This window comes from Murimonas intestini (assembly GCF_024622195.1).
GTDB classification, from domain to species: Bacteria; Bacillota; Clostridia; order Lachnospirales; family Lachnospiraceae; genus Murimonas; species Murimonas intestini.
Window position 1 is genome coordinate 1 of the sequence record NZ_JANKBI010000013.1, and the last position, 115,343, is coordinate 115,343.

The 115,343-nt window shown below is 46.1% G+C and carries 83 protein-coding genes, 1 pseudogene and 1 riboswitch (1 of these 85 running past the window's edge); of the genes and pseudogenes, 16 read left to right on the top strand and 68 right to left on the bottom strand.

The annotated features are described in order from the left end of the window. Window positions 1–90: 90 nt before the first annotated feature. The 25 genes and pseudogenes from NSB28_RS16765 to NSB28_RS16885 all read right to left on the bottom strand — a co-directional run bounded on the left by NSB28_RS16765 (window position 91) and on the right by NSB28_RS16885 (window position 26,265). Window positions 91–663 (bottom strand): hypothetical protein, encoded by a 573-nt coding sequence (locus NSB28_RS16765; RefSeq protein ID WP_109748874.1) that lies wholly within the window; start codon window positions 661–663, stop codon window positions 91–93. 899 nt (window positions 664–1,562) lie between these two features. Further along, window positions 1,563–2,383 (bottom strand): annotated as a pseudogene (locus NSB28_RS16770) (hypothetical protein); the annotation flags it as partial. A 21-nt stretch (window positions 2,384–2,404) separates the two neighbouring features. Beyond that, the gene (locus NSB28_RS16775; protein ID WP_109747618.1) at window positions 2,405–4,858 is read right to left on the bottom strand and encodes a cysteine peptidase family C39 domain-containing protein; all 2,454 of its coding nucleotides are present in this window, start codon (window positions 4,856–4,858) and stop codon (window positions 2,405–2,407) included. Between the two features lie 5 nt (window positions 4,859–4,863). After that, window positions 4,864–6,015: a class I SAM-dependent methyltransferase gene (locus NSB28_RS16780; RefSeq protein ID WP_109747619.1), complete on the bottom strand. Its 1,152-nt coding sequence runs from the start codon at window positions 6,013–6,015 to the stop codon at window positions 4,864–4,866. Window positions 6,016–6,339: 324 nt separating this feature from the next. Then, complete coding sequence (locus tag NSB28_RS16785) at window positions 6,340–7,062, bottom strand: hypothetical protein (RefSeq protein ID WP_109747620.1); 723 nt, start codon at window positions 7,060–7,062, stop codon at window positions 6,340–6,342. 97 nt (window positions 7,063–7,159) lie between these two features. Further along, window positions 7,160–7,900 carry a YwmB family TATA-box binding protein gene (locus tag NSB28_RS16790; RefSeq protein WP_109747621.1) on the bottom strand — a complete coding sequence of 247 codons (741 nt, stop codon included), beginning with the start codon at window positions 7,898–7,900 and terminating at the stop codon, window positions 7,160–7,162. Window positions 7,901–7,957: 57 nt separating this feature from the next. Next, complete coding sequence (gene atpC / locus NSB28_RS16795; RefSeq protein ID WP_187374412.1) at window positions 7,958–8,380, bottom strand: ATP synthase F1 subunit epsilon; 423 nt, start codon at window positions 8,378–8,380, stop codon at window positions 7,958–7,960. 12 nt (window positions 8,381–8,392) lie between these two features. Further along, window positions 8,393–9,784 (bottom strand): F0F1 ATP synthase subunit beta, encoded by a 1,392-nt coding sequence (atpD, locus tag NSB28_RS16800; protein ID WP_109747623.1) that lies wholly within the window; start codon window positions 9,782–9,784, stop codon window positions 8,393–8,395. Between the two features lie 36 nt (window positions 9,785–9,820). Beyond that, window positions 9,821–10,678 carry an ATP synthase F1 subunit gamma gene (gene atpG, locus NSB28_RS16805; protein ID WP_109747624.1) on the bottom strand — a complete coding sequence of 286 codons (858 nt, stop codon included), beginning with the start codon at window positions 10,676–10,678 and terminating at the stop codon, window positions 9,821–9,823. Between the two features lie 4 nt (window positions 10,679–10,682). Next, window positions 10,683–12,200, bottom strand: a complete 1,518-nt coding sequence (gene atpA / locus NSB28_RS16810) for a F0F1 ATP synthase subunit alpha (protein WP_109747625.1) — start codon at window positions 12,198–12,200, stop codon at window positions 10,683–10,685. After that, on the bottom strand, window positions 12,197–12,772 hold the full coding sequence (atpH, locus tag NSB28_RS16815) for an ATP synthase F1 subunit delta (protein WP_109747626.1): 576 nt from the start codon (window positions 12,770–12,772) through the stop codon (window positions 12,197–12,199). The genes atpA and atpH overlap by 4 nt, the downstream gene beginning before the upstream one ends. Next, the gene (atpF, locus tag NSB28_RS16820) at window positions 12,760–13,275 is read right to left on the bottom strand and encodes a F0F1 ATP synthase subunit B (RefSeq protein WP_109747627.1); all 516 of its coding nucleotides are present in this window, start codon (window positions 13,273–13,275) and stop codon (window positions 12,760–12,762) included. Before atpF ends, atpH begins: the two co-directional genes overlap by 13 nt. 46 nt (window positions 13,276–13,321) lie before the next feature. After that, on the bottom strand, window positions 13,322–13,582 hold the full coding sequence (atpE, locus tag NSB28_RS16825) for an ATP synthase F0 subunit C (RefSeq protein WP_330581495.1): 261 nt from the start codon (window positions 13,580–13,582) through the stop codon (window positions 13,322–13,324). Between the two features lie 54 nt (window positions 13,583–13,636). Further along, window positions 13,637–14,365: a F0F1 ATP synthase subunit A gene (gene atpB / locus NSB28_RS16830; protein WP_109747629.1), complete on the bottom strand. Its 729-nt coding sequence runs from the start codon at window positions 14,363–14,365 to the stop codon at window positions 13,637–13,639. Window positions 14,366–14,410: 45 nt separating this feature from the next. After that, window positions 14,411–14,812 (bottom strand): ATP synthase subunit I, encoded by a 402-nt coding sequence (locus tag NSB28_RS16835; RefSeq protein WP_109747630.1) that lies wholly within the window; start codon window positions 14,810–14,812, stop codon window positions 14,411–14,413. Beyond that, window positions 14,790–15,029: an AtpZ/AtpI family protein gene (locus NSB28_RS16840; RefSeq protein WP_109747631.1), complete on the bottom strand. Its 240-nt coding sequence runs from the start codon at window positions 15,027–15,029 to the stop codon at window positions 14,790–14,792. Before NSB28_RS16840 ends, NSB28_RS16835 begins: the two co-directional genes overlap by 23 nt. Window positions 15,030–15,333: 304 nt before the next feature. After that, window positions 15,334–15,774, bottom strand: coding sequence for an RbsD/FucU family protein (locus tag NSB28_RS16845; protein ID WP_109747632.1), 441 nt, complete (start codon window positions 15,772–15,774; stop codon window positions 15,334–15,336). Between the two features lie 165 nt (window positions 15,775–15,939). Continuing rightward, window positions 15,940–17,229 (bottom strand): ABC transporter substrate-binding protein, encoded by a 1,290-nt coding sequence (locus NSB28_RS16850; protein WP_243134965.1) that lies wholly within the window; start codon window positions 17,227–17,229, stop codon window positions 15,940–15,942. A gap of 83 nt (window positions 17,230–17,312) precedes the next feature. Beyond that, on the bottom strand, window positions 17,313–18,302 hold the full coding sequence (locus tag NSB28_RS16855) for an ABC transporter permease (RefSeq protein WP_109747633.1): 990 nt from the start codon (window positions 18,300–18,302) through the stop codon (window positions 17,313–17,315). Window positions 18,303–18,319: 17 nt separating this feature from the next. Next, window positions 18,320–19,813, bottom strand: coding sequence for a sugar ABC transporter ATP-binding protein (locus NSB28_RS16860; protein ID WP_109747750.1), 1,494 nt, complete (start codon window positions 19,811–19,813; stop codon window positions 18,320–18,322). Between the two features lie 148 nt (window positions 19,814–19,961). Continuing rightward, window positions 19,962–20,951, bottom strand: coding sequence for a substrate-binding domain-containing protein (locus NSB28_RS16865; RefSeq protein WP_109747634.1), 990 nt, complete (start codon window positions 20,949–20,951; stop codon window positions 19,962–19,964). Continuing rightward, window positions 20,938–22,743: a sensor histidine kinase gene (locus NSB28_RS16870; RefSeq protein WP_109747635.1), complete on the bottom strand. Its 1,806-nt coding sequence runs from the start codon at window positions 22,741–22,743 to the stop codon at window positions 20,938–20,940. The genes NSB28_RS16865 and NSB28_RS16870 overlap by 14 nt, the downstream gene beginning before the upstream one ends. A gap of 3 nt (window positions 22,744–22,746) precedes the next feature. Then, window positions 22,747–24,351 carry a response regulator gene (locus NSB28_RS16875; RefSeq protein WP_109747636.1) on the bottom strand — a complete coding sequence of 535 codons (1,605 nt, stop codon included), beginning with the start codon at window positions 24,349–24,351 and terminating at the stop codon, window positions 22,747–22,749. Between the two features lie 105 nt (window positions 24,352–24,456). Then, on the bottom strand, window positions 24,457–25,521 hold the full coding sequence (locus tag NSB28_RS16880) for an AI-2E family transporter (RefSeq protein ID WP_257497544.1): 1,065 nt from the start codon (window positions 25,519–25,521) through the stop codon (window positions 24,457–24,459). Window positions 25,522–25,602: 81 nt separating this feature from the next. Then, window positions 25,603–26,265: an RluA family pseudouridine synthase gene (locus NSB28_RS16885; protein WP_109747638.1), complete on the bottom strand. Its 663-nt coding sequence runs from the start codon at window positions 26,263–26,265 to the stop codon at window positions 25,603–25,605. A gap of 171 nt (window positions 26,266–26,436) precedes the next feature. On the opposite strand from NSB28_RS16885, the gene NSB28_RS16890 reads away from it, so the two are divergent. Beyond that, entirely contained in the window at window positions 26,437–27,387 is a 951-nt protein-coding gene (locus NSB28_RS16890; RefSeq protein ID WP_109747639.1) for a calcium/sodium antiporter, read from the top strand. A gap of 17 nt (window positions 27,388–27,404) precedes the next feature. Here the strand turns inward: NSB28_RS16890 and NSB28_RS16895 are convergent, their stop codons facing one another. From NSB28_RS16895 to NSB28_RS16915, 5 genes are all read right to left on the bottom strand, one after another. After that, window positions 27,405–28,166 carry a hypothetical protein gene (locus NSB28_RS16895; RefSeq protein WP_109747640.1) on the bottom strand — a complete coding sequence of 254 codons (762 nt, stop codon included), beginning with the start codon at window positions 28,164–28,166 and terminating at the stop codon, window positions 27,405–27,407. A gap of 15 nt (window positions 28,167–28,181) precedes the next feature. Next, complete coding sequence (locus tag NSB28_RS16900) at window positions 28,182–29,033, bottom strand: ABC transporter ATP-binding protein (RefSeq protein ID WP_109747641.1); 852 nt, start codon at window positions 29,031–29,033, stop codon at window positions 28,182–28,184. Beyond that, window positions 29,030–29,398 (bottom strand): GntR family transcriptional regulator, encoded by a 369-nt coding sequence (locus tag NSB28_RS16905; protein ID WP_109747642.1) that lies wholly within the window; start codon window positions 29,396–29,398, stop codon window positions 29,030–29,032. The genes NSB28_RS16900 and NSB28_RS16905 overlap by 4 nt, the downstream gene beginning before the upstream one ends. A gap of 201 nt (window positions 29,399–29,599) precedes the next feature. Then, window positions 29,600–31,759 carry a sensor domain-containing phosphodiesterase gene (locus NSB28_RS16910; RefSeq protein WP_109747643.1) on the bottom strand — a complete coding sequence of 720 codons (2,160 nt, stop codon included), beginning with the start codon at window positions 31,757–31,759 and terminating at the stop codon, window positions 29,600–29,602. A gap of 56 nt (window positions 31,760–31,815) precedes the next feature. Continuing rightward, entirely contained in the window at window positions 31,816–35,001 is a 3,186-nt protein-coding gene (locus tag NSB28_RS16915; RefSeq protein ID WP_109747644.1) for a PAS domain-containing sensor histidine kinase, read from the bottom strand. Window positions 35,002–35,235: 234 nt separating this feature from the next. Here NSB28_RS16915 and NSB28_RS16920 point away from each other — a divergent pair, with 234 nt between their 5' ends. From NSB28_RS16920 to NSB28_RS16930, 3 genes are read left to right on the top strand one after another with little or no spacing between them, the layout of a single operon-like run. Further along, window positions 35,236–35,772, top strand: a complete 537-nt coding sequence (locus tag NSB28_RS16920; RefSeq protein ID WP_109747645.1) for an AAA family ATPase — start codon at window positions 35,236–35,238, stop codon at window positions 35,770–35,772. 49 nt (window positions 35,773–35,821) lie between these two features. Continuing rightward, the gene (locus NSB28_RS16925; RefSeq protein WP_243134964.1) at window positions 35,822–36,226 is read left to right on the top strand and encodes an SdpI family protein; all 405 of its coding nucleotides are present in this window, start codon (window positions 35,822–35,824) and stop codon (window positions 36,224–36,226) included. Next, window positions 36,214–37,662 (top strand): GntR family transcriptional regulator, encoded by a 1,449-nt coding sequence (locus NSB28_RS16930; RefSeq protein ID WP_109747646.1) that lies wholly within the window; start codon window positions 36,214–36,216, stop codon window positions 37,660–37,662. The genes NSB28_RS16925 and NSB28_RS16930 overlap by 13 nt, the downstream gene beginning before the upstream one ends. Window positions 37,663–37,762: 100 nt before the next feature. Here the strand turns inward: NSB28_RS16930 and NSB28_RS16935 are convergent, their stop codons facing one another. Then, window positions 37,763–38,869, bottom strand: coding sequence for a uroporphyrinogen decarboxylase/cobalamine-independent methonine synthase family protein (locus NSB28_RS16935; RefSeq protein ID WP_109747647.1), 1,107 nt, complete (start codon window positions 38,867–38,869; stop codon window positions 37,763–37,765). 249 nt (window positions 38,870–39,118) lie between these two features. Between NSB28_RS16935 and NSB28_RS16940 the strand changes: the two genes are divergently transcribed. Then, a complete protein-coding gene (locus NSB28_RS16940; protein WP_109747648.1) occupies window positions 39,119–40,060 on the top strand; it encodes a helix-turn-helix domain-containing protein in 942 nt (313 codons plus the stop codon). Here the strand turns inward: NSB28_RS16940 and NSB28_RS16945 are convergent. From NSB28_RS16945 to NSB28_RS16965, 5 genes are all read right to left on the bottom strand, one after another. Then, a complete protein-coding gene (locus NSB28_RS16945) occupies window positions 40,057–40,746 on the bottom strand; it encodes a response regulator transcription factor (protein WP_109747649.1) in 690 nt (229 codons plus the stop codon). The genes NSB28_RS16940 and NSB28_RS16945 overlap by 4 nt on opposite strands. Next, a complete protein-coding gene (locus tag NSB28_RS16950) occupies window positions 40,739–42,232 on the bottom strand; it encodes a sensor histidine kinase (protein ID WP_109747650.1) in 1,494 nt (497 codons plus the stop codon). Before NSB28_RS16950 ends, NSB28_RS16945 begins: the two co-directional genes overlap by 8 nt. 90 nt (window positions 42,233–42,322) lie before the next feature. Next, entirely contained in the window at window positions 42,323–43,510 is a 1,188-nt protein-coding gene (metK, locus tag NSB28_RS16955) for a methionine adenosyltransferase (protein WP_109747651.1), read from the bottom strand. A gap of 133 nt (window positions 43,511–43,643) precedes the next feature. Continuing rightward, window positions 43,644–43,741: riboswitch (SAM riboswitch) on the bottom strand. Between the two features lie 183 nt (window positions 43,742–43,924). Beyond that, entirely contained in the window at window positions 43,925–46,174 is a 2,250-nt protein-coding gene (locus tag NSB28_RS16960; protein WP_257497543.1) for a ring-infected erythrocyte surface antigen domain-containing protein, read from the bottom strand. A 221-nt stretch (window positions 46,175–46,395) separates the two neighbouring features. Beyond that, window positions 46,396–59,871, bottom strand: coding sequence for a SpaA isopeptide-forming pilin-related protein (locus tag NSB28_RS16965; RefSeq protein WP_109747652.1), 13,476 nt, complete (start codon window positions 59,869–59,871; stop codon window positions 46,396–46,398). A 437-nt stretch (window positions 59,872–60,308) separates the two neighbouring features. Between NSB28_RS16965 and pduB the strand changes: the two genes are divergently transcribed. Continuing rightward, the gene (gene pduB, locus NSB28_RS16970) at window positions 60,309–61,022 is read left to right on the top strand and encodes a microcompartment protein PduB (protein ID WP_109747653.1); all 714 of its coding nucleotides are present in this window, start codon (window positions 60,309–60,311) and stop codon (window positions 61,020–61,022) included. A 60-nt stretch (window positions 61,023–61,082) separates the two neighbouring features. Here the strand turns inward: pduB and NSB28_RS16975 are convergent, their stop codons facing one another. The 3 genes from NSB28_RS16975 to NSB28_RS16985 all read right to left on the bottom strand — a co-directional run bounded on the left by NSB28_RS16975 (window position 61,083) and on the right by NSB28_RS16985 (window position 64,892). After that, window positions 61,083–62,591, bottom strand: a complete 1,509-nt coding sequence (locus tag NSB28_RS16975) for a zinc-ribbon domain-containing protein (RefSeq protein WP_109747654.1) — start codon at window positions 62,589–62,591, stop codon at window positions 61,083–61,085. 81 nt (window positions 62,592–62,672) lie between these two features. Beyond that, a complete protein-coding gene (locus NSB28_RS16980) occupies window positions 62,673–63,965 on the bottom strand; it encodes a UDP-N-acetylglucosamine 1-carboxyvinyltransferase (protein ID WP_109747655.1) in 1,293 nt (430 codons plus the stop codon). Window positions 63,966–64,388: 423 nt separating this feature from the next. After that, the gene (locus tag NSB28_RS16985) at window positions 64,389–64,892 is read right to left on the bottom strand and encodes a shikimate kinase (protein ID WP_109747656.1); all 504 of its coding nucleotides are present in this window, start codon (window positions 64,890–64,892) and stop codon (window positions 64,389–64,391) included. Window positions 64,893–65,048: 156 nt separating this feature from the next. On the opposite strand from NSB28_RS16985, the gene NSB28_RS16990 reads away from it, so the two are divergent. Continuing rightward, window positions 65,049–66,374 carry a DNA polymerase Y family protein gene (locus tag NSB28_RS16990; protein WP_109747657.1) on the top strand — a complete coding sequence of 442 codons (1,326 nt, stop codon included), beginning with the start codon at window positions 65,049–65,051 and terminating at the stop codon, window positions 66,372–66,374. A 2-nt stretch (window positions 66,375–66,376) separates the two neighbouring features. Here the strand turns inward: NSB28_RS16990 and NSB28_RS16995 are convergent, their stop codons facing one another. The 4 genes from NSB28_RS16995 to NSB28_RS17010 form a co-directional block, all read right to left on the bottom strand. Continuing rightward, window positions 66,377–66,982, bottom strand: a complete 606-nt coding sequence (locus NSB28_RS16995) for a flavin reductase family protein (protein ID WP_109747658.1) — start codon at window positions 66,980–66,982, stop codon at window positions 66,377–66,379. A 12-nt stretch (window positions 66,983–66,994) separates the two neighbouring features. Continuing rightward, entirely contained in the window at window positions 66,995–68,647 is a 1,653-nt protein-coding gene (locus NSB28_RS17000) for a putative manganese-dependent inorganic diphosphatase (RefSeq protein ID WP_109747659.1), read from the bottom strand. Between the two features lie 26 nt (window positions 68,648–68,673). After that, window positions 68,674–69,339 (bottom strand): deoxyribose-phosphate aldolase, encoded by a 666-nt coding sequence (gene deoC, locus NSB28_RS17005; RefSeq protein ID WP_109747752.1) that lies wholly within the window; start codon window positions 69,337–69,339, stop codon window positions 68,674–68,676. Between the two features lie 145 nt (window positions 69,340–69,484). After that, the gene (locus tag NSB28_RS17010) at window positions 69,485–70,657 is read right to left on the bottom strand and encodes a phosphopentomutase (RefSeq protein ID WP_109747660.1); all 1,173 of its coding nucleotides are present in this window, start codon (window positions 70,655–70,657) and stop codon (window positions 69,485–69,487) included. 460 nt (window positions 70,658–71,117) lie between these two features. Here NSB28_RS17010 and NSB28_RS17015 point away from each other — a divergent pair, with 460 nt between their 5' ends. Both NSB28_RS17015 and NSB28_RS17020 read left to right on the top strand, forming a co-directional pair. Next, window positions 71,118–71,594, top strand: coding sequence for a pyridoxamine 5'-phosphate oxidase family protein (locus NSB28_RS17015; RefSeq protein ID WP_109747661.1), 477 nt, complete (start codon window positions 71,118–71,120; stop codon window positions 71,592–71,594). A gap of 226 nt (window positions 71,595–71,820) precedes the next feature. Next, window positions 71,821–72,363 (top strand): Uma2 family endonuclease, encoded by a 543-nt coding sequence (locus NSB28_RS17020; RefSeq protein WP_109747663.1) that lies wholly within the window; start codon window positions 71,821–71,823, stop codon window positions 72,361–72,363. Window positions 72,364–72,446: 83 nt separating this feature from the next. On the opposite strand, the gene NSB28_RS17025 is transcribed toward NSB28_RS17020, so the two are convergent. The 10 genes from NSB28_RS17025 to NSB28_RS17070 all read right to left on the bottom strand — a co-directional run bounded on the left by NSB28_RS17025 (window position 72,447) and on the right by NSB28_RS17070 (window position 81,100). Next, window positions 72,447–72,764, bottom strand: a complete 318-nt coding sequence (locus tag NSB28_RS17025) for a hypothetical protein (protein WP_109747664.1) — start codon at window positions 72,762–72,764, stop codon at window positions 72,447–72,449. Between the two features lie 325 nt (window positions 72,765–73,089). Further along, on the bottom strand, window positions 73,090–74,109 hold the full coding sequence (locus NSB28_RS17030; RefSeq protein ID WP_330665392.1) for a S1 RNA-binding domain-containing protein: 1,020 nt from the start codon (window positions 74,107–74,109) through the stop codon (window positions 73,090–73,092). A gap of 11 nt (window positions 74,110–74,120) precedes the next feature. Beyond that, window positions 74,121–74,654 carry a cob(I)yrinic acid a,c-diamide adenosyltransferase gene (locus NSB28_RS17035; protein WP_109747665.1) on the bottom strand — a complete coding sequence of 178 codons (534 nt, stop codon included), beginning with the start codon at window positions 74,652–74,654 and terminating at the stop codon, window positions 74,121–74,123. A gap of 288 nt (window positions 74,655–74,942) precedes the next feature. Beyond that, the gene (locus NSB28_RS17040) at window positions 74,943–75,803 is read right to left on the bottom strand and encodes a MurR/RpiR family transcriptional regulator (protein ID WP_109747666.1); all 861 of its coding nucleotides are present in this window, start codon (window positions 75,801–75,803) and stop codon (window positions 74,943–74,945) included. A gap of 12 nt (window positions 75,804–75,815) precedes the next feature. Beyond that, window positions 75,816–76,709 carry an ROK family protein gene (locus NSB28_RS17045; RefSeq protein WP_109747667.1) on the bottom strand — a complete coding sequence of 298 codons (894 nt, stop codon included), beginning with the start codon at window positions 76,707–76,709 and terminating at the stop codon, window positions 75,816–75,818. After that, a complete protein-coding gene (locus NSB28_RS17050; RefSeq protein WP_109747668.1) occupies window positions 76,709–77,182 on the bottom strand; it encodes a NanQ anomerase/TabA/YiaL family protein in 474 nt (157 codons plus the stop codon). The genes NSB28_RS17045 and NSB28_RS17050 overlap by 1 nt, the downstream gene beginning before the upstream one ends. A gap of 66 nt (window positions 77,183–77,248) precedes the next feature. After that, on the bottom strand, window positions 77,249–78,076 hold the full coding sequence (locus tag NSB28_RS17055) for a carbohydrate ABC transporter permease (RefSeq protein WP_109747669.1): 828 nt from the start codon (window positions 78,074–78,076) through the stop codon (window positions 77,249–77,251). Between the two features lie 16 nt (window positions 78,077–78,092). Beyond that, window positions 78,093–78,986 (bottom strand): carbohydrate ABC transporter permease, encoded by an 894-nt coding sequence (locus NSB28_RS17060; RefSeq protein WP_109747670.1) that lies wholly within the window; start codon window positions 78,984–78,986, stop codon window positions 78,093–78,095. Between the two features lie 90 nt (window positions 78,987–79,076). Then, a complete protein-coding gene (locus NSB28_RS17065; protein ID WP_109747671.1) occupies window positions 79,077–80,384 on the bottom strand; it encodes an ABC transporter substrate-binding protein in 1,308 nt (435 codons plus the stop codon). A 26-nt stretch (window positions 80,385–80,410) separates the two neighbouring features. Then, window positions 80,411–81,100, bottom strand: a complete 690-nt coding sequence (locus NSB28_RS17070; RefSeq protein ID WP_109747672.1) for an N-acetylmannosamine-6-phosphate 2-epimerase — start codon at window positions 81,098–81,100, stop codon at window positions 80,411–80,413. A 233-nt stretch (window positions 81,101–81,333) separates the two neighbouring features. Between NSB28_RS17070 and NSB28_RS17075 the strand changes: the two genes are divergently transcribed. After that, the gene (locus tag NSB28_RS17075; protein WP_109747673.1) at window positions 81,334–82,251 is read left to right on the top strand and encodes a dihydrodipicolinate synthase family protein; all 918 of its coding nucleotides are present in this window, start codon (window positions 81,334–81,336) and stop codon (window positions 82,249–82,251) included. An 18-nt stretch (window positions 82,252–82,269) separates the two neighbouring features. Further along, a complete protein-coding gene (locus tag NSB28_RS17080) occupies window positions 82,270–82,911 on the top strand; it encodes a GDSL-type esterase/lipase family protein (RefSeq protein WP_109747674.1) in 642 nt (213 codons plus the stop codon). A 144-nt stretch (window positions 82,912–83,055) separates the two neighbouring features. On the opposite strand, the gene NSB28_RS17085 is transcribed toward NSB28_RS17080, so the two are convergent. Further along, complete coding sequence (locus tag NSB28_RS17085) at window positions 83,056–84,120, bottom strand: PTS sugar transporter subunit IIC (protein ID WP_109747675.1); 1,065 nt, start codon at window positions 84,118–84,120, stop codon at window positions 83,056–83,058. Window positions 84,121–84,403: 283 nt separating this feature from the next. Between NSB28_RS17085 and NSB28_RS17090 the strand changes: the two genes are divergently transcribed. The 4 genes from NSB28_RS17090 to NSB28_RS17105 all read left to right on the top strand — a co-directional run bounded on the left by NSB28_RS17090 (window position 84,404) and on the right by NSB28_RS17105 (window position 89,119). Then, window positions 84,404–85,717: a glycoside hydrolase family 3 protein gene (locus tag NSB28_RS17090; protein ID WP_257497539.1), complete on the top strand. Its 1,314-nt coding sequence runs from the start codon at window positions 84,404–84,406 to the stop codon at window positions 85,715–85,717. A 17-nt stretch (window positions 85,718–85,734) separates the two neighbouring features. Next, on the top strand, window positions 85,735–87,240 hold the full coding sequence (locus NSB28_RS17095; protein ID WP_109747677.1) for a serine hydrolase: 1,506 nt from the start codon (window positions 85,735–85,737) through the stop codon (window positions 87,238–87,240). Between the two features lies 1 nt (window position 87,241). After that, window positions 87,242–87,844: a GNAT family N-acetyltransferase gene (locus NSB28_RS17100; RefSeq protein ID WP_257497538.1), complete on the top strand. Its 603-nt coding sequence runs from the start codon at window positions 87,242–87,244 to the stop codon at window positions 87,842–87,844. 147 nt (window positions 87,845–87,991) lie between these two features. After that, window positions 87,992–89,119: a DUF3810 domain-containing protein gene (locus NSB28_RS17105; protein WP_257497537.1), complete on the top strand. Its 1,128-nt coding sequence runs from the start codon at window positions 87,992–87,994 to the stop codon at window positions 89,117–89,119. Window positions 89,120–89,220: 101 nt separating this feature from the next. Here the strand turns inward: NSB28_RS17105 and NSB28_RS17110 are convergent, their stop codons facing one another. The 4 genes from NSB28_RS17110 to NSB28_RS17125 are packed head-to-tail and all read right to left on the bottom strand — an operon-like array spanning window position 89,221 to window position 92,210. Next, entirely contained in the window at window positions 89,221–89,988 is a 768-nt protein-coding gene (locus NSB28_RS17110) for an ABC transporter permease subunit (protein ID WP_109747679.1), read from the bottom strand. Next, window positions 89,985–90,902: an ABC transporter ATP-binding protein gene (locus tag NSB28_RS17115; protein ID WP_109747680.1), complete on the bottom strand. Its 918-nt coding sequence runs from the start codon at window positions 90,900–90,902 to the stop codon at window positions 89,985–89,987. The genes NSB28_RS17110 and NSB28_RS17115 overlap by 4 nt, the downstream gene beginning before the upstream one ends. Beyond that, complete coding sequence (locus NSB28_RS17120; protein WP_109747681.1) at window positions 90,899–91,102, bottom strand: PLDc N-terminal domain-containing protein; 204 nt, start codon at window positions 91,100–91,102, stop codon at window positions 90,899–90,901. The genes NSB28_RS17115 and NSB28_RS17120 overlap by 4 nt, the downstream gene beginning before the upstream one ends. A gap of 1 nt (window position 91,103) precedes the next feature. Next, entirely contained in the window at window positions 91,104–92,210 is a 1,107-nt protein-coding gene (locus NSB28_RS17125; protein ID WP_109747682.1) for a helix-turn-helix domain-containing protein, read from the bottom strand. 253 nt (window positions 92,211–92,463) lie between these two features. Between NSB28_RS17125 and NSB28_RS17130 the strand changes: the two genes are divergently transcribed. Continuing rightward, the gene (locus tag NSB28_RS17130) at window positions 92,464–92,727 is read left to right on the top strand and encodes a hypothetical protein (RefSeq protein WP_109747683.1); all 264 of its coding nucleotides are present in this window, start codon (window positions 92,464–92,466) and stop codon (window positions 92,725–92,727) included. A gap of 25 nt (window positions 92,728–92,752) precedes the next feature. Here NSB28_RS17130 and NSB28_RS17135 read toward each other — a convergent pair whose 3' ends face one another. The 10 genes from NSB28_RS17135 to NSB28_RS17180 all read right to left on the bottom strand — a co-directional run. Then, on the bottom strand, window positions 92,753–93,709 hold the full coding sequence (locus tag NSB28_RS17135) for a D-2-hydroxyacid dehydrogenase (protein WP_109747755.1): 957 nt from the start codon (window positions 93,707–93,709) through the stop codon (window positions 92,753–92,755). A gap of 139 nt (window positions 93,710–93,848) precedes the next feature. Beyond that, window positions 93,849–104,579 carry a SpaA isopeptide-forming pilin-related protein gene (locus tag NSB28_RS17140; RefSeq protein WP_257497535.1) on the bottom strand — a complete coding sequence of 3,577 codons (10,731 nt, stop codon included), beginning with the start codon at window positions 104,577–104,579 and terminating at the stop codon, window positions 93,849–93,851. A gap of 373 nt (window positions 104,580–104,952) precedes the next feature. Beyond that, window positions 104,953–106,302 (bottom strand): glucose-6-phosphate isomerase, encoded by a 1,350-nt coding sequence (locus NSB28_RS17145; protein ID WP_109747685.1) that lies wholly within the window; start codon window positions 106,300–106,302, stop codon window positions 104,953–104,955. Between the two features lie 140 nt (window positions 106,303–106,442). Next, on the bottom strand, window positions 106,443–107,441 hold the full coding sequence (locus tag NSB28_RS17150) for a hypothetical protein (protein ID WP_257497534.1): 999 nt from the start codon (window positions 107,439–107,441) through the stop codon (window positions 106,443–106,445). A 162-nt stretch (window positions 107,442–107,603) separates the two neighbouring features. Continuing rightward, complete coding sequence (locus NSB28_RS17155; RefSeq protein WP_109747687.1) at window positions 107,604–108,305, bottom strand: 5'-methylthioadenosine/adenosylhomocysteine nucleosidase; 702 nt, start codon at window positions 108,303–108,305, stop codon at window positions 107,604–107,606. Between the two features lie 164 nt (window positions 108,306–108,469). Continuing rightward, window positions 108,470–110,452, bottom strand: coding sequence for a glutaminase domain-containing protein (locus NSB28_RS17160; RefSeq protein WP_109747688.1), 1,983 nt, complete (start codon window positions 110,450–110,452; stop codon window positions 108,470–108,472). Between the two features lie 18 nt (window positions 110,453–110,470). Beyond that, window positions 110,471–113,125: a non-lysosomal glucosylceramidase gene (locus NSB28_RS17165; protein ID WP_257497533.1), complete on the bottom strand. Its 2,655-nt coding sequence runs from the start codon at window positions 113,123–113,125 to the stop codon at window positions 110,471–110,473. A 49-nt stretch (window positions 113,126–113,174) separates the two neighbouring features. Beyond that, window positions 113,175–114,017, bottom strand: coding sequence for a carbohydrate ABC transporter permease (locus NSB28_RS17170; protein ID WP_109747690.1), 843 nt, complete (start codon window positions 114,015–114,017; stop codon window positions 113,175–113,177). 12 nt (window positions 114,018–114,029) lie between these two features. Further along, window positions 114,030–114,950 carry a carbohydrate ABC transporter permease gene (locus NSB28_RS17175; protein WP_109747691.1) on the bottom strand — a complete coding sequence of 307 codons (921 nt, stop codon included), beginning with the start codon at window positions 114,948–114,950 and terminating at the stop codon, window positions 114,030–114,032. A 17-nt stretch (window positions 114,951–114,967) separates the two neighbouring features. After that, window positions 114,968–115,343, bottom strand: the 3' end of a protein-coding gene (locus NSB28_RS17180; RefSeq protein ID WP_109747692.1) for an extracellular solute-binding protein. 989 nt of this gene lie beyond the right edge of the window; 376 of the gene's 1,365 nt are visible here — the last part of the coding sequence; its start codon lies off the right edge, out of view; the stop codon is at window positions 114,968–114,970.

The following is a 115,343-nucleotide window of genomic DNA, read 5'->3' on the forward strand; positions in this document are numbered from 1 at the left end:
AAACTTGAAGCTGCCCTGTCTGACGGCTCACTATCCATCAACACAAAGCGTCCTGTTACTCACCTAAACAGCAATTTCCCTCAAAATCATTTATAATCCAAATTCTTTAAACAGCTTCTCCTGCCACTCTTGGTCACTTGCCGCTCTGACTATATCTTCAGTTCTGTTTTGACGGGCGAGAAGTCTGATTAAATGGTTCACACGCGCTTCGCCCTCTTTTCTGCCCTCTTCCCTGCCTTCTTCCTTTGTCTGTCTCATATGTTTCTCTTCATCATATTCAAAAATACTCACATTCTTTGCCTCCGTTCGGTTATTCCTCAAAAACTCTGCCAAAATGTCATCTTCTATACATTCTGTGATTGCCTTTTCCACAGCATCTTCAAGCGGCATTGATTTTGTATATTCCCTTACCTTATCCACATAAATGCTGTAGTCCTTCAGTGTTTTGCATTTGTCCATCAGCCTTTTATTATGGCCTCTGTTTATGTTCAACATCACCGCTTTTAATTCCAGCGATATTTCTTTATCCTGCACTTCATATACATCTGAAAGCTTAAGAATCTGACGGTCCGGCTGTTCCGGCAGTCCATTATAAAAGATCACAAACCCGGGCGCCGGCAGTCTGACCGGCCTGCTTCCGTATAAATTCCTGTCTTTTGTCATATTGGAATACAGGTTTGCTGTTTAGCTGATTAGAGGCGAGAGGACGCTTTGTACTGCAGGTAGTGAATCAGCAGGAGGGCAGGCGTGGGGAGAGGTTCGTGGTTCTGTCCAAACCGCTGCGGAGTGAAACTCTAAGGCTCCGGAATCTGCTCGAACCGCGAAAGGCGGCCGGAAACTCGGTGCGTTTGTTGATACAAACGCCCCTCAAACAGCTCCGGCCTTGAGCGCAAGCGCTCACTTTCACTGACCGCAGATACCGGAGCCTAAGAGTTTCATCTTCCTCGCTACAGTCCTTCACCACGAACCTCTCCCCACGCCTGCCCCTCCCACTGATGCCAAGGTTATCGATACAAAGCTTGGTGTTAGAATAGCTCCCGTAATGAGGTTGGGGAATGGGTGAGACCACTACTTTATTGGATTCCCCAAATATATCCGGATCAATTATTTGCCCTATTTAAAATATATAGGTTATTCTTTTTCAACCAGACTCTTTCGTATACATAGTAGTTTTCCATCCCAATCACAGCCTGTTTATAACAGCCAGCTTTGTGTCAGTAAACTTGGCGCCGTCAGGAAGGGGAACGGTGAGATTCGTTGTGGCGGACTATAGTGAGGAAGATGAAAATCTTAGGCTCCGTGTTCCGCGGTCAGCAAAAACGAGTGCTTGCATTCGAGGCCGGAGCTGTCTGAGGGGCGGTTGCATCGGCAAACGCACCGAGTTTCCGGCCGCTTTTTGCGGTTCGAGCGGGGCACGGAGCCTTAGATTTTCACTCCGCAGCGGTCGGACAGAACAACGAACCCCACCGTTCCCCTTCCTGACGGCTCACTTCCTTCCGCGCAAAGCGTCCTGTTACTCCATTAAACAGCAATATAGAATGAACCATTATGTCCTGTATGATCTAATCGGTTCCGTTGTTTTGCTCCTCCAAAACCTCAATTTTACACTGGTGCTTTTTCCCGTCCTGTCATAGCTGATGCCCACCGCCAGGACCCTTCCTGTATATTTGGACTGTCCGGCCATATTGCTTTTGAATTTCAGGGCATATTTTTTATCCCTGATCTGCTGGATTGCCGCATCCGGTGTGGCGTCAACTTTTAGTTCCAGTATGATGCAGTCTGCACTCTTGTCCATTTCCGGATAAAAAATAAAGTCCACATAGCCAAAAGAAGGTTCTTTTCGCAGCATATCTGCAAATTTTTCCATCAGCTCCTTATTCGGGATGCAGACTTTCCCATTCTCATAACTTAGAAAGCCGTAGACTACCATGGCTGAAAAAATCTCGTCATAAGGCCCGGCACTGGTCCAATAATTCCCCAAATTATTGTTCTGTAAAGAAAGGACTACAGAGCGTGGATTGTAAACCCGCTCTCCCCCATAGGTATGGTAACCATCATACCAGTTTTTTAGTTTCTCCCTTGTCACCTTTTCTTTTTTCTCTAATGTCTGGTACTTTGCGAAGAGCCTGTCCACTTCTGCTTCCGTAAAACCAAAAACCTCGCTGAACCGTTCTTCCGTTATCATCGTAAATTCCGCAAACATATTCAGTTCTGAACCGCTTGAATACTTTGCTATGGGAAGGATGCCTGTCATATATGCCATAAGCACATAGGGCCTGTCTTTCAGCAGGCTCCGTAAGAACAGCAGATAATTTTTCTTATCTTCCTCTGTCACAAAATCCTGATGGAAAATGAAGTCCCATTCATCCAGAACAAAGATAAACCCTGCAGGACTGTCTCCATATTATTCTGTCACGGGATCCAGATATGTCACAAAGATATTTCCCGCTTCCTTAAACATCTCCTCACTCTCTTCCAGGCCGTAATATCTGGCCTCCTCATCTCCCGGCTTCAGGATTATTGTATTATAAAGGTCATATCCTGAGATGACTTCCACACCGTCTTTTGTCTTTGCCAGCACAGGAGTACCCTCGCTCACATAATAGAGCACCGCATCCAGGCTGCAGCCTGAGAGATCCAGCACCTGCCTGCCAAGAGCTTCCTCCAGCTGGGTGATGTTCATATTTCCCTGGCGTATGATCTCAGGAAACTTAGTTACATCAAGACGGTCAACCTTCTGCTTCTTGTTACCTCTCTCCCATATATACTGCTGGTTGCTGTCCACCACCACGCCAAGCATCTCCTCGGCACGGTTGATGGCTGTATTTGCATTGGCATAGATGCTGTCCAGCTCGCCCTTTGCGTATACATAGTACAGGATCTCTGAGGATTTACTTTCCGGAAGAACCACGTCTCTTGATCCCTCAAAGATCAGCTGACGCGGGCGGGTCACCTGCGGCGTCTTGCTCCTGATAGTCTGTCCCACCCTGAGGATGGTCTCTGTCTGCTTCCTGTCAGTAACCTGTGTTGTCAGGCCATATGCTGTCTCTTCCTCCGCAGCATGGTTAACAATATGGTCTTCCGTAGCCTCTATAAATGTGCTTCCCTGTTTTTTCATTCTTGTAAGAGTAAGAAGCTTTTCTGATATCTCGCCCTTAGTGACATAAGTATCTGCCACAGCATAATTCTTTACCTCTTCGCCCTCACTGTTTATGATTTTGAGCACCTTCATGGGGAAGAGCTCCTGCCCTTCATGTTCTACATTTATATCACCCTGGTCTGCAACTCCATAGACGATATCCTCCTGCATAAATCCCACAGGGCGCAGCCGTTCACTGTCGCTGCAGGTGATATCCCTCACCTGCCTGGTATCCAGGTCCATGACTTTAAGTGTCTTAGAATCAAAAGCTTTATTTTCTTCCAGCCATGCGAACTGTTTACCGCTCTCTGAGCTTACATAGCAGTCGGCTTTCAGATCTTCCACCACTGTCTCCAGCGCTCTTGTCTGCAGGTCAACACCATAGACCTGCCCATCCACAAGGATATAAAAGCCTTCCTCATTCTGTGTGACATAGGCCAGAGACTCCACATCCTTCTGGAGCAGGCCAAATGACTGTTTTGTGCTGATAAATGCCTTCTCCTCCACGCTGGATGCGGCGGAATCATAAAAGTAGACAGCCACTCCTGATTCCCCTTCATGAATGCCCCTGTTCATATATCCGTAGACAAGGAAATACATGTTTCCGCCCTCGGAAACACTTATGATCTCCATATTGTGCTGCTCATAATTATCCCTTGCGTCAGAATCCGTCTTCTGTCTGAAAGAGAATATCTGTGCCAGCTTGCCGCTGCTCACATCATACTGCCACAGATCACCAGCCTGAACAAATGCAAAGAAATTATTTTCTTTGTCACTCTTGTAATTCACATCTTTGCCTGCCACACCTATATTGATACCCTTTGAGATGAGTACGTCATTGTCAGGGTTAAAGACCTCAATGGTAGACCTTTCAAAGTTAAGAAGGTACATCTGCGCATCCGTATAGCGCATCCTGTAATATTCCCATACCTGATAGAGCTCTGTTTTTCCCGACTCGCTCCTGGCGCTGATCATATAGTTCATCACGATCGTAGCCGTTGTCTCGTTCAGCTCCTTTATCTTGGGCGTGGGTTTGTAGAACACAGACGGCTTTAAGTCCGCCCAGCAGAGCTGATCTGAGCTGGAGTGGATATCCACCCGGGCGAAATTAGTATTGTCCCCTGTATCATCCGCCTCTATACTTGTGGCAATCGCATCAGCATCCCCGTTTATACAGCGCTCGTAAAAACCATTTGCAAAGTCCAGGTAAGACTTGGCATGAAGCCCGTCCTGCTGTATGATCCTGGTGTAATAATAGAGACTGCGTCCTCCTGCAGTCAGCTGGATCTTCAGCATGTACTCCTTGTTCATAAGGATGGGGTTTTGAAGCTGCAGGGTGGCATTTATGTAACCATCTTCTGTCTGGAGCTTTGTCACCTTTGTATTCTCAGTAGTTTTCTCCCCATCTGCAGTTATTACTTCAAATGTAACATCCGTAACCTTCATAGAATAAGGATCGATCTGAATCTCAAGACTCCTGTCCTCGTTGATGGGAGTGAGGCTGTCTCTCATGGTGGTGACATCCATTTCCTCCCTGTAGCCATGCAGGCAGTTCAGAAGAGTCCCTTCATTCTTCATATATATGAGCGGCTGGGTGGCACCAGCCATTTCCTGCGTCGTGTTTGGTGTCCCCTGGTTTATGATCTTTCCGATTACAAAGACTGCGCCGAAAAATACGAGCAGCAGCACCGCTACCCGGATGATTACTTTTTTCCACATATGATCTATGCCTCCCCTTTGGCATTTAAAAGCTTATCCAGCGTGGGTTCTACTCCCAGAAACTCCATGCAGGCCTTCAGCTTCTCATCTTTTTGTTTTTTACCGTTCTTTACGCCCCTGATCAGAATATTCTTGGGCGTATGTTCCATATCTATGAATTCCAGTATCTGTACATTGTAGCCGGCCTCCTCTAAAAGGCCCGCCCTGAGTGCATCTGTGGCAAGCGCTGCTATACGCTCCCTGATAAGCCCATACTTAAACAGCGGCTCTAATATCTCACTTCTCATCTGGCCGTTCAGCTCATGCTGACAGCAGGGCACAGACAGGATCACTTTTGCATTCCAGGCTACAGCCTTCTGCAGGGCATAGTCTGTGGCAGTATCGCAGGCGTGCAGGGTAACTACCATATCCACCTGGTCCACTCCCTCAAAGGATGCGATATCTCCCTTCAAAAATATCAGATCCTCATACCCGTATTTCCTGGCCAGAGCACTGCAGTTATCTATGACATCTTCTTTCAGGTCCAGCCCGATTATCCTGATATCCATACCCTTCTGGATCTTCAGGTAATAATACATGGCAAATGTAAGATAAGATTTGCCGCACCCAAAGTCAATGACTGTCAGTTTTCTGTCCTCATCAAGTGACGGCCTGACATCCTCTATAAACTCCAGGAACCTGTTGATCTGCCTAAACTTGTCATATCTGGAATGAACTGTCCTCCCGTCTGGAGTCTGTACCCCCAGATCCACCAGAAAGGGGACTGCACATCCCTCGGCCAGAAGATACTTTTTCGTCCTGTTATGTTCCAGTTCAGGAGCCTTTTTCTCCCCCTGGATCTTTTTCTTTTTAATAGTGACCTTTCCCTTTTTACTCATCAGGGCAGTCACCTGGTATGAAGTATTTTCCAGATACAGCTGCCTGAAATCCTCACACAGCCGCCGGATCAGCTCGTCCACCAGCTCCTCTTTTCCATAATTAAAGTGAAACTCCTTCTTCCCGTCTGAGACAGCCATCTGGAATTTAAGGCTTCCCTGGAGCATCACAGGCCTCACCTTCAACTTAACAGGCCCGTCCTTTCTCCTGCTCCCGCTTAAAACCACCCGGAGAAGTTCACTATTGATACAATCTATTAAAACCTTTTTCAGTTCTTCCATTATCTAAACCCCTTGCTTTCAAGAACGCCCCGCGTTCTTGCCGCGCGGCGCGCCGTGCCCCTAAATGGCAGACAAGCGCAGCGCAGCTATTATCATGTGTTACAGTTCAGCCATCTGCCATTCGGCAGCCGTCTGACCTATAACAACGCTCCGCGATGCACACAAAATGCTGTAAACAGCATTTTGGCGCTGCAACTCTCGGGATTTTCGTGCATTTTGCACGAAAACACCTCGCGGAACAGTGGAAGGCTGAACTGTTACTATCATGTCTCTATTGTAAAGGCTTTAGAAGAAAACCTCAACTAAAATTTTCAAAAGATTTCTTTAATACCAGCGTCTGCAATTGCGGTGACGGCAGCGCCTTCTGTACATTTCCTGCAGCATAATGACCTGGATCATATCTCCCAGCCAGTTCTGACGGGGGGGATATCTCCTTCTGGTCTGTTTATTCATGGCAAAAAGTTCGTCTTTATCCTCTATCTCTTCTACATTCTCAAAGTTATCCTTCAGTTTATTATAAATACCGTCGCACAGTCTCAGGAACATGACTCTGTCCGGCATCTCATCAAACATAATACTTCCTTCATACTCCATCTTGTCACATTCATCTTCCACATACTCCATAATGCTTCGGGCCACATCCGGATACATCTGGGAGAGCCTGCGCATATCTCTCTCATTTTCCTGCTCATTTATAAATACTTCAGGATATCCGAAAGACCTGTAATAAGACACCGGCGAGTAACCTGTATCCCCCTGCCACGACGGTATCTGACCCATTCGCTCATCAGGCATGTATCCTTCCTGAACCTCTCCGAACTGGTCCACTGTATATCCGGGCACAGAAGGAGGCTCCATATCTCTGTACGCGGGCGGCTGTACTTCTCTGTATACAGGCGTCTGCATTTCTCTGTATGCAGATGGCTGGTCTGTGTCCGGCATCTCTTTCCAGTATGGCGGTTTACATGTAGGATGGATATACGGCTGCTGGCGGCTGTCAATGCCATCATTCATATCATCAAAATCATCTCTATAATAATCTTCCATAATTTCACTCCATTTCACACTCAATATATTATATGATGCCAGGAGCAAAAGGTTAATCACTGCAAAAGGGTGAGATCAGCAGCAAGTATCCGGTAATCTAGTAATCCAGCCCAACCAGGGGCACGGCAGCATATAGATATGTCTGATCCTCCTTCTCGTTATAATACATGGCAATATTAATATTAACAGCCTCGCCGTCCTGTATCTCATAATCTGAAATATATGGTGAATAGGCATATATGGTATACAGTCTCATATCCCTGTTCTCCGTAACGATCCTGGCTCCCATCTCTTCTATCAGTCCGTCCGCCACTGTATCTCTCTCCTGAAGGGTAAGTTTGCCGTCATACCTGCCTATAACGTTTGCGGAGCTTCTGCTGTCCTTTACATAGCCTTCCATAATGTCTTCCAGTTTTTTTCTGTATGCCAGGGCACTTTCCATATCAGCATCCATAGCCAGATTGATGATGATATACTGTCTGCTGTCATTCTCTTCTCCCACTGTTATGAACCTCAGGCTGCTTACTGCCTTGCCGGCCTCCTTGTAAAGCTTAGTCTCATACCTGCCATTCTCATGTTCTCTTGTGATATGAATGCCATCTTTAGTCAGTCCCAGCTCTTGTGCAATATTTCCCAAAAGGCTTTCTCTCTCATCCGTTTTCAGATAATCCCCGGAGTAAGTTCCATAATATTCCACCACGCTGCTCTGGGCGGAATTTCCCACCTTGCCAAATACTTCTATTATACGTTCTTCTTCCCTGGAATCTTTATCAGCCAGAAGCTGGACACCAGCCAGCACCCAGAGGGCCCCCAGCAGTATGACAGCAAATTTTTTCATAAAAAATCCCTTCCTTTCGTGATTTTAATTATTCCCGAAAGAAGGGATTTTTAAACTTTATTTTTTAGTGTTCTCACTGTCCGCCACCTCAATGCGGACAAGGGCCTTCCTGAGAGAGAACTCAGCCCTCGCCAGATTCAGGTCAGAATCTCGTGATTCCATACGCTTCTGGGCGCGCTGTCTGGCCTCATTGGCCCTCTTCACATCTATCTCCCCGGGCCACTCGGCCACCTCGGCCATTACTGTGACCTTCTCCTTAAGTATTTCCACAAATCCTGCGTGGACGGCCGCCTCTTTTTTGCCATCCTCAGCAGTTATTATGACTACGCCCGGCTGGAGCACCATGGTGGTGGGGATATGGTTTTTATACACACCGATCTCCCCCTCCGTAGTATTCAGCTCTACCATAGTAACCCTGCCCTCGTAGAAAATACGGTCAGGACAAATAATCTCCAAATCAAACAACCTGTCATCTGCCATCATGCCACCCCCTTATTTCGTTCGGGCAGTCACATCATCGATAGTCCCGGCATTGAGGAAATGACTCTCAGGCACATCATCATGCATACCCTCAAGGATCTCTTTAAACCCTCTGATTGTCTCGGAAAGCGGCACATAGCGGCCATCCATGCCCGTGAACTGGGTTGCCACAAAGAACGGCTGGGACAGGAACCTCTGTACTTTCCTGGCCCTGCTGACGATCACTCTCTCTTCCTCTGAGAGCTCGTCCATTCCCAGGATGGCAATGATATCCTGCAGTTCCTTATACCTTTGGAGGATCTCCTGCACGCCCCTGGCCACCTGGTAGTGTTCATCTCCCACTACACGCGGGTCCAGAATTCTGGATGTGGATTCAAGAGGATCCACTGCCGGGTAAATGCCAAGCTCCACAATAGAACGTGACAGTACTGTGGTGGCATCCAGATGGGCGAATGTTGTTGCAGGCGCCGGGTCTGTCAGGTCATCTGCCGGTACATACACTGCCTGGACAGATGTGATGGACCCGTTCCTTGTGGATGTTATACGCTCCTGCAGAGCACCCATCTCTGTCTGCAGAGTAGGCTGATATCCAACTGCTGAAGGCATACGTCCCAGAAGGGCAGATACCTCTGAACCAGCCTGGGTAAAACGGAATATATTATCGATAAAGAGCAGCACGTCCTTGCCGCCTGCATCCCTGAAGTTCTCGGCTATAGTAAGTCCTGTCAGCCCAACCCTCATCCTGGCTCCGGGGGGCTCATTCATCTGTCCGAAGACCATGGTGGTCTTATTGATAACACCTGATTCCTGCATCTCATGATAGAGGTCATTGCCCTCACGCGTTCTCTCTCCAACACCGGTAAATACAGAATAGCCGCCGTGCTCAGTGGCAATATTTCTGATCAGCTCCTGTATAAGCACCGTCTTGCCAACTCCTGCACCCCCAAAAAGACCGATTTTACCGCCCTTCTGGTAGGGACAGAGCAGATCGACTACTTTGATTCCTGTCTCAAGCACCTCTGTGGAGGTAGACTGTTCTTCAAAGGACGGCGCCTGCCTGTGGATGGGCAGCCTTTTGGCATTTTCCGGGGCCGGCTTATTATCAATGACATCTCCTGTTACATTGAATATCCTCCCCAGGGTCTCCTCTCCTACCGGCACAGTGATCGGGCTGCCTGTGGCTGCTGCATCCATCCCGCGCACAAGACCGTCTGTGGGACCCATGGCAATACATCTCACTGTATCGTCGCCCAGATGCTGGGCTACCTCCACTACCAGCCTGGTCCCCTGCTTTGTATTGATGTGGACTGCATCGTATATATCCGGCAGCTTTCCCCCCGGAAATTTAATATCCAGCACGGCGCCGATAATTTGAGTGATCTTACCCTTGATTTCTTCTGACATTTTATCTCTCACTCCTTTACATTCGGTTCCGGAAACCTAATTCAGCGCCTCCGCACCTGCTATGATTTCCGTCAGTTCCTGTGTGATAGAGCCCTGCCGCGCCCTGTTGTACTGCAGCGCCAGTGCCTCAATTATATCATCAGCGTTACTGGTGGCGGAATCCATGGCCTGCATCCTGGCCCCATTCTCACTGGCTGATGCTTCTACCAGCGCTCCATACAGGATGCTGGTGATATATTTTGGTATAATGATATCCAGAGCTGCCTCTTCCTCCGGTTCATAATTCATAGGAGTCAGCTTCTCCTCCCGGCTCAGTTCACTTTCATCGAACTCTACCGGCAGAAGCTTCAGAAGCCTTGGCTCATGGACAACTGTATTCTTAAATACAGTATAGGCCACATAGATCTCACCAATTTCCCCATCTGCAAAGGATTTTAAAACCTTATCACAGATTTCCCTGGCGTCCCTGAATTCCGGGTTCTCTATGGCCGCACTGTAATCCTCCCTGATCTCATAGCCGCGGCGCGCAAGGATGTCCTTCCCCTTATTGCCCACAGCATAAATATACAGATCTTCCTTATTCATCCAGCCTGCAGTGATCAGCTTAGTCACATTTACATTATAGCCTCCTGCAAGCCCGCGGTTTGATGTTACAACTATCACGGCCTTTTTGGAAGAAACTCCGGGCCTTAAATACGGATGGTCTATATTTCCTGACTTGGCCAGCATGGACCTCACCGTCTCATACATATGCGAAAAATATGGCTTAGACTGCTCCGCCCGGGACCTGCTCTTCTGAAGCTTAACCGTGGAAACCAGCTTCATGGCCTTTGTGATCTGCTGAATGCTGGTAATACTGCTCTTACGGCGCTTTATCTCTCTCATTGAAGCCATATGATCATCCTTCCTGCGCTCTGAACTTTTCCTTGCACTCTTCTATTGCTTTTACCAGGAGTTCCTCAGTCTCAGGCGATATCTGCTGCTCTGCCGCGATCCTCTCCGGGATCTCCGGATACTTTGTATTCAGATACTCAAACAGTACCTTTTCAAAATCCAGAATCCGGGCAACCGGGATATCCAGAAGATATTTCTTTGTAGCCACATATATAATGATAACCTGGTACTGGACAGGCATGGGCTGGTACTGCGGCTGCTTTAAGACTTCCTTGATACGTTCGCCCTGGGCCAGCTTCTCCTTCGTGTCATCATCCAGCTCTGAACCGAACTGCGAGAAGGAAGCCAGCTCTCTGTACTGGGCCAGCTCCACACGTATAGGGGCCGCTATCTTCTTCATAGCCTTGATCTGGGCAGCGCCGCCTACACGGGACACGGAAAGCCCGGCATTTATGGCTGGTCTGAAGCCTGCATTAAACATCTCCGTCTCCAGATAGATCTGTCCGTCTGTGATAGAGATGACATTTGTAGGAATATATGCAGAAACATCACCCGCCTGTGTCTCAATTAACGGAAGTGCAGTCAGTGACCCTCCGCCCAGCTCATCACTTAACTTGGCGGCACGTTCCAGAAGCCTGGAATGCAGATAGAACACATCTCCCGGATAAGCCTCACGGCCTGGCGGACGTCTCAGAAGCAGGGAAAGTGTACGGTATGCCGCCGCGTGCTTTGACAAGTCGTCATATACAATAAGCACGTCCTCACCGTTCTCCATCCATTCCTCACCGATAGCACAGCCTGAATAAGGAGCGATATACTGCAGCGGAGCCAGCTCACTGGCAGTGGCCGCCACTACTGTAGTATAGTCCATGGCATCATGCTCAGTCAGCGTCTTCACAATAGTTGCAACCGTGGATGACTTCTGTCCGATAGCGACGTAGATACATTTCACGCCCTGCCCCTTCTGATTTATGATCGTATCTATGGCAATGGCTGTCTTTCCTGTCTGCCTGTCGCCTATGATCAGCTCCCTCTGTCCCCGTCCTATGGGAACCATGGAGTCGATAGCTTTAATACCTGTCTGCAGAGGGGTATCCACAGATTTCCTGGCGATAACGCCTGATGCTACCCTCTCGATAGGTCTTGTCTTCTCTGATTCAATCGGGCCTTTTCCGTCAATGGGCTCGCCCAGTGCGTTCACCACGCGGCCCAAAAGTCCGTCACCTACAGGTACCTCCACAACAGTGCCTGTCGTGCGCACCAGGTCGCCCTCACTGATACTTCTCCCCTCGCCAAGAAGAACTGCTCCCACATTATCTTCCTCAAGATTCAGGATCATTCCGTGCACATCGCCCGGAAATTCCAGCAGTTCACCCTGCATTGCCTTCTCAAGCCCATGAATACGTGCGATACCGTCCGCAACCTGGATCACAGTTCCCACATCAGAGACGTCCATCTTCGATGAATAGTTCTTTATCTGTTCTTTAATCACAGAGCTTATTTCCTCAGGTCTTAAATTCATTGAACGAACGCACCTTCTTTCTTTGTCTCTAACGATATTTTTTCAAGCCCAAGCGTCAGCTGCTCCAGCTTATGTTTAACACTGCTGTCCACCACCCTGTCACCAAGGCGGATAATAAGGCCTCCCATAAGGCTCTCATCTACCCTGTAATGCGCCTCAAGCGTCTCATACTTTGTGGTGGCCAGTATTTTTGCCTCTATCTTTTTCTTCCATTCCCCGGAAAGCCGGGCAGGGGAAGTGATATAGACAACACCTATATTCTTATATTCTTTAACCTTATTTTCAAAATAATCAAAAATGCCCGGAAGCTCCCCATAGCGCCCTTTTGTCTCCACGACCAGAAGAAATCCTGTCATATCATCTGATACGCGGCCTCTGAAGATATCTTCCAGAAGCTTTAACTTCTCCTCTTTTACCACATTGGGATGTTCCATAAGAGCTGTCAGCCCTCTGTTTTCCGACATCGCCTTTCTGACTGCCCGCACTTCCTCCCAGAGGCTGTCGACTCTGCCTTCCTCCACAGCGAGTTCAAACAGGGCATCCCCATATATTTTAGATGCTAGCTTTGCCATGTCTGATCACCTATCTCTTTAAGAGTTTCTTCCATCAGGGCGTCCTGGATTTCCGGACTCATTGAATTAGTAACAGCTTTAGCAGCCATCATGGATGCAACTGCTATTATTTCCTTCTTCATATCATCAGCTGCTTTTTTCTTTTCAAGCTCTATCTGGGCGTTTGCCCTGGTAATTATCCTTGCGGCTTCCTCTTTGGCCTCCTCCAGGATCTTAGCCTCATTTTTAAGCGCCTTTTTCCTGGCATCGCTTAAAATTTCCTCCGCCTCTTTCTCAATATTCCTGATCCTGGCGTCGTAGTCTTCCTTCAGCCTTAAGGCATCTTCTTTATCCTTCTGGGCCTCGTCAATATCTGCTTTTATCCGTTCCTGCCTTTTTTTCAGCATGTCTCTCACGGGATTGAAGAGCAGATAGGAAAGCAGCGTAAACATGATAAGCACTGCAATAGCAAGCAGCACTGTGTCATGGATCAGCTGCGGATCCAGATTAAATAACCGTTCCAAGGTCTCGCCTCCTTTCCTTTTTTCAAGTCTGCACCGGAAGCTTCTCTTACAGTTTTCCGATCAATGGATTGGCGAACAGCAGGATAAATGCGATAGCCAGACCGTAAAGACCTGTTGTCTCTGCAACAGCCTGTCCCAAAAGCATAGTTGAAGTGATATCTGATCTGGCACCCGGATTCCTGCCCACTGCGCTTGCGCCGTAACCTGCTGCGATACCCTGGCCGATACCAGGACCGATACCTGCGATCATCGCTAAACCTGCGCCAATAGCCGAACACGCTAAAATTAAACCTCTGTCTGTTATCATAATCATTTCCTCCTGATTTATATGTTTTAATTTTTATTTTTTACATCCTGCACTTTATGCCTTCTCCGGCAGTTTATCTGTTACATATACCATGGTCAGCATACAGAACACATATGTCTGGATACAGCCCGAAAACAGATCAAAATAGATATGCAGCACACCTGGCCATCCAATGGCGATGGGCGCCAGCAGCGTATAGATCAGCGCCATCATAACTGTTCCTGAAAGCACATTTCCAAAAAGACGCAGTGACAGTGAAAACGGCGCCGCGATCTCTCCGATCAGGTTGATCGGGAACAAAAACGGCAGCGGCTTAAAAAGCCCGGTAAATGCTCCGCCTTTATTGTACTTCACATTGTTGAACTGGATGATACCGAAAGTGATAAGGCCCAGCGGCAGCGTGACACCGTAATCAGCGGTAGGCGGCCTCAGCCCGAAAAGACCTGACACATTGCTGAGCAGGATAAACAGGAATATGCTGCCGATATAGTTTGCAAACTTACCGGCATAGCTGCCCATACTGCCGGCCACCATTTTATCCAGGCTCTCCACGATCATTTCGACCACGTTCTGGAACCCGTCAGGGACCTCTTTCGCATGGCGTATCTTCCTGTTGGCCGCAATGGCAAAAACTATCAGGACAAGCATCACGATCAGGATGCTCACATGCGTTGTTGTGATAAAGAACTCATTGCCGAACAGTTCATAGCTGAACAGACCGTGGATCATAAAGTCCACATCCCGGCTTTCAGCGCTCAGCAGATAAACTGATGCTCCACCCATACTCTTTCCCTCCTTTTCTTTTTTTATAACTGTAAAACACTTTTCTTACCTTTTTCTCTTCTCTATATACTTCTTCAGAGGCACAGAGAGATATGCACCCAGTTTCAGGGTAAAAAGACCTAAAAATACAGCAACTACATTTCCCAGCTTCAGAAAATAGACCGCAAAAAACAGGGCAATGACCAGCACTGTCCTGATCACATACATCCTTCTCATATAACCCGAAGCGGCTTCCCCGTCTCTCTCAACAGCATTTTCAACACTCATGTTCATATGGAGCGCCATAAATACAGATATACCCACGCCTATCCACAATCCGGCGGTAAATGCCGCTTTGTCAGATGCCAGCCAGACAAATACAGCCTGGAAGAACACACCAAAACACAGAATGCCAATCAGCATGGTCTTGATGGTCATGTTCATGCTATTTATCCAGTTTCTTATCATGATCTGACTCCCTTCCCTGAATCTGCCTGATCAAAAGATAGCTGTTCCTTGCTCCCGCCAGTATGCCCAGGATCAGAAGGGGGATCGTGGTATACCACCCGAACTTTTCGTCCAGGAAATACCCGACAAATACACACAGGATAACAGGCGCAAGCATACTGAGTCCCACCTGCGTCAGCATGGCCAGGGAGCGCATCACCTCTCTGTTTCCTTTCATACATATCCCTCCAGTATAGTCTTTACCATGCGGTAACATATACCTTACTATATTACATTTTCGTGTAATTGTCTAGTGAATTACACCATAAATCATTATGTTTTTATGATGTTTGTAACCATTATATACAATTTTTCAACAAGAATTTTATAATAATTTAACAATCTCTAAATATCCGCGCAAAAGCCCTTGTATTGTTTTTCTGCTGTAATATATAATGTCCTTTCCCAAAAATCTTATACATCAGAAGAAAAAAACTCACCCTCCACAGCTTTATAACAGCCGTGTAAAGTGAGTTTTTTTGTTATTCTACAACAACGCCCTTCTGGAGCATTACGTTCGCATAAAGCGCTTTTTCACTTGTAGCGATGATCGCATAGGCTGTTCTCGCCTCATCATAGAACTTGAAGCGCTCAATATTGCCCACTGCCTCAGCGCCTCTCTCATCGTATTTTTTGACGATTTCTTTGTATGTATCCCAGATCGGTGTTTCTACATCATCCCCTGCCATTACTTCCATAAGGTTCACAGGCTTTTCCACATATGTGTCCAGCGGGAATACTTTGAGGATCGCATCCAGTATTTCCGGCACGCCATGGCCGTCACAGCGGATCACAACTGCATTCTTTCCCATGGATTCTGCGGGGAAATTTCCGTCAGAGATGACAAGGCGGTCACTGTGCCCCATCTCGCATAATACTTTTAAAAGCTCTGGTGATAAGATCTGTGGAATTCCTTTTAACATTAATTTGTCCTCCTGATATTTTTATTTATATTCATATTAGTATTATCAGACAGAAATTTATTTCCGTCAAGAATTTTAAAAAGAAAGCCGCCGCAGATGCGGCGGCCTCCCTGAGTCCTGTCTCTGTTACTATTTAATTTTCAAATACACTCTGGTATATATGGATTATTCATACAGACATGGAGCGATCTCATCACTTTCCATGTTGTCCTTTGTATACCATAAGCATCCTGTGTCAACATCTTCTACTTTTTCGCCCTTAGCTGCTTTTGCTGCTAATTCAACAGCTTTGTAGCCGATCTGTACAGGGTTCTGTGTGATAGAACCAGCGAAGATACCGTCTTTGATAGCCTGTAACTGGATCTTACCTGAGTCAAATCCTACGCCGACAGCTTTTCTGTCAGAATTTTCGCCAAGTACCTGTAAGCTCTCATTAGCTGTTATAGTATTCTTAGCTGCGAACTCATTAGAGCCGTAAACTGCGATCAGGTCTTTCTTGTTCAGAAGTGTGCTTGCTACTGTTACGCATGCTGCATCATCAACTGTTGCAGGGATGCCAACTTCGATAATAACTTTTGCGCCGTCAACTTTTTTGTTGTATTTGTCATGTCCTTCTACAGATGCCTTGTCTTCTCCGATCAGAGTAACCATTTTGTCAATGAAGCCAGCTGTACGGTCACCGATAGACTGGGATGTAGCATCCTGGGATACAACACCGATCCTTACTGTATCTGCAGGGTCTGTTACCTGGTCTTTGATCAGTTCATACATATGGTCTGCTGCCAGTTCTCCTGCTGCATAGTTGTCTGTAGCTGCATTTGCAACAACAACTTTTGATCCAGGAACACCTGAGTCAAATCCTACAACGGGGATGTCTGTGGATTCCAGAGCGCCTTCAACAGAAGCCGGATCAAGTGCTGCAAGACAGATTGCACTCGGTTTCTTGTTGATAGCATTATTCAGCTGCTCAACCTGCTCTGCAACTGCACTTTCATTCTGCGGTCCAACAAAGTTTGTGCCAGCCAGTCCTAAATCTTCTGCTGCTCTCTCTGTACCTAATTTAACAGCTTTCCAGAAGTCATGCTGGAAACCTTTTGCTACGATCTCTATAGTAACATCACTGTAATCTCCAGCTGCTCCGGCTGCTTCTGTTTCTTTAGCATCGTCTTTCTTAGCTTCTGTAGCTGCTTCTGTCTCTTCTTTAGCTTCAGTTTTAGCTTCTGTAGCTGCCTCTGTCTCTTCTTTAGCTTCAGTCTTAGCTTCTGTAGCTGCCTCTGTTTCTTCTTTGGCTTCAGTCTTAGCTTCTGTTTTAGCTTCTGTCTCTTTAGCTGCCTCTGTCTTAGCTTCTGTTGTCTTAGCTGCCTCTGTTGTCTTCTTGTCTGAATTTCCGCATCCTGCTATCATTGCTGCTGCCATGGATACACAGAGAATTGTGCTGATTACTTTACGTTTCATTTTTAATTCCTCCCTTAAACTATTTTTAGTTTTCTATATAATCCCCGGCAGTCTCTGCTGCCGGAAGTATTATATCGTTTCAATTACTGTTTTCTTCTGTTTACCACGTCGGCAAATACTGCCACGATCAGTACAAATCCAGTGATGAACAGCTGCCAGTGAGGCTGAAGGCCTACAAATGGAAGTCCTGTCTTAAGTACTGACATGATAAATACACCGATCAGGGTACCTGCGATGGAACCAACACCTCCTGAAAGAGATGTTCCGCCGATAACAACACCTGCAATGGCATCCAGCTCAAATCCGTTTCCTGTTCCAGGCATCAGAGTTGAATATGTAGCCGCATATGAAATACCTGCGAGTGCAGCGAAAAATCCGCTTATCACAAATGCCAGAGTTTCCCATTTTACAACATTCACACCGGAGAGCCTGGTCGCTTCTTTATTACTTCCAAGAGCCAGGATATAACGTCCCGGACGTGTCTTGTTGAGAAGCACTGCCATTAAGATCGCCATAATTATCAGAAGAATAAATCCTGTGGGAATACCTGCTGTAGGAAGCCCCTCGCCTTTCAGCTTAAAGATATTCCTGAACCATCCGCCCACATCATTTGTCTGCGGGAATGTAACACTTGCTGTTCCTGTGACGATAGAGCCAAGTCCTCTTGTGATCATCATAGTACCCAGAGTTGCAATAAATGCCGGAAGCCCCATTATAGAAACCATAAGGCCGTTGGCAAGTCCGAACAGGCAGCCGATAAGCAGAGTAATGATCAGGCAAAGCGCCATAGGAAGCCCTGCTTTCATAAACAGTGTTCCGCCGATCAGAGAACAGCAGATACACAGTGTACCAATGGACAGGTCGATTCCGCCTGTGATAATAACAAAGGTAACACCTATTGCCATAAATCCGATATAATAAGATGAATCCAGTATGTTTACAAATGTGCTGTACTGGAAGAAATTACTTCCTGCAAAGCTGAAGAAGATAAACAACACTACTAATGCACCGATGGCTACCAGTTTCTGGGTGCCGATCGCATCAAAAATTCCTTTTTTACCTGTTTTTTCCATTTTATTAACCCTCCTGATTACTCTCTTAAAGTTGCCGCATGCATAATGCTTTCCTGAGTTGCCTCTGCGATCCCTATTTCACCTGTTTTCCTGCCCTCGCACATGACCACGATCCTGTCACTCATACGCAGGATCTCTGTCAGCTCGGAAGAGATCATTATAATGGATTTCCCCTGTTTGACAAGATCATTCATCAGTGAATAGATCTCACTCTTAGCGCCTACATCAATACCTCTTGTGGGCTCATCAAAAATCAGGATATCACAGTTCCTGGTCAGCCATTTTGCAATAACAACTTTCTGCTGGTTACCACCGGAAAGGTTTTTCACTTTCTGTTCAATTGAAGGCGTCTTTGTCTTCAGCGCATCCACATATTTTTTAGTGATTTCTTTTTCTTTCTTATTGTTAACAAATATACCGTTCGTAAAATTCTCCAGAGATGCCATGGTAGTATTCTCTGCAACAGTCTTGTCAACAACCACGCCGTACCGTTTTCTGTCTTCTGACAAATAACCGATACCTGCCTGTACCGCATCCTGAGGAGATTTAATATTTACCTTCTTGCCATTGACATAGATTTCCCCGCTGTCTTTTTTATCAGCGCCAAACAATGCCCTGGCGGTCTCTGTCCTGCCGGCTCCCATCAGCCCGGAAAATCCCAGGATCTCTCCCTTATGCAGTTCAAAGCTTACATCCCTGACCATCTTTCCGGCATTGAGATGTTCAACCTTTAATACTACAGGGGCATTCTTAGGTACATTGCTCTCTGTCTTTGGATCTTCATAAATGACACGGCCAACCATCATATTAATAATATCATCTTTAGTCGTATCTTTTGTGACAACTGTTCCCACATATTCACCGTCACGCATTACTGTAACGCGGTCCGTGATCCTCTTTATTTCATCCATCCTGTGAGAGATATAGATAATACCTATATTCTTCTTTCTCAGGTCCTCAATGATCTTAAATAATTCGGTGATCTCTGCATCTGTCAGGGCCGCTGTGGGCTCATCAAATACAATTACCTTGGCATCAGTTGAGATAGCCTTGGCAATCTCACACATCTGCTGGCGTCCGACTGTCAGCCGTCCCATTGTCTCTTTCGGATCAATATCAATATTTAACAGTTTAAAAAGCTTCGCAGCTTCTTCGTTCATCTTCCTGTCATTGATCATTTTTCCGTTCATACTCTCGCGGCCAATAAATATGTTCTGTGCAACTGTCAGATGGTTCATCATATTCAGTTCCTGATGCACGATTACTATTCCGGCCGTCTGGGCTTCTTTAGGGGTCTTAAACTCTACTTCTTTTCCTTCGAAAGTAATAGTGCCCTTGTCCTTTGCATAGATTCCGGTCAGCACCTTCATCAATGTGGATTTACCTGCACCATTTTCTCCCATCAGGGCATGTACCTCGCCTTTTCTCAGCTCCAGGTTTACTTCCTTCAAGGCATGTACACCAGGAAAAGACTTGTCAATACCCTTCATTGTTAAAATTACGTCGCCCACCTTTTCACCTTCCATTCCCTATCGATTTTCACATATATCACATCAGCTTATGAATATTTTATGACCAAATTGTTAATAAATCAATGGAATATATTCTGAGAAAGGGTAAAAATTTTACTCACCAGTAAAATTTTTACCCTTTCGTCCATCACTTTGCCAGAAACGGAAACAGCAGTTTCTGGTTTTCTTCTGTATACATATTTCCTTTTGTAATTTCTTCCGAGCCTGAATCTACCGTGGGATCTACAGCTGTATTATAGATCACCTCGACTGATTTCTGGACAGCCAGATATCCCATATTAAATGGCTTCTGCACCACGATCCCTTTAAATATGCCGGCTTCCAGAAGCTGTATCTCTTCCAGAGAGCTGTCAAAGCCTACCATGACGATCTCATCCTCCAGACCCATATCCTTTACCGCCCTGGCCGCGCCGACTGCTGAATATTCATTCAGCCCCGCTATTGCATTTATTTCAGGATGCTCCTCCAGCAGCTGCTGAGTCACCTTGTATGCCTTGTCATAATCGGAATCACAGAAAACAGCGGGAAGAATACGGTCCTCATATCCCTCCAGCCCCTCCCGCAGCCCTTTTTCACGTTCCATAGCCGTAGAGGATTCCCTCACATGTGACACGATCCCTATGACCGGGTCCTCAGGAAGATATTTTCTGAGCAGCTCCCCCAACTTTTTCCCGGCTTCCGTATTATTTGTGCACACAAGTGTCTCTCCAAGCGGCTCTTCCATAGAAGAGTCAACCAGTATGAGATGTATTCCCGCTTTCACGATCTGTTTTGCGGCCTCGGTGGATTCCGTATAACTGCATGGGGACAGTATGATCGCATCCGGCCTCTCCTCAATTGACTGCCTGATGATCTCATTTTGTTTTTCTACATCACCCTCCGAGGACGGGCCTGCTATTTTGAGGTTAATATCATACTCCTTAGCGGCCGCCTGAGCCCCAAGCGCCAGTGACCCCCAGAAATCAGAATTATCCTGTACTTTCGGAATATATATAACATCCAGTTTGCCGCCTCTGCTCTGCCAGGACTTAGCAGCAAAAGCCAGGACTACGATGAGCAGTCCCCCCAGAGCAGCTGCAATTATAATATAAAATTTAGAATTCTTATACTTTCCCATCTTTCGGCTGCCTCTCTTCTTCAGGTATACTGACAAACACTGTAGTCCCTACCCCCCTGACAGATTTATACTTCAGGCCGGATTCCTGACCATAGTAAAGCTGAAGCCTGTGGTGCACATTATAGACCCCCACATGATTTGATTTATGGTTTGGCACCTTCTGGTCCAGGATATGTTCTACCGCCTCCTGCTCCATGCCTGCGCCGTTGTCGCTGATGATAAGAACTATTTTTCCGTCAGACCTGCCCCCCATAATGGAGATCATCCCTTTTCCATCTATGTATTTTATTCCGTGATAGATAGAATTTTCTACCAGAGGCTGTATGACCAGCTTTACTATGTGGCACTTGAGGATGTCCTCATCCACATCGATCACAAACTCCAGCTGATCTCTGTATCTCATTTTCTGTATCGTAAGATAGCTTCTTGTATATTCAATCTCCTGGGCTATAGTCACCACCTCGTCTTCATTGCTTATACTCTGCCTGAACAGCTTGGCCAGAGATGAGGTCATCAGAACCACCTCTTCATTTTTACCGCTCTCTGCCATCCATATGATAGAATCCAGCGTATTATAGAGGAAGTGCGGATTTATCTGGGACTGGAGAGCCCTCAGCTCATTTTTACGCTTCTCTCTCTGCTCCTGGATATTTTCATCCATAAGCTGCTGAATCTTCTCAGTCATGATATTAAATGAATTGCCAAGGCTGGAGATCTCATTATTCCCCCTGGCAGTCACCGCCTGATTATCAAACTTGCCTTTCTGGACCTGGATCATGGCTCCTTCCAGTTCCCGGATGGGCTTTGTGATCGCCCTGGAAATAAACATTGACAGGACAATAGCCAGAAGACTCAGCAGAAGCGCCGTCAATCCATACAGGGTCTTTGTCCCCTCCCGGTCCTTCATCAGCTCATCTAAATATGCCACTCCCACGACCTTCCATCCTGTCTCTCTGGAGCTACATACCGTGTACAGTTTGCTGTTGTTTCCTTCATCAGTAATAAAGCTTCCGTTTTCCTGCTCCAGGACCTTCCCGTTCCACTCCGTCTTGAGCCCGCTGTAGATCAGCTGCTGCTGAGGATGATAAATATAACTCCCGTCTTCACTCAGAATAAATAAGTATCCCCTGTCCCCCAGGCTTACCCTTTCACAAAGGCCGCTTATAGAACTATAATTCAGGTCTATGAAAAAGATTCCTTCCTTCTCCTGTGTTTTTGGATTTAACAGCGCCCTGCTCAGAGTAACCACCCAGGTATAGGCGCCTGAGATGGCATTCTGTACATGAGAGGACGACACCACTGAAGAACCGTTTGCCTTCATGGTATCCTTGTACCAGTCCATATCTTTTATATCTGCATTGGGATTCAGGGCAGATTTCCCCCTGTTCAGATACATTTTTCCATTATCCGCCAGTACGGCGATATTGCAGATATCTGTCCTCGTATCAATCAGGGTCTTAAACTGCTGCCCTACCTTATCCTTCATTTCCTCCTGATTCTCATCGTCCCCGAAAAGATACTGGGACACATCAGGATTCCCCACTACCATCATGGAAATAGTCTCCATGTAGCCAATGTAAGAATCCAGGTCAGCATTTATCTGTTCAATAAGCTGCATTGTATATTCCTCAGAATTGCGCAGTACTGTCTTCTCTGTATAATTCAGGGATATCAGCAAAAATACCGCCAGCGCCAGTGTGATTACTATCAGAAACGGAAGCAGGATCGCATCCTGGATACTTTTAAAATGCCAGATAATATTCTGGACTCTCTTCTTAAAATGCTGCTTCATTTGTCACCTGACCCTTTTTGCATATTCCGTGGGAGTCATCCCTGTCATCTTTTTAAACGTACTGCTGAAGTAATGGGGATCGCTGTATCCCACCTCATCCGCAATCTCATAAGCCTTTTTGGCAGTATTCTCCAAAAGCAGCTTGGCACGTTCAATCCTTTTTTTAGTAAGCGCTTCAATAAAAGTCTCACCTGTATATGCCTTGAATATAGAACTGAAATAGCTGGTGCTCATTGCCAGGTAAGAACAGACTGTATTCAGGGACACGTCAGCGTCCCCATAATTTTTATCTATGTAGTCCAGCGCCAGGATAGCCTGCTTTTTACAGTAGCTGTCTTTCTGGTCCTTCATATTTCTGGCTATATCCACACAAAACAAAACCAGGTCCTCTGCGATATCTGAAAGCTGCTCCTTATTGTATATGGTATTGAGCAGTTCTCTTTCCTCAGTAAATATCATAGACTCATTTATGGAAGTGGTGTCCAGGGAATTCATGATTGACAGGATCGCATTCTGCACGTAGAAGATACTCCTGTTCCTGGATACGTAAGCATCCCTGACTGCCTGGATAAACTCCTGTATCTGGCGGCGTATCCCCTCTTCATTGCCTGTCTTGATTTCCAGCGCCACCTGACCTGCATATCTGGCTACGTCAACCCCCTGGCGTGCACTGCTCCCTCTTAAGTCGGCGGCATATATGATCTGATTTCCTCCCAGCAGAAACTTGTATTCCAGCGCTTTTTTCGTATCTGCGAAGGATTCATAAAGCTTTTCCAGTGAATCAACCGCCTGTCCCACAGCTATGGTGCACTCTATCTTGAGAAATTTCATTATGGCCTTCTGTATCTCCTCACATATCTGGAGCGCTCTCTTCTCCAGTCCCGCATCTCCGCTGAAAACAAGAATAGTCCTCTCCTCTATATCCTGGAACGTAACACCCTGCTCATAATGTGACAGGATCTCTTCTGATATATTATAGATAGCAAAATAACCCAGGTCCGGCTTTATATCCTTTTCCTGGCTGAGAAAAGAAGTAAAGTCATCTCCCAGGACAAGCGCCGTCATAAAACACTTTCCAGACAGATGTATATCGTAGTCCACCAGCTTCTCTTTGATATTGTCTATCTGGATATTTCCTGCGAGAAGGCTGTTCAGGAATCTGCCCCGCAGCAGGGGAAGATTACTTATGTACGCACCTTTTATCTTTTTCATATTCTGATTCTGAAGACGCTCTCCATCCAGCTTTTCACGCACCTTCTTCAGTGTCTCTGACAGCTCCACTGCTGTTATAGGCTTCAATATATATTCAACCACCTGATATTTTACGGCATTTTTAGCATATTCAAATTCATCATACCCACTTATGATGACCACCTTTGTGTCACGGTAATTCTCATAGACGAACTTTGTCAGATCCATGCCATCCACATACGGCATGCATATATCCGTAAGAAGAAGATCCGGAGGATTTTCCTTTATCTTCTCAATCGCTTCTTTTCCGTTCTTGCAGGCTCCCACCAGTTCATATCCCAGTTCATTCCACTTCGTGTTTTCACTGATCGCCTCCCTGATCAGAGCCTCATCGTCCACCAGCAATACTTTGTACATTTATCCCACCGCTTTCTATATTATGATGTTGGGCTGTGAATAGTAACACCTCTATAACTCACAAGTTTATTTTATCCTATACCTGCAGCAAATACAACAGGAAGCTTATCTCCTGAACTGTTCCTTCATCTCACATATCTCTTTTTTAGGAAATATAGCCTTTAGTATCTCTACTACCAGAAATAGCATGACCGGCCCCAATATGACCCCTGCAACGCCAAAAATGCAGATTCCTGCATATACAACGATGGCGATCACTATGGGATATACCCCCAGCTTGTCTCCCAGAAGCACAGGCTCCAGATATTCCCTGACACCATTTGTAATAAGAAAAAGCGTGGCGTAAGAGGCCGCATAGAAAAAATCTCCTCTGATCAGACAGATGACTGCCCAGGGGAGCAGGATAGTTCCTGTGCCGATAAAAGGAAGCGCATCCAGAAGCCCGATCACAATCCCCACCAGCAGGGCATAGGGATTCCCCAGCAGCCACAGTCCAAGGACACAGAGCACAGTGACTATGAGGATAATGCTCAGCTGGGCTTTCAGGTAAGCCCCTCCGATATTCCAGAGCCTGTCCATTATATCCAGGAATTTCCTGTACGGGCTGTATTTCAGGAGCCTGTCATTTATCTCATCATAATCCCGGATCAGCAGTGTGACAGCAACAAAGATCACAAAAAAGGTGGCTATCCCTTTTAAAATTCCCGCAGCATACTTGATGGAACTGTTGAAGAGGCCTGGAAGGATATACACTTGCACCCTGTCTTCCATATATTCTATATTCTGGTAGATAAACTGTCTAATATCCTCCCCATTTATGCCAAAGGTGCCCTCCAGAGCCTGGCAGCATCCGTCCACCATGCCTCCGAAGCTGCGCCTGTATCCGTCCAGGTTCATGACCACATTCCTGATCTGGATAATGAGCTGGTCACACAGGATCCAGCACCCAAACGCCAGGGCCCCGGTAACCAGAAGCAGCAGAAATACTGTTGACCATTCTTTCTTTATCTTCATCCTGTCCTGAATCTTTCTTGTGAGAGGATTTACAAGGCGGACAAAAAGATATGCAGCAAAAAAGGGAGCTACGTAGGCAAGCAGATATCTCAGCCCGATATATACAGCCGCCGTAATCCCTATCACTCCTAATAACTTCTTATATTTATCCGCCATGCGCATACCTCCCGGATCTACTCAATTCTTTGAGTTAGTATGCGCAGTTCTCCTGTTTTCATGCCATGGTCCGTCTGTTTATCAAATCTCAGAAAAAATACTGCCCTTTGGCCTGCATGAAAATTCCATCGTTTTCCCTGTTCCGGGATGTTTAAATGACAGCTTATACGCACAGAGCGCCAGAATGCCCGGTGCTGCTGTCCCGGCTCCATATTTCTGGTCTCCATAAAGGGGCATGCCTGCATTTGCCATCTGGACACGTATCTGATGGTGCCGGCCTGTAAAAAGCCTGATCTCCACAAGCGCAAGATTATTCTTCTTATTTAATATGCGGTATGAAAGCCTGGCCTTTTTTGCATCCTTTGTCCCCTCCTTCACCACCCTGGAGGAATTTGTTTTCCCGTCTTTCAGAAGATAATCCGTAAGCTCACCCTCTGTACGCGGCGCCTCACCGCAGACTACTGCCAGATAATATTTCTTCATCCCGTCACCTGCAGCCTGTGCGCTTAATGAAGCCGCAGCCTCCTTTGTCTTTGCAAACACCAGCAGTCCCTGCACCGGCTGGTCCAGCCTGTGCACCACCCCGATATATGGTTCACCGCTGATATTCTCTGACGTACTTCTGTAATTTTTCAGGATGCTTACCATATCCTTTGTCCCAATCCTGGCACTCTGTACCGGGACGCCCGCCTCTTTCTCACATACTATTATATCACTGTCTTCATAAACTATCACAGGTCCCATTGTAAGCTCCTTTTAGGTTACTTTTTATTTAAAGATTTTAAACTACTTCAGTATAAATTACAATAGATTAGCCAAGTTTTTTCCGGTTATACTTAATTTATATTTGACTTTGCCCTGCAAAACAATTATCATGAAAACAATACTGTGTATACAAAGGAGGATTATGTAAAAATGACATATGTGCTGCTGCTCGCCGGGTTTATTCTTTTGATCAAGGGGGCTGATTTTTTTGTGGATGGCAGCTCCAGTGTGGCCCGTATCCTCAGGATCCCTTCTGTCATCATCGGGCTGACGATCGTTGCCTTCGGCACAAGCATGCCTGAAGCATCCGTAAGCGTTACTGCTGCTCTCAAAGGGGCTAATGAACTGGCGCTCAGCAATGTTATAGGTTCCAATATTTTTAATCTGCTCGTGGTGACAGGCGTCTGTGCTGTTATACGTCCTATGGCAGTCACTCAGTCTGTTATGAAAAAAGAATTTCCTTTTTCCATATTGATTACAGTCGCCCTGCTTCTGATGTGCATGGACCAGGTCTTCTTCGGAGCAGATTCAGCCGTCATCTCTAAGCTCAATGGTTTAGTGCTTCTGCTGCTCTTTATTGTTTTTCTGGCATCCACTATCCGTGACTCACTGAAAAGCCGGCGCGAATCTGCAGAGGATGACTCTCCTAAGACTATGAGCCCTCTTGCCAGCATACTCTACATCCTTGCCGGACTGGCAGGTATTGTACTGGGAGGAAACCTTGTAGTGGACAGCGCCAGTGAGATAGCCAGGTCCTTTGGCCTGAGCCAGACTTTTATAGGGCTGACGATCGTTGCCCTGGGAACTTCACTCCCTGAACTGGTGACCTCCATCGTTGCCGCCCATAAAGGCGAAAACGACATTGCACTTGGCAATGTCGTCGGTTCTAATATTTTCAATATCCTTTTGATCCTGGGGGCATCATCAGCCCTCAACCCTGTGCTTGTCAGCCAGGATTCCGTATGGGACATTTTGATCCTGATAGCATCCAGCATCCTGGTCTATGTCTTCTGCCTGACAAAAAAGACGCTGAACAGGGTGGAAGGCTTCATAATGCTACTCGCATATGCAGGTTTCTTTGCTTTTATAACCCTGCGCTAGACATACTGTCTGCCGGATCAGTCCTTTGGCACGGCCCTGCGGATGATCAGCCAGCTGGCCGCCCCAAGGATGCAGGAGAGCACTGTAAATGTGGCAGCTGCCGGATACGGTATTCCCTTCCCCAGCCCCAGTATGGTGACCAGGGTATGGATCAGCCATCTTACAAATGCAGTTTCCCAGAAGATTTCCAGAAGCAGGGGAACCAGCACAAAGGCTGTCACTGGCAGGGCTATGGCCAGGGCTGTACGCCCTCCCTTTCCCAGCCTGTAGATCAGGCCGCTGAGCACTGTTCCCAGCATATAAGAACATATATATACCGCAGCGCCTACAGCCGCAAACGCTATGAAAGACCATACAGCATTGTGTTTATCTGCAAATTCTGGGTATATCTGGATCCAGACAGACTCAGTGCTTTTTGTTACCCCTGCCAGGTCAGAGATAATCCTTGACAGGAAAATAAACAGTCTGTCAGCTATGGAGAGTATCAGGGCAAACATCAGGCCTGTGCCTGCCTTGCTTATAAATATGGTTTTCCTGCTCACACCATTCTGCATCAACATCTGGAAATTTTCCCTGAAGTCCCCCGCAGCTATGATAAATACTGTCACTATCAGGATTATTTCCGCCCCGTTCAGCGTCATATTTGTTTTAAAATTATTTTTAGACGCCAGCTGGACCACTATGGCAATAATATTGATCAGCATCATTACACCATATACGGAAAACACAGTTGTTAAAAAATCTCTTATTTCAAATTTAAAAGCCGCCTTTAATTTCATCTTTTCCTCCCCCTGCTATTCATTTGTCAGCTGGATAAATAATTTCTGAAGATCCATCCCTGTCAGCTCCAGCCCTTCCGGCATGCTGCCGCGGTCCGGCCTGCCCAGCAGATACGCCGTCTTAAGCCCGCCCAGGGAATCAGTGCCGATCACATCCCTGCCTTTTATATAGCTGTCTACACGGCCGGCATTCCCGGATACCGTATAACCTTTTCCAAGGAGCTCATCCCTGGATTCATTATAGATGATCTTTCCCCGCTTAATGATAACAATCTCCTCAATAACATTTGAAACTTCTTCTATCAGATGGGTAGAGATCACCGCTGTAAAAGGGTCTTCCCCGTATTTTGTGAGCAGGTGCTTATAGAACAGCTCCCTGTGGTTGGCATCCAGCCCCAGGACAGGCTCATCAAAAAACACATAGGGAACATTCACACAGAGGGCCAGGATAACCTTGAATATAGTCTCATAGCCTGTCGAGAGGGAATCCACCTTCTTTTTATCAGACAATCCGAATTCCTCCGCCAGGCTGCGTGCCTTTTCCACGTCAAAATCCGGATAAAATTCCTGTGTCCACTTAAATGCCTCTTTGATTTTCATTTTTTCAGGGTACAGCGTCTTTTCACTGATCAGGAATATCTGTCCCTGAGCCATGTCATTCTCTCTCACCGGCTGCCCATCCAGCAGCACTTCCCCCTCATCAGGAAATAACCTGTTGCTGATAATATTGAGCATGGTGGATTTCCCGGCTCCGTTTCTTCCAAGCAGTCCATATATCTTATTTTCCTCAAAGTTTAGTGTCACATTGTCAAGCGCCGTCACATCCTTAAAACGCTTGCTTACTCCTCTCAGTTCAATCCCGCTCATCTTTCATACCCCCTCGCCACCATGGCAATGATCTCGTCCCCTGAGATTCCAAGTTTTTTTGCTTCTTCAATCAGGCTCCTGACATAGCTGTCATAGAACTCTTCTTTTCTCTTTTCTTTCAGCTTCATAACCGCTCCTTCTGTCACAAACATCCCTACTCCTCTCTTCTTATACAGCACACCTGCATCCACCAGCAGGTTTATTCCTTTTAATGCTGTGGCCGGATTTATTTTGTATGTCACGGAAAATTCAGTGATCGATGGTATCTGTTCCTCTTCTTCAAAAGCGCCTGTCAGGATCGCATCTTCGATCCCCAGCGCTATCTGCTGGAAGATAGGCCGCTCGTCCTCAAAATCAATTTTCACATGCCCCCTCCTCTCTACTACTGTTTTATATTTTTTAATCCCTACTTGTTATCTAGTTAGTTGCTTGAGTAATTAACTAATTAAATAATAGTCCATCTCAACACTTTTGTCAAGCAGAATATTTAAAGGAGCTGCACACCATAGTGTGACAGCTCCTGACACATGTATATCCCGGTTTTCCATTATCCAGTTTAGAGCGGCTTACTCATAATCTGCCTCCCGGCAGTACTGCTGAGTCAATACAGAAGCTCCCAGGATTTGCTCTTTCCTTATTAGTTCAAAAAATGCTTCCGAACCCATGGGCCTGGCAAAGTAATACCCCTGCCCATATTCACAATGATACTGATGCAGCAGATCCAGCTGCTCCACAGTCTCAATTCCTTCCGCTAAAGAGCGTGTCTTCGGAAGTTCATGGCATATCTGCATGGTATTTTTCATAACAATACGGCTCTTCACATCGCTGCTCAATTTATCCACCAGGGATTTATCAAATTTAATCTCGTTAAAATCAAGTGTGGTCAAGATAGACAGATTAGAGTACTTAGATCCAAAATCATCCAGTGAAACAGAAAAACCCTCCCCAATGAGCTGCTCCATCAGTTCCAGCAATTGATGCGGTTCCAATTTGCTGATATTCTCTGTTACCTCTATGGTAATATTCTCAGCAGGGACTCCATATTCCTGGCAGATCTGTTTGATTTTCATTACAATATCGGAAGCCATCAGAGTCACACGTGAGAAATTTGAGGAAATATGGGTCTCGATGCCCTGCCTTTTCCACTTCTGCAGATCAGCACAGACAGTCTGAAGTACATACAGATCCAGATGACGGATCACTCGTTCTCTCTCATATTGGGGAATAAAATGATCCGGCAGTACCAGGTTTCCCCGTTTGTTCCATTTTCGCACCAGAGCTTCAGCGCCTATGATCCGTCCTGTTTTAAGACATATCTGGGGCTGATAGTAGACCTCAAAGCGGCGGTCTGCAATATCCTCCAGAAGCTCGGTGGCGATGCCGGCCCGCGCCCTTCTGTCACCCTGCAGAACTGCATGATAATACCGCTGCTTTTCTGCATACATTAAATCATCAGCTTTCAGTATCTCTTCATCAGCAGATATATTTCCTTCTTTCCAGGTGTGCCCAATTGATACGTCATACTCTTTATTCTTATTAAAATCCCGGACCAGTTTTTCCGTGAGTGCCCGGAATTCCTGTTCTTCTATATCCACACAGAGTACTGTAAACTCATCTCCGCCCACCCTGTATGCTTCAGGTCCAACGCGCAGCTTCAGGGTATCCGCCACCTTTTTGATCACCCTGTCCCCATATTCATGACCATTACTGTCGTTGATTTTCTTCATCCCGTTAATGTCAATATAGATAACACCAAGGGACTGCAGTGTTTGACCTGACAGCTTGTCCAGCATCTTTATGTAACTGTTCCTGTTCTGCAGGCCGGTGAGGAAGTCTGTATAGCTGGACAGCTCCAGATCCCGTATAAGCCTGCGCCGCTCCATCTCCTCCAGCACAAAGCTGCACACGCTGCGCAGCAGAGTCAGGTCATCCGTGCTTTCCCTTGGATTGTCTACGCCAAGGAACCCTATAATCTTCCCATTTTTTCTAAGCGGAGCGACGGCAAGGCTTTCAATCCCCTGATCCTTTAAGATACGGTACTCAGGTGTATCTATTTCCAGGTCTTTATCCAGCGAAGTAATAAAAAACTCTCCGTCAAGCTCAAATTTATAATTCCACTCTCTGACGTATTCTATTGGAATTTCCTGCAGGACCTTCATTTGATGCAGGATATCAGGAGCGCACCACTCAAATGTATTTTTGATATAATTTTTTTCATATTCAAAGATATATGCACGGTCCGCAGTGTAGAAATGGCCGATGATCTCCAAAAAGCGGTCCACCGCCGCATTAACATCTGCTTCACTGGAAAGCGTCTGAATGCAGTCCACCAATGTCTCTTCCACTGTAAGGCGGCTTGAAACACGGTCGAACCTTACTTTCTGGTCTGTGATATCCCGTGCTATCTCAAGCCTGCAGCTTTTTCCCTCAAACGTGACTAAGATGTCTGTAATATCAAACCATGTCTGAAGCTTTTCGTTATAATGCTGCCAATGATACGGCTTGTCCGGTATCAATTTACTGTTTGTACAGAATGGGCAGACCGTGTCCATGCCCTGAATCAGCTGGTAGCATTTTCTTCCGTAAGTCTCCTGCACATCCTTGAATCCGTAAAGGGTGGCTGCTGGTTGAGTCATATATATTATTTCATTGGTATCCGTATCTGTAGCATACGCCACCAAATTTTGCAGGTTAATAATAGATTGTTCAAAAAAAGCTTCTCTCACAGTATACCTCCCAAATAATCAAACCTCTGCATCTCTCCAATGTACGGATTCAGGTGCTAACATTCTGCAGAAGCCAAATACTTTTCAATTTCCAGGGCAAGAGTATCAAAACTCAATGGCTTTGCCATATGTCCGTTCATTCCAACAGCTTCTGCATTACGTATATCCTCAACAAAAGCATCAGCCGTCATTGCGATGATGGGGACTGTCCGGGCATCTGTACGGTCAAGCGCACGGATCGCACTGGCAGCCTCATAGCCATTCATCACCGGCATCTGTATATCCATTAATATCAGTGAATAGTAGCCGGGAGAGCTCTCCTGAAAGAGCCTCAGCGCTTCCCTGCCATTTACCGCCGCCTCCAGCCTGGCTCCAAAACCTCCCAGCAGCTCCATGGCAATTTCCCTGTTCAGTTCATTATCCTCTGCAAGCAGGATTGTTTTATCATGGAAATCGTATGCCGCTGTTTCATGGCTTGATATTTCTGCACCATTAATGTACTTCTGCATACAATTCTGAAATGTGGATTGGAAAAAGGGCTTTTCTATATATCCGTCAATACCTGCAGTCATCCCGTCCTTGATTTCGCTCCAGTCATAGGCTGATACAATCAGCAGCGGCAGCGCCCCCGCGTATTCCCTCCGGATTTGTTCTAATGCCCCCAACTCTTCCCGCCGGAGTATTTCCCAGTCTATGATTACCATCTGATACTTCTCGCCTGCCTGCCGCCTGCCACAGATATGTGCCGCTGCCTCACCAACGTTTTTTGCACAGTCCGCCTCAGCTCCGAGACTGCTCAGAGCTTCCTGCGCGTCCTTCAGGACAACCGGGTCTGAGTCAACCAGCAAAATTCTTTCTTTGTCACCAATATGCTCTGTTGGAATATCCAAGATATTGCTGTACTGCATGGGCAGTGTCACACAAAAGGTGGATCCATGCCCCGGCAGGCTGTCCAGTCTGATATCTCCGCCCATCAGCTCAGTGAGCCGCTTCACTATGGCAAGGCCAAGGCCGCTGCCTTCAATCCTGTCTGTACGGCTGTCACTTTCCCGGGCAAATGTCTCAAAAATATGTTCCTGAAAGTCCTCCTTTATGCCAGGACCCGTATCTGAGATTGTAAAGGAAAGGGCAGAGTTCCCCGGCAGCTGCTCCACTTCAAAAATGATCTCTCCGTATTCCGGTGTGAATTTTGATGCATTTGACAGCAGGTTCAATAAAATCTGACGCAGCCGCAGCTCATCGCTGTAAAAATGCTCCTGCCTTACATTCAGCAGATGAACCTTGAACGTCTGCTGCTTAGTACGGATATTTGGCAGGGTAATCATGATGATCTCCCTGATTAATTCCGGCAGTGAAAGAGAAGCCATATGAATAGAGACCTTGCCGCTTTCAATTTGTGACATATCCAGCACGTCATTGATCAGTCCCAGAAGGTGGTGGCTGGAAAGGCGTATTTTATCCAGGCAGTCCTTCACACGTTCTGGTTCCCGAAGGTGGGCATCGGCAATCTCCGTCATGCCGGCAATGGCATTCATGGGTGTCCGGATATCATGGCTCATCCGGGAGAGGAAATCCGACTTGGCTGCATTTGCCAGTTTAGCGGCCTTTAGAGCCGTATTGAGCATTTCCGTGCGCTCTTCCAGCTGATGCTGGAGCTTTCTCAGTTCAGTAATATCTGTAATATCTATATAAACCACCAGGTAAACAGGGTCATCCGCAACAGAATCAATACAGGTGCCGTGAAGCTGAAGCCAGCAGTCCCTGCCATATTTATCCCTGACCCGGATAGATTCATCCAGCTCCAGAGCTTCTCTATTCCGCAGTTTAGGCAGCCTGTCCTCAATGATATGACGGCTCTCAGGCTGTAAGACCCCCATGAAATCAGCTGCCGCCAGATTGTCCAGGTCCACATCAAAGAAATCCTTTATGCGGCTGCTTGCATCAATGATCACAATCCTGTCTGGCAGGATCCTGTATTTTACGATAAAACCAGGTACATGCTCATAAGCAACACTTTTATCCTGCTGAGCCTGCAGCAGTTCTGTGACGTCAATCATAGTAGTATAAGCCAGCTGTTTTCCGTCCTGATATTCATTTGTAAAGAAATCCACCAGTTTCACCCACCGGGAGGACCCGCCCGGAAGCTTCATGGGAAGATAAGCCTCAAAGCTGTCCTCCCCCGCTGCGTACATGTTATCTATTTTATTGCAGAGAATATCCCAGGACTCCGGATTGTCCGTGAAATACTCGTCACAATGATTATGAAACCGGGCCTCATATTCGGATTTCGTATACCCAATGAGCTGATAATAAAAATCATTGGCCCAGACAACTGAGAAATGCTCGTCCACCTTGTGCTTGCTGACGCTGACCTTCATTGCCTGCATCATCATTTCCAGCTCATTCTTGGTCTGCACAAGCTCTGTCACATCTGTCATAACGGTGTAGGAGGTGCGGTAGCCATCAACATACCGGTCTGTAAAAAAGCTGACAAGTTTTACCCAATAGCTGGAACCGTCCTCATATTTCATGGGGACGATCAATTCATATTTATCCTCCCCCTTTTCCAGGACGGATTCGACTTTTTTTGTAAGCAGCTCCCAGCCTTCCGGGTTATTACCATAGTACTCATCCGCATGGTTGTGGAACAAAGCCTCATACTTAGGCTTTGGATAACCAATCAGTTTGTAATAAAATTCATTGGCCCAGATGCAGGTATAGTGCTCATCCACCAGATGAGAACTGACACTGACATTGAGGGCGCTCATAAGCATTTCCTGCTCACGTGTCATCGTCTCATAGTTTTGCTGCGCGCGCAGCTGCTCCCTCTGTGCCTGCATCATATCTGTCACATCGATCATAGTAGTGTAGGCCACCCGGTACCCGTACATGTATTCATCAGTAAAGACAGCCTGCAGTTTGACCCAGAATGGGGAGCCGTCCGGATAGACCATGGGCAGATAAACGGAGTATCCCTTTTCTCCGCCCTCCAGGCTGGCCTTTATCTTTTCAGTAAGCAGCTTCCAGCCCTCCGGATTCGTTTCAAAATACCTGTCACATTGGTTTTGAAAACGGGCCTCATACTCGGACTTGGTATAACCGATCAGTTCGTAATAGTAGTTGTTGGCCCAGATGCATGTGAGATGTTCATCCATAAGATGTTTACTAACACTTGCACCTAATACCCCCATCAGCATGCTGTATTCGTTATTGAGCTGCTCATAGCTTAAATTGATTTCCACCAGTCTCTCCTCCATCGTATCGTTTACTGCAGATTGATGATATTGTAACAATAAAAATCATCCTAAATTTATTAGCTCTCGAAACTGTTCTAATTCAAATTTATTGTGCTCATTTAATATTTTTTATTATAAGCTATGTTTATAAATAAATCAATAAAATAGTACCCATAATGGTGTGAAGATGATAGAATATAATTATCTTTTTTATAAGTAATGGAATATGGTGAAAGATCTATGAGGACAGGAATTATTGTATGTGGTTTAAACGGCGCCGGTAAGAGCACTCTCGGAAAATGCCTTGCGGAAAAATTGAATTTCTATTTTTTAGATAATGAAGATCTGTATTTTTCCAGGACAGATCTTTCTTATGCCTACTCATCTCCACGCACACATGAAGAAGCTGAAAAGCTTTTTTTGAGTGAAATTTCTTTTCATGAAAATTTTGTTTTTGCTTCCGTGAAAGGAGACTTCAAAGCTTCGGTCTATAATTTCTTTCAGTATGCCGTATTGATCGAAGTTCCAAAAGATATTCGGATACAGCGAGTTAAAAATCGTTCTTTTCAGAAATTTGGTGACAGGATACTGCCGGGCGGTGATTTACATGAGCGGGAGGAAAGTTTTTTTCATTTTGTGAAATCCAGAGCAGAGAATACTGCTGAAGAATGGGTTCAATCCTTAAAATGCCCCCTCATACGGGTAGACGGAACAAAGCCCATTGAAGAAAATACAAGGCTCATTATAGAGCAGATACAAAACCAGATTTTTACTTGAAAGCTAGTCTGATCCACAGACCAGTCTGTATTGACAGAAAGGCGTTGAAATGTTTGTATTTTTACTTATTTGTTCATTATTAGTTCCTCTTTCTATGATTGTATTAGGAAAACAATGGGGGAAGAAACCTCCCGCAGATAGAAACGGAGTTTCAGGATACCGTACTGCCATGTCAAGGCTGAATCAGGATACATGGACTTATGCGCACAAATATTGGGGTAAAATGATTTTTTTGATTGGAATCGTACTGGCTGTGACTTCATTTGCATTTGTTGTGTATATTAAAGACCGTTCAAATTTTGAGACATTGATAGTTTATCTGGTATTTACACAAATAGGGATCATGGCGCTTACGATTATTCCAACAGAAATCAGACTGCATAAGGTTTTTACCAAAAAAGGGGATCGAAAAAATAAATGTCTTGGAGAGGATGAAAAACCTTGGATGAATTGAATTTATATAATATAGCTTACAAACACCTGTTTAACTGTATTCATTTTGGCTTGTACCCTACCGGTTCAAGTCTTCCTACTATACCTGAGCTATGCAGAACCTTTAATGTCTCAAGCGCCACGATTCACAGCGCTCTAAGGCTCCTGCAGGAAGAAAATTATGTGTCCCTGAGCCAGGGACGGAGTGCAATCGTAACTTATGACATCAATGAGGAGGAGTGCCGGGAGAAATACAGGATCTACAGCTATGCCACTAAAGACGCTTTGCTGGACTTGTGCAATACAATGCTGCTGATTTGGCCGGAGGCCATGCTGCAGGGTCTGAAGCTGTGCAGTGATAAGGATCTGAAAAAGCTGGACGAGATCTTTGAGCGCATGTCACCTTATAATGAGTATCCCTACTTCGAATTTTTCTTGCATATCCTGAAGTCCCTTGAAAACCCTCTGTTTCTCAACTTATATCAGAGTACAAATTTCTTTGGGCACTCCACGATCATGCATCTTGGGGATAATGCTTACATATATGGCTATATGACTTATTTAAAAAGGGAGGCCGCACAGATACTTTCTCTTCGCAGGGCATCTGATTATGTGCAGCTAAAGGATCTGCTGATCCGCCTTTACCAGAGACATATAGAAGGGGTACAGCGGTATCAGGATTCGCTGCTTCCGCCTGATCATCCAGTTGAACCTATCCCGTATGAATGGAATTATTTCTCGGAACGTCCTCTGGTCAATTTTAATCTGGCCATGAAACTGCTCCGGCAAATTTATTCTTCTTTTGGGAACCAGGAATATCTTCCATCATTTACTTCTCTGGCAAAACAGTATTCTGTGCCTTTAATAACGGTACGCCGCGCCATAAAAATCCTCAGCGACATTGGCATTGTAGAGACCATCCCCGGGAAAGGTACACGTGTGATGGTAGGTCTGGATAACCCGGCCCCGATCTCCAGCTTTACCACGCCCAATTTTAAAAAGGCTTTGCTGCAATATCTGCAGAGTGTACAGATAATTCTAGTAATTTGTAAAGATGTGGCCCTGTCTGTTTTTCCTGCGCTCGCCGATAGTTCCATTCAAAGCGCCATATCCTGGCTGCAGAATATCCTTATTTCCAAGGATTACTACATGACATTCGGCATCTGTTTTGGCCTGCTGAACGAGAAAGCACAGTCGCCGGCCTTAAAACAGATACTGGGCGGGCTGATGTACTTTCAGTATCTGGGTTACCCCTTGAATGATATGAAGCCTTATGCTTTTAGATTTGATTCCCGCTCAACAACAGCCCTGTTAAAAAGCCTCCAGGAAAAAGATGCAGAACTGTTTGCAGCAGAGCTGCAGCACCTGGCTCTTGAGGTATTTAAGGCCGGAAAAGAAAAACTTACCGCCGGAGGAATCCATGAGGCGGAAACAATTGCGCTGCCTGTGATTCTATGATCCTCTCTGGCTGGGAACAAAAGTGCGCTTTGCGCACCCCAGCAAGCCTGTATTTTGGACAGCGCAGCTTTTGTTCCCAGCGCGCAGCTTTTTCCTCTTCTTAAAAGAGCTCCTTCATCCTTCTGCAATAATATTGTACATTTTCCCATTTAGCTTCAGGAGGGATCCTGTGGTCCGGGCATGGTATAAAACCGCCCATCTCTATCATCGGCCTGAGCCTCTCAATTTCTTTGTCGATCTCTGCAGTGCCCAGGGCAAATATATTCTTATTCATCCCGCCTACGGCCCTGAGTCCTTTTCCGCAGCTTTCCCTCAAAGGTCCCAGTTCTCCCTTCCAGGTACCGTATTCCAGAGGAAACATGGTATTTACGCCATTCTCCAGCCAGATAGGCGCCAGGGAATCTATCACTCCGTCACAGTCCAGCGATACAATATCTATACCGTGCTCATTGAGCAGCTCTGTAATCCTCTTATAATGGTGTGCCACCTTTTCTTCAAATACAGAAGGAACCACAAGTGGTCCGCTCTTAAAGCAGATATCCTCCCAGAAATGTCCGAAATCAAATTTAAGCCCCTTATCCAGAACTGCTTTTGCTATCTTATACTCCAATTCCCCCACTGTATCTATGATCTCATCATAAAGCTCTTCATCATCCATATACAGAAAGCACACTGCCTCAAAGCCCATCCAGTCCCTGATCTGTCCGAAAAGGCTTCCGCAGTGAAGGCCTATGGGATCACTGCCGTGGAGCTGTCTCATCTTCTCATAATTTTCAAAATCGATCCTTTCAGGATCAAACTTCAGACGCCATTTAAAGTCTTCCTCCCATGTCTTCCTGTCCTTAAGCACATGGTCAAACTCGATGGGGATAGATTCTACCCCTTCCTTTTTCAGTATAATGACGCCGTTGGCATTTAAATACTTATAACCATCACCGCAGTGTTCCACAATCTTCTCCTCAAATCCCGGATAAAGACCGTAAGCCGGCGTAAAACATGTATACCAGTTAAAATCAAAGCCCAGCTTTTCCCCTATGCTCCTGTCATATTTATTTCCGTCACTCCAGCCCTCACATTCTTCCTCTGTGATATGTCCTTCCCTGTACCACTTATCAAGTGTCTCTTCCCAGAATCCAAAATGCACTACCGGCATCTTGTCATAAGGCTGATAATGTAAAATTGCTTTGACTCGTTCCGTATTATTCATATTTACCTCCTTGAGCGTATCCCGCTTGCCTTTCCCCATTTTATTGTATATACTTAATATTGCCGGATGAAATACCGGCTCCGCATATAAATATCATAACTCATATATACTGCTGTTTCATCCCAGAAAAGTGCCCAATAATAACAGAAAATTGCGGAGTATATGAATGAACATTACTGTTCACTCCGTGACCAGTAACACGCTTTGCGCGACGGTGACGTGTGAATAGTAACGAATGAACACACTATTATGCAGAAAGGAAGACCGGACAGCGGCTGCCTGCACGGTTATACCCATCATATGAAAGATTACCTGGAACGTAAATCCTGCAACTGGAGTGAGGATTCCACCACTCTTATCAACACCTGTCCCCTGCACATCAGGCAGGCTTTTCTGTTTATTCAGGAGGCCGGCTGTTTTATGACTTATCCTCCTTACTTTACAGAACGAGAGAACCTTGATAACTTTCTGTGTATCTACACACTGTCGGGACGCGGAAGGCTTATTTACAGAGGACAGGAATATGTCCTGGAAAAAGGGGATTTTTTCTTCATAAATTGTATGGAACGCCACCTCTACCAGTGCGACGGCCAAAAGTGGGACTTCCTCTGGTTCCACTTTAAGGGTGCAAACGCAGCGGGCTATTTTGAGGAAGCCACAAGAAGAAGTTTCCACGTTGTAAGATTTGAAGATACTGACGGGATAGAAGGCCGGATCCGGCAGATGTTCTCACTCCTCCGTGAGAAAGAAGCATTTTCAGATGTCCTGATATCCAGGATCATTACAGATATACTGACAGAGGTTATCATAAGGAATACTGAGACAGGCACTATACTCTCTCCCATGCCCCAGTTGATCCGTGACGTTATGAGGGCTATCGAAAAAAAATACAGGGATGAAATATCCCTGGATTTTCTTTCTGCATCATATAATATTAGTAAATACCATCTGTCCCGGGAATTCAAAAAATACACCGGGCAGAATATCCATGAATACCAGATCTCCCTGCGCCTGAATTATGCAAAAGAGCTGCTGAGGCGTTCCGACGAGACCGTGGAAGAGATCGCTTATTCCTGCGGCATGAATAATGTAAGCCACTTTATAAGCCTGTTCAAATCCCGTGAGCATAAGACTCCGCTTCAGTACAGGCGGGACTGGATGGGGGACCAGCAGCAGACAGGGCCGATTTAGATCTTAAACCTGTAACCTACCCCCCAGATCGTCTCAATATACTGGGGCTTTGCCGTATTCATTTCGATCTTTTCTCTTATTTTCTTGATATGCACGGTTACTGTCGCAATATCTCCTATAGATTCCATATCCCAGATCTTGCTGAACAGTTCCTCTTTTGTAAACACATGGTTGGGATTCTGGGCAAGGAATGTGAGCAGGTCAAATTCCTTTGTGGTAAATGTCTTCTCCTCACCGTTTACCCAGACTCTTCTGGCCGTCTTGTCAATCTTCAGCCCTCTTATCTCTATCACATCATTTTCCTGGACATTGCTGCTCACCAGCCTGTCATATCTGGAAAGATGTGCTTTTACGCGGGCTACAAGCTCACTTGGGGAGAAGGGCTTTGTCATGTAGTCGTCCGCTCCCAGACCCAGGCCCCTGATCTTATCGATATCATCCTTCTTGGCTGATACCATGATAATCGGCGTGTTCTTGTGATTTCTGATCTCCTTGCAGATCTCAAAGCCATCCATCTCCGGCAGCATCAGATCCAGTATAAAGAGGTCAAAGTCTTCAGAAAGTGCTCTTTTTAATCCCACATCACCTCTGTTCTCAATCTCCACCTCGAAACCGCTGAGCTCCAGATAATCCTTCTCCAGGTCTGCAATGCTCTCTTCATCTTCAATAATAAGAATCTTACTCATCAATAGGTACCTCCTGATATTTTCTAAGCACAAAATACATGATTGTTCCTGCGCCCAGTTTACTGCTTACCCAAATCTTACCTCCATGGTCCTCTATGATCTTCTTAACAATAGACAGCCCGATTCCGCTGCCGCCCTGAGAAGAATTCCTGGAGGCATCCGTGCGGTAAAAACGATCGAACACATTGGAAAGATCTTTCGTCGCAATTCCCTTTCCATTATCCTCGATCTCCACCTGAATGAAGTCGCCCACATCCTTTACCCGGATATTGATATAGCCTTTCGGCTTATCCATATATTTTACAGAATTACTTATAATATTATTAATTACCCTCTTCAGCTGCTCTGCATCTGCAATTACTATTGTATCCGCATCTGCATAATTAAAATAGGATAACTCAATATTTTTAGATTCAAGATCCAGTCCCACTTCCTCTATACAGTCATCAAAGTAATCCTTGATGTTGATTTTGTTAAATGTATACGGGATCCTGTTTGTATCTATCTTGGAGTAGAAGGTCAGCTCATTGATGAGCCTGTCCATGTCATTTGCCTTGTTGTAGATCGTCCTGATATACTTATCCATCTTCTCCGGGGTGTCTGCCACGCCGTCCATGATCCCTTCCACATATCCCTTTACAGCCGTGATCGGAGTCTTCAGGTCATGGGAAATATTGCTGATAAGCTCTTTATTCTCCCTGTCATACTGGACCTTTTCCTCAGCAGATTCCTTCAGCCGCCGCCTCATCTGCTCGAAGTCCCGGCACAGTCCGCTGATCTCATCATCTCCCTGGGCCTCCATGGTAAAGTCCAGATTTCCCTCTTTAATATTCTGGGTGGCCAGCTTCAGCTTCTTCAGGGGAGTGCTGATGCCATTATAGATCCACATAGTCAGAAATCCTGCTGTAAAGATCAGTATCACTATAATTGCAATGACCATATCCCTGACAAGGGATTTAATCTGGGGAAGAGTTGCACTTACGCTGGTGATAATAAATACGCTTCCCTCTGACCCGTCCGTAAAATCCACATCCATCTGCTTTACAAATGCCTGTACGTCCTTGCCGATATACACGCCGCTGTCCGATATTTTATTATAATCGCCATAGGGCGGAAGCTCCTCAAACAGAGCGTCAATATTTTCCTCCTTGCCTGAATAATACATCTCCCCGCCGCGGCGCACGATCAGATAAGAGGCTTTGCCTGACAGCTTCTCATTGAGAGTGTCCAGATAAGAACGGTCCAGAAACATATCCGGGTCACGCCCTGCCTGATCCTGCATCTCCTCAAATGATTTCTGTGTGAACTTGCTCACCATCTGGACAGAATTGGACAGGGTGTCATAGCTGGGATCCTTTATTCCATAAGTCTCTTCGATAGAATTCAGCTGGTATCTGCCAAACCCGAACAGCGCCAGGCTGGTCAGGAAAACAGGAACAAATATAATCACAAAAAAGGCTATAATAAGCCTTGTCTTTAACTTCATATAAAAAACTCCTCTATTACTTTACTTTAATAAGTATAGCATAGAGGAGTCTGATTTTCACCTAAACAATGTAGTTGATTTCTAAACTTTTTATAAATAAGCCTTTAATTCATCCACCTTGTCCAGCTTTTCCCAGGGCAGGTCCAGATCATTTCTTCCAAAATGCCCGTAAGCAGCTGTCTGCTTATAGATCGGACGGCGAAGCCCCAGCATCTTAATGATACCTGCCGGGCGCAGGTCGAAGTTTTCTCTGATAATATCTGTCAGCTTCTCATCTGAGAGCTTGCCTGTTCCAAATGTATCTACCATGACAGATGTTGGCTGAGCAACACCGATGGCATATGAGAGCTGGATCTCGCATTTTTCTGCAAGGCCTGCTGCCACCAGGTTCTTTGCCACATAACGTGCCGCATATGCCGCGCTTCTGTCAACCTTTGTGCAGTCCTTCCCTGAGAAAGCCCCGCCGCCGTGGCGCGCATAACCGCCGTATGTGTCCACAATGATCTTGCGCCCTGTCAATCCGCTGTCCCCATGGGGTCCGCCGATAACGAAACGGCCTGTGGGATTAATGAAGAACTTTGTATTTCCGTCTACCATACCGGACGGCAGGATAACGTCAAATACGTGTTTTTTAATATCCTCATGGATCTGCTCCTGTGTCACTTCCGGATCATGCTGAGTGGAAAGTACTACTGCATCCAGCCTTACCGGCTTGCCTGCCTCATCATACTCTACGGTGACCTGGGTCTTTCCATCCGGTCTCAGATAGGGAAGTGTCCCATCCTTTCTCACCTTTGTGAGCTGAAGCGCCAGCTTATGTGCCAGTGAGATAGGGTACGGCATAAACTCCTCTGTCTCATCAGTGGCATAGCCAAACATCATACCTTGGTCTCCTGCTCCTATGGCCTCGATCTCCTCATCAGTCATGGTGTTTTCCTTGGCTTCCAGAGCCTTATCCACACCCATGGCAATATCGCTTGACTGCTCATCGATAGCAGTGATAACGCCGCATGTATCTGCATCAAATCCATATTTTCCGCGTGTATATCCTATCTCCCTTACTGTATCGCGCACAAGCTTCTGAATATCCACATATGCCTGAGTGCTGATCTCTCCCATGACCATGACAAGACCTGTCGTGGTACATGTCTCACAAGCCACACGGCTCATGGGATCCTGTTCCAGCAAAGCGTCTAAGATGGCATCAGAGATCTGATCGCACATTTTATCCGGATGTCCTTCTGTTACTGATTCTGAAGTAAATAATCTTCTATCCATGATTTCCTCCTTAATGCTATACTATATTTTCCATATCCCTTTACCTTTTCTTCCATGCGCACAGCTGTGCATATCTACCGGAAATAAAAAAGCCCGCTATAAGCGGACTCACCATCGACTAGATAAGTAAATCCTCTTATTGTTCGATTACTCGCTCAGGTTGGCACCTTCCTCTGACGGGGTTGCCGTGACTTCACAGATCCTTTGTATCTCCATCACTCTGAATAAGAGAAAATATAATATATTCTATTTTGTTTTATGTTCACGCTATATAACATACATGGTTTTATAGCATTCGTCAAGAGGTTTTACGAAAATTATAAATCTTTTTATATTTCTTTATAAAAGATGAGGCGCTGCAAACCGCAGCGCCCCACCTGAATATTTACTTGATAAATCATTCCGTTTCTTGAATTACTTACCGCCCATATTCCTGTTTCTTCTGACCAGGAATAATACTGCTATCCCTGCTGCCAGCAGTGCTACACAGCCTAATACGATTGGAAGCACTGTATTACTTGTTGTGGCTGCTGTTTCTGCAGGAGCTTTTGCTAAGGGGACTTCTTCATCAGAGATTGTTGTTGTCTCCGGCTCAGATTTCGCTGCTGCCTTCTTCTCTGTTTCTGCCTTCTTTTCTGTCTCTGCCTTCTTTTCTGTCTCTGCCTTCTTTTCTGTCTCTACCTTCTTTTCTGTCTCTGCCTTCTTTTCTGTCTCTGCCTTCTTTTCTGTCTCTACCTTCTTTTCTGTCTCTGCTTTCTTTTCTGTCTCTGCCTTCTTTTCCGTCTCTACCTTCTTTTCTGTTTCTACCTTCTTTTCTGTTTCTGCTTTATTCTCTGTTTTTTTCTTAGTTCCGGTTCCAGCAGTGGTTCCTGTCTGGCCAGGTGTTCCTGCCAGGGGAGTTTCTTCGTCCGGTATTATAACATTTTCACTTTCATTATTTTGTACAGGTGTATTATTCTGAGGTTCTCCATTATTTTGTAATTCTTCATCATTCTGCGGCGCCTCATTTAATGCTACCGGCTCTTCAGGGATTTCCACTATATTATCTGGTTCCGTTACAACTGTTTCTACAACTTCTTCCTGATCTACAACTACCGGTATCACATTCGGAATATTAACTATCTCATCTTCTTCTGTAATGACCTCAGTCACCACCTTTTCCTCTACTGATGATGCAGCATTTGACTCATCATTCACATTTCTGTAATAAGTCACATAACTCTTTCTTGCATCATTATATGGATGGCTTATATCAGACCCCTGACCCGGAAGGATAATATAATCTTCCCCTTCAACTGTATACGTCTCCGGAACTGAAGCTGTGGCCGTCTCACCTGCTGCTACATCTATTGCCTCTGTATATAATACATCATTTGTCTTAACATCTACATATTCAATACTGATTGTGTATGGCTGCGCCTCTGCATCTGCCTCTGCAGTATTTTCAGGATTATAATATATCTCGTAAGTTCTGGAAGATTCCCCATATGCATGTGTCAGACGGCTTCCCTGTCCGCCTGCCAGGATATAATTCACACCATTTGCACTTACACTTGGCTCATAATCATATACTGCCACTGTATTTGCATCTACTGTTTCTGAAAAAGTATCAATTGCTGTGCCTGATTTCACATCTATAAGACTGATCGTTATATCATAGGATCCTGTCGCATCATATAACACAGAATATTCTCTGCTGCTGTCCTCAAATTTGTGGGTAATTTCCCGTGGCTGTCCTGCAGATAATGTATATGCACCCACAGACCAGGTTTCTGGTACCGTATAAATAAGTGTCTCACCACTATTGATAGGCTGAGAATCTGTTCCTATAACCTCTTTAGTCTCTGCATCTATAAATTTGAATTTTACTGAGTAAGACTTTGTCAAAACAGCTTTCTGTGCTTTATACTGAAAAGAATAGGAGGTCTTAGAACTTGCATATCCATGGGTAATGGACATGTCAGACACCAGATCATAAACCGTTCCGTTTGCGGAAATTTGTTCCGGCGCTTCATATATAACATTTTCATTCACTGATACAGTAAATTCATCTGTTCCTATAACATAACCGTTTGTATCAATAAAATTAACTCCAACCTTCTTGTCTGGCTGATCAACACTCTTGTACTGGAAAACTAAAGTGGATGCGTTTCCCGGACCATAATAAAGATACTGAGTTGCCGCGCTGACACATTCTAAAAGCTGTCCCCCGTCATTGACCTGCTGATCAACAGTATAACTGAAGGAACCATCTGACATACTTAATCTGTATTCTTCATCGCTTACGCAGTCATTATCATAATAGATCTCAACATTTACATAATAGTAGGTAAGACTGTTTGCATAATCCATTGCCGTCCCATCTGAATTTATAACAGTAAATAAGAAATAGTCATTCGTATCAAATGAGATTTCTTTATAACTCCCAGCTGGTACAACAATCGTGCCTGTTCCAAAATTTCCTGCATCCCAGCTGAACGTATCCTCTGCTGTACCATCATTGTACACATAAAATACTGTCTTTCCCGGCCCGAATACCTCCACCTGCTGTATAGCCGGTAAACCACCGCTCTGAGCTGCCGCTTCAGCTATATTTCCATTACTAAACATAAAACCGAAAAATGCCAGTAACGCAACAGCCAACATTTTTAACCCTTTCTTCATCTCTACCACTCCTCTTTCTATCTTCAACCCCTCATGGGTCTCTCGTTCTATAGTTTCATTATTAATCTCTTCTGTCACACGGGTGTCACAACAAATAGCTTTTTTATGACATGCGGGAGTTTTTTTCGTATTTCACCATAATAATATAATTATATTATAAAGATAAAAGCAGCAACACCGCCACTATGCAAATGCTGCCGCCTTACCTGATCACAATGCAATTACTCTTTTACTCTGCGTCTTTTCTTCTTTACTATAAATACAATAGCAGTTCCAGAAAGCAGGGCAAATAAGAGCCAAATCCGAATATCTGTATCATCTCCTGTTTTTGACGCTTTCCTCGTAGTCTTACGGGTCACAGTGCGTGTTGTCCCCCCTACTGTTCTTGTCACATTTCGGGTTACTTTACGTGTTACTGTTTTATACGTATCTGTCCGGTTAATAACTGTCTTGCCCGGTTCCCTCTTTATAACAGTAGTCGTCAAGTCTGTGACCTTATAGACTCCGGCATCCCAGGACAAATCCACTGGTTTTACATTTACATTAAGGTAGAAGCCTCTGCTGTAATACCAGCGTCCTGTAGCCTCTCTTGATGCATCTGAATCAAGTTCTTCATCTGTTCCCTGGTTATACAAGGTTATATAATACTCTTCCGGAATCTTAAACCTGACACGATAGTAACCGCTTGGCAGGTCATAGAATCTGTAATAACCATTGCTGTTTGTAGTGGTGGAGCCATATACTCCCCACCCGCTTTCATTACTCAGCGTCCCAGACTCATTCATTTCCAGTACAACCTCGATGCCGCCAATTCCTACTTCATCTTCATCCTGAATACCATTGCGGTTCTTATCATACCATACAAAATCACCTATAGTTCCTTTTGGTTCTACAGTTTCCACAATTCCGGCATCCCATGTCATATCTGAAGTGCCATACTCTAAGATAGGAATCGGTGCTGTCACCCAGCCCAGGTCACGGATCCTGAAGAGTGCGTCAGAATCCAATCCTCTGTCTTTACCGCTCAGAGATGTGGTAACAGACACTCCTTCTTCAAAAACAAATACAACTCTGTACTGCTTACCATACCTCTTGCTGCTCTTTAACTGTGTGAATATATATTTGCCATTCTGATCTGTCTCTGTAGATGCTTCCGTTGTCCACTCGCTTCCATCGATCCTGCTCTGAAGGATTACCGTGACCCCTTCAATGCCTTTTTCATCCGGATCCTGAATACCATTTTTATTTGTATCCAGCCAGACATAGTCGCCGATACTGCTCAGTTTACAGGCGCCTGCATCCCATGTGCGGTCCACCGTATCTCTTCCAAGGTCTATGATCGTTGTAAAGCCCTGTGTCCGGTCATCACCCTCAAATTTTTCCGTATTGGAATCTGTTGTTCTGGTTCCCACGCCTGGCAGAACAGCGGTATAGCCTTCCGGATATTTAAAGTGGATCTGATACTGCCCTTCAAGCAATTTATCAAAGAAATATCTGCCGTCCTCACCCACTGTCGCGGTACACAAAGGCTCTGCCTCACGTTTTCCCTTCACTACGCGGTACAGCTCTACTTCTGTTCCGGGAAGCGGTATATAGAGATCCTGCATGTCTGTATAATTCTCATCATCAAAACAGAAACCTCCTATTGCGCTGTAGACAGTAAGACCTGCATCCCACCTGTCATCTGAATATGGATCAGGTATAACACCCAGCATTGCATCGTAGGACAGATGTACCACCTTTGTCTTCCTGATGCGGTCCTCATCTCCTTCATTGAGTTCAGGTGATTCCATTGCATCAGAATCCAGTTCTTCTCTGCCATCGCCGCTTACGTTTGCATCAGTAAACATATACTGGTAGGAATATCCGTCCTCTTTTCTGAACATGGAGATGTCAAATACAACCACATAATACCCCTCCGGCAGATTCCTGAACCAATATTCTCCATTCTGATCTGTTACTGTTGTCATGAGCGGGTTGTCAATGTCGCTGATCACACCGTTCTCATCCTCTACCTTGTACAGCTTAACACCTACATTTGGAACACCCGGTTCTTCTTTTTCTTCATCGGTTTCCTCATCAATATATGTGTTCTGCAGTCCGTCACGGTTAATATCCAGCCATACTCTGTTGCCCAGTTCGTATGGTTTGATATATCCTGCATCCAGAGACAAGTCTGTCTGCCCGGTCAGTTTGCCATCTTCACTGGAGACCATCAGACGTACATAATCCGTAAATCCATCCGGGTTAACATCTGAATCTTTTTCTCTGTCTTTTCCTGCTCCTTTTATTGTCGGTGCAAATCCTTCCGGAGCCTCGAATTCTACACGGTACTCATAGAATTCACCGCCAACATAATTTTCAGGATCATCCATATCTGAAGTATGATTTTTCTTCAGATAATTGCACGGCAGGCCGTCAAACCTGTAATTTCCGTTCCCGTCTGTCTCTGTCACTGCATACAGTACTTCCTGGCTGTCATGCGTCACCGAACTATAAGTCCTCTGATACAGCTTCACCGCTAATCCCTGTCCGGCTCTCTCATCATCCCCGCCTTCTTCCAGATCCTGGATTCCATTCTTATTGTGGTCATAGAATACCTGGTCGCCTATTGATCCTGTTGGAAGATTGAGCTTTGCTACTACCTCATTTGATTCTACCTTGTCAGCCAACCCCATTGCAGCTACGATGCCATCATCCTGTGCTCTTATAAGTGATGCTACTGAAGCATTGACCATCTTCCGTCCTGCATAATCTTCTATCTGGTCTGCCGTATATCCCGGCGTCTTCATTGTAATATGCAGATTCAGCGCATGCTCCCTGTCTAAGAGGGCATCCTGCTTAAATGTCACTTCTGCACCTACTGCTGTGACTCTTGACAGATCACTCGGCAGTTCTGTCGTCCACTTTCCCTGCCATGCTTCATAAACCGGTTGGGAATTTGCCACACTCTTTGTGTTTTCCAGGAAATCATTGATTGTGGCAACCGCTGCTGCCCTGTTATCACGCCATTCGTTCGCAGAGGAGCTGTCCTCTACAAAATAATACAATTTAATATTTTCAATGTTTCCATCCTGGTTTTCCCCTGTCACACTGTTCCTATAAGTAACATACATGGATTGGAAAAGCATTTCTTCAAATTCTTCCCCTGCTGGAATATCAGTGTACCGTCCAACATTATTAATGATATAGGTATCACCAGGGAATGGAAGAACGTCCGCTATACGCGCTGTTCTGCCTGGAACCTCTGAAAAATTGTAAAGTGTCAGATTATAGTAGATTTCATCTGTAGGATTCACATTTGCTGTATCAACAGAACTGAAATATACATCATCTTTACTTATACTCTTCTGAAGCTGCAGACCTGTACCATCAATTGTATATACAACTACCGGTTCAGACACATATTCATTCTTTTTGCTTCCTCCATTCAGAGTACTATCAATCTGGTCCTCCGTCACTATAGCTGATTTTGACAGAAAACTTGTTCCATACGGATTCTCCAGAGTGGAAAGAATATTATAGTTACTTCCCAAATATGCGGGTGAGTCAAATCTTATGTCACCGCTGGGCTTAGTATAGGAAATAATACCCTGAAGTTCAATAACTATACTATCTCCTGGCTTTAACACAAAATCATCACTAAACTTAAATGCATACCGTGAAGTTTTAAGCCCTTCCGGGTTCAGTGCATCTGTGCTGCCAAGGAACGGAACATCTTTTTCTTCCACAATCGTGTAAGCAGAAGCCGGTATCTCCTGTGTGCTGGTCATCTCTCCCTGTGAGGTTGATGATTTACTCTGCAGCATAACCCTGAATCCCTTGTTACCATTCAGGCCTACCGTACCAAAGTTTGTATTTAGCACTGTATATGGCGCAAGGTCAAAAGTAACCATCGGTGCCTTAAAGTCTGCCTTACTGTCCTGGACATTTGAGGCAGTCAGCCGGTATGCTACTGTTGAACCGGATGCAAACCTGTTATTTCCCGGATTATTCGTTACCACGTTAGTCAGAGTTACCGTTGGAAGCTCTGTCTTATATGTTGGTATGAATGCCTCCACTGTATTGGACTTAAGGCTGATCTGCGGCCCTGTTGTCTCTTTACCCTGGCTGTTCTTGTACCGTTCCTTCAGGGTGACATTTGCCTGGTTTGTAACTTTTCTTACTTCGGGCATTTGATCATTTGTGATAGTATCCCTGCGGTTCAACACCGCATTTATTGATATCCCCTGCCCGGCAGAATCTAATGTAAATCCTGCCTGAACATTGTGATAATAAACACGGATACCTGTCACCGGAAGCTGCAGTCCGCTGATGCTGCTTAAATCAAATTTCTGTTCTGCTGTCAGCGGATACTTAGTTCCTCCGTTATAGTCCCTCCAGGTGCTCTCCCCATACAGTTTATACTGCATGGATACTGACACTGTCTGGGACTGGTCCTTATTATGGGCTTTGTGGACAGTCACGGAGGTATACTTATAATCCTCCTGCCTCTTATCCATCAGTTTATAATCAGGTACTCCAACGGCATATCCGGCGTCATAGTAAAGCTGTACCTGATCATCTGTTACATAGAATTCTTCAGCCGGCAGAGTATTCTTGCCGTCTGCATATCCTCCGAGCGTAAAGTCCACAGCATATTCGGAATCAATAAGGCTTTTTTCTGCCGTAACACTCTCCTTCTGCTTCTCATCACTGTCAGATATTTTCTTAGTAATCGATGTCGGGAATTTTCCAAAGCCCTGCTCTATCTTCTTATTCGTGAAGGTCACTGAATTCACTTTATCCAGCTGCGGTGCTGAAAGAGGATACACAGTAACCTCCTGCTCAATCTTAACACCCTCTGACTCAAATGCATTATCCAGAGTATAATTATCCGGAGCTTTTGTCTCCTTCACCAGATATTTGGTTCCCCCACGCTCCGCCGGGAGATTCTTGAACGTTACCTGCCCATCACTGGAGGTCACTGTAGCTTTATCTTTTAAAATGGTATATTTCCCTTTGGCGTCTTTTGCATAGACCTCAAACTGAGCGCCCGTCAGAGGATTCTTCTGCTGATCCTGCTTTTTGATCAGGAGCGAACCGACATTAGCATCATTAACGATTACCCCGTCATTCTCCATGATGTCCTGATTATCAGATACCGCCGGTTCAAAGACAAGCTTATCCTCCACGCCGAGTCCCGCTGGTATGACTACCTTGAAAAATTCCTCTCTCACACTATAGCCTGGTGTATTTACTGACTCCTCATGAATATAATATGTTCCGGGATCCACATTGTCCATCCGGTAAACGCCATTGCTTGCTGTAAAAACTCTGTCCTTGGTATTTCCGCTTTGATCCGTTTCCTGAACAGCAGTGTATACCTTGCCAGCTTTTGTATAAAGCTTAAAGATACATTTATTGAGCACTGTATTATCTGTAACTGGTTTGTCATTCTGATCATACTGGGATGCTTTCTTTGTAAATACAATAGATCCCTTTGGATTATTCTTTATGTCGATCTTTACAGTTGTGCCTGCAGTTATGTTAAAGAACACATCCTCTTTAGGCATCTGGAACTGGACATCCGTACCGTCTTTACGCTGATAACTGGGCGATTTGATCTCCCTTAGCTTATACTCTCCCGCTGCAAGAAGACCTGACTCATAAGTCTTGTCAGTCATTACTATCTTTTTTTCTGCATCGCCGGAAGATGTCTGGGGCTTACTTTGAACTAAATCCCATCCTCCCTTATCATTCTTTTTATACAATTCAAATTCAGCGCCTGATAACATCTCTGTCTTTCCATCGTACTTTGTTATGATGAAACTGCCTCGCACTGACTCGTTATAAATTGAGCCTTTTGAACCTTCCTTGCTGTAGTCGCTGTTCACTTTTGCATCTTTAACCTGGATCCATACAGTCACCGGATTATATCCATAATCCTTAAGAGGCTTTCCATTGACAGACGTCTCCACAACCGCATACCAGCCGGCGGGCAGCTGACCGCTCTCGGCCACTGCTGTCTGTTCGCCCAGATCCGGATTTCCGGTGGTGATCTCTTTTACAAAAGTTTCTGAATCTGCTGATGTATCAGGATTTGTTTTGTTGTCTGCCACACTGTAGATTTTGAACGTAACGTTGCCCAGCGGCATCTCTTTATTCTGAGTGCTGCCCGCTGAATCTTTTTCCGTCCACCTGAACATTTTGTTGATCTCAAAGCTGCCCATCTTATAGTTTGTGAACTCAACAGACTCTTTGGCATCTGTTGAATTATATTTGACCGTCACTTCCTGAATCGTGTTCTCACCCATGGTATATGCTACACCATTAATTGTCTGGCACGGCTTATTATCCCAGGTCTTTGAATTTGGCACTTCACGGATATAGTATGTCTTCTGTGCGCTTTTGCCATCCTCCGTCGGAAGCGTCAATTTTTCAAAGGTTAGCTTTCCATTAGCCCCAGTTAACGCTGTTGTCAAAGATGACTCCGTATATCCAACTGTTTCTCCATCCAGATCCAGAGCCTGGTCTTTTTCGGCTGCTTCCATGCTATCATAGAGGGCGAATTTAATGCCGGATAATGGGGATTTGGTTTCCTGCTCACTGTCGCCTGTACTCGTGTACCCGGTAACTGCATATTTTGTAACCTCTATCTTAAACAGTTTTTTATCCCGGATCCATGATATCTTGTTTGTTTCTCCTTCCGCCTTGTACGCATCAACTGAGTAATCTGTCAGCGTATTGGAGGTTACCGTATACGGGCCATAAATGGTTTCATTTTTTTGATAGCCGCTTGGTGCTTCCGTTTCCTTTATATAATATTCGCCTGCGTCAAGCAGTTTTGATGTTGCCGTACCGTCAGCGTTGATAGTCAAAGTATCCACCTTGGTGCCTGTGCAGTCTGCAGTTTTATATACTCCAAACTTCGCACCCTCCATCTCCAAAGTTACGGCATCATCGTTGGCGTCTGTCTTGCGGATTTTGAATTTGCCCTGGATCGTAATATTCCTTACTGCATTGTTTCCCGTCAGGCTTGTTGTTTCAGCTGGTTCGATCTTTATCTCTCTTGCCCACTTAGCTTGTTCTTCAGTACTCCACTTATCAGGGGTTTCTGTAGGCGGCGTCTCATAAGTCTTGTTTCCTTCGCCGATACTCGTCTCAACCAGCCAATAGTTACCTGCGTCTAATTCAAATTTTCCGTTTGTTGGTATCTTTCCGTCTTTATCAGTCATCCCTGTTGCAACAGAGGCGGCTTGACAATCACTACTAAATGAACCATTCTCTGTTTTGAGGTAGATTTCAAAGGTTACTCCAGCCAGCGCCTTTTCATCTTCTTTTTTAACATTGCCTTGATCTGTGAACAAGCCAATCTTTTTAAGTTCCAGATAACCCTTGTGGATATTTTTAACCACAATAGGAGTATTTAGGCCTACGGTAGGTATACTTACACTATCTTGCTGCGGCACAGTCCCTCCTGTCAGCTTTCCTCCTTCAATTGTAAACTCTATGTCTTCACACTTTGTATACCCTGTATGAGATTCTTCAACCAGCTTATATGTTCCGGCCGGAAGATAATCCGAGAGATATATGCCGTCTTCACCTACACCGGATGCCCCTTTATTAACAGCGAAGACTCCCTCATTTCCGTAGGATTTGTAAGGGTTATAGTTACCATCATCATCCTTACGGTAGATTTCAAATGTAATCTTTGAAGTGATCAATTTGTCAGCCTGATCCACCTTCTTGAGTTTGAACCTTCCCCAGATAGCCCCATTATAGAATTTGTTATCTGCTACCAGGTTTCCGTCCTTATCTTCCGCTGCATTTACCGCCCCAGATGTCACCTGCAGAATTACATATTTGGGATCCGATGTCTTCTCATCAGTCGACTTTTTCGCAACTGAGATAAATTCCGGTACCTTGCGGTCATTATCATACTCTTCTGCAGCAGCCTCTTCAACAATGTAAAATTTATCGGGAGCCAGCTTAATTGAAGTGTAGATTCCGTTGCTGTCTGTATATCCGGACGCAACTGGTTTATCTGAAGCCTTCTTATATTTTGTACTGTCCTTTTCATATGGCCCGGATCCATCTTTTACAGCTTCATACACATTGAACTTGACGCCCTCAACCCTGTATTCCTCATTTCCAGTATTGTCAAATGATAGTTTCGTAGTTTTCGAAACCTGAAGCTGGCCATATCTGGCATCTACAAAGTCCAAACCAAGCGTTTCTGAGATCTTACCATCTTCTGGTACCGTTATTGATTTTACAGTAGTATCGTATTTATAATTGCCGCCTGCCTCTGCTGATTCCGGTTCTGGCGGAAGCAGTTCTGTAAGCCAATACGTCTGTCCAGCCTTTAAATTTTCAAATTTAAAAGTCCCCTTATCCGTCACTGCTATCTTTTGGATCTTATTTAAAACCGTATATGTTTTATCCGTTTTGTAATCCCCGTTACCCAGCAGTTTCTTAATCTCGGCACGTTTTGTCATATCTGTTTCCAAATTTTGGTCTATGACAAACTGGACAAATGCATTTGCATCTGCTTCGGAATCGAAGAGTCCGATATACGCGCCACTAATACCCTGACCACTATCATCCTTTTTCGTTCCGGTAGCTTCATTTACCTTATAGTTTGTGATTACTGCCGTGATTTCCTCACCCGCAAGAATCGTATATGGACCCGACCATGCGTCATCAAAGAAATATGTGTCCGGGGCTGATATCTCCTTCAGATAATATGTGTCTCCCGGCTTTAAATCATTTGTTACCGCTTCCCCATTTCCAGCCGTACCTGTCTGCATCATGGAACCTTCTGCATCGGAAGATGCCGGGGCGCCATTTGCCTTTATAAGGTAGATTATTATTCCGTTCGCGTCTGAAATTGTCTCCCTGTCATCAGGTGCAGTTTCATTATAGACGGCTTCTTTTACCTCCTTATATATGGTAAATTCTGCCGGTAACTCTATTATATTCCCCTGAGAATCCACCTTCCTAACCCGAAGTTTACCATATTCAGCCTCGTTATCAATTGTAACAGCGGCATCCTCCTCCGGTGTTGTCTGACCTGCTGTCACAGTAACAAGATAAGCATTTGCTGCGTTACCGCCCTCATTCAGCTTGTAATTCTCAGGTGCTTCTGTCTCAACTACCCAATACTTCCCGGCCGGAAGATAATCTGAAATGAACTCATATTTAATGGTTGTTTTTTCCAGTACCAAGTTGTCAGCAATCAAATCCTTCTCTATATTTTCAGAAGTAGTTGTTGAATCTGCGGTATCAGAGGCTTTGTAAATCTCTATCTCAGCACCGCTCAGAGGATAATATACGCTGCTCTTATCCTCACCATTCACCTTAAATGCCGCTCTCTTATTTACCTTGAGTTTACCCATCAGTTCATTCTCAATAGCCCCTGAATTTAAACTGCCTGTTTCAGCAGGATCACCAGTATAAATCTTGTTTGTTTGGGCCGCTGTGATTGTAAAGTCAAACTCTTCACCGCTGCTGTAGTAGGGTACTCCATCCTTTTTGAGAACATTATCCTTCTCATCCACCGCCTGATGCTTATCATTCGACCTCTCAACCATATAATAATCGCCTGGTTCAAGCCAGCCTGATTTTGCAATGCCATTATTGTTCGTTATGATCGATGCTACAGGTGTGTCAGATGGATCGTTCTTTTTGTAAATGTCAAATACAGCACCAGCAACTTTAGTTGTATAATCACCGTCCTGAATCTTTTCAATCTCTATTTTTCCTTTATTGGCTGTGTTCTTAATGACATGGACAATTTTTGTATAACTGTCTCCTTCCTTATTCTCTCCGGGGTCCACAGTAACTGATACGGGGGGCTTATCTTCATACCCATCCGGTGTAACCTCCACGAGCCAATAATTCCCCGGTTTCAGGTCGCTGAAGGTCACCTCGCCCTTTTGATCCGTCTTCCCTTCTGCTATAAGCTTCTTCGAATCTGCTGTATCAACAGAGGAATCCTCTGTTTCTTTCAAATAAAGCTTAAAAGTAATCTCTTCATCTGTGAGCGGAACACCTTCCTGCTCAGTCGTATCCATGTTTGTATATTTCTGAATTTTCAGATCTCCGAGCATGTCATTTTTAACTGATGTCGTTATTTCATAGATAAGCTCATTACTTATCTCCTCGCTGTCTATCCCCGGAATTGTAAAAGATCCAACCTCATCTGTCAGCACATATCCAGTTGGGGCAGAAGTTTCCTTATAATAATAAGTACTTCCCGCTTTAAGCCCTTCAAAAGTTGCCACACCATCTTGATCCGTGGTCACCGCTGCGCCAATAGGCTTTTGGGCTTCTGGATCTTCATAGAGCTGGAATTGAGCGCCCTGTAACTTTTTATTTAAATCTTTTGAATCCACTTTCGTCAGCTGTGCTTTCACAAGCGGGTTGTTCTTGACCGTTACTACAGTCTGTGTATTCTTTTCGACACTGATGCCGTCACCTTCCAAGATGCCATAGCCATCGCTATCGATACCTCGGATAACATCTATTGTGGAAACATATCCATTCGGTACGCCAGTTTCTTTGATATAGTATTTTGTATTCTCATCACTGACTGGAAGAAGGGGCGTCAGTACCACACCCTTGTCATTCGTGGTCAGTTTTCCTACAGGGTTACCATTTAACTCAACCTCATTCTGGCAATCTTCATCACTAAATATCTTAAATTCAGCGCCCGCAATAGGTCCTCCTGTCTTGGAGTTCTCTTTCACGATCTTAATCTGTCCCCAAGCAGCGGAATTTGTACATGTAACGCGACATACATTACCCTCCGAAGTCGCTTCTACCGTAAAGCCTACGCGTCCAATACTTGGTGTATAGCCTTCGGGGGCTTTGGTCTCTTCGTACCAGTATGTCGCACCTGCATTCAGATAAACAGGGTTTGATGTTTCCTTTCCTGTGGCATCTGTGGTAGTCACCCAATAGCCTACTACATTTCCTCCTTCTTTTGCATCGTAAATTTCAAACTTTGCACCTGCAAGAGATGGACCAGCGATCTGCTCTTTTCCAATTGTTCCCGCCTTTTTAATATATACTGCTATCTTCTTTTTATTTTCAAATTTAGATTCTGCAACAGTATTTTGGCCGACCTGAATCCATTTTCCTTTTTCCGTTGCGACATAGTTCTCCGGAGCTTTTATTTCCTTTACATAATACCATCCCGGCATTAAAGGTTTTGAAACAGCCTTTCCGGATTCCTGTTCCGTCTTCATCACATAGGCGGACTCTCCCTCCATAACGAGGTTGCTTTCACTATACGAAGATTCGCTTTTCCCAAAAGGTCCGTAGAGGTTAAACTCGGCACCTTCCAGTTTCTTAGCATTATCGTCAACGTCAACCTTTTCTATGGACAGGCACCCCTTGTTAGATGTATTCCTGTAGATCCCCTCACTGCCCTCCACATTTAACTGAGGCTTTACGATTTTATTAGCTTCTACAGTAATCTCTATGGACTCAACTCCATCTAAAGAATATTCATCCTGAAAGCTTTCCGGTATGGATATCTCTTTTAATTCATATGTGCCCGCTGCAACATTTTCAAATCTGACTTTTCCATCGCTGTCGCTTACTGCCTCATATTTAATTTCGCTATCATCTTTATTTGTCAGACTAAATCCGAATCCGGCAAGCATCCTTGTGTCTTCTTCTCCCGCAGATGTTGTCCCTTGCTTTTCGAATTCTACAATAGATTTTTGTTCAGATTTGTTGACGATCTTAACTGCATTGTTCTCCAGCCCTGTAGAATCAGAAGTTTCCACAGTCACCTGCCCACTGGCATCTATGCTTACCTTTTGGACATCTGCTGCCTTAAATCCGTCAATCCCTGATTCTTCCTTCAAGTAATAAGTTCCCGGCCTCAGTGCGCTGAAGGTTACGGTTCCGTTGTCGCCTGTCTCCTGCTTAGCCCCTGCCGCTTGTTGGCCCGTGACATCCGTGGCCACATTCTGGCAGCTGCTGTCTTTATATAGTCCAAAAGAAACAGTTCCGTAAAATGCCTGCGTTTCTTTATCCAGCAGAATTTCACTTTCAGCTATTTGTATATATTTCTTTACTACAAGGCTGACACCTGCACCTGCCTCTTCCTTTTCTCCTAATGTAACATTTGCCTTTGACTCTCTTTGCGATGTCTCCTGACCGATCAGTTTATAAGTGAGCTGAGCCGTATTTTCCAATGTATACGATTTCAGTTCCTCATTTGAAGGAGTGACATATGGTGCACGGGGATAGCGGACAACTACCGTATATTCGGTCTTGATTGGCGTTCCCGCCTTAACAAATGGATAATTTTTTGCACTCTCTGCTGTGAGCATTTCCAGATATTTAATCGTCAATGACTCCACAACGGTTTTGCCATTAACGGTTTTCGTATTAACGGTGTATTCACTGCCGTTTGTCAGATCTTTTCCGGCCTCATTTATTACAGACGATGCTTTCACACTCTGAATACTTACGGCCTCTCCGCCTGTTGGTACGCCTGCTGTCGGCAGAATATCCGTTAAAGAAAATGTCTGAGCCATATTATCCATATCAAGCCGCCCCAGACGGTTCCACCCGGTCTCCTGATTCGGATTGGCTTTATAATCAGATTGACTCTGATTATAAACAGTAAGTTTATATGTAACATCATAATACTGCCCATCACCTGTAAGGACAGTCTCTCCGACCCGTTCCTTTTTTACATTCCAGCCGTCGTCTGCGGTTACTGTCAAATCCGCTGTCTTTGTAATATTGATTCCTACTCCCACTGAAGTTGATGATTCTGTATAAGTAAGCTTCAATGTTGAAGGAATATTTAAAGTCGTATTATCTGCAAATATAAAATTATCTACTTGCAGTGACAAGTCAATTGACCTTCCAGTTCCTGTATCAAGATCGTTCTTCAACTGGAAAACCAGTATAGTGCTTCCATCTTGCAGAATCGTCTTGCTTTCTGACAGAATATCATCTCCGCCAGACCGTGCCACATATGACACACCCTTCGGAAGCGTGACTGAAATAGTGGGAGATTCATATTTTCCTCCACCGGGTACCGTATACTGCAGATGATAATTCACAGCATCGCCTGCCACTACAGTAGACTGGCTCAATTCGGCCGTCAGATCAAAACCATGGGTATCACCTGCCGCACGTGAACTCCCCAGCGCCCTGTTTGCCGCCTTTGGAACCTCTGTCTCTGATTCTGACTCTGACTCTGATTCCGTCTGACTCTCACTCTGTATCTCTTCTGTCTGGGCCTGTGTCTCTGATTCATTTGTCTGAGGCTGTGTCTCCGGTGCATTTGTCTGAGGCTGCGTCTCCGGTGCACTTGTCTGAGGCTGCGTCTCTGGTGCACTTGTCTGAGGCTGTGTCTCCGGTGCATTTGTCTGAGGCTGCGTCTCTGGTGCACTTGTCTGAGGCTGCGTCTCTGGTGCACTTGTCTGAGACTGCGTCTCTGGCGCGTTTGTCTGGGCCTGTGTTTCTGGCACAGCTGCCTGCGTCTGTATCTCTGCCACAGGCGCGGCGTTCCCTTCATTCTCTCCTGTATTTTCCGTCACAGCTTCTGTATCAGCCGCACTTGCCAGTACCTGCGGCAGTGATGTTATGCCATCTGAGCTGACCAGCAAAAGTACTGCCAGCGTCATGGCCACCAGTCTTTTCCATATTGAAAAAACTGATCTTCTGTTCTTGTTTTCCATATACTTACCTCCATAGTCTCCTATTGTTAGCTGCTGCCCTATAAATATTGCAGCCTGGCAGTCCGGGCTGCATAGAATTAATTTTATTGCCTCTCTGTATCACAGGCTTTTCCGTTGTACATTTTTATGCCTCCGGCAATAGAGGCCGGGAGGACACTTACCCATGATGTTGCTACCATTATACACCAGAATGGTCACACAGCAATCACACAGTTTCCCTAAAACCCCACATTTTCAAATATTTTCTTTGAAAATGTACGTAAGATACGGATAATCTTTTCAGAAATTTTCAAACTCCCTGTCGCCCTCACTGTATCCTCCCCTCACCCTTCCTGTCACCACAGGAAACAGACAGTCGTAATTGACAATTCCCCTTATTTTCTTTATACTTAAAATCAGAGTATTCTTCAGACAAGCTCTATTATACGGAGGTAAGCATGGATATTAAATCAATCAGTATGGACTGTACACGTCCTGAATTCGTGGGAACAGCAGTCCTTGATACAATAGGCCTTGTGATTCCCGGGGTGGACGATGCCCTCCTGAATCAGATGGATGTGGGTACAAGATACCGTTCTCTGGGTGTCTTCAGCTCCCGGACAGGGGCGGCCGGACAGCTCACGGCTATCGATGAGGCAGTGAAGGCCACTAATACAGAAGTCCTGTCCATCGAGCTACCACGAGACACGAAGGGATGGGGCGGCCACGGAAATTATGTGGTACTTGGAGGCCAGGACGTATCTGATGTCAGGCAGGCCATCTCCACTGCTCTGGAACTGACAAATAAATACGCCGGCGAGCTTTATATCAGCGAAGCGGGGCATCTGGAATTTGCCTTTTCTGCAAATGCCGGCCATGTCCTTGAAAAGGCGTTCAACGCAGTCTATGGTCAGGCATTTGGGTTCCTGTGCGGTTCTCCTGCTGCCATAGGCCTTGTCATGGCAGACACTGCCGTAAAGTCCGCAGATGTGGATATTATAAGCTATATGACTCCCAACAAAGGGACAAGCCATTCCAATGAAGTCATTCTGGCTCTGTCAGGTTCAGCCAGTTCTGTAAAAGAGGCTGTCCTGTCAGCCCGCCAGATTGGGCTGGAGCTCTTGATTTCCATGGGAAGTTATCCCAATATCCCTGGCAAACCCTATTTATAATATCTTAACGTGAAAAACCCAGAGAATAAAAACTCTCTGGGTTTCTAAATTCCTGTTTATCTAAAACATATCATTCATCATCGTTCCTGTAAGATCGATCTTCCACTTCCCTTTTTCCTTTATAAGCGGAATTTCCATATCTTCTTTCTCCGCCCCGCTGTCACTGCGGATGACTGACCGCACCTCAACAGTACACTTATTTTCACCTTCATATGTAATATCTTTAACTGTAAGCTCCATAGTAAAGCTGCCGTACTCATCAAGGGCTCTTTCCAGGAGGCCATCTCCTCCTGCCTTGACATAAACCCCCAAAAGTCCTGCGCTTGTACTGTCACAAAGATCAATCAGTGCGTCAACGTCTTTGTTGTTGACTGCATCTTCAAGCTTGCTGATCGTCTTCTCCGGAGTGCTCTTTCCTCCTGTGAAGCTCCAGACCAGAAATCCGATTCCACCGCATATGAGAATTGCACCTATAATGATCAGGGCCAGCACTCCGCCTTTCATGCCTTTCCGCGGCTTATCATCCTGCGGCATATATTCCTGTGCATTTTCCTGACTTTTACGCTTTCCGTGGCCTTTTTTCTGATCTCCCGGCTGGCCATAGGCACCAGGCTGACTGTAGGCATTCTGCTGTGCATACTGACCCCTCTGGCCATTTTGCCCATATGTCTCCTGACCTCCATAGACATTACCCTGGCCATAAACGCCCTGCTGGCCATAGGCATTACTCTGTCCATAAGAACCCTGCCGGTTATACTGCCCTGACTGGTCATAGGTTCCTGACTGGCTGTATTCGTTACCCCGGCCATATGCTCCCGCCTGGCTGTATTCATTTCCCTGACCGTATATCCCGGACTGGCCGTATTCATTTCCCTGACCATATGCCCCTGGCTGGCCATACTGACTTCCCTGGCCATATACTCCGGGACCGTACTGTTCTCCCTGACCGTATGCACCAGGCTGAACATACTGTCCTGCCTGATCATAGGACCCTGGCTGACCGTACTGCCCTGCCTGACCATATGTCCCTGACTGGCCGTACTGTCCCTGATCATAGGCCCCAGACTGACCATACTGTCCTGCCTGATCATAGGACCCTGGCTGAACATACTGTCCTGCCTGATCATAGGACCCTGGCTGGCCATAAGTCCCGGCCTGAACATACTGCCCTGACTGATCATAGGCTCCTGGCTGGCCGTATGTCCCCGGCTGTGTATACATGTCCTGACTCACCGCAGGATCTCCCGCCATACCCGGAGTATACGCCGGATCTCCGGCATAAATGCGTTCCGGTTTGGAAGCCTCCTCTGTATTCACATGCTCCACTCTGTCTGTATCTTCACTGCTCCGGCGGGGCAGCTGGCCAATGATCTTTGTCTCTTCTGCTTCTTCTCCATCCTCTTCCTGACAAACAGAAGCTGCCATCCCGGCCATATCTTCCGCCTGCCAGGGCTCCGCCTCCACCGCCGGAGCTTCACCTGTCTGGGGCTCTTCCTCCACTTTTGTACCGCAGCTGGTGCAGAACCTGGCATCATCATCCAGCTTTTCTCCACACTTATAACAATACATCTCTTTCCCTCCTTTGTCCTCTTTCCAAAAAAGATCATCGTCTCCAGTAAATCAGGTCAACGATGATCTTTTGTTTGCTCTTTAGCCGACGCGCAGCTTAAACTTCCTTATATCTTTCTCAGTGGCCACACGCTCTATCTCAGCGCCGAGACCTCTCAGCTTTTCTTCAAAAGCCTCATAGCCTCTCTGGATATATACGATATCATCCACAATCGTGATTCCTTCCGCTGCAAGCCCTGCAATTACCAAAGCCGCTCCCGCGCGGAGATCCGGTGCACTCACACGGGCACCCGTCAGCTTGTCCACGCCTGTAATGATCGCTGTATTTCCTTCTACCTTAACACTTGCGCCCATTCTGGCCAGTTCATCCACGTATTTGAATCTGTTTTCAAAAATACTCTCTGTCACAATGCTGGTGCCTGAGGCTATAGCAAGTGTGACTCCTATCTGCGGCTGCATATCCGTAGGATATCCGGGATAGGGCAGAGTCTTGATATTCGTATTGCGGAGACGTTTAGAAGCCACAACACGCACTGCATCATCAAATTCCTCGACTTCACAGCCGATCTCCACGAGTTTAGCCGTAGTTGCCTCCAGATGCTTGGGAATAACATTCTTAACCATGACATCGCCTTTAGTAGCCGCTGCCGCAAACATAAATGTACCTGCTTCTATCTGATCCGGAATAATGGAGTACTCTGTCCTGTGAAGGCTCTCCACACCGCGGATACGGATAACGTCAGTTCCTGCGCCTTTTATATTCGCGCCCATACTGTTCAGGAAATTTGCCACATCAACAACATGGGGTTCTCTGGCTGCATTCTCAAGGGTAGTGCGTCCCTCCGCCATAGCAGCTGCCATCATGATATTGATGGTCGCTCCCACTGAAACTGTATCCAGGAAAATATGATTGCCCACCAGACGGTCAGCCTCTGCAATGATAGATCCGTTGCGGATACTAACCTTTGCTCCTAATGCCTTAAATCCCTTCAGATGAAGATCGATCGGCCTGCTGCCGATATTACAGCCGCCCGGAAGCGGTACTTCTGCTCTCTTATATTTTCCCAGCAGAGCTCCCAGCAGATAATAGGAAGCCCTTATCTTCTTGATAAATTCATAATCAACACTGAAGTCTCCGATCATGGAGCCATTTATCTTTACCTTATTTCTGTTTACCCGTTCTACTTTAGCGCCGATCTGGCTGATGGCTTCCAGCAGAACATTGATATCCTGCACATCCGGCAGATTCTCAATCACAATAGTTTCGTCAGTCATGATAGCAGCAGCCAGAATACCAAGCGCCGCATTTTTTGCACCGCCGATTTCCACCTCTCCTACCAGTGGGTTACCGCCTTTGATAATATACTGTTCCATAGGACACCTCGATATTTTTTTATACTCTCCACATCCAATATCTGTCACAAATCTTCAAGTCCGCTCTTGTTGATATTTACCCCTAATGACATACTCCCACCACTTGAATCCTGCGATTCTGAAGCGGGTGTTTCCTACTCAGCAGCCCTTACAGGCTAAGTATCCGTAGGCTATCCCCGTGTGCCCCACGGTTCTGTGTCTGCCCGGTTCCAGGTCTATGCCCTGTGCAGCTATGCACTTAACATCCTGCGCCCTTCCTCACGGATATTAATCCCGGCTTTATATTCCCTGCCGATCCTGCTGCCACACTCATACGTTAAAATACCTAAGCTCTATTATAACCATAATCACTTCTTTTGTAAACAAAAATTAAAATCTTTGTTACAATTTCACATATTTTCCAGTTATGTAAATGTCTTCTTTTTATCTGAATGACTTGTATTTTCCGGCTGTCTCTCTTACAGTCTCTTCTATGCTCAGATCATCCTCCTGAATGGTAATATGAGCATATTTCTCATACAGCGGAACCCTCTCCTGATACAGTTCTCTAAGGGTCTGGCCCTCCCTTAACACCACTCCCCTGTCCTTCAGATTTCCCAGGCGCTTTGTCAGATGCCCATACTCCAGCTTGAGGTAGATCACTGTACCGATCTCCCTTAAATGTTCCATGGCTTCTTTCCCGTAAACCACGCTGCCGCCTGTGGCAATAATGCTTCTCTCCGCCTCTATATGTGCATTTACATCATTCTCTATCTGTATAAAACGGTCTATTCCATCCTGCTCCATAATCTCGTGCAGCAGCCTGCCTTCCCTCTCCTGGATCAAAAGGTCAGAATCTATAAATTTATATCCCAGTACCTTAGCAAGCACTACTCCTACCGTACTCTTGCCCGACCCGGGCATTCCAATCAAAACAATATTCCCCATACCGGCCTCCTTATATCGTATCAACGGATTTATTCTACCATTCACAGCTGTTTTTTTCCATATAATATTTCACAAAATTATCCCGGTACCTCTAAGATTTCTTGTCCGTTTTTCGAACATATGTTATACTTATAAAAAAAACTGGAGCGTGATGGAATGGACCGCATTATATTTCATATTGATGTGAACTCTGCCTATCTTAGCTGGACCTCCGTGCACAATCTGAGAACAGGCAGCGGGCCGGATTACCGCCAGATCCCGGCTATCATCGGAGGCGACAGAGAAAGCCGCCACGGGGTAGTACTGGCCAAATCCCTGCCTGCCAAAGCATACGGAATACATACAGGGGAACCCGTGGCTTCTGCGCTTCGCAAGTGCCCCGGCCTTGTCATAGCTTTGCCTGACCACTCCATGTACAGGCAGTTCAGCCGGGAGCTGTTTGAACTTCTGTATACATATACCCCTGACCTGGAACAGGTCAGTATCGATGAATGTTATATGGAGTTTACCGGAATCTCCCATCTGTATGAATCTCCTGTGGCTGCCGCCCGCCTGATAAAAGACAACATCCGCAATTCCTTCGGCTTTACAGTAAATGTAGGCATATCCTGCAATAAGCTGCTTGCCAAGATGGCCTCAGACTTTGAGAAACCTGATAAAGTACATACGCTTTTTCCGGATGAGATACCTCTGAAAATGTGGCCTCTGCCTGTGGAGGAGCTGTACATGGCCGGGCATTCCTCTGTGGAGACTCTGCACAAGCTGGGCATCCGGACCATAGGTGAACTGGCAGCCACAGATCCTGATCTTCTGGCCGCTCACTTGAAGAGCCACGGGCATACTCTGTGGGAGTATGCAAATGGCATTGACGACAGTCCGGTTGATTCCGGGCCCGGTGAAGCTAAGGGCATCGGAAATTCCACCACTCTGTCAAATGATGTGACTGACAGGGCCGATGCTTTCCTCATTCTTCACACCCTGGCGGAGAGCGTAGCCAGACGCCTGCGCAATGCGCACCAGATAGCCGGCAGCGTATGTGTAGAGATCAAGTACAATACTTTCCAGAGTACATCCAAGCAGATGCAGCTCCCTTCCCCCTTAAATACTGCTGACGGCATATACAAGTCCTCCTGCCTCCTGTTTGACAGGCTGTGGGATGGTTCTCCCATACGCCTTCTGGGGATCAGGTCCTCTAAGCTGCTGGAAGATACTGCTCCGGTGCAGATGAGCCTCTTTGACTATGGCCTGGATCTTTCCAATAGTGACCCGTCCTGCGGCCGTGAGCCGAAGGATAAAAAATCAGCCAAGGACAGCCTTTTAAAGGATGTTCTCCTGGAGGGCAGCCTGAAAAATGAAAAACAGAAAAAGCTGGACAGCGCCCTGGACTCCATCCGAAAACGTTATGGCAGTGATGCAGTAATAAGAGGCAGCCTGCTCCAGGAAGAGAATGAGGAGGCTCAGAAGAAAGAGCGGGGGAAATAGAACTATTTCCTCCGCTTCTGCTTTCTGTGTATGCTTTTAGACTGACCGGCTTTTTTGACCGAATATCCAAAGGTTCCGATCTTTTTGCCCAGTTCCCTGTATTCCCCGTGGGAATACGCCATCAGGCCTGTGGCATTCAGATCGAACCTGCCTTTTTCATCCATATATGCCTCATCTGCATGGACTGCCAGCACTTCCGCCAGAAACATATGGTGTGAGCCCAGCTTTTTTATATCTGTGACCCTGCACTCAACATTTACAGGACATTCCCCTATAAGGGGAGCCTTTACCTTATCTCCCGGCACTGGCGTGAGCTTCATCTCCTTAAACTTATCCACGTCCCGGCCCGATCTCACTCCGCAGTAATCTGTAGCCGCGGCCAGGTCTTTTGTTGTGAGGTTTATCACAAACTCCTTTGTCTCCTCAATAATAGCATAAGAATACCTCTCGGGGCGCACGGATATATACACCATGGGAGGCGCAGTGCAGACCGTCCCTGTCCACGCCACCGTAATTATATTCGGTTTCTCCCCCGGCCTCCCGCAGCTGACCATCACTGCCGGAAGCGGATATATCATGTTGCCTGGTTTCCAGACCTGTTTTCCCATTTGAGCCCTCCTCTACTGCTGCAGCGCATTCATAAATGCAGGTATCAGCTGCTTTTTTCTCGAAACTACTCCCGGCAGTACAACTGAACAGTCCTGAGGTGCTTTGTGGAAAGCCTCTTCCACCAGTTCCTCTGACTCCCCGCCGTAGCACAGCAGCTCCGTGGACTCGTGAATGATATCTGTCAGCATAAAAAACAGCATGGATTCACCGTGGGTACCCAGCGCCTTCTCCAGATAGGGGATGAGCCTCTCCTTTATTTCTGTCAGTTCAGCAGGATTCATGGAATTTATCTGCCCCACTCCGAAGCTGGCTTTATTAAGCTCAAATTTCTTAAAATCCTGATAGAATATCTCCTCGGGGGATTTATCCTTCAGCTTGCTGCCCGCCGCAAACATATCAGTTGCAAAGCTCTCGCACTCTATACCCGCTATCCTGGCCAGATCTGCTGCAGCTGCCCTGTCAGCCGGAGTGCAGGTGGGCGAACGGAACATCAGCGTGTCTGAGATAATAGCAGCGCAGAGCAGCCCTGCGATATTTTCCGGTATCTCAAGCTGCTTTTCCCCATAGATCTGGTACATGATAGTAGCGGTACAGCCGACAGGCTGATTCCGGAAATACACAGGCGCCATAGTCTCAAGAGACCCCAGCCTGTGATGGTCTATGATCTCCAGAATCTCCGCACTCTCAATATTATCCACCGCCTGAGAGGCCTCGTTGTGGTCCACCAGGATGACCCTCCTGCGCTTCATTCCCAGCAGGTTCCGCCTGGATACCATCCCTACATATTTTCCGTGCTTATCCAGGATAGGGAAATCCCTGTACCTCTTCTTGGCCATTATATCTTTGATGGAATCCGTGTAATCATCCAGTTCAAATGTAAGCAGCCTCTCCTTCTTCATGAAGAACTTGACCGGCATACTCTGATTGATAAGGCGCGCCACCGTGTATGTATCATGAGGCGTACTGATGACAGCACAGTCCTTATCAGCGGCCAGCCTGCGTATTGTCTTGGAGACAGGAGCCCCCTCACACACGATGATGCAGCCTGCATTCATCTCAATGGCACACAGCTGTGACTCATACCTGTTCCCCAGGATGACAAGATCATCCTGCTCAATATAATTTTCCATAAGGTCAGGATTTGCGGCTGCCACTACCACCTTCCCCTTCACGAAATACCCATGCTCGTTTCCCTCTACCATGACCCCGTCCAGAGTCTCCAGAATGTTTTTATACTGGGTCCTGGCTGTCGCCAGAATGGCATTGTCATAGACATCCATGTAGGACTGGGCAATGTCACTGATCGTGATAAGCCCTTCCAGGATATTATCTTCCCTTACGATGGGAAGGGTGTTCACATTTTCATTGCGCATAAGATTCCACGCCTTTTTGAGGGAAATACTGTGACTCACCCCCGCTATCCGGCGGATATCCATATCCTTAACTCTTGTCCCTACATTTGGCACATAGCCCGGCGCTTCCATCCCGAACCTGCCCAGCACATACTGCGTCTCTTCACTGATCTGTCCTGCCCGCTTTGCAACGAACCTGCCTTCCTCAGTCCTGCTTTTAATGTCTGCATAGGCGATCGCCGAACAGATTGAATCTGTATCCGGGTTCTTATGTCCGATTATATATACCTTTACTTTTGCGGTTTCTTCCATCTGCCGTCTCCTCTGTCTGCTCTGTTCTAATAACCCCTGGCTTCCTTTCCCTTAACCAGCTCTATAGCTGAGCTGGTGCCAAGACGTGACACTCCCGCATCCAGAAACGCTTCCATATCTTCCACGCTTCTTATGCCTCCTGCAGCTTTTATCTTCACATCAGGTCCTATATTCTCTTTAAACAGACGGACATCCTCAAGTGTCGCTCCCCCGGTGCCAAATCCTGTAGATGTCTTGATAAAGTCTGCCTTTGCATTTGTCACTGCACGGCACATGGCTATTTTTTCATCCTCTGTCAGATAACATGTTTCTATAATAACCTTCAGCACATGTCCGTCTGCCGCTTCCTTAAGCGCAGCGATCTCTTTTTCCACTTTATCAAAGTCTTTATTCTTCACATCACTTATATTTACTACCATATCTATCTCATCGGCGCCGTCAGCAACCGCCTGCCTTGTTTCAGCCACCTTTGCCTCCGTCACACTGTACCCCAGGGGAAATCCCACAACAGTGCATATCTTCAGGCTGTCCTTAAATGCCTCCTTTACCCTGCTTATATAGCAGGGCGGGATGCACACAGATGCAGTCTCATATTCTACTGCCTCCCGGCAGAGTTTCTCTATATCTTCCCAGGTGGCATACGCTTTCAGCTGTGTATGGTCAACATGGTGCAGCATTTCCTTCATCGTCATCATAACATATTTCCTTTCTACTAAATAATCCTGTCCATCCAGTTTCCAGACAAGTATAGCATATCTGCTGCAGGTTTCAAGTCAAAGACTTTTACGGTTACTATTCCCAGAAACACATTTTTGCGGGGTTGAGTACAGTAATCTTTTACGCCTTTATCTCACCCCAGAAGCTGATGCCGCAGATATCTCCTTCTACCCCGAACATATCAAGAACCGTTGCAGCTATATCAGAAAATGACCCTCTTGTTCCAATAGAAACACCTTCCCTAACAGACTTCCCATATGCAAGCATTGGAACGTATTCTCTGGAGTGGTCCGTGCTGGAGGTCCCCGGGTCACACCCATGGTCAGCCGTAATGATGAGCACATCCCCTTCCTTCATCCTCTCCAGAAAAGTCCCCAGCTGTCCGTCAAATTCAGTGGCCGCCCCTGCATATCCGTCAATATCATTCCGGTGCCCGTATACCATATCAAAATCAACCAGATTTACAAAACAGAGTCCTCTAAAATCCACATCCTGCATCTCTATCGTTTTCTCCATGCCGTCACGGTTGCAGGAGATAGGCTCTGTATGAGCAATTCCCTTTCCTGCAAAAATATCATAGATCTTTCCTATCCCAAAAGTATCATAGCCGGCTTCCTGCAGACAGTCCATCATAGTCTGCCCGGTGGGAACCAGTGAAAAATCATGCCTGTTCCTGGTTCTCACAAAATCCGGCCATTCCCCTGTAAACGGCCTGGCGATCACTCTGCCTACTGCATGCTTTCCCTGCAGGATATTCCTGGCTATCCTGCAGTACCTGTATAATTCCTCCACAGGCACGATCTCCTCGTGGGCAGCTATCTGGAATACACTGTCTGCAGACGTGTATACGATCAGACCGCCTGTCTCCATATGCTCCTTCCCATAATCCCTTATCACATCTGTACCGGAATATGGTTTATTGCAGAGAACACCTCTGCCTGTCTGTTCCCTGAACGGCTCCAGCACTTCCTCAGGGAAGCCTTCCGGGTAAGTGGGCATAGGCTCAGGCGAAATGATCCCGGCTATCTCCCAGTGCCCTATGGTAGTATCCTTTCCCATGGAGGATTCCCTAAGTCTCCCATAAGACCCCTTTGGGCTGTCTGTACCCTGTGCGCAAGTCACGCCTTCAATATTAAACAGACCCAGCTCTTTCATATTGGGGGTATCATATCTGTCTGATTTCACTATGGTGGCCAGAGTATTGCTCCCCTCGTCGCCAAAGCTGGCTGCATCAGGAGCCTCGCCGATCCCGAAACTGTCCAGAACAATAATAAAAACTCTGCTTATATCCATTTTCCCATCTCCTTTTAGTTACTACTCACTCTGTGACCAGTAACACGCTCCGCGATGCACAGAAACGGCAAAAAACGCCGTTTCGCGCTGCAAAACTCGGGATTTTCGTGCAAAATGCGCACGAAAACACCTCGCGGGATATTGACGTGTGAATAGTAACCCTTTTTATCTATATCACGTTATAGTTATTTTAGCATGATTTCAGAGGATTATGTAAAAAAATCGTAACTATTCAGCATGACTGTGCATTTACTGCACAGACCGTGAGAACATGATTCAAGAGTGCAGAAATTCCATCGCCGTAAGCTTGTGTGTTTATACCGTGCATGATAGAATGAGTTTAACCAGTCAGGCAAATTTAACTTTGGCACGCTGACCCAGGCATAAATTGCAGGTAACTGCAAAGGTACTGAACAGTTATGGTACTTTTTACAGAGCGGAAAATATGGAGGAAAATAAGATGGAAGTATATGAAAAAAGCTTAGCCGCCTTAAATGAGTTATTTGGCAAAGATTGCTGCTTTGTCCTGGCAACATCAAACGGAAACTGTCCGTCCCAGAGGGTTGTTGACACTTACTGCAGCGAGGGCATATTTTGGATCGTTACTCATGCCCTGTCAAATAAGGTCAAAGATATAAAGGTAAATCCCAATGTATCCCTGTGTAATAATTTTCATATATTCAGTGGAAAAGCCTATTATGCCGGACATCCTCTGGCAGCGGAAAACAAAGAGATACGCCAAAAGCTGATCCATGAATTTGAACCCTGGTATTTTGCACATAATAATGAGGAAGATGAAAATATGTGCTATGTAAAAATTGAATTAGAGGAAGGTTTCTTCCATAAAGACGGAACAGGATATAAAGTCAGTTTTACAAAAAAGGAAGCGAAAGAATTTCCCTTTTCCCCTCAGATTGAAATGACAAATGTAAATTAAAACGCATTCCACTGGATGTACAAAAAGAAAAATACGAGGAGATTAAGGCTGCCGCCAACGCTGCTGGTGAGAAAGTCAATGGTTATATTAAAAAGGCTATTGACGAACGAATGGAGCGAGATTTCAAATAATACAATAAAGTTTTTAATTTCGGCTGGACTTACAAGCTTCACAATCTCCACGCGCATGTAACTGTTAAACTGCTATCATGAAAGGACGTGTTATAATGCCACTGCCACAGGAAAAAATTTACACCATTGATGATATCTATGCACTGCCAGAGGGGGAACGTGCCGAACTGATTGACGGCCGGATTTACTATATGGCACCGCCCAGCAGGACTCAGCAACGTATTATCAGCAAATTAAACCAACTTATAGCTAATCATATTGATATCAAAAAAGGTGATTGTGAAGTATACCCCGCCCCCTTTGCCGTATATCTAGATAAAAATACCCACACTTATGTTGAGCCTGACATATCTGTTATCTGTGACAAAAATAAATTGGATGATAAAGGCTGTAAGGGTGCCCCTGACTGGGTGATAGAGATTGTATCCCCTGGCAGCAGACGCATGGACTACGCAATCAAATTATTCCAGTATCGCTCTGCAGGAGTCCGGGAATACTGGATTGTCGATCCTGAAAAAAATAGAATTATGGTCTGGAGCTTTCAACCAGAAGACACCACAGAATATACATTTTCTGATTCTGTAAAAGCGGGTATCTATGATGACTTATTTATCGACTTCTCGCAACTGAATATCTAACACATAGCCCTGCATTCAATTGCGGGGCTTTAAAGTGCAGAGAATCCATTTCACCGCCTCAGGCATACATTTCTTATAGGATTTTAAATGGTCCGCTCCCGATCTGCCCTGTTAAATCCGCAACACCCAATATCCCAATCATAAAAATTGCATTTCATGTCATGCGGTGTCAGCGCATACAGTAATTGATTCTTCCCGGACAATACACTGTGGATCGTATCCAGTGAATACCGCTTTAAGGGTATCCCTTCTTTTTGGGCAAGCTTCACCATCCTGTGCGTGATATAATCATCACTTCCCACTGCTACGTTCTTAATGCTTCTGTATACTGGCAGAGGGTAGCAATTCCTGCAGATCAGCCCGTCACGGTATATATGCTTTTCCAGTCTATTTAACGCCATAAAAAAAGAGCCTGCGAAAATCCCGCAAACCCTTATTATCCCTATAAATGAGGAGTGCCCCGGCGTCTGGTACACCGAGGCTATTATGAAAAAATTTATCTATATGTGTAATGAAAACATTACGCCATAAACCTTATTTAATTGTTATCTTCTCTCTTTGAAGATGTTTAAAGTATAACAACCATTTGTGAACATTTCGTGAACTCTAAGTTAATTTATTGTGAAATTAACGAAAAACAGGTCTGAATCGGACCTGTTTTTGTCAATTTACACCTATACTTCTATAATCTCCCTGGTCTGGCCTGTAACCAGCTGCGCCTCAGGATCAAAGCTTGATCTTTGCAAATAAGGAACCCAGATTTGTGGAGATGCTCTCTGACTCAGGAAGATCATACACCTCTTCCTGGATCTCCTCAGAAGCCACATCGTTTAATGCCTTCATGCTCAGGCTGAGCTTACCGTCCTTGACAGCAATGACCTTTACCTTCACCTTATCTCCCACTGTGAGGACAGAAGCAGGAGTCTTGATCCTCTTCTCACTGATCTGTGAAATATGTACAAGACCGGATAATCCATTCCCCAGATTAATAAATGCTCCGTAAGGCTGGATGCTCTCTACCACACCCTCTGTAACAAGGCCAACCTCCACATTTGAGATTTTTGCCTTGCGCTCCTCATTGGCTTTCGCCCTGAGGATCTCTCTGGCTGAGAGCACGAGTTTTTTATCTTCCTCATCTGCTGTGATAACCTGTACCTGTATCTCTTTTTCAAGCCAGTCTTCCAGCTCTTCCACATACTCCAGTGAAAGCTTGGAAGCAGGAATAAACCCTCTGATTCCTTCCAGATAAGCCACTACTCCGCTTTTAACTACTCCGCCGACTTTGACATTCAGAACAGTCTTTTCTTCCATATATTTCTTCAGCCTGTCCCAAGCCAGTATATCATTTGCCTCTTTTGCAGACATAAGTATATGTCCTTCACCGTCATCCCTTTTAATGACAGTAGCTGTGATCTCATCACCCACATGTACATCTTCCTTCAGGTTAAAGGACGGATCACTTGAATAATCCTCCAGGCGGATGATACCGTCTGTGTAATACTTCAGGTCAAGGATGACGGATGACTCAGTCACGCCAATGACTGTACCTGTCATAATATCTCCTTCGCTGATTTTCTTAAAGGATGCTTCCAGCTCATCCTTAAAGTCTTCCATTGTCTCTTCCTTTTCCTGAACAGGTTCCGCCGCAGCCTCACTTACTTCCTGTACTGCTTCTGCTTCATTTACTTCTGTTTCATTTAATTCTGTTTCCTGGCCTTCCAGCATTTCTTTTACTTCTTCTGACATCTTTCTACCTCCTATTTTTCAATCCCATTTCTTGCAGGCTGTCCCTGTGAATATGGGTGTTTTATCTTTTTAATCTCAGACACATAATCAGCCGCCTCTATCAGTCTGGCATCCGGTGTATTACCCGTAAGTATGACTTCCAGATCCTCCGGTTTCTCTTTCAAAAAATCCAGTACCAGATCTTCATCCAGAAGCCCTGCGCTGATCGTATATATCGTCTCATCTAAAAATAAGACCTGATAATGCTCACGGACCGCCATTTCGGTGACCATTTTAAACTGCCCGGCGTAAAACTTCTTTCTCTCCTGTTTTTCATCCGCTGTGAGCTGAAAGCTGAACTTCTCGGACTCAAGCCCGTCCACCAGAGTTATGTTCTCCACCTTCTCAAGAACATTGCGCTCACTTGTCTTATTATTCTTCATAAACTGATAGATCAGGACCTTATAGCCGAATCCTGCCGCCCGGATACAAAGACCCATTCCCGTGGTTGTCTTGCCTTTGCCGTCCCCATAATAGATATGGACCAGCCCCGTTCCTTTTTTCATGTCCCCCTCCTGCTGCGCCTGCTCAAAATTTTTACATTTCCTATTATAACCTATGAACGCCCGTTTTGCACAATAAATTTCTTATAAAATTCTGATTTTTTGCATCTTAACACGCTTTATGTTTCGATGCAAATTTTTATATTTTGATGTTTCAAAGTTTCTGTGCTATAGTAAAAAGTTCGCCTGTCATACAAAGAAACTCCGTTCATGTCTTTATGACAATCCCCGAGTCTCTAATAAGCGATTCTGTTTGGTTTTGTTACCTCATTATCCACAGCAGTCTTTGTTTTAGAACAATTTTTCCACCACAGATTTAGACGTAGCCTCATTATTGAGTTTACACATCTTGAAATTTCGTTCATAGAACTCCTGATACAGCAGATCTATCAGATACAGCTGGCTCATCTTTGCCTTCATGGAACCGCCCTCCAGAGGGCCTTCATCTGAACCGCACAGCAGGATCGCATCTGAATACACCGTCAGGGGCGATTTCTTAAAGTGTGTGATACAGGCTATCTTTGCTCCTGCCTCTTTCGCCACCTTTGCCACATGGATATTATCCTTTGTGGCGCCTGAATAAGATATGATTATAATAAAATCATCTGCATTTGTCATAGAAGCTGCCATTGCCTGCATATGAGGATCGGTAATGCACGTTACTTTATTTGTAACACGGAGAAATTTATTTCTCGCCTCCTCCGCCGTAAGAAGGCTGTCCCCGATCCCAAAAAAGTATACACGCTTGGCAGAGTCGAACATATCAAGGACTTTGTCAAAATTGTCACGGCTGAGAAGCATATATGTCTCTTTTATCGCTCCCAGATGCAGCTCCATCACCTTCTCCGCCATAATGCCAAAGCTGTCAAGATCGCCGGGGCTTGACGTCACAGCCTGTTTATTCTGAGGGCCGCTGGCTCCCTGGCTGAGAAACATCCTCATCTTAAATTCCTGATAGCCCTGCAGCTTCATGGTCCTGCAAAAGCGGTATACACTGGTATCACCCACTTTACATGCATCGGCCAGATCTGTTATTGACATATACAGAACCTTACTTTGATTCTTGATCACAAAGTCCGCCACCTTTTTTTCAGCCTTCGTGAATTGATTATAGGAAGCCTGGATCTGCAGTATGAAGTTATCACTATCCACCCTATCACCTCTTTATTCGTGATTTTTTTCCCACACTTTCTCCGCTATCTTTACTGCGCCTAAAATTCCTGCCTTATTCTCCAGTGCCGCCTGCTTTACAACAACATTATGATAGCTTTTCATTATATGATTATACAGGATTTCACGTATTTTATCCAGTATATATTTCTGGGACATTACGCCGCCTCCCAGTATGACACAGGAGGGATTAAAAATATGTATCAGGGTGGAGAGTCCATATACCACCTCCAGTATCCAGGCATCCACCACACTCTTTACCTTTTCTTCTTCCAGCCGGGCAAATATCTTCCTCCCTGAATCCAGAGCCGGGTCCAGCTCTGCTGCCCTTCTTACAAGAGCTGTCGCTGATGCGTACCGCTCATAGCAGCCGCTGAAGATGTCCTCCCCAGGCCTGCGTTCTCCTGCCCGGACAATCATTGCCCCGAATTCTCCTGCGGAAAAGCTGCTTCCTCTATATATTTCCCTGTCTATGACCACAGCTCCCCCCACACCTGTACCGTAGGTGAGGCACAAAAAGTCTTTTTCTTCCCTTCCTGCCCCAAACCATGCTTCACCCAGGGCCGCCGCATTTACATCATTCTCCACAGCGGCTGGAACTTTAAATTCCTTTTCAAATATCTCCTTAACCTTCATTCCTGTGTAGCCCGGTATATTTTCATTAGCATAGCGTATGACTCCCTTTTGGGAATCTACCTGGCCTGCCGTGCTGATCCCTATACAGTCTATCCCCCGGAAGCTGCCCGTGATTTCCAGAGCCTTCTCTATCACATGAGCTCCGCCTCTTTCTGCATGGGTTTCAAACTCTTTTACCTCTGACAGGACTCCATTATTATATTCAGCGGCCTTGATTGACGTGCCGCCAATATCCAGTGCTGCTATCTTCATTAAGACTCCTCCTCACTGCCCTCCCGGCAGGCAGATACTTTTATGACACATTTCTTCAGATGACGGTCAGGGAGTGCTGCCACTCCCGGCATATGCGGCTCCCCGGCCATACAGATAATAAAACGCCCCTCCCCCATTATACAGGAGGAAGCCTCCTCACACTCAATTGTCCCAAAATCCGTCTCCGCGTTGAACTCCCCCGCGGCTCCCTTTAAAGGACTCCCTATCCTAATGATTTCCGTGCCTTCTATATCAATCTGGATATCCATATATCTCTTATGTATTTCGTAACTGCCTGCGCCCCCGCCTGCCTCTGCCTCCATCACATTGGCAAAGACATCATCGCCTGAAATAGCTGTTCTCCCGTCGGGAAGCCCTGCTAGGTCATTTTCTTCAATAAACGCGACTGCAATATCCAGCCAGTGGGATATCCCCTTATAACGCCCTATATTTGTAATTTTATCATAGATCATAAACTTTTCCTCCAATTTTACAAAAAGAGACTACCGCTATGCAATAGTCCCCTTTGTTTTTTCTTTTTAGCCCTTTACAGCCCCCATGGTGATACCCTGGGTAAAATACTTCTGGAATAACAGGAATACTGTAACAATAGGAACCGCCGCCAGCGCCGCGCCGGCCATTATAAGGCCGTAGTTGGTGGACAGCTCTGCCTGAAGCGTGGCAACTCCAAGTGCAATTGTCAGGTTCTTCCTTGATGAGAGCATGACCAGCTGCATGAAGTATTCGTTCCATGTATTGATAAAAGTAAAAATTGCGAGAGCCGCAAATCCCGGCTTGACGATGGGGAATGCAATGCTGGCAAATGTACGGAACTCACCACATCCGTCAATTCTGGCAGATTCCAGCAGCTCTCCCGGGATATTTTCACTGAACTGTTTCATCAGGAAAATACCAAAAGGCCATCCGATCAGAGGCATGATCACAGCCGCCAGAGTGTCATGGAGATTCATCATGCTGATAAGCCGCACCAGAGGTACAAGTATGACCTGCTTTGGCAGTGCCATCGCCATAATAAATACGCCAAACAATATCTTCTGCCCATAGAATCTCTTCTTCGCAAGGACATACCCGGCCAGAGAGGATATGAAACAGACTGCCAGCATAGTGATCAGACTGATCAATACACTGTTTAACAGCCACTGGAGCGCCGGATTCTGCACGATCAGCCTCTCAAACTGCTCTATCGTGGGCGCTGAAGGGAACCACTGGGGCGGTATGGATACGGCATCTGCCTGGGTTTTAAAGGCGCCCGTCATAATCCAGTAAAAAGGAAAGACAAAGATTACTGTCAGGACAGCCAATATAATAGTTGAAACAACGCTAAACGGAGTCAGTTTCTTCTTCATGTTTTGTCTCCCCTTTCTAATATTCTACATCGCTTCCCAGACACTTAAACTGGACGAAGCTGATGATACCTATTACAACTGCAAGAAATACTCCCATGGCATTTGCATAACCGTAATCTGACAGATTAAATGCCTTCTGGTACAGATAGAACATGATGGTCGTTGTTTCATGGTTGGGGCCGCCCGATGTCAGCAGCTGTATCAGTGAGAAGCACTGGAAGGAATTAATTGTTGTTATAACTACAATGTACAGGGTCGTGGGCAGAAGACTTGGCCATTTGATCTTCCAGAACACCTGGAATTTGTTTGCCCCGTCCACCTCAGCCGCCTCCACCAGGGATTTGTCAATATTTCCCATGGCAGCTATGTATAAGATAATTGGCTGGCCTACTGCTGTGGTCAGCAGGATAATGATGATAGCCATAAGTGCATACCGCTTATCGCCCAGCCACATAATATTCGAATTAATAAGGCCGCCTGCCTTCATAACATAGTTTAGAATGCCGGAAAGCGGATCGTATACCCATTTCCATACCACAGCAACTGCTACGGTACCTGTGACAACCGGCAGAAAAAATACACAGCGGAAAAAAGATCTTGTAAATGCACTGCGCTCATATGTCTGGGAAGCTACAAACAGCGCAAAGATAACTACGATGGGGACTGACCCGACTACAATAATGAGAGTGTTCCTGAGAGCTTTTAAAAAGACGGCATCCTGAAACATCTTCACATAATTGTCCACCCCGATAAAGTCGAACTCAGTCATGCTATATTTAAATAAGCTGGTAAATATCCCCATCCCCATGGGAACCAATACAAATACGATAAAAAACAGTAGGGCCGGAGCCAGAAACATGTAGGAAACCATCGTCTCCCTCAAGGCCAGCTTATGTGATGTCTTTTTCATATTTTCCCTCCAATTCTATGATTATGTCTGCTCTCTTTAAAGCAGGGTGCTCCCGAAGGAACACCCCTCAACCCTTAAATACTCTGGTTTTTATTTAGCAGCATTTTTGATGGCTTCGTCTGATTTCTGTACAAAATCATCTGCTGCCTCCTGCGGCTCCTGGTCACCGTTCATGATTGACTGAAGCATCGGGAACCAGTATGTCCTCATCTCTGCAAATCCATCGATAGTGTTGTAATACGGTGAGTAGTATTTTGTCCAGGAAGCAAGTGTTGCCATCCTCTCGTCACCATAGAGATCGCCAAAGGATTCACGTACAGGGAAGGATCCGCTTCTGACAACATCCTTCGGTCCCCATTCCGGATCATCACAGAGGAACTGGAGGAATTTCTTGGATGCATCGATTTTAGCCTGGTCGCCATTATCAAAGATGCAGAATCCATTTACAAGGTACTCTAATTCAGGAACACCATCATCTGACGGGAACGGAACTTCAATAAATTCTACCTTGCTGGCTTCTAAAAGAGCTGCCTGTGTACCTGGCTGTGCCGGGGACCATAACAGTGTGAATGATGTCTGGCCGTTTGCAAAGTTCTGGATATCATCACCGCCGTTGTATGCGGAACCGTTCATAAGAAGCCCATTGTCAACAGCATCTTTAATATATTCAAGTGCTTTCACGCCTTTTTCGTCATTAACTGTATACTTTGTAACCTCCGGGTCCGTGATGGAGCCGCTGTATAAGTTGGCAACAAATGCTCTTGTACCCTGGTCTCCGCCCTGGCCGCTGGCAAATACAGAGCCGGGATTATAGCCTTTGTCATGAAGTGCTGTAATAACAGTTGTGAAGTCATCTGTTGTCCATCCTTCTTTGATCAGGTCAGCCACGCCTGCATCCTCTGCCATTTGTTTGTTAAATGCCATATAGAAAGGAGCGGAGCTTAACGGATACATATATGCCGTATCCCCTGCCTTGCAGGACTGCAGCAGTGTGTCATTATTTACATCTTTCACAAGCTCATCTGTGAACATGTCACTGATATCTACAAGTTTTCCTGATTTTCCATACTCGATGATACGGCCGGGAGCGTCAAATAATACATCACAGATCGTGCCTCCCTCGATGGCAGCTATGATCTTTTCCGGTCCTGATGTGAAGTCGATAGTTTCCAGCTTAACTGTGATATCCGGATTCTTCTCTTCAAAAGCAGCGATTACCTTCTGCTCATATGTTCCGGCGCCATCGCTAGCATTTTCCTGTGTAAATGTGGGGAATGCCCACCAGGTGATCTCTACGGCGTCTCCTGATGAACCGGCCGCATCGGCTTTCACCACTGCTGATGTGAGTGATAACGCCATTGTACAGGCAAGCATCGTAGCAATAACTTTTTTCTTCATACTTCTTTCCTCCTGAAATTATATTATTATTTTTTAATTGCTTCTACGTAACGTTTCGTAATATCCATAGGCCTTGTAATGGCCGTACCTACCACTGCTGCCAGCGCGCCTGTATCAAGAGCCTTTTTCAAATCCTCAGGGCACCAGATCCCGCCCTCTGCAATGACAGGCTTTCTGCACTCTCTGGCCAGTGTTTCCATCATATGAAAATTTGGTAACTGAACACCACATGTATAAGGCGTATATCCGCTCATAGTTGTGCCTATGAAATCAAACCCTATCTCTGCTGCATGCATTCCTTCTTCTATAGTAGAGCAGTCTGCCATAAACAGCTGGCCGGGATACTTCTGCCTCACTTCTCCAAAAAAATCATCCACTGTCTTTCCCTGAGTCCGTTTCCGGTCTGTGCAGTCGGCAGCTATGATTTCACAGCCGCATTCCACCAGGGCATCTACTTCTTCTATCGTGGGTGTAATATAAACATCACTGTCTTCATATACTTTTTTTATGATTCCGATTACAGGAAGGTCTACCAGTTTTTTGATTTCTGTGATATCCTCTACTGTATTGGCCCTGATTCCGGATGCTCCGCCTAACATTGCCGCATATGCCATTCTGGACATGATAAACGAACTGTAAAGCGGCTCTTCCTCCAGCGCCTGACAGGAGACGATCAGCCCTCCCCTGATTTGTTCAATTACCTGCTGGTTTGTCATCCATTTCCCTCCCTTCTCTGGAAATTAACCAAATTTCCTTTATTATTGATTTGTTTTTTGTAATTTTTAACTATACTAACCATATCACATTCGGATATTTTTTTCAATATCTTTTTTAGAAAAAAAATTTTTTTCATTAATACTTGTTTCTATTGGTCAAAAATGGTATAATTCTCTCTATAGAAATGGAAACTCTGTAGACATTATACAAATAACCAAAAAGGAGAAAGAAAATGTCAAAATATGATGTGAATCGCTTTCGGAATGTAACTGTAGCCCTAAATACTCCGTTTACCGCTTCAGGCGACCTGGATCTTGCTGCAGCCAAAAAGCTTACCCGCTATTACATAAACAAGGGGATCAAAAGTCTTTACGTCTGCGGAAGTACAGGGGAAGGTTTCCTTCTTGACAATGAAGAACGCATGAAGCTTGTGGAAGCTGTTGTGGATGAAGCCGGAGACGACCTGTCTGTGATCGTACATGTGGGATGCCCTTCCACAAGACACGCCGTCATGCTTGCAGCCCATGCACAGAAGGCCGGCGCTGCCGCCACCTCTGCTGTACCCTGTGTCTATTATCACCTGGGGGAGGAAAGTGTTTACCAGCACTGGACAAAGATAACAGAGGCCGCAGATCTTCCATTCTTTATCTACAATATTCCGCAGCTGACAGGCTTTAACCTGTCCATGCCGCTGTTTAACCGCATGCTGGAAAATGAACGGGTTGCCGGTATCAAATGCTCCTCTGATCCCTGCCACGATATTCTCCGTTTCAAGCAGGCCGGAGGCAAAGATTTTATTGTATTTAATGGTCCTGATGAACAATTTCTGGCAGGCCGCCTGATGGGCGCTGATGCGGCTATCGGCGGTACATACGGCGCCATGCCCGAGCTGTATCTGAAGCTGGACGAGCTGATCCGCCGGGGTGAGATAGCCAAAGCACAGGAAATGCAGGTGAAAGTGACGCTATTCATTTACCGTCTCTGCTCTTTCCCGTCTATGTACGGAGCCTGCAAGACCATAATCAGGATGGACGGCGTCAATATCGGGGACCCGCGTCTCCCGTTTTTGCCTGTTGATGAGCACGACCCTGAGATCATAAAGCTGTATCAGGATATCCGCAGCGCTGTAGAAGAGACTAAAAACTGGTGACACACAGGAGTAAAAAATATGGAAAAAACAATTGTTTGTTTTGGGGATTCTAATACACATGGATATAAATCAGAGGACGGAGGCCGCTTTACAAGAGAAGAACGCTGGCCCTGCCTTCTGGAAAAATATCTGGGAGATGGGTACTATGTGACAGAAGAAGGCTTGAGCGGCAGGACTACTGTCTTTGAAGACCCGCTGTTTGAAGGACTAAATGGAATGTCTTCCATTTTTTCATGTCTCATGAGCCATGAACCCGTAGATCTGCTTATCATAATGCTTGGAACAAATGATACAAAGGACCGTTTCCACGTAAACGCGGAAAATATAGGAAAAGGCCTGGAACGGCTGGTAAATAAAGCTATTTCTGTAAAGGATGCATGGAGGAACAGGCCAAATATTCTCATTATCACCCCTGCCCCCATTGGAAGCGGCTATGAAAAAACCGCTGTCGCAGGAGAGATGGGCACAGACTGTATTGAAAAGTCAGAAAACCTCCACATATGGTTTAAAGATGTGGCAGGACGCCTTGGCTGCCATTATCTGAACGCCGGGGAGATAGACGGTATCAGTATGCATCCCAATGACTACATGCACCTGGATAAAGACAGCCATGAACGCCTGGCCCGCCGTCTGACAGATATTATTCCTGAAATTGTCTGACCCCGCTCGGCGGCATATATTAAAATTTAAATATACTCCAGGCTGCCGGTATTTCTTCATAATTATGTTAAAAGCCGCTGTGAGAGAACTGTTATTTCTCTCACAGCGGCTTTTTCTAAAACAGATGTAATTATATCTCTGATATTACAGATCCAGCTTCATTTCCCCAAACTTAATCAGGCCCTTTTTCCTCATGAATTCTGATATCAGCAGTGTAACGATCGCCGGAAGTATAAAGTGGATCAGGCTCATTTTCAGAAGGACTACTGTGGCTCCTTCTGCAGGGACCATGGTCTGGAAGGTCATGATCTGTCCCACAAGTCCGGCTGTTCCCATCCCTGATCCGGTGGCATTGTTCGTCATCTTAAACAGCATAGTCCCCACAGGCCCCAGTATCGCACTTGAGAGGATGGCAGGCAGCCATATCAGCGGCCTCCTTACAATATTAGGCACCTGGAGCATAGATGTGCCGATCCCCTGTGCCAGCAGACCGCCGATCTTATTCTCTCTGTAGCTGGCAACGGCAAATCCTATCATGTTGCAGCAGCAGCCCACTGTGGCAGCGCCCGCGGCAAGTCCCGACAGGTTCATGATGATTCCCAGAGCAGCCGAACTGATTGGGAGTGTCAGGATCATTCCCATGACAACGGATACAACTATTCCCATGAGGAATGGCTGCTGCTCTGTCCCCCAGTTGATAATAGCGCCCAGCCCTGTCATAAAGCTGGATATGGGCGGCCCTGCAAGAAGCCCTACTGCCGAGCCGGCCATGATGGTTACTATTGGTGTCACCAGAATATCTATCTTCGTCTTTCCTGATACGAGATGGCCCACTTCAATGGCTATGTATGCTGCAATAAAAGCTCCCAGAGGTTCCCCTGGTCCGGCAAGCAGCACATTGCCCTCTGTGATCAGGGTTCCTGCCAGTATCTTGCTGGCATAGCCTCCCACTGTTCCTGCTGTTGCTGCCGACAGGACTACAAGGGGGCTCTCCTTAAACCTATATGCCACACCCACGCCTATGCCCGCGCTGGTCATGGCCGCAGCCACTTTTCCCAGCTGGAAGATAATGGCCCCTGCTTCCCCGCCTATGAGATTTCCCAGCTGCTGGATGATCGTGCCCACGATCAATGTGGCAAACAGCCCCTGGGCCATACCGGTCAGGCCGTCAATAAAAATCCTGTTCAGATATTTCTTTATCAGTTTCATCTTCTCCTCCTCTTCTCTCCTTCGCTCCATGCTGACCGTCCATTGTTTGACAGCTGTCATGTCACCCTAGTAAAGTATCATAATTTTACAGAATTATCAAGAGGTTTCATACGAAAATCCGGGAGTTACAGCGCCAAAATAATATAAACAGCATATCTCCCCCCACAGAATATTCTTTACTTTGCAAATGGAATATTGTATTATTTCCTATAGGTAACTGATCATATATTGAATGGTTACTCCTATAGGTTCGATCAAAGTCAAATACGAGAAGGAATTTATCATGAGACAAACACGGCGCTTCTTACTTGCCGTCTCTCTGGCAGCTGCCATCACCTTGAGCGGCTGCAGTTTATTCGGAGATTCTGCAAGTGATGTTACCGAAAAGGAAACTGCAGAAAAAGTTATACAGAATACAGAAGCTGACACTGCCTCCGGGCAGGATAATACAGAAACAGAGAGTCCTGATTCTTGGGAGACACAGCCAGTAACAGAAACAGAAAAACTTCAGGAGACGAACGCGCCCGTGCAGGCCGATTCCGCCAGGGAGCAGGCACAGCACATTCTGCTGGGTATGACTCTGGAAGAAAAGGTTGGCCAGATGTTTTTGGTAACTCCTGAAATGATCGACATGTACACTGACGGAAGTGTTATATCCTGCAATGACTCAATCACAGAGAACATACAGAAATACCATCTGGGCGGCATTGTTCTTTTCGAAGGGAACATATTAAACCGTACACAGACAGCTGAAATGATAGCTGAATTTCAAAGCGCCAGCGATACAGGGCTTTTTATCGGCGTAGATGAAGAAGGCGGTATCGTCTCCAGGATAGGGCGTAACCCTGAGATGGACTGCACCTGGTTTCCCAATATGAGGGAGATAGGAGATACAAATGATACCTCAAAGGCCTACGAGGCTGGGGATACCATCGGCCGGGAAATACGGGAGCTGGGATTTAATCTGGACTTTGCACCTGTGGCTGATGTGGCTACCAATCCGGAAAATACAGTGATCGGTGACAGAGCTTTTTCTTCTGATCCCCAGGTGGCTGCTGCAATGGTCGCACAGGAGATCTACGGGCTTCACAACAATAACGTAGCCAGCAGCATCAAGCATTTTCCCGGACACGGAGATACTTCCACAGATTCCCACACGGGATTTTCTGCCACAGACCAGGACCTGGAAGGGCTGCGCAGTACAGAGTTTGTGCCGTTTAAGGCCGGCATCGGAGCCGGGACTGATATGGTCATGGTCTCTCACATTGCCGCGCCTGCCGTAACCGGAAATAATGACCCAGCGTCCCTTTCATTTGAGATGATCACCGGGCTTCTCAGAGATGAACTGGGCTATGACGGTGTAGTGATCACCGATTCACTTCAGATGGGCGCTATAACAGAATACTACACAGCCTCAGAAGCTGTCCTGGCTTCTCTGAATGCCGGAGCTGACATATTTCTCATGCCGGCATATCTGGGGGAATCTTATAACGCTGTATTAAACGCTGTGCAGGACGGAAGCATTCCCGAAAGCCGGATAGATGAGTCCGTAATGCGAATATTACAAGTAAAAATAAACAGGAATATTTTATCTTAAAGGGGAGCATTATCTATATGTTAAAAAAATACAGAGAATATATAAAACCGGTCCTGCAGGGCTGCGCTGTCCTGTTCTTCGCTGTCCTGCTGGGCATCTGGGCCGGATCTGATCCGGCCATCCCCGCTTCTGTCCCTGAGGCAGAAACGGAATCCGGGGCCTGGCGCCCCGGCAGCAGCCGGACGGAGTCTGAAACTCAAGTCCCCCCTGCTCCCGGCAGTTCTGAAATGGCGTCTGGATCTGATACAGAAGCCCCAGCCGGATCAGGCGCAGCTGCAGTAGTCGAATCTGATGCAGAAACAGAGGCTGAATCCGATACAGATGCTGCGGCTGAATCAAATGCAGGCGCCAAGTCAGAAGAAGAGACGGAAACAGACAGCAGGAAAGGAACTGGAAATGTCACCGGGAACGGCTCTGAAAATACTACGGAAAAAGACTCTGAAAATACCACAAAGAACAGCTCTGAAAGCGGAACGGAGACAGAGATAGAGACAGAAGGGCATATGGATGTGGACCGCCTGTACAAACCGGGTGATATCCTCCGGACAGACAGTGAAAATCCTCTTCTTCCGTACTCACAGTACAAAATATCTGATGAGCAGGCAGACTGGTTCATAATTCCTGAGGATTTTATCGAAGCGTATCTCAAAAAATATAAGCTTATAACTTCAGATATAAAGATAGAGATCACAGAAGCCCCTCTCTCCTGGACAGACCTGGAGACTATATTGACATATATGACAGACAGATACGAAGGAAGGTGGAGCATTTATGTAAAGGATCTGAAAAATGACAGATCTATCATCATCAATGACCAGCCCATGGAAGCTGCCAGCCTGATCAAGCTCTACATTATGGGGGCAGTATATGAACAGATGGGAATGAATGCCATCGATGACAATCTGACAATCTCCGACGCTCTGTATAATATGATCACTGTCAGCGACAACGAGTCAGCGAACACTCTTGTGCGTGCGCTGGACCCTGACGGCGATCATTCCAAAGGAATGGTAATTGTCAACAATTTCATCCGGGAATACGGTTTTACAAACACTGAACAGGTCAACGGGCTGGCTGATCCCAGTCTCTGGTCTGATGACGGACGCCTGAACCAAACCTCCGCCAAGGACTGCGGTATGTTCCTGGAATATGTCTACAGGGGGGAAATGGTCTCCCATCTGGCTTCCAGGGAAATGGAATCCCTGCTTCTGGGCCAGGAGATCGACTATAAAATACCGGACAGCCTGCCGTCTGAAGTAGTTTCAGCAAGTAAGACAGGGGAGGTAGAAGGGTGCGAAAATGACACGGCTATCGTCTATTCACCGGGAGGAGACTATATCATCTGCATTATGTCAAATGGCTGGTCAGATGACGCACAAGCCGTCAGCAGGATCCATTCCTTAAGTGAAGCTGTGTATGCCTTTTTCAATCCTGATTCCGGATATACTATCACGCTTCCTGAAGGACAGCTGGAAGAAAGTGCACCTCTGACAGAATACGATATACTGGAGGAGACTGAATAATATGCAGATGTCAGATCATAAAATAAATAATACATCAGCTGCCTGTGCAGATAATATTACAATACGCACTGCATCAGAAAAAGATGCCCCGGAATTGTTGTCCATATATGCACATTATGTGAAGAATACGGGAATTACCTTTGAGTATGAAGTCCCGTCCGAAGATGAATTTGCAGGCAGAATACGTGGTATATTGTCAAAATATCCTTACCTTGCGGCAGTTTCAGAGGGCAGAATACTGGGGTATGCGTATGCCTCAGCTTTTAAAGACAGGGCAGCCTATGCCTGGTCTGTGGAAACTTCTATCTACATCCGTGAAGGCTGCCATGGCAGAGGTACGGGCACCCAGCTGTACCGCGCTCTGGAAAATGCTTTAAGCAGACAGAACATATTAAATCTGAATGCATGCATTGCATACCCCAATCCTGAGAGCATAAGCTTCCACGAAAATCTGGGATATACCACCGTGGCACATTTTACAAAATGCGGGTATAAAGCAGGACAGTGGTATGATATGATCTGGATGGAAAAAATGCTGGGATGCCATCCTGATCCCCCCAGCCCCTTTATTCCCTTTCCAGAACTGCCGGAATCCATAAATTAATCAGGATTATCAGGAGATTTCGACATTTAGTTTCAATTTATTCACAATTAGTTCCTATTTCCTTAATGATTTCTTGGTAAACTTAAGATAATCATAATATTATCTGTTTTTTATCAGAAGCAAGCTTAATCATACGGGGGGATGGGAATGGCTGATAACAGTAGGACAAAATATTCAAAATTCAGAAGACCTGCAGCAAAAGGGATTATCAGTGTGATCCTTTTATCCGCAAGCACACTTTTGCTTTTTATTGCCGATAAAAGCGCCGTATTTGCCCAGTGGTACTGTGACTATGTCTACAGATACCTGGTGGAAATATTCGGGCGCTTTTTTTCATTATTTCCTTTCTCTGTGTCAGAAATTGCCCTGTATACCCTGCTGCTGGGACTGTGCGGGGGATTTTTAGTGTTCCTGTACAGGATAGCGTTCAAAAAATCCAGGCTGGTGACCCTGGCCAAATCAGGTACCTCACTGCTGCTTATCCTCTCAGTGCTGCTCTTTACTTATACACTGGGCTGCGGCATCAATTACAAAAAGGCTTCATTCTCCCGGCAGAATAATTTGTTTACCCGGGAGTACACAAAAAATGAGCTTGCAGACCTCTGCCGTAAGCTCACTGAAGATGTTAATTACTGGGCCCCCATGGTTGCCAGAAATGAAGACGGAGTAGCTGTTGAAGGTTCCGGGCTGAAAAAAGAGGCGGTGAATGCCATGAAGTCTTTAAGCCAGTCTTATAAAGACCTCCAGGGCTACTATCCAAGGCCAAAAAAACTGCTGGTGTCAGATATCCTCTCTGTACAGAAGACAAGCGGCATCTACTCCCCGTTTACCATAGAGGCAAACTATAACAGTGATATGACAGCCTTCAATCTTCCTTTCACAGCATGCCATGAGCTCTCTCATCTCAGAGGGTATATGCAGGAGGATGAAGCCAATTTTATAGCTTATCTGGCATGTATGAGCTCTGACTCTCCTGATTTTAAGTACAGCGGCAGTCTCCTCGCATGGATCTATACTACAAATGTACTTTACAGGACAGATGCAGACCTTTACAGCCAGGTGCGCAGCAGCCTCCTTCCCGACGTAGAAGCCGACTTAAATGCCAACACCATGTTCTGGCGCCAGTATGACGGGCAGATAGCAAAGGCTGCTTCCAAGGTAAATGATACATATCTGAAAGCCAACGGAGACAGCGACGGTGTCAGCAGCTATAACAGGATGGTAGACCTGCTTGTGGCATATGACACTGCCACCCTAGCCGCCGCGGACAGATAGCGGCGGGCGGGCTCATGCCCGGGTTTTGCAGCGCGAAACGGCGTTTCTTGCCGTTTCTGTGCATCGCGGAGCGTGTTACTGGTGACGAAGTGAGCAGTAACCTATAATTGTTTTTTCCTGAACACTGCACAGGAAAGCCCCAAAAACAGGGCAGTAAGCAGCACTGCCGTAAGCAGAGGCCTCATAAAACCTGCCAATCCCATATTTCCTTCAAGCAGGCTCATATTATTGGAGATCAGTCCTGTTGGCATCCACCGTCCAAGATCCGGGATGATACCAAGCAGAAACTGTATGACTACAATTCCTCCCATGAACAGCAGGCTTCCGTACATACTGGCAAAAAGTGAGCCGCCCAGCAAAGCCGCCGCTATCAGAAGCAGGCCAAATATCCATACTCCTGATACAGCTCCTGCCAAAAGAACAGAATCAGCTGAATCTTCCCAATAGTAATTTGTATACAGGAGGGTGATGATAAAGCTTAGAGCATAGCTGCATGTCCACATGATGCCCCAGGCAGTAAACTTAGCCAGAACTACTGTATTTCTTGAGAGTCCCTTTGTCAGCAGATTTATGAGCGTGCCTTTGGATATCTCGTTTCCCAGGATACCGCCAAAAAGTACGGCAGCCACGATCAGCCCCATCTGAGGTATGTTTTTAAAAAACTGCATCCAGGAGTTCATAACTGACGGTTCCCCCAACTCGATCGTCATGCCTGCCGGCATTAAAGCAGCCAGCAGATCTGGTGTGAATTTAGCTGTAAGAGGGTTCATCAGTCCCAGAACGCCAAAAATGATACCCATTATCAGAAGCTTATATGTCCTGCTCATCTCCAGAAATTCCTTTTTTACAAAAGCTGCATATGCCCTCATTCCACCACCTCCATAAAAAGGTTCTCAAGAGAAGGCTCCAGCACTTCTATCTTCAGAGGCATATCATCCATACCAGCCAGTCCGCACAGAATGGCCTTCTGTACTTCTCTCGTATTGCCTGAGCAAAGGATCACTTTTCTTCCCTCTCTCTTGACATCCGCCCCTGTCTTTTTAACAAAATCCATAGCTTCAAACCCGGCAGCCTCTTTTTCTGTTCCGAACTCCGCCAGCAATTTCCCGCTCCTGTGCTTTTTCTTGATCTCATCCAGCGGCCCTTCCAGGCGCAGACGCCCCTGATCCAGCACTGCTATCCTGTCGCAGACGCGCTCTACGTCGGAGAGGATATGTGTGGAGAAAATAACTGTAGTCTTTCCCTTAATGTTCTCTAAAATATCCAGTATCTCCTTCCTTCCCACAGGGTCCAGAGCCGATGTGGGTTCGTCACATAACAGAAGTCTTGGCTCATTTAAAAGTGCCTGGGCAAACCCCAGGCGCTGCTTCATACCCCGTGAAAAGCCGCCGATCTTTTTATTTACATTCTTCAGCCCCACCAGTTCAAGAAGCTCCCCGCTCTTCTGTTTCAGGCTACCGGACGGACACCCGGTTATTTCACCGCAGAGCCTGAGATATTCTGCCGGACGCATATAATTGTAAAATTCGGGAACATCAGGCAGATATCCTATATACCTGTTGGTATCTGTCTGCCCGTATCTGACCTGTTCATTGTATACCCTGATACTGCCCTCATCCGGCTTTAACAGCCCCAAAATCATTTTCATAGTAGTGGTCTTCCCTGCCCCGTTCTGTCCAATAAATCCATAGACACAATTCTCGGGAACTTCAAACGACAATCCCTCTATCACTGTATGGCTTCCAAACCTTTTTACTAATCCTTTGATTTCAAGAGCATTCATTCTTCTTCACCCCTGCCTGCCGCAAAGTAAACTATCGGCCCTATAAATTGCACAATGACTACAAAAATACACCAGAAAACTTTATTGCCAAATCTATAATTCGGATGCCTCAGCACATGGATCAGGGCTGTCAGTGCCAAGGCAACCTCCAATACGATAAGCGGTATTAAAACCGGCAGATATTCTATTAACACATCCATCCTATTCCCCTCCCAATTTGAATTGTAAGCTTTCAGCCATTTTTATGAATTCCTCCTTCTTGGCCAGCCTGGGCAAAGAAGGGTTGTTTGTCAAGCCTGCAAGCAGAGACTGCCTGATCGTTCTGGCATCCTTTGGCGCTTTGTTCCCCGGTTCAAAATTATTGATCCAGGCATCCACTCTGTCAAAATATTCATCCCCGTGCAGTGAATACAGATCCGGAGATGTAGTGCAGACCCTCACATACTCCTTCAGCATGCCAAGAGCTTTTTCATCCATCTCTGCACCGCAGTACGCCTGTGCACATACCATATAAAAGTTAAGTGTGGCGCAGGGATGCATACTTTCTATGTGATACAGATCTATCACGCCCCTTATCCTTTGTATTGTTTCCTCCACCTTCTCCATATCATCCTGCTTTAAATATACAAATGCAACAGCATCGCTTATCAGGGACAGAAGGTATTGATACATGTTTGTCTGGAGTACCTCCTCTGCCTTCTGAGACTTTCCCATAGCCAGGTAAACCTGGGCAAGCATTGCCCTTTCCTGGTTCAGAGGATTTATGTCCTCCCCCAGGATCTCCAGAGCCTTCTCCGGCTTCTGCTGTGTCAGATAACAGCAGGCTCGCATAAATGCTGCCTGCCTTACGTCTTCCATGTCTTCTCCCTCTTTTTCCACCCGGAGGCAGAGACTGACAACCATTTGCAGAATCCTGTCCATATCCCCGCTCTCTGAAACATGGTTTAACAGCAGCAGCGCCATCTGGCGAAGGAGCGGAAAGCAGGAATAATATTTCCTGATGATCTCCTCACATTCTTTTAATACTTCCTCAAAGGGCCTGCTGGCAAATTCTGACGACAGCCTGTAATAGAGCTTTCTTATATCTTCCTTTAGCATCTGCGGCTCATATCCGATCAGCTCATCTGTGCTGATATTAAAAAACGCAGCCAGCTGCGGAAGAAGCGTAATATCAGGATAAGACTGCCCTGTCTCCCATTTTGACACTGCTGCCTTTGATACTCCCATGGCAAAAGCCAGCTCATCCTGCGTGACACCCCGCTCATGCCTCTTTCTCATAATAACTCTGCCCAGATTAATCTCTTTCATATCTTCACCTCTTTTATACCATTATAAAGGAACCTGCCGGAAACACAATGGAGTAAAAGTTAATTAATCTTCAAAAAAATCAACCGGCAGTGTACCTGCCGATAATTTCCCCTTCCCTGTACGGCAAATCTGTAGTAAAATTCTAAAGAAGCGGGAATGTTACTATCATCTCCCAAGACAGCACAAAATATAAAATTGTAAGTAACTGTTCCATGACAGGGCAGTTGCAATAGTACAGAAGGGATACTGCCATATGAGAATTTGGGGTAAGATTATTAAAGATAACCACCTGGTGCGTGATGCTGTCATCACAGACACCGGAAACGACACAAGGACACATAAGGTGTTCCATGCATTAGATGAGCTCTGCTATGAGTTTGACCTTGGCAAGCCAATCTGGCTGGATGCCACTGCATCAGAATTCAAACGTCACAGCAAAGCCCGTTTTTATCAGGATAACTTTATTGAACAGATTGATTTTGACTATTTAGAGCTTCAGGTGATTGAAGAGGACTGATAATTGAAAAGGACTGACACAGACTTTAGATCAGGTTCCTCTTTTCACCTTCTAAAAATGCTTTTACATTCAGATATACTTCATCCACGAGCCGCTGCCTGGCCTCTCTTGTCGCCCAGGCCACATGAGGCGTGACGATCAGTTTCCGGCTGTCCTTTATCTGCAGCAGGGGATTATCCGCCCTCATGGGCTCCACAGAGATCACATCCAGCCCCGCGCCGGCGATCATGCCCTCATTTAACGCCGTTACAAGATCCTGCTCATTCACAATAGGGCCTCTGCCCACATTGATCAGGATTGCCGTCTTTTTCATCTGCTTAAAGGCCTCCAGATTCATCATTCCCTCAGTTTTGTCATTTAACGGCGCATGGATGGAGATGATATCAGACTCCTTCAGGAGCGTCTGCCAGTCTGCCTGTTCATAATCAGGATTCTTATTTTTTCCCGAAGTGGAATAATAGATCACCCGGCATCCAAAAGCCTCCGCCGCCTGTGCCACGCTTTTTCCTATATCACCCAGTCCGATGATTCCCCAGGTCATTCCCTTCAGTTCATGGATGGGTGTGCCAAAGTGTGTAAATATATCACTTTTTACATACTCACCGTCTTTTACATACTTGTCATAATAGGCCAGCTGCTGCGTCAGAAACAGGGCCAGAGCAAATGTGTGCTGTGTGACTGAATCTGTAGAATATCCCCCCACATTCGCCACGGCTATGCCTCTTTCTTTCATATATTCTCTGTCAATCATATTAGTGCCCGTAGCCGTCACTGCTATCATCTTTAAATGTGCAGCTTTCTGGAGTGTGTGCGCATTCATAGGCACCTTATTGTCTATGATGATGTCTGCATCCGCCACACGGTCGATCACCTGATCCTCCCAGTCCGTCTGTCCAAATTTTGTCACATGTCCCAGCTTATCAAACACGGACAGGTCTATATCTTTTCCCAGAGCATTTGCTTCCAAAATTACGATTTTCATTGAAGTGTCCATAATCTTATTCATCCTCCCGGCCCTTTACAGGGTAATATAAATATTCCAGTATTTATAATAGTTCATAGGTTTCTATATAAGATTATATTTGATTATATCCTGATTTACAAGAACAACAGTAATAGTCTTACTTCCGGTTACCGCCTTTTCTTCTATATAACATAAGTTCTGCACAGAGTGCGGCGGCGGCTGCCATAAGAACCAAATACCACACGACAGGCGTATTATCTGCCGTCTTTGCGGCCTCCCCTCCTGATGGCGCTTTTGTTTCCGGCGTCTGCGCCTTAGCTGGCGCCTCAGTGCCCGGCTTGTCTGTGGAAGGCTCCTCTGTCTTTGGTTTCTCTGTGGACGGTGCTTCTGTAGATGGCGCCTCTGTCTGCAGCCCTTCTGTTGACGGTTCCTCTGTCTGCGGCCCTTCTGTAGATGGTTCCTCTGTCTGCGGTCCCTCTGTCTCTGACTCTTCTGTCTCCGGCTCCTGTTTCTCATCCGTCATGACAATTTCCTGTACCGCATTTTCATTTGGCCCTGTGGGTGAAGCTTCCACAGTAAATATTACAGGCTCCGCTTCAGCATACCCTTGCGGGGCAGCAGTTTCCACCAGTTTATATTGGTTTCCTGCCACTATTTTTCCATCCATTTTGTCACCATAGATAATATGTCGCTCTGTATCGGAGGATATCCATTCGTCAACCACATTTCCCTGCATATCCTGCAGCTGGAGCACTGCCCCGGCAAGAGCATCTCCATCAGTATTACGTTTCCAGAATCCCAGCATGATCGGAGGTTCCCTCCACACAATCTCTCCTGTCTCAAGATCCACCTCAGCTGTCTGATTCCCGTCTTTTACCTCAGCGACTCTTACCTTTCCGTTTTTGTCCGCTGTAAACTGTATTGAGACAGGATTCGCAGAGACCTGGCTGCCATCCGGCGCCTTTAACTCTCTGATCATGTATTCCGTATCCATGAGCACTCCCTTAAAGGCGAGTATGCCCTTCTCATCTGTGACAGCCCTGGCAATCAGGGTCCATTCTTCCTCCTGAGCAGCCAGCGGCAGCTGTGCACCTGAAAGCATCATAGCAGCCTTCATCTGCGGTTTTGGTATCATGTCTGTTTTCTTGTACAATCCGTATTCAGAACCCGGCAGTACCAGATCCAGATCCTGTTCAGAGACTTTCCTCAGGGTAATGTCAGTCCTTGCCACATCATTGACGATGGTAATATCCGTGACTTCCTTTTCATCCCCGGTATACAGGCCTCCATACATACCGTTTTTATCCAGGGCTGCCTTATAAACTGTATCATCTCTCAGACAGCCTGCCGGAGCCTTTGTTTCTTTAATATAGTAAGTACCCTCCGGCAGCCCTGTAAATTCCACACGTCCGTCCCCGCGGCTGATACCTTTCTCTATTTCCTCTGAGCACTGCCCGTCCTTGTAAATGGTAAATTCTGCACCGGCTTTTGGAACTGCATACCCAGGTTCAGGTACTCCCTCTAATCCCGGATCTGCGCAGTCTTCCATGACTCTTCCATATTTATAGAAAAAGATATTTGTCTTTTCATTTGTAATGCTTCCCTGGTCGGCTCTGAGTATGATCTCACCATTCAGTTTGCCAATGGTAAATTCAAATTTACTGTCATTTAACTGGTAACCCTCCAGAGATCTTGTCTCCTGAATATAGTAATTGCCCCAGTCCAGGCCTTTCACCTTCAGTTTTCCTTCTTCATATTCCTGTCCGGTAAACTGGCCATCCGTATACACATACTGGTTTCCTGTGATAAAGGAGCCTGCCTTCTCATACCGTCCTCCATCATCTTCCCTGAATAATGTAAATTCCACCCCGTTTAGCAGTTTTTGGGCCTCCCGGTCTGTCTTTGTCAGTTCCAGTATCCCAAGCTCTCTTAAATTGGCCACACTGCCGTCCTTGTATATGGCGTTCTTCTGTACAGGCGCAAATGCATCTGCTTCTTCCTGCCCTATTACTTCCTGCAGCGCCAGTGTCATTCCATATGAGGAGTCATCTGCCGTAAACTCTGCAGTATACGGAGCATCTTCATCCAGCTGGTAACCATATGCTGCTTTTGTCTCTGCAAGGCTGTATCTGCCTTTTACCTGCAGGTCAAAGAAAACTTCTCCATTTACATCTGTCCTTTGGGCTTCTGTCCTTTCCCACTGCCCCTCCTTCTCAACAAACAATGTGAACTCTGCACCTGATACAGGAGAGTTATCCACGCAGTCTACTTTCTTTAAGGATACATGGGAGATATATGCTGCATTTACAGCATTTACCTCTACAACAGTCCCATGGTCTTTCTCCTCTATCTCAAAAGCAAAGATACGGGTCTCAGGATCCAGCCATGTATTACTGCCTGTCTCTGTCTCGTAAAAATAATACTTTCCAGTCCTCAGTCCTTCTGACAAAGGCTGGCCATTATCTGTACGGACAGCCGCATTTCCCTCAGTGGTCCAGCTGCCTGAAGCATTTGTGAGTATATCTGCTGACACAAGTATATCTTCTGTAATATCGGCATTCTCTCCTTTTTGCATATAGAGGTTAAAGGCAGCACCTTCCAAAGGCTCCCGCCCTGTTTCACTCTGCCTCATTTTCACAAGTTTTACATGGCTGCTGACTACTGTATCCGTCATTTGGAGTACCTGGATGCCGTCATCTCCTGTTGTGACCTTGCCAGGACCTGACAGGACTTCTATTGTATTGTTATCATTCAGCCGGAAAACAACCGGATCGGCAGTACAATAGCCATAAGGCGCCTCTGTCTCCACCACCTGGTACGAGCCGGCCGGCAGCTCCAGGATCATATGGGGAGCTGCACCATCGCTGGTCCAGACAGCTGCGGGACTTAAGAGACTGCCATTTTCATCACGTATCTCCAGCACGGCCCCGGTGACCCGTTCCACATCCTGGCTGTCAGGCTGGCTCTTGCCTGCCTCATTGCTTACCTTATCCACTCCAAATTTAAGCGGCTGGTCAGTAATCTTAAGCAATGCTCCTGTGGTGCCTGCAGCATCATTGTCTGTCAGCGCCCCCTGGCCGGAGTCAGGATCAAGTGCAAGTGTGCCGTCACTGTTTACACAGATGGTGTATTTACATTCCGGACGGATATACCCCGCCGGCGCTTTTATTTCTTTTACCTGATAACTGTTTCCTGCAATCAGCCTGCCCTCCGGCAGTTCAGGGCTGCTGTCAGATACCTTAATGGTACTCTGTGAACCTGCAGTCTTACCCTTACCTTCAGCAAATATGCCTGTGACAGAAAACTCCCATCCAGTCAGTTCATCACCTTCGGGCGAGAGCTTTCTGATACCTGCCTTTACAGCTGCATCTGCAAAAATGAGTGCTTCTGTTTTATCCCCTGTGATGCTGTCATTTCCTGGTGTATTCTCAGTCTTTATAAAGGACACACTTCCATCAGCTTCTACTGTAAATTCCACTGAGGGATGGAGGTCACTCAGAATATAGCCTGCGGGGGCTTTTGTTTCCTCAAGGCGGTAGCTTCTGCCGCTTACAATACCGGGCAGTATTACCATCCCGTTTTCCCCTGTTTCTACTGTCTGTTCAGATGACCCTGCCAGGTCCGTCAGTGTAAATTCAGCTCCTTCCAGCATCTCCCCGCTTTTACTGTCAACCTTCTGAAGCTTCACCTCAATAGGTTCATTCTCAATATTAAGTCTGACCTGCGGCTCTTCTCCTTCTGGAATATCAGTAAAATTCTTCTGTGTAATCTCAAATTTTTGTGGTGTCTGATCCAGCTTATGCCTTTCGCCGCAGCTTATCTCTACAAAATAATAGCTGCCAGGACACAGGCCGTCTGTGAGACTGCCTTTTGTAACCGGATTGTCCACACCACCTGCAGACGAGGAATCCCATCTGCCTTCCGGGCCGGTGGCAAGGCCGCCGGCAATCAGTATATCCCTGTCTGTGTCCGGTTCCTCTCCTGTCTGCTTATACAGGCTGAATACAACATCCGGCATGCCTGCTTTGCTGACGGAATCTGTCTTAACCAACTCTACCTGTGCCAGATAATAATAATCCTTAAGTGTCAGGACGCCTTCAGAATAAGAATATTCATTAGTATCACCGCCTGTCATATGAACAGAACCATCACTTTCTACCGTAAACTGTACAGGCGAAATCATTCTGTACAGGCCGGAGTCCGGAGCGGACACTTCTGTCAGCGTATAGCTCTCTCCTACGATCAGGTTCTGGGATATATCTTTCTGTCCCCCGTCTGTCGTCCAGCTAATGCCTGTCCTTGTCAGCTCCTCATCAGCAAACTTTCCTGTCAGCTTTAACACGGCCCCTGTGACTGCCTGCCCAAACTGATCCTGCTTTTCAACAGAGAGTGATGTAGGGTCATCACTTACATCTGCCAGAGCGTGGGCAAACTCATTCTTATTCGCAGACAGCCCATCTTTCAGCATTTCTTTTGTTATCTGAACCGGCACAGGATCCAGCTGATATCCGCTGGGCGCTTTTGTTTCCGCCAGCTCATAGTTTCCATATTCAATATTTTCAAACTCTATAATCCCGTCATCTTTTGATGTTCCCGTAATGGGAGAAAGGGCGCTGTTTTTCTGAATCTGCTCATCATCAGCCCTGACTCCTCCCACCAGCCTGTATAATGTATATTCAGCGCCTTTCAGTCCTTTTGTGGAATCTTTGGCACTTACCTTTTTGAATTCCAGACTGCCTTTTACAGGCGTATTCTTAATTTCATAAGGAGTGTCAGGATCCAGGACTGCTGCCTCTCCGGTATCCTCACTGCCTGATGCGTCCAGAGGCACTATCCTGATCTCCGCCTCATTGTCTATGTCCGCTCCAGTCCCTTTGTTGACAGATTTTACATAAATATGGTACTCTGCCGGCTCCACGTAACCGTCAGGCCGGACTTCCGACAGCAGATAAGGCTTTATGGCTCCCGATACATCTTCCCGATCTCCTACGGGTATCTGGTCAAAAGAAATGCTCCCTTCCGCATTGCTGGTCTCCTCAAATAATATTTCCTCACCATAGGCGTTTGTGCCTGTGAGCTTAAATATTACATCCTTTAACGGTTCCTCCGTAGCGCCGTCAGTTTTTATCAGGCTGAAGGAGCCTTTAATAAGTGTATTTATTACCGGGTCAGCCACTTGCACATGAAAAATGTTATTATTGTCCTGATCCGCATCTTCCCTGTTTGCCTTAAGGCTGTCCGCCATCGCGCTGCGCAGGGTGAAGTCTTTTGCGTATTCCTGGTAAATATCGCCTTCTGATGTTACCTCCACCAGCCTGTAGTTGCCATATGGTATATCTGTAAAAGTTACTGTTCCAGTACCATCCGCCTCAGCAGTGCCGCCAGCCTCTGTCCCTTTTGTCCACCCGTTATAACCGTCACTGTCATTGTACAGAAGCTTAAACTGACGCCCGGACAGTGCCTCCGGAATTTGGGCATCGTTTTTCTTTGTAAAGGATACAGAGCCTTTTGTCCGGGTATTTCTCTGCCAGTTCGCCTTTTCCGCCTCAGAAGATAAATCAACAGTAAATGTCTTTGCCTTTCCCTCACTGTTTGACTCTGCTGCCAGTGCAGCCTTCATAGCAGTATCTGAAACCGTAACCTGCTGTAATGCTCCCGGTTCCTCATATCCGTCAGGAGATACTGTCTCTGTCAGAATGTAGCCGCCCGGTCTGTAGGAGATATTTTCAAAGCGGAGGATTCCATCTGCACTGCTGGCTGCTGTTATATTCTCTCCCTTTACATTCTTCACAGGTATCCCCTTGTCATCACACAGCGTGTATACAGCACCGGCCAAAGGGATCTGATGAGCCTCCACAGAATCTGTCTTTTTGAGCAGGATCGTACCCCTGGCATAATCATTTGAAACTATGCTGACCTGGGATGCGTCAGTTGTTACGGATGCATTCCCGCTGGCAAGTGTGATTGTATATGTTTTATCTGCCTTTAGTGTGACGTCAAAGGATACCCCCTGGTCATAGGGATCAGGAGACTTGATTTCTGTCAGTGTATAATCCCCCGGATCCACGTCCCCGAAGCTGACAATGCCATTTTCATCTGTGACAGCGCTTTTTGTTACAAGCTGGCCCTTTTTATCTTTCAGTTCAAATTTAACTTCATCGCTGCCTGCCGTGGTGCCATCCGGATATTTTTTTATAAATTTTATTTCCAGATCAGCGTCAGGTTTATTATGGATCACCAGGTTTGCCTCTGCAAACTCCCCATTACCCCCGCCAACCGCAGTTCCTCCGGTCATACAGATAACATTCTTTGTGCTGCCATTTACATTAAGCTGTATATTCTGGTCATCAGAAGCTTTTTTAAATATGTAATACCTGTCTTCTGCCGTGAGCTGATAACCTTCTGCTGCTTCCGTCTCTGTTATATGATACACTGTATCCCATTTCAGGTTCACAAACGCCAGTTTTCCGTCCATCCCTGTAGTCCCTGCTTTATCATAACGGGTGTCCGGAGTGTATATTCCGTCTCCATCAGTGTCCATATATGCTTCCAGCCTGAACCTGGCGCCGGCCAGCGGAAGCTTGCTGCTGTTCCTGTCATCATTAGAACTTGTCTTCAGTATCTGGAATACAGGCTTTTTGGCAGACTGCACATAGGCATCCATGTCAAAGTCACCTGTATAGCCCCCGTTTGAATCATTGGACTCCTGATATACTGCATCCCGGTCCATCAGGCTGGCCCTGTTGCTGATCTGGTCCGCCGTTGCACTCTCTGTCAGTACTGTATCAAATTCCAGCAGAAGTGTCTCTGTTCCATAGTCTGCAGGTATTGTGTATGATATCTCCTGCGGGCTTACAGCCAGTCCGCCTTTAAATCCACCATCGCCTGTACTGCCGTCTCTCCTGCTGGCCAGCAGTTCAGCATTGCCGCCGTCTACCTTTGACAGGGTGACAGATTCATCGTCGATCTCAAGGGGCTGGTCTCCCATCTTATCTACAATCCTCATGCCCTGCAGGTCTGCCCTGCTCTCATTGACCATGATCTGCCAGTGTATTAGTCCCTCATCACTGTCATATGTTCCATTTTTACTGATTTTATTATTCTTGATATACAGGGCTGCGGCCGCCGCTGCTCCGGCTTTAACATCTGTCCCCCTGACTTTTCCGGTGAGCACAGCCTCATTTAATACCTTGACCTGCGTATCATTCTGAAATATATTCCTCAGATATGCTTCATCAGTAAATCTGGTCTTATACTCAATCACAAAACTGTGCCGGCTTTCCATTTCTGCACCAAGCTGATCCGTAAATTTAAATACTGCTGTATCCTGGGTATAGCTTCCATCCTCCGTTTTTCCCTCTGTGATATTAAGCGTAATCCTGATGCCGCTGTCAAACTCAACTGTACTTCCATCTGCTGAACCGTTAACTTTCCCTTCCTCTGTGTTTCCGTCTTTATCCACCAGGGCCACCCGGGAAAGCTCAGAGAAGGAGCTGCCCACCGGCAGTATGTCCGTCAATACCATACCTGTGACAGGGGTATAGTTCATGTCCACAGTAGTCTTCCACGCTATTTCACGTGTACTGTAGTCATAGCCGCCCACAGCTTCTTTAGCTATCAGAGTATTCGGGACTGTCTTTTCAGCCGTCAGCTGATTTTCTTTATCTTTCCCATTTACATTTGCCTTAAGTACTGCTGTGTTGGAAAGTGTCCCTGCGTTATCCCCCTGGGTAGACATAATTTCCGGATCCATGACCACCGCATCCAAAAATATCTCGTAGTACTCCTGCTGGCTGACATCCCCTAATTGTATGCTTATATTTCCTGTGGATGTATCCAGGCTGAAATAGGGTTTCTGTCCCCCGCTGTCCTGTCCCATGGTTTCTACTGCGGATGAACTGCCGTCACGGAGATATTTCCTATAGCTGATCTCTACACTGTCCAGTTCATACTTATCAGGCGGAAGGATATCTGCAACAGACATATTGTTTAAATTAGCGCCATAGCCGTTCACAGTAAACTTCCACTGCATCCTGCGGGTAGTTTCATCGTAATTTCCCGCTGATTTCGTGCCAAGTGTCACTTGATCTGATATTTCTTTATTTAAGTCCGCACTGTACTCGAAATCATCCCATCCCGGTCCGACTCCGTATATATATCTGTTCCAGATGAATTTTGCATTATTTGTCAGTTTCTTGACTCCATTGCTGTTTTCTTCCTGCCACTGGTCAACAGGTATACCGCCAATATTAACTTCCGTATAATATTTCAGCTTCAGCTTCTGGTTCTGCAATTCACTTCCAAAGGGAATTATCAAAACTGCATATGTACTTCCCCCTTCTGAGTATTTGTAATAGAAGGGATCTGTCTCTCCCCCGGCAAGCCCCTCAATATTTTCTTTTGTAACAGAGGCGTATGCAATAGGGTCAGCAGGTATTTTTTCTGATATAGGGAGGCTTTTAACAAGCCTGCCCTTTTCATTATAGACCTGCAGACCGGAAACGGCGTCATACATATGGTCATCCCAGCGGATTGTATCCACAATATACGCCCCCACAAGCTCTGAAAACTGCGTATTCACATCAAGTGTCCAGGAATAGCGCAGGCCGTTAAGTCCATCCTTGCGTCCGTCCTTCTCAAGAAGATGTATATTCATGGATGTGGACACTTCTTCTGAGTGAGCCGCCTCTGTCTGCCCATCCTTTTGTCTCAGGTATACAGTGTTATCAACAGACCTGGCCATGTCGCCCCCTGATGCCCTAAAAGACTCCCCAGTAAGAGCCAGCCTTACTGTAAACTGTGCACTTACAGGCTCCTGTCCTTCCTTCGCGGCCGGAAACTGGTACTGCAGCTCTCCTGCATCTGTTACCAGATATGTATCTTCTGAAAATTTCTCACCTTTTGTTAATTCCCTGCCATCCCTGATGACGGATATTACCTCCATATCGGCCGGGATGACATCCACCAGGATCATTTCTGCCAGCGTCCTGCCTTCCTTTTTGGCATCTGCTGATATCACATAGTCAATATATGGGGAAGTTACAGAATCCGGCGCTTCCTTTGTGACAGAATATTCCGGCGCCTGTGGTTTGTCAGGATCATCCGGCGTCAGGCTCCCCATGGTCCCTACTTTTGGAAGGGCGCCATCCCAGCCCACATAGACAGGTTCATTTATATCCAGCTTATCCTCTGCCACCTGCAGGTCAAGTGTCTTGCCCGCTGTGACAGATTCCCTGTTGTAAACCTTTTTATCAAAAATAACAGACGCCGTCCAGTTCCCGCCGCTCTGCTTCTCTACCGTTAACTTGCCCAGGTTCTCCGGCGCCCCTGGACCTCCTGTCTCATATACCAGGTCCACCTCCTGCTTTGCGGCCTCTCCCGGAAGGACAAAATCTGTGCCCAGATTAAACGTATAAACAACAGATGGCAGCTCTTCCTCACTCAGCCCTTCCAGGTACTCGTCAACCCTGGCATTATATGCATCTATATCCCCTCCAAAGGCCGGATAACCTGCATCCCCTTCATGTAAGCTGTGCTGCAGGTACAGATATTCATCGTCCAGGACTATGTCAATGCTGAATATTACTCCTAAATCACTGTCTGCCTGATAGCCGTCATCCGAACCCACAAGTGTGATTTTAACTTTACTCACGCCATCGGCCGGGTTTTTAAACGTCTTGGCTGACGCCCTGGGATTCTGGATGCTGTATTCCTCTGCCGTCTCCGAGAAAAACATCACTGATCTTCTGAAGGAGCTAAGATCCAGGCCGTTCTCCCCGCCATCTTCTGTTTCCTCCTGTACAAGACTGGTCTCTGGTTCTGACTCCACTCCTTTTTCTGGTCCTTTTTCAGATTCTTGCTCCGATCCAGATTCTGACTCTGATTCCGGTTCTGAGTCTGTTTCTGTCTCCTCCTGCTTGGCCGGCAGCATTATCTGCACATTCCTGCCCTCCTGCAGGATCATCTCACATACTGCACCCTGGTTTTCTAAAGATGCTTCCGCATCCGCTTCAAACGGAACGCTGATCACGCCAAATGTCTCACTGCCTGAGATCTCTTCCACATTTTCATTAAATGTAACTGTCACTAAACTGTCCGTGACAAAGTATGTGCCTATGGCAGTTTCGCCATCCGCCATGCCAGTTCCTGAGGCCTTGTACTCTGCCTTATCATAAAGCCTCACCTCCCCGGCTGCCCCGTCCACCGGCGTCCATTCGCCCAGAGACATATTTACAGAAAAACTATCCCCGGCAATTATTTTGTTTTCTTCTGTTATATCTGTAAAATCAAAGCTTAATTCAAATGATAAGCTGCTCATCTCATCCAGGACTGCCTTTGACAGATCAATACTTCCGCTTTTATTTGCAGCAGTAAATCTCTCCTGATTTTTATTCATGTATACAGCTTTTTCTAATTCTAGAATAAGGTGTCCTGTGTCCTGCGTCCACTCTATTACATCCCGGCCGTTCTCATAGCCTTCTGAACCAGCATCTGTCTCACTTTCCCTCTCAGACGCCCATGTTTCTTCTGTCAGAGGCTCCCCGCCCTCATCTGCCAGTGCCTTGTTCTCATCTGTCTGTGGCTCTCCTGCTCCATTTCCTGGTGTCTGGCTCTCCGGGGGCTGCATTTCCCCGTCTCCATTTCCTGGTGTCTGCCCCTCTGTGGTCTGTGCGTCCCCGCTTCCACTATCTTCAGTCCGTATCTCCTCACTTATTTCCTGAGCGGGTTCCGTCTGATCCCCTGTCACTTCTGTCTGGCCCTCTGTTTCCTGCTCATCTGCCGCAAGCACGATCCCGGTTTGCAGCAGAAGCTGAGGTACGCACATGGCAAACACCAATATTATACATATCAGACTTTTTATCCGGGTTCCTTTATTATTTCTGTTCATAATCGATTCTCCACCTTTCATCCGTGCAGGGCGTACATAGTGCGTCTCACTCTTAGAAAACCTGCCCGCCGGAGCCATTAAACGGCCTTATTTTAATAAATAATAGCATGATTTTCCACATTCTAACGTTTAGGTGGTGAATCTTAAATAATTATTAAACAGTGTCATATCTTCGTCACGCGGACACTTTTATACCGCGCGCAGCTGCGCATACTCCCGGGGCGCTCTTTATCACGGGAATTAAGTTTCCCTGAAATAATAAAGAGACGCTTCTCCAGTTGGAAAAACGCCCCTTAAATCAAATAAATGTGGGCTGCCCTAAGGCAGCCCTAAATCGGATATTATGATCTCATGCAACTGTCCGGTTCCACAGTTACAATCTCTTCATTAATTCTTCTCTTTCCTTTTCATAACCCGGCTTCCCGAGCAGCGCAAACATATTCCTCTTATAGCTCTCAACACCCGGCTGGTTAAATGGATTCACTCCCAGAGTATATCCGCTGACACCACATGCAAACTCGAAGAAATAGAACAGCTCACCTAATGAAAACTCGTCCTGCCTCGGGATGTTGACCATGAGATTTGGCACATTTCCATCCGTATGGGCAAGAATTGTTCCGTTCATAGCACTCTTATTTACAAAATCCACAGTTTTCCCTGCAAGATAGTTCAGTCCGTCCAGATCAACCGGCTCTTCCCCAATTTTAAGCTCACACTTTGACTCTTCTACATTCAATACTGTTTCAAACATGATACGGCTTCCGTCCTGGATAAACTGGCCCATGGAGTGCAGATCTGTTGTAAGGTCTACAGATGCAGGGAATATTCCCTTCTGGTCTTTTCCTTCGGACTCGCCATATAACTGTTTCCACCATTCGGAGACATAGTGCAGGCTTGGCTCATAATTGGCTAATATTTCGACTGTTTTACCTTTTCTTAACAGGATATTGCGGACTGCTGCATACTTAAGTGCATCATTATCCTCAAAATCAGCTTCCAGCGCGCGCTTCCTTCCGGCAGCTGCCCCATCCATAAGCTTCTGGATGTCCGCACCGCTGACTGCGATTGGCAAAAGGCCGACCGCTGTGAGTACAGAGTAGCGTCCTCCAACATCATCCGGAACGACGAAGGTCTCATAGCCTTCCTCAGTAGCCAGGTTTTTAAGAGCTCCTCTGGCCTTGTCTGTCGTTGCGTAGATTCTTTTCGCTGCTTCTGCCTTACCATATTTCTTTTCCAGCATCTCTTTAAAAATGCGGAATGCGATTGCCGGTTCAGTAGTGGTCCCTGATTTTGAAATAATATTAACGGAGAAATCTCTGTCTCCCACAACATCGATCAAGTGTTTTAAGTAGGTACTGCTGATACTGTTTCCTACGTAGTAGATTTCCGGAGTCTTGCGGATTTCTTTAGATACATTGTTATAGAAGCTGTGGCGCAAAAATTCAATTGCTGCCCTGGCGCCCAGGTAAGATCCGCCAATACCAATGACCAGCAACACTTCACTGTCGCCCTGAATTTTCTGCGCTGATTCCTGTATCCTTGCAAACTCTTCCTTATCATAATCCACGGGCAGGTCGATCCATCCTAAAAAGTCATTACCTGCACCGCTCTTACTAACCAGTTCTTCCTTGGCTGCGGCTACGATCTTTTTCATTGCCTCTACTTCATTGTCGCCAACGAAACAAGATGCCTTTGAATAGTCAAACGTTACTCTTTCACTCATAATATCCGCTCCTTTAATCAAAGTATTTTTTGATTTCTTTCGTCACTGTTCAGCCATCGTAAGAAAAATTTTCCTTTCCTGATCTGCATAACTGAATAGTCACCCTTTCTTCACAATTCTATCAAAATTATACTACTTTATCAAGATAAAAATTCTTTGAGCACCTCCCTGATAATCCGCTCCTGTTCAGCAGGCTGCATCTGCTTTAAGATTTCCGTGTTGCGCTGCTTTTCCTTTTCCCGTTCCGCCGCACTTTCACTTACCCCTTCCTTTAACCTGGATAGATTTTCCTTCAGTTCACGCTTGTCCCGCTGGGCCTTTGTCTCAGCTTGCTTTCTGGCCCTCCTGGACATGACAGTCACATTCTTAGACTGCGCTGCCGCCACCTCTTCTTTCGGCGCCTTACGGGGGACGGCCTCCTCCGGTGCCGGTTCTTCTTTGAAGGCAAAGTCCTCCTCACTCAAAGAAGATTTTCTCATAAACAGTCCTTCCCGCAGGGACGGACCCTTTTGGACAAGCGGTATCTCTTCCTCCCTGGCTGCTTCCTTTACAGCAGCCGTCTCTTTTAAGACAGGATCCGCATTCTTTCCTTTATTCAAAACAGGGTTGGTCACTTCGACCTCCTGGTGGCGATTAGAAATGCCGGAATTCTCCAGATAGTCTTCCAGCTCAGTAATAAGAAATCTTTCTTTATATCTTACATCAGAAAGCCCGTAGATAACGGCCAGCAGAAGACAGGTGGCTGCTGCTCCCCACAAATAATTCTGCTGTATCTGTGCCGCATAATTCATAGTACCGCTGAGATAATAGCCGGCTATGCCAAGCGCTGCACATATTATAAAAGAGGCTCCCCCGATCCTTTTATAACTGTGAAGGCTCATACCCATGCATTGGTATTCAATAAGGCTCTTCTGAATAAATGCCCTTGCGTTCATCTCCCCGCTGTTCATCCGCCGTACCGTTCCAAACCGCTGTCGGAATTGCTTTATGAATTTCCCCCGCGGCAGTTCAGTGCTCTGGGCGTCTCGTATCATCCTATCATATAGGTTGTTCAGCACCAGCTGGCTGATCACCCCTAATAAACAGATAACTCCCATTGCGTAAAGAAACATGTTTTGTTGCAGAATTGTTTGTAACATATGAATCCCCCTTCTTGGATTTAGTTTTTCGATTCGCCATCATTATAGCGGATTACCTGGGGTTTGAAAAGCAGATTTGTTCGACAAAAAAAGCCCGCAAGTGGCTTATTTACGGGCTTTTTTAACGATGAGGCTCTTCACGTAAACCTCTTTTAGATTTTCCTAAACATCCTTCTCCAGAAGGCCTTTTACCAGCCTGACACTATGCCTTACAGCCAGCTTCTCGAACTCGGGATAGTCCATATTTGCGCTGTCATCGGCCTTATCAGAAATTGCCCGAAGCACTACAAAAGGCACTCCGTTTAAGTATGCTGCCTGGGCAATCGCTGCCCCCTCCATCTCGGTACAGCAGCCGTTAAAATTTGTCGCAATCTTTTTCTTGATTTCTTTGTCACAGATGAACTGGTCACCGCTTACGATTCTACCTGAGATGGCCTTAATATCAGGATTAACCTCTTCACAAACCTTCTTGGCCAGCTCCGCAAGGCCTTTATCTGCCTCAATAGAGAAGATTTCCATCTGCGGAACCTGTCCCAGCGGATACCCAAAGGCTGTACAATCCACATCATGCTGTACCAGATCTGTAGATACAACAACATCTCCGATATTGATAGACGCCTGAAGAGAACCTGCGATTCCTGTATTGATGATCGCATCCACATGGAAATCATCTGCCAGTATCTGGGTGCACACAGCTGCATTCACCTTTCCTATGCCGCTTTTTACCACTACAGCGTTTCTTCCATATAGAGTACCTTCCACAAATTCCATTCCGGCTTTCTTAACCCTGCGCTCTACAGCCATATCCTTTTTAAGGATCTCCACTTCCACTTCCATGGCTCCGATAATTCCAAATTTATTCATCCTTGTCTTCCTCCAACCTTATGTTTACTGACTTATTTTATCCCATTTGCAGTAAAATCACAAGGGAAAGACTTATTGTTACTGTTCACACTTCACCATCCCGAGGGCCGCAGCGCGAAACGGCGGTTTTTGCCGTTTCTGTGCATCGCGGAGCGTGTTACTGGTCACGGAGTAAACAGTAACCTTTCTTTTAAGAGCGGCATAAACAGCCCTCCCTGTACGCTTCTGTTCTGGAAGCTGATCTCATCACCTGAACAGGAATCATACCAGTCTGAAAACGGAACACGGCTCTTTGTCTCTCTTAAGTATCTGGCTACAGGGGCAGCCAGCTCCCTCATCTCTTCCTTATCCGATGTAAGGCAGGCAGTCCAGAGTATCCAGTCTGATTTCGTATATGTCTGCCTGTTGTCCAGGGGCATTCCGAATTTATTCATTTTTTCTTTATACCAGCTGACTTCCCCGGCAAATATATCCTCAGAAAACAGATGGCTGCCAAAAAGCAGGTCCCAGACAAGATTATACTTCAGCCCCCAGCTCTCAGGGCTTCCAAAAGCAAGAACAGTATGGTTTCCCTGTACGGCCCGTTTTGTCCAGCTCTCTGACATCTCCTTCGCCCTCTTCTCATACCATTTGGCTTCCTCACCCCTGCCTGACATACTCAGCAGAATGGACCATGCCTGTACTCCCAGGATAGCTTTTGCCGCCAGATTAGCATTGTGGGCCAGATGCCCGGCAAAGTCATCTGTACAGAGCTGTTCTCCCGGGTCTTCCCCGAATCGCAGAAGATAGGACACCCATTTTTCCAGCAGGTCCATTTCTGCCTCCACAAATCCTGTATTCCCGTCCATAATGCTGACTGCTGCCGCCATTATAAGCATATCCCCGCACTCTTCCACGGGCATCTGCATATCCAGGCTGTAGATGTCCTCTCCTTTTGGATAATTATAGTACATGGGAAATACAAGCCCTTCGTGCGGCTCCCTGTACCCGTATTCTTCCTTAACGCCGTATACCTGTCCGGAGGCATATGGATAACGCCCTACATCGTGCGGTGCAAAATCAAATTTCCACACAGGCATTCTGGCAAACTTAAATACAGGTCGCATCATTCCTTTCACATATTCTGTATTATATAGAAGAAACAGCGGCATAGATGGATAGCTCACGTCCACAGTGCCGATACACCCATTAGAGAAGCATTCTTTAGACAGAAACAGGACATTTCCCTGAGTGTCCTCCACCAGCTTGTGAGCGGCGATGGCCTGACGGTAGGCAAGAGCACAGATCCGTACATAATCCTCACCTATAGCCGACTCTGCCTGCTCCATCAATCTGTCCTCAAACAGGCTGCATTTCTGGGCTGCTGCTCCATGCTCCTGTATTGATATGCCTATCACATCCAGGATCGTCCTGCCGCCTTTCGTCCATATGCCCCTCAATACATCGCCAAAATACATAACAGATGCCATATCATCATATGCAGCTGCAAAAAAACTCTCTGTCCCTGCCGTGTCTGCTTTTAGCTCAAAGGATACCTTTAGTGTACTTCTGTCATCTTCATTATTATATGTAACTTCTCCGCCAGGCTGAGCTGCCATATACAAATATCCCCAGTCAATAGTCACATCATCTCCGCTGTGTCCAAGAGGCGTCTGGCGTATCTGCCCCATCCAGGCGGCGTTAAAGCCGGCCGCTCTGTGGACTCCTCCTGTCATATCTTTTTTAAGAGGGCCATCATAGCAGAATCCCTCATCCATTGTAAATACCAGAACGCATCCATGATCAGCTCCGTCTGTGGATCTTACAGCTGCCTCTACATATGTACAGGGCCTTGATACAAGTTCCATATCAGTGAGCAGTAAGGGAGACAAAAACCTGATTTCCAGCTGTATCCCCTCTCCCTCAAATCTGTAAACAGAAGACGTGGGCCTGATCTCAAGACCAGTCTGTTCCAGATGTGGACAAGTCTCATCTCTGCCCATGAATACCCTCTTCACACCGTCTATTGTTATATATCCCATCATCTTCTTCACTTTGCCTGTCCAGTGGCAGGTATCCGCGCTGTACAGCTCATCAGCCGGTGACCACAGTGAAAAATAAGGATCACTTGTAATCAGCGGGACGCTGGGAACTCTCTCCATTTTCATTCCGTATTATCTCCTTTATCAGATATTGTAACTGTTTTGTATAACCAGCCTGTCTCTTTCCTCCAACACCAGCTCACCATCAAAAGAGCAGACTCCTCCCGCTTCTAAACATACAGGAATGTCTTCCAGGCCTTTTCTGCCATCCTGGTACCTGCCTGCCGATATGCTCTCTTTCTCCAGGAAAGGAAGGATCATCTTCTTAAGCTTAAGGCCTCCCCACAGCACCTGGATACTGCAGCCCTCTGCAGTTTTTTCAAATATTCCCCAGGCTGAGTCCACACTCCAGAAGGAAGTAAATTCTTCTCCCGGCTGCTTTGGATCAAACCCGATAGTTTTTCCGTACATATCATATGTAAAGCCGCTGATAGAAGGAATCAGTGCAAAGCTGGCCATTGATCTGGCGTAATTGCTGCCGCACTCAAATTCATTCCATGGGTTCCTCTTTTCTCCGTCAAACCGTTCTCTCACCGCCCTGACGATCTCAAACCCTTCCTCCAGAAGCCCTTCCTGTATCATATGGCTGGCCGCCTGGTATTCCATGCCGCACATGACTTCATTGCTGTATGTCATGGGTATTGCCGGCTGCCTCTTATTCCCTGGCCAGGCACATACACGTACACCGCCCTCATCATTCATACAGTAGATCCTTGCTGCATTAAATTCATTTCTGGCGCTCTTCTTAAAATTATATTTATAGACTGCGCCAAGCGCCTGCTTCACCTGTCTCCTGTCAAAGACATCCCCAAGCCCGCAGAGATTGGCATGCCATTGTCCGATCACCTGATCCACTGAAGAGCCGTTTGCAATCTGGTACTTGATCTCCTCAGACTCCTGATTCCAATAAGCATCCACAGAATCTTTCCCCACAAGCGGCTTTCCTTCATTATATTTCTCAAGGATGGACTTATCCTTCAGATCCACCTGCTGCTGATAATATTCACCGTTAAACAGATGCGTATCCGACCAGGCCATACCTTTTTTAAACAGTTCCTCATACAGCTGCGCCTCCTCCTCGTGCCCAAGGATATGAGCGATCCTGGAACCTGCTTTCAGCGCCGCCTGATAAAAACCATTCAGCCATGAACTGGGGCCGAACATTTCCATGTCAAGTGTGTGGTGCTGCCTGCCCTCCATGACACCGTCCATGTCGGCATCCCACTTATCTTCATTTGACGGCGCCCAGGCAAATTCCAGCGACTTTTTGACAGCCTCCCATTTTCCCTCCAGCCATTTAATATCCCCGCACAGCCTGAAGTCCCGGTAAACCTTGATCACTCCGCCCATCTGCCCGTCAACGCAGGCCCTGAAATCATATCTGGAGCGTCCCAGAGGCAGCATCAGCCTGAAAGAGACACTTCCATCCTCTCTCTGGCTGTACTTGTATTCCAGGTCACGCATGGACCTCTCCAGCTTCGGAAACAAAAAAGGCAGGGCATATGCATAATTCCATACATGGGAGCATGAGCCTTCACAGCAGCCGCTGTCCGGGCTGCAGCCCTCAAATCCATAAAAAGAACCATCTTCCAGCCTCAGGCATGTAGCAGTCTTTAGTATAGACATATTGGCGCTAACGGCTTCCAGACAGTAGTCCGGCAGGCTTGTCTTATACAGTGTATCCTTAAAAAGCTTAGTCTGCCCGTACAGCCTTTTCCAGTTCTCCAGAGAATATCTGCTGCATTCATATGCATTTTCAAACATAGACGCATAATAATTTTTCCACTGCCTCTGTTCTTCTCTGACCTCACTGGGATTCCAGTAATTACAGCAGTTGGGGAAGTACCAGCTGAACACAAATCGTACAGCCCCGCTCTGTCCCCCCTCAAGCTTCAGGTGAGCAGCCAGCGTTGCCATATCTTCCCCATCCAGCCGGGCCTTGGCACTCCTCTCCCTGTCATCCTCACTGTAATGCCTGTTTTTCAGCGGGCCCGGCCTGTGAATGTCGTCCCAGAAGGTCTGCAGGCTGTCGAACCACTGGGCTCTGTACCAGTATTCCTGGCAGCTTACCTCTCCGGCATCCGTGGCCAGACAGAAGTTTCCAAAGAGCAGGTCATCCTTTTTTGCCGTATCAGATGTCATCTCCACTGATTTTAACTTCCCCTCCTCCCTGAACCTGTTTCTTGTGGTCCCAAATGGAAGAAGGTTATTTACAGAGAAATATGCTGTATAGTCCAGCACTTTATCTGTGGTATTCTCAAATTCAATTTCAAAAAATGCTGCCGGAAGGGAGGAGTCCCTGTCATTTTGCGGTATAAACGGATTAAATGCACGCAGCTTCACATGTCCCGGAAAATACTCATCCCGAAAATCCATCTCCGCAAATGGAAATTCTCCCGCAAATTCTGTATCCTTAAAGTGGGGAACTCCGGCCATCAGCCCCCTGTAAGGGCCAAACCCATAACCAAATCCGCCGTTCCCCCGCTCTATATTAACAGTCTCACCTCCTATGGCGCTGCCAATATAATCCCCCTGCAGAACTCTTACATCCCGCACACTTCCATTCTCCTCTGCCCTGACGCAGATATTTGTAAAGCCGTTCACGGAGCCCTTAAAAGGCCTGTTAAAGATTTCCCAGTCTACAAGGCTTCCGTTTCCCGCAAGTCCGATGGAACCTGTCCCTATACCGCCCAGCGGGAAAGAGATCAGTTTTGTCTTATTTCCTTTATATGTCTTCATTCTGTCCTCCTGTTTACTTAATATCCTATCCATACAAAGCGCACATGTTTTATCCCTTGACACCTGCACTCAGGGACATTGACTGCAGAAAGTATTTCTGTGCAAACAGGTATAAAAGGAATGTAGGGATCATGGCTATACATGCGGCGGCCAGGATAGGCCCCAGCTGGAACCCTCCATAAGCTCCCTGGAGCAGCTGCAGGCCCGCAGTGAGGGGCATCTTTTCCACATCATTGAATACAATTGTCGGCCACAGAAAATCATTCCACACACTTGTAAAGCTGAAAAGGGCTACAACAGTCAGGACCGGCTTTAACATGGGCAGTATCACCATTGTGAATATCCTCCACTCGCCGGCTCCGTCTATTCTGGCGGCCTCATCAAACTCCTTTGGGATTCCCAGTGAAAACTGGCGTACCAGGAATATATTTGTCACGGCGCCCAGGCCGGGTATAATCATCGCCATTGCATTATTCACCCAGTCAAATACAGATATGATCTTGTAGAGAGGAATAATATTTATGACACTGGGGAACAGTGAAATAGCCATGATTGTATAGAAAAGCTGGTCCCTGTATTTAAATTTGAGTCTGGAATATCCATACGCTGTCAGGGAGACAATAATGATGGATAAAACAGCTACCGTAACGGCCATGAACATGGAATTCAGAAACCATCTCACAATAGGGGCGTTATCCGTGTTCTGCAGGATATTTATATAGTTCTCCGTTGTCCACACCTTTGGCAGAAAACCGAATCCCTTTGTCTTGATCTCTGTTTCTGTCTTAAACGAGGTAAAAACTGCCCAGACGATGGGCAGAACCCATACCGCCGCAACCAGGGTCAGAATTGTACATGATGCCCATCTTGATGCCCTTGTCTTTTTCTTCATGATCTTCTCCCCCTATTCGTCTTTAGAAACTAACCTGAACTGTATAAATGAAACTACAAGTATGAATGCCCCGAGGATGATAGCCATGGCAGAAGCCATGCCCGCTATGGACTGACCGGAACCAAATGCCAGATTTTTTATATACATAATGAGCACATTGACCTTGGGAGCTCCTCCCACCCCCTGCTGCGTCAGCATCAATGGCTGCCCGTATACATTAAAGCTCCCCGCCACAGTGATGACCAGGGTATAGAGCAGCTGGAATCTGATCGACGGCAGCGCAATATACCAGATCCTCTTAAGGGCTCCTGCGCCGTCAAGCTCCGCCGATTCATACAGGTCTTTGGAGACGCCTGAGAGCGCCGCCTGGTAAATAACCATGTTTGTCCCCATTGTCCACCACACAGACATGATTATCAATGCGATCCATACATATGGGTATGTAGTTGTGACAGAATGTTTGACTCCAAACATGCTGATAAGCCCAAACCTTTTATTCAGCATCTGCATCCATATGATACCTACAGCAGATATGGAAAACAGTGTGGGGAGATAAAGGATTGACTGGAATATCTTGGAACCTCTTGGTTTCATATTCAGCAGGAGCGCAAATAAAAGCGGCACCAAGATGCTGACAGGTACATTAAGGACCACGAACAAAAGTGTGTTCTTCAGACCATCCATGAACTGTATATGATAAGTTGATTCCCTATTAAACAGGATCTCCCTGTAATTCTCAAGGCCAGCCCACACAGGTGAGTTAATAAAATCCCATCTTGTAAAGGATATTACCAGACCATATATAATAGGTATTAACACAAAAATGGTAAATAAGATCAAATGCGGGCCAATAAAAGCAAAAGGCAGTAATCTGCCTTTTGCCTTCCGGGACCGCTTATTTTTGTCAGTATTTCCTGTACCTGTCTTCTTCATCGTTCCCGCCGCCTTTTCTACTGGTTCTGTGCGATATTGTCCTCAACCTGTTTCTGAGCCTGGTTCAGTCCTTCCTCAAGGTCAATATTCCCAAACAGGATATCTCCAAATACTTTGTTAATGGCATCATCTGCATAACCAGTGTATTTATAGTTCTTAAACTGGATAGATTCTTCAATTTCAGGTGTGGACACAAAGAAATGCTGGTTCATCTCTTTATACTCTGCCTCGTCATCAGCAGCGCTGCTGGCCGGAACCTGTCCTGACCTGGCCCACTCCAGGGTATTCTGGCGCACATATTCCAGAAATTGTGCAATTGTTTTTTCCTTCTCATCGCTTCTGGCATCATTCTTCAGCATTACGAACTGGTTTGAGTTAGCGAAGTTGTAGAAT

Bases quoted from the DNA above. Each gene is read 5' to 3' on its own strand.
- NSB28_RS16875 (WP_109747636.1), bottom strand. From the start codon at position 24,351: ATGTACAAAGTATTGCTGGTGGACGATGAGGCTCTGATCAGGGAGGCG.
- NSB28_RS16895 (WP_109747640.1), bottom strand. From the start codon at position 28,166: ATGAAATTAAAGGCGGCTTTTAAATTTGAAATAAGAGATTTTTTAACA.
- pduB (WP_109747653.1), top strand. From the start codon at position 60,309: ATGGATATTAAATCAATCAGTATGGACTGTACACGTCCTGAATTCGTG.
- NSB28_RS16995 (WP_109747658.1), bottom strand. From the start codon at position 66,982: ATGGGAAAACAGGTCTGGAAACCAGGCAACATGATATATCCGCTTCCG.
- NSB28_RS16765 (WP_109748874.1), bottom strand. From the start codon at position 663: ATGACAAAAGACAGGAATTTATACGGAAGCAGGCCGGTCAGACTGCCG.
- NSB28_RS17100 (WP_257497538.1), top strand. From the start codon at position 87,242: ATGCAGATGTCAGATCATAAAATAAATAATACATCAGCTGCCTGTGCA.
- NSB28_RS16900 (WP_109747641.1), bottom strand. From the start codon at position 29,033: ATGAGCGGGATTGAACTGAGAGGAGTAAGCAAGCGTTTTAAGGATGTG.
- NSB28_RS16885 (WP_109747638.1), bottom strand. From the start codon at position 26,265: ATGGGACCTGTGATAGTTTATGAAGACAGTGATATAATAGTATGTGAG.
- NSB28_RS16845 (WP_109747632.1), bottom strand. From the start codon at position 15,774: ATGTTAAAAGGAATTCCACAGATCTTATCACCAGAGCTTTTAAAAGTA.
- NSB28_RS17085 (WP_109747675.1), bottom strand. From the start codon at position 84,120: ATGAAACTGATAAAGAAATATCTGAACAGGATTTTTATTGACGGCCTG.
- NSB28_RS17045 (WP_109747667.1), bottom strand. From the start codon at position 76,709: ATGAAGATAGCAGCACTGGATATTGGCGGCACGTCAATCAAGGCCGCT.
- atpE (WP_330581495.1), bottom strand. From the start codon at position 13,582: ATGATAACAGACAGAGGTTTAATTTTAGCGTGTTCGGCTATTGGCGCA.
- NSB28_RS17055 (WP_109747669.1), bottom strand. From the start codon at position 78,076: ATGAAGAAGAAACTGACTCCGTTTAGCGTTGTTTCAACTATTATATTG.
- NSB28_RS16980 (WP_109747655.1), bottom strand. From the start codon at position 63,965: ATGGAACAGTATATTATCAAAGGCGGTAACCCACTGGTAGGAGAGGTG.
- NSB28_RS17160 (WP_109747688.1), bottom strand. From the start codon at position 110,452: ATGAAAATGGAGAGAGTTCCCAGCGTCCCGCTGATTACAAGTGATCCT.
- NSB28_RS16880 (WP_257497544.1), bottom strand. From the start codon at position 25,521: ATGGCGGATAAATATAAGAAGTTATTAGGAGTGATAGGGATTACGGCG.
- NSB28_RS17035 (WP_109747665.1), bottom strand. From the start codon at position 74,654: ATGAAAAAAGGAACGGGGCTGGTCCATATCTATTATGGGGACGGCAAA.
- NSB28_RS17125 (WP_109747682.1), bottom strand. From the start codon at position 92,210: ATGAAAGAGATTAATCTGGGCAGAGTTATTATGAGAAAGAGGCATGAG.
- deoC (WP_109747752.1), bottom strand. From the start codon at position 69,339: ATGACGATGAAGGAAATGCTGCACCATGTTGACCATACACAGCTGAAA.
- NSB28_RS16925 (WP_243134964.1), top strand. From the start codon at position 35,822: ATGTTTGTATTTTTACTTATTTGTTCATTATTAGTTCCTCTTTCTATG.
- NSB28_RS17175 (WP_109747691.1), bottom strand. From the start codon at position 114,950: ATGAAGAAGACAGGTACAGGAAATACTGACAAAAATAAGCGGTCCCGG.
- NSB28_RS16835 (WP_109747630.1), bottom strand. From the start codon at position 14,812: ATGATAAGAAACTGGATAAATAGCATGAACATGACCATCAAGACCATG.
- NSB28_RS16965 (WP_109747652.1), bottom strand. From the start codon at position 59,871: ATGGAAAACAAGAACAGAAGATCAGTTTTTTCAATATGGAAAAGACTG.
- NSB28_RS17105 (WP_257497537.1), top strand. From the start codon at position 87,992: ATGGCTGATAACAGTAGGACAAAATATTCAAAATTCAGAAGACCTGCA.
- NSB28_RS17000 (WP_109747659.1), bottom strand. From the start codon at position 68,647: ATGGAAGAAACCGCAAAAGTAAAGGTATATATAATCGGACATAAGAAC.
- NSB28_RS17135 (WP_109747755.1), bottom strand. From the start codon at position 93,709: ATGAAAATCGTAATTTTGGAAGCAAATGCTCTGGGAAAAGATATAGAC.
- NSB28_RS17080 (WP_109747674.1), top strand. From the start codon at position 82,270: ATGGAAAAAACAATTGTTTGTTTTGGGGATTCTAATACACATGGATAT.
- NSB28_RS16960 (WP_257497543.1), bottom strand. From the start codon at position 46,174: ATGAAGAAAGGGTTAAAAATGTTGGCTGTTGCGTTACTGGCATTTTTC.
- NSB28_RS16975 (WP_109747654.1), bottom strand. From the start codon at position 62,591: ATGTATTGTTATAAGTGTGGAGAAAAGCTGGATGATGATGCCAGGTTC.
- NSB28_RS16780 (WP_109747619.1), bottom strand. From the start codon at position 6,015: ATGGAAGAACTGAAAAAGGTTTTAATAGATTGTATCAATAGTGAACTT.
- NSB28_RS17090 (WP_257497539.1), top strand. From the start codon at position 84,404: ATGAGACAAACACGGCGCTTCTTACTTGCCGTCTCTCTGGCAGCTGCC.
- NSB28_RS16940 (WP_109747648.1), top strand. From the start codon at position 39,119: ATGCAGAAAGGAAGACCGGACAGCGGCTGCCTGCACGGTTATACCCAT.
- NSB28_RS17015 (WP_109747661.1), top strand. From the start codon at position 71,118: ATGGAAGTATATGAAAAAAGCTTAGCCGCCTTAAATGAGTTATTTGGC.
- NSB28_RS17025 (WP_109747664.1), bottom strand. From the start codon at position 72,764: ATGGCGTTAAATAGACTGGAAAAGCATATATACCGTGACGGGCTGATC.
- NSB28_RS16855 (WP_109747633.1), bottom strand. From the start codon at position 18,302: ATGGAAAAAACAGGTAAAAAAGGAATTTTTGATGCGATCGGCACCCAG.
- atpD (WP_109747623.1), bottom strand. From the start codon at position 9,784: ATGTCAGAAGAAATCAAGGGTAAGATCACTCAAATTATCGGCGCCGTG.
- atpB (WP_109747629.1), bottom strand. From the start codon at position 14,365: ATGGGTGGAGCATCAGTTTATCTGCTGAGCGCTGAAAGCCGGGATGTG.
- NSB28_RS17075 (WP_109747673.1), top strand. From the start codon at position 81,334: ATGTCAAAATATGATGTGAATCGCTTTCGGAATGTAACTGTAGCCCTA.
- NSB28_RS16775 (WP_109747618.1), bottom strand. From the start codon at position 4,858: ATGTGGAAAAAAGTAATCATCCGGGTAGCGGTGCTGCTGCTCGTATTT.
- NSB28_RS16870 (WP_109747635.1), bottom strand. From the start codon at position 22,743: ATGAAGCAGCATTTTAAGAAGAGAGTCCAGAATATTATCTGGCATTTT.
- NSB28_RS16840 (WP_109747631.1), bottom strand. From the start codon at position 15,029: ATGAAAGGAAACAGAGAGGTGATGCGCTCCCTGGCCATGCTGACGCAG.
- NSB28_RS16990 (WP_109747657.1), top strand. From the start codon at position 65,049: ATGGACCGCATTATATTTCATATTGATGTGAACTCTGCCTATCTTAGC.
- NSB28_RS16935 (WP_109747647.1), bottom strand. From the start codon at position 38,869: ATGAATAATACGGAACGAGTCAAAGCAATTTTACATTATCAGCCTTAT.
- NSB28_RS17155 (WP_109747687.1), bottom strand. From the start codon at position 108,305: ATGAATAAATTTGGAATTATCGGAGCCATGGAAGTGGAAGTGGAGATC.
- NSB28_RS17050 (WP_109747668.1), bottom strand. From the start codon at position 77,182: ATGATCTATGATAAAATTACAAATATAGGGCGTTATAAGGGGATATCC.
- NSB28_RS17170 (WP_109747690.1), bottom strand. From the start codon at position 114,017: ATGAAGAAAAAGACAAGGGCATCAAGATGGGCATCATGTACAATTCTG.
- NSB28_RS17130 (WP_109747683.1), top strand. From the start codon at position 92,464: ATGAGAATTTGGGGTAAGATTATTAAAGATAACCACCTGGTGCGTGAT.
- NSB28_RS16950 (WP_109747650.1), bottom strand. From the start codon at position 42,232: ATGAAGTTAAAGACAAGGCTTATTATAGCCTTTTTTGTGATTATATTT.
- NSB28_RS17150 (WP_257497534.1), bottom strand. From the start codon at position 107,441: ATGTTACAAACAATTCTGCAACAAAACATGTTTCTTTACGCAATGGGA.
- metK (WP_109747651.1), bottom strand. From the start codon at position 43,510: ATGGATAGAAGATTATTTACTTCAGAATCAGTAACAGAAGGACATCCG.
- NSB28_RS17065 (WP_109747671.1), bottom strand. From the start codon at position 80,384: ATGAAGAAAAAAGTTATTGCTACGATGCTTGCCTGTACAATGGCGTTA.
- NSB28_RS16850 (WP_243134965.1), bottom strand. From the start codon at position 17,229: ATGAAACGTAAAGTAATCAGCACAATTCTCTGTGTATCCATGGCAGCA.
- NSB28_RS17165 (WP_257497533.1), bottom strand. From the start codon at position 113,125: ATGAAGACATATAAAGGAAATAAGACAAAACTGATCTCTTTCCCGCTG.
- NSB28_RS16865 (WP_109747634.1), bottom strand. From the start codon at position 20,951: ATGGGAAAGTATAAGAATTCTAAATTTTATATTATAATTGCAGCTGCT.
- NSB28_RS17110 (WP_109747679.1), bottom strand. From the start codon at position 89,988: ATGAGGGCATATGCAGCTTTTGTAAAAAAGGAATTTCTGGAGATGAGC.
- NSB28_RS17030 (WP_330665392.1), bottom strand. From the start codon at position 74,109: ATGTCAGAAGAAGTAAAAGAAATGCTGGAAGGCCAGGAAACAGAATTA.
- atpA (WP_109747625.1), bottom strand. From the start codon at position 12,200: ATGAATTTAAGACCTGAGGAAATAAGCTCTGTGATTAAAGAACAGATA.
- NSB28_RS17140 (WP_257497535.1), bottom strand. From the start codon at position 104,579: ATGAACAGAAATAATAAAGGAACCCGGATAAAAAGTCTGATATGTATA.
- NSB28_RS16890 (WP_109747639.1), top strand. From the start codon at position 26,437: ATGACATATGTGCTGCTGCTCGCCGGGTTTATTCTTTTGATCAAGGGG.
- NSB28_RS17060 (WP_109747670.1), bottom strand. From the start codon at position 78,986: ATGAAAAAGACATCACATAAGCTGGCCTTGAGGGAGACGATGGTTTCC.
- NSB28_RS16785 (WP_109747620.1), bottom strand. From the start codon at position 7,062: ATGGAAGATTATTATAGAGATGATTTTGATGATATGAATGATGGCATT.
- NSB28_RS17145 (WP_109747685.1), bottom strand. From the start codon at position 106,302: ATGAGTGAAAGAGTAACGTTTGACTATTCAAAGGCATCTTGTTTCGTT.
- NSB28_RS17070 (WP_109747672.1), bottom strand. From the start codon at position 81,100: ATGACAAACCAGCAGGTAATTGAACAAATCAGGGGAGGGCTGATCGTC.
- atpC (WP_187374412.1), bottom strand. From the start codon at position 8,380: ATGGCAGATGACAGGTTGTTTGATTTGGAGATTATTTGTCCTGACCGT.
- NSB28_RS17120 (WP_109747681.1), bottom strand. From the start codon at position 91,102: ATGGATGTGTTAATAGAATATCTGCCGGTTTTAATACCGCTTATCGTA.
- NSB28_RS16920 (WP_109747645.1), top strand. From the start codon at position 35,236: ATGAGGACAGGAATTATTGTATGTGGTTTAAACGGCGCCGGTAAGAGC.
- NSB28_RS16945 (WP_109747649.1), bottom strand. From the start codon at position 40,746: ATGAGTAAGATTCTTATTATTGAAGATGAAGAGAGCATTGCAGACCTG.
- NSB28_RS17010 (WP_109747660.1), bottom strand. From the start codon at position 70,657: ATGGATATAAGCAGAGTTTTTATTATTGTTCTGGACAGTTTCGGGATC.
- atpH (WP_109747626.1), bottom strand. From the start codon at position 12,772: ATGGCAAAGCTAGCATCTAAAATATATGGGGATGCCCTGTTTGAACTC.
- NSB28_RS16790 (WP_109747621.1), bottom strand. From the start codon at position 7,900: ATGAAAAAATTTGCTGTCATACTGCTGGGGGCCCTCTGGGTGCTGGCT.
- NSB28_RS17095 (WP_109747677.1), top strand. From the start codon at position 85,735: ATGTTAAAAAAATACAGAGAATATATAAAACCGGTCCTGCAGGGCTGC.
- NSB28_RS17020 (WP_109747663.1), top strand. From the start codon at position 71,821: ATGCCACTGCCACAGGAAAAAATTTACACCATTGATGATATCTATGCA.
- NSB28_RS16985 (WP_109747656.1), bottom strand. From the start codon at position 64,892: ATGGGGAATATTGTTTTGATTGGAATGCCCGGGTCGGGCAAGAGTACG.
- atpG (WP_109747624.1), bottom strand. From the start codon at position 10,678: ATGGCTTCAATGAGAGAGATAAAGCGCCGTAAGAGCAGTATTACCAGC.
- NSB28_RS17115 (WP_109747680.1), bottom strand. From the start codon at position 90,902: ATGAATGCTCTTGAAATCAAAGGATTAGTAAAAAGGTTTGGAAGCCAT.